Consider the following 115,343-nt stretch of genomic DNA (forward strand, 5'->3'; position numbering starts at 1 on the left):
TGCTGACGGCTGCGTAGCGCCCCTATACTGCAAGGCACATGCGTAGCATAGCCAAACCAATATTAAAGGGGCTCCCATGAGTCACGCTGCTGCCTTGCGCTGGATCATCGATCTGCTGAACGAGCGATACATCCCCTTTCTTTTATGCGGCGGTCTGGCGGCCCATGTTTATGGTGCCAGACGCCCGCTGAACGACATTGATCTCCTGGTTCCAGCAGACCGTTTGCAAGAAATAGCCGCTGCCGGCACTGCTGTAACGACCAAGCCCCTCGAACGCCGCTGCGAGAAAGGCTGGGATGTGGAGTACGTGCAGTTCAAAGTTGAAGGCGTGAAGATCGAGATAGGCGGCACGCCTGGTGCCCGGATTTTCGATAAAGGCCATTCAACCTGGAGAGACCTTGAGGCAAACCTGGCCAAAGCCCACCGCGCCACGCTGCTGGGCGTAGCTCTTCAGGTAATGGACCGTGATGAGCTGGCCGCCTACAAAGCTATGCTCGGACGCGAAGTGGATACAGAAGACCTTATCGCCCTTTCGACGCCACACCCATGACCTTGATGACGAGTACCGCTACGCTGGCGCCAAGCAGGCCACCGGCGACCACATCGGAAAAGAAGTGGTAGTTACACAGCAAAAGCCCCACCGGTACCACCGCGGCTATTACTACCGAAAGTCCCCTCAGGCGGGGCCAGCACAGCGCAATCGCCACGGCGGCAGCGTAGGCAACTGTGGTATGTCCGGAAGGAAAGGACGCGTACCAGTCTCCGCCGTGAAACCAGTTGAAGCCATAAGCCTGATTATGGATCAGCGAAGGATTGCCATGGGTCCAGGTTTCCGGCCAGTAGCGACCAAAGACGGGCTTGAGCGAGTCCTTTACACCTTTGGCGACCAGTACGCTGAAGGCAAACACAAAACAGCGATGACGGTGCAAAGGCAGCAACTGTCGGCCAAGGCCCAGCACAATGACCAGCAACACCGCCAACGCGGTAAGCCAGTCCGCCACATGGGTCATCAGGTTGGGCCACGCCAGACTGCGCAGATCGCCTGCATGGGCCCAATAGGCAACGGGCTGATCAATCACGAAATAGCCCAGCAGGATCAATACAAGCCCCACTACCCAAGCCACTAGCAACGATTTACGTGTCACGGTGCAAACCTTTTTTCCATCATCAACCGCATTCAGCCCGATACGCTCCCCGTTGGCAATCATGGCGTGCCTGGGTGCGGCTCTGGATAGTCACGGGTCAAGCCCAGCATCTGGGCATAGGGCCCATTCCACAGTTGCTCATGCAACTGGCGAATGCGCTCAGCCATGGCACGGTCCTGCATGACGACTTCAAGGTTACGTGAGTTGTCCAGATAGCCGCCGAGCCAGTTGCTGGTGCCTACCCAGGCCAGGCGTCCATCAATCACCATCGTCTTGCTATGGATCACTCGCGCAAAGGGAATGAAACCGCCCGGATCGGCCGGCAGCGTGACGATCTTGATTTGCACATTTGGTAGCACGGCCAGGCTTTTCAGGTAGTCGATCTCCGGTGCGCCCGTGTTCCAGTGGGACACCATTAGCTTGATGGATACCCCTCGGGCGGCCGCCGCGCGCAAGGCATTGTCGATCACCGGGTAATACGGACGGGTATTATCCGGCCCATAGGATAACGGCGCATAGTCAAGCAACTGCACACGCACCTCATGCTGTGCTTGGGCGAGCAAACGCGGTAACTCTATCTGGGAGTCGCGCACGCCGGGCGGGTTGTAGCGCGCAGGGCTGGCGACCAAGTAATTGCCGGTGGGTGATGGCTCCCTGCTGGAGTCCTGTCGCGGCTGCGGAATCGGTTTGCCCTCCGCCAAAGCCTGCTGTGCCTGCCAGTCCTGGTTGAAAATAGCCTGTATTTGACCCGCTACCGTACGGTCGCTGATCCGCACACCTGTTTCGTGGATATGCGTAAGGGAGCGCCAATCAAAATTCTGGCTACCCACAAAGGCCTCGCGGCCATCCACGACCAGATATTTGGCGTGAATGATTCCCCCGGTCAGCTGGCCATACGGCAATACATGCAAGGTCAGATTGGGAATGCTGCGCAAGCGGTCCAGCGTGGCAGGGTCCGACATCCGCAGCCCCTTCTCTTCCAGCAGGAAGCGAATCGTTACACCGCGCTGCCCGGCCGCCTGTAAATGCTCGATCACGGTATCCAATTGTGAGCCCGGCTGACCGGACGCATAGAATTGGCCAATGTCGATACGGTGCTGGGCCCGGTCGAACATTTCGCTCCAGACCTCGACCGGGTTACGCAGGTCAGCCGTTGCCAGATCGGTCGCCACCGGCACGGTATGCACCAGCTCGAACCCTGGAATCTTGAAATCGGCCCAACTGAGCGTACTGGCGCTGAGCAGGAAAAACCCAAAACACAGGCGTCGAGCGCCACGGATCGGCAAACGGGACAATACAGGCATGGAGGTCTCAAACAAGAAGAAAAAGACTGGCGAGGACCGATTGGCCCTCGCCGCAACCGATCAGGCGGTACGGTACTGCGCCATTGGCTCTGCAGATAGAACGTGGGCTTCATCCACAGGCTGCGCCCCCATGCTGGCGCGAATCAGCAGGATCTTGAGCTGATCGTTGATGCGCTCCAGGCGATCCTGGAAGAAGTTATGAAAGACCACGCAGCCCAGCGCGATGGCAATACCCAAACCGGTCGCAAAGAGCGCCGTTCCGATGCCTGCCGAAATCTGGCCTGGATCAGAGACACCTGCCGAAGCCAGCGCCTTGAAGGTATCAATAATGCCCAGAATGGTGCCCAACAGACCCAGCAGCGGCGCTGCGGTCGTAATGGTTTCGACGATCCACAGGCTACGCGCCAGCGGTGCACGGGTCGCCAGGTACTGCGCTTCGATAATCTCGTCCAGTTCCTTGCGAGTGCCGCGCTGCGCCTTTTGCGCCAGTACCGGCCGCACCATGGTAAGCGGCAGACTTTCGCGGCGGGTAAAGGACTCAGGCAGATCACGGTCACTGCGGACCTTGGCCGTCAGCAGCGCCTCCAGTTGACGCGCCTGCTTGCGGATATACGCAAAGTACAGGCTACGCTCGATGATAACGAAGAGCGCAATGGCGATAGCGCCATACATGACATAAAACGTGATGTCATGAAGCAGGTCGGTATTCATATTCAGCACACCTCTTACAGCAACTCAAGAATCAGAAATTAGCTTCCAGGGAGACCATGACGGTCCGCTCGACACCGACGATGTAGGCCGGATCACCGTCGCGATAGCCGCTATAGCTCGCGGCGTTGGTCTTGGTGGTGTACACGCCGTCCAGGTACTTCTTGTCGAACAGGTTGTCGATGTTCAGGCGCAGGGTTGCGTCCTTGACGATGTGCTTGTCTACCGGCAAATGCACGCCAGCCCCGAGGTTAAAGACAGTCCGCCCCGGAATGCTCTCGTCGTTGGTCAGGTCGCCATAGAGCTTGCTGGTGTATTTGGCGCCGAACGTGCCGTAGTAGCGTCCGTCGTCATAGCCGATATTGGCGGCCAGCATATGCTTGGGCACATTGGCGAACTGCTTGCCACTGGTAGGCAGCTCCACCGCAACGCCATTGTTGTAGGCAGTGATATCGTCCTTCTGCTTGGCGCGGGTGTAAGTGTAGGACGTGTAGTAGTTGAAGTTATGTGGCAGCAGGCCACTCCATTCCAGCTCAAGGCCCATGTTATCCACGCCGCCGGCGTTGATATCAGCGTAGTCTCCATTCTCGTCGCGCGAGGAAACCTGGCGGTCCTTGAACTTCAGGTAGAACAAGGTAGCCGACAGAGCCATGTCTTCCTGGGTATAGCGCCAGCCCAGCTCGTTGCTCCAGCTCGTCTCGGGGTTGAGATTGATCGAGCCTTCACCCTGATCGTACAACACGTAGTTGTAGGGGATGCGCATGTTGCGGGTCAGGTTATAGAAGAACTGATTTTGCTCGTCGAAGCGGTAGCCGATGCCAAAGGTCGGCAGCACCTTGTTGTAGTTCTGGTGGCGCTTTTCCGGTAACTCGGTCAGGCTGCCATGGTTGGTGCCCTTGCGGTCAACGTCCATGTAGGCCACCCCGGCATTCAGCGTCCAGTCCGGGTTCACGTACCAGGTGTCCTGCACCCAGATCTTTTGCGCGGGTGTAACGGTGTAGCGGTCGCGCCCCTGGATGATGTTGCCGTTGGCGTCACGGGTCTCATCCGAGTCCGACCAGACACTCTCTGGCTTGCCACTGGCCTTTAACGCAATGAATGGCTGCGTCTGCCGCTGCCGGGCGCGCTCATACCAGTAACCGAACTGCAGGCTGTGGTCGTCCAGGTCCCAGTTCAGCTTGGTGGTAATACCTGGACGCCAGGTCTGGGTTCGGGATGGCCGATAGTAGACGCCTGTGTAGGACAAGCCGTCATTGGCATAATTACCAGCCGTAGGGAGATTGCCCAGATCATAGACACCGTTGCTGCTGGTGCCCCGGTTAAGCGAATAAGCCGAACTGCCTACCCCGCTGCCGTCCCCCCAGTAGTAATAAGGGATCACCGACAAGGACATGTCGTCACGCAGGCGGAATTGGGTATTGAGCACACCGGTAAAGGTCTTGAACGGGTTCTGTGCCAGCTCGTAGTACTTGGAGATCTTACCGTTGGAGCCCACAGTTGCCGGGTTAGGGTTGGGGTCGTACTTGCGTCCGTACTGGGTGAACTCATTCTTGGTGAGCTGACTGTAGTTATTGTTGTCCTGCTCGTGGTACTTGAGGATCAGGTTGGCCGTGTTGCCGTCCCCAGCATCGAAGAAGCTGTTCCACTCTACCTTGTCGGCTCGAACGGCACCGTGACCACGCCACATCTGGCCCTCGGTATGCGAGGCAGACAGCCAGTTGGACAGGCCATTCCACTCACCGGTGTTTAGCCGGGCAAAGGTCTTGTAGGTACCATTGTTGCCTACTGCCTGCTTAACAAATACACCGGTTTCCTTGGTTGGCCGAACGGTTGTCAACGTAAGGTTGCCGCCACTGGAACCAATGTGTGGGCCATCTGCATCCGAGGCGCCTTGCACGACGGAAATCTGGTCAATGTTCTCCGGATCGCCCAGCAGGTTGGAATACAGCGCATAGTTGCCCGAGTCGTTGATCGGCATACCGTCAACAGACATGCCAACCTGATCGGAGTTAAGCCCGCGCATGGTAAAGCGAAAACCCGACAGGCCTGTGGCGTCTTCGCTGGAAATATTCAGACCCGGCGTGTACTTGAGTCGGTCAATCGCATTGGCTGTAGCAGTCTGCTTGTCCATGGCCTCACGCGTGATGGTAGAGCGCGACTTGGGGCTCTCCTCAGGCGTCATGTACCCGCTGCCCAGCGTGGTCTTTCCTTCAACACCAATGGTGCCGACATCACGCTCACCGGTTTCCTGTGCCATGGCCACGCCATGACACAACCCGGAAGCAACCAGGGCAAGATAAATCCTTGTGTACTTCATTGAAGTTCCTCGAGTCGGGTAATCACTGCATGCTGTAACTGAAGGTGGCGGTAAACCGCAGCTGGTCCTTGCCGGCAAAGGCCTCGGCCGGAAACGGCTTGACGCTCTTGATACGGTTCAGGCTGTTGGTGGCGGCGCGGTTGAGCAGCATGCTGCTGGCCTTGTCCTGTATGCCGGAATCCAATACATGCCCGGCGCGATCCACCAGCAACCAAATCACGACATCACCCTGGGGCCGCTCAAGCGACGCCTGACGCCCGGTGGGGTACTGCTTGTAACGGTCCAGCTCTGCACGCAGACCCTGTACATAGCCGCCCTCCAACGCCTGGGCATTGACCGTCGGCTTGGGCGGTGTGGCTGGCGCAACCGGGGCGGGTTTGGCCGCGACCGGTGCAGGTGTCGGCATCGGCCTGGCTACAGGCTGCTCAACCTTGGCCACAGGCTTGGGTTGCGGTTTTGGCTGTGGCTTGGGTTGCGGCTTGGGTACGGGCTTAGGCTCGGGCTTGGGTTGCGGTTTGGGAGGCGGCGGCAGGGCTGCCTCCTCTTCCTCAACAACAGGCTCCGGCGGAGGCGCATCAACCGGTTCGGCTACAGGCTCCGGCGGTGTAACGACCGGCTCGGGTTCCTGAACAGGGTCTGGTTCAACCAAAGCCAATTCCACGGCCGACTCGTCGTATACCGGCTGGACTTTCAGTGGGGTACGCTGGGCATACACGGCGATCATGACTAGAGCAGCAAGCGCAGGCAGCCAGCCCAACATATGGCGGGAGCGATAAAACACGTACATAAGTCAGGACTTGCGAGTAGCGATGGAGACGGAGGTAAAGCCGCCCAAACGAAGGGTGTCCATCACCTCAACCAACCGGGCGACTTCTACACCCTTGTCGCTGTTAACGATGATGGTCGTCTTGCTGTCCGGCTTTTCCTGCGCCTTGAGCGCGGCAACCAGAGCATCGACCTGAATGTCCTGCCCATCCAGTTGCAATTCACCGTTGGTACCCAACGTCAGAATGGCTTTGTTTTGCGGTTTGAGCTGCTGCGCACTGCTGGCGCTGGGCAATTGAGTTTTCATCCCTAACGCCGGAATCACATTCAGGCTTACCAATACAAAGAAGACCAACAGGAACATCATCACATCGATCATCGGGATGAGCTCGATATGAGCCTTGCGCTTCTTGGGTTCGTCCCAGGTTCTCATTATGACTGCCCTCCAAAATGATGGGGGCACGCTAACAACCGAAAATGACAGCGGGGTTAAGTATTTTTGACCATTTAAAGCTCTAGGCTGGGTATCTTGCTGAGTAATCGATACAGTTGTTAACCATTTCGGCAGTACAACCGCTTCTTCACTTGCCTCGCTTTTCCTGCTCATGAGACGGTTCTAACTCTACGCTCAAGGAGCTACACCATGCGCACATTGGGACTTCTGGCTGGCATGAGCTGGGAAAGCTCGGTCACGTACTATCGCCTTCTCAATCAAATCGCCCGACAGCGCCTTGGTGGTCTGCATTCGGCGCCACTGCTTATGTGGTCGGTCGATTTTGCAAAGGTTGCCGAGCTGCAACATCATGGCGATTGGGACGGTTGCGCCACGCTTCTAATAGATGCAGCACGTCATCTGGAAACGGCAGGCGCCGAAGGTTTGCTTATCTGCACCAACACCATGCACAAGCTGGCCGAACCTATCCAGGCGGCGATCGGTATTCCCTTGATCCACATTGCTGACGCGACTGCGAAAGCGTTAACGAAAGCCGGTATGCAGCGCCCTGCCCTGCTTGCTACGCGCTTTACCATGGAGCAGGACTTTTATACTGGCTCCTTGCGTGCTTACGGCTTGGACCCACGGGTGCCAGATGCCCCCGGTCGCGAGCGGGTTCATCAGATCATCTATGAGGAGCTATGCCAGGGCGTAGTTCGGGACGAATCCAGACAGGCCTATCTGGCAGAGATCGACAAGCTGGCTGAGCAGGGCGCCGACAGCGTGATCCTGGGCTGTACGGAAATCGGATTACTGCTCACCCAACGGGATCTCGCTCTTCCTGTCTTCGATACGACCGAAATTCATGCCGAAGCCGCAATGGATTTTGCCTTGAATAAAGAGACGCTGCCGTAAGGCACGGCAGCGTCTCTTTCCATTATTGTTGAAGCACAGAAGCCACGTTGTTCAAACCATTCTGAACGACGGTCGCCGAGTCATTTCCGCTGTTGAAGTCACCATTGACCAGCCCGCCCTGAACTACTGTCGCCACGTTGCCGCTCAGGCTCTGGCTGATACTGGCCTCGTTACCGCCATTGCTCCAGCTTTGCGTCAGGCTGGCGCTATTGAGGTCACCGCTCTGGGTAATTTCAGCCATGGCCGTCCCCGTGGGATTAGCCTGGGTGATGTCGGCCTCGTTGTCATTGCCAGTCTGGGTAATTTCGGCCTGCCGGCTGCCCCAGAGCTGATCAATCGAAGCGGTGTTGCGATCTCCCTACTGCGTAATTTGCGCTGCACTGCTATAGACACTAGGCCCGCCGCCGCCCTGTACCGCGCTGGCTTGGTTGGCATTACCGGTCTGGTTGACACTGATCAGACTCGCGTCAGCCTGCTGACTAAGCGTTGCGCTGTTGGCTGAACCCAACTGATATAACTCGATCGTGCTGTTGATAACCGACTGGTTCAGAGTAACGACGTTGTCATCGCCAATAGAGCTACCTGCAATAGATGCTCCCGTTCCCGACTGCGTAGCCGTCAGCTGATTGCTATTGCCTTCCTGAAGAAAATTGAATTCAGCAAGGCCGCCCTGGCTGAGGCTAGCAGCGTTATCGTTGCCGACCTGATCCAGTGTTGTGCGAGACGTGTAGCGTGAGGTGTCCTGATCAACCTGAGCAGCATTACCATTGCCATTTTGGGAAACCGTTGCAATAGCGCCTGCCCCCGTTCCGCTTTGCTCGAGTGTAATCGCGTTGTTGTCACCCAGTTGCGTTGTCTGCCCAGTACCGTAACCGTATTGGGTCACTTGTGTCGTATTGCCATTACCAATACTGGAAGTATTGGCTGAATTGGCGTACCACTGTTGCTCAATGGTATGCGTGTTGTTATTGCCTTCCTGATAGACCGTGGCCGCAGAACCCTGGGGTTCTAGCTGATAGAGCGTCACGCTGTTATCGTCACCCGCCTGTGTCACTGTGGCAGCTTGAGCCTCCCCCTCTTGAACGACATAAGCGGTATTGCGGCTGCCGGTCTGGGCCAGATCGATTGTATTGGGCGAAAAGGTCGTGTTCTGAACAGTCTCCGCGACGTTGTCATCGCCGTTCTGGACAATGGCAGATCGGCCAAAATTTCCCGTCTGTGTCTGCGTCGCCTGATTTCTCGCGCCCTGCTGCTCCAGCGTGGCCTCGTTGTTGTCTCCTGCCTGACTTTGGATAGCGGTATTGCTTTCAGCATAGGCATGACTGCCAATAACCAACATCAAGGCAACAGCCAAGGGTTTTAACCTGAACATATGCACGTCCCTCAGTAGCGTTATTGTTGTTGTCCGGGCCTGTATCTCACAGGGTCGGACAGGCGGTAACGCACGTCTGGACTAAAGCAGTAGCTTTCAGGTCCAGGCGCTGAAACAACAGGTACTGCCGCAAGGCACGGCAGCACCTGCTACAGCTACTGCTGCACAATGGAGGCCGTGTTGTTCAGGCCGGTCTGCGCAATCGTTGCACTGTTACCCCCCAGGGTGATATCGCCATTTACCCTGCCGCCCTGGGTAATGCTGGCGATATTGCCAGACACGCTCTGAGTGATGTCTGCGTGGTTCGCACTAGAGGAAACCTGCTGCGTAATCGTGGCATCCAGGTTATCGCCGCTCTGCACGATGTCCGCAGAATTGCCCCCGACGAAGTCTTCTTGCTGAATCGTGGCCTGATTGGCCATGCCGGTCTGCTCGATAGAGCCGGAGCCGTTTAGGTTGACCCTTTGGTTGATCGTGGCCGCGTTGCTGTCGCCATTCTGTGTGATCAGTGCAGAGCCATTTACATTGTCGATAAAGAACACTTCGGTTTGAACAACGGTGGCGGCATTATCAGTACCCGTTTGAGACACTTCCGCGTTATTACTGCCCCCTCCTTGTGAAAGCGTCAGCGTGTTACCATCGCCCTGCTGGCTGGCCGTCGCGTTAAGCGATGTCCCATCCTGGGTAACGTTCATCACATTGTTATTACCTGTGATAGTACCCGTGAACGAGCCCATCCAAATGCTCTGGTCAACCGTACTCGCATTGCCTGTCCCCTCTTGGGTAAGGGCCAGAGAAGCCATGTCGGATGCTTGCGTAACCTCTGCCGTATTGGCGCTACCCAGCTGGTTAAGCGTCAGATCGATCTGACCATAGCGGCCTGAGGACTGGTAGACCGTCGCTGAATGATCGTTTCCCTCCTGATAGATCGCCATATCGCCGCCGGCATAAGAGACATACTGCTCTAGATCCAGCGTGTTTCCGTCACCTCGCTGCTCGGCCCGGATAGGCTCACTGCCGCCACCTCCGTTTTGCCGGACGGTTGCCATATTACGGTTACCGACACTCGTTATCTCCAGTTCATTGGCGTAGCTTCGCTGTAGGATGGTGTGAGTATTTTCGTCCCCCTCCTGATACAACGTGGCCACCGATCCGCTCCCTTCCTGCTGATCAAGCATGACATCGTTACCATCGCCCCGCTGCGTCACGGTAGCCTCATGCCCGCTACCCATCTGCTGATTGATCGCAGCTGTATTCTCATTCCCGGTCTGCTCGAGCTGTATGACATTGGCAGAAGAAAATTGCGCCTGCTGATTAGTCTCTGCGAGGTTGTTATTGCCAGTCTGCACAATGGCCGAGCGACTGTATTCGCCGCTCTGGAGCTGCGTAGCGGTATTACCTTCACCTGTCTGCTCCAGGGTCGCTTCGTTGTAATTACCGTCTTGCGTTTGCGTGGCAGTGTTATTTGCAGCCAGGGCATAGCTGCCGGAGAGCATCAGTAATGCTACGGCCAGGGGTTTGAGTGTGAACATGAGAGATCCCTCTAGAGAGTAAATTGACAAATCCAGGCCGTGGGCAGGCGGCCCGCGCCGCCGCTGTGCCTGTTGCGATCAGGGATTGGCATTCCTGCTGAAGCGAAGCCAATCCTTGTCTTTACTACTGGGTAATCCTGGCTATGTTGCCAGTACCGCTTTGCATGACGACAGCCGCATTACCGTCACTGAACACGCCGGAAGGACCCGTTTGCGTGAGCGCAACCTGATTAGCAGACCCCATCTGGTTAATGGTTATGATGCTTCCATCGCCGGCTTGGTTGATTGTGGCCAGGTTGGCATCTCCTTCCTGCATCAGATCTGCCCGCGTGAAGTAAGACTCTTGTGTGATGCTGGCTACGTTGTCGTTGCCAACTGAACGCCCGGAGATGGTTCCGCTAATGCTGAACTGATCAATGTTCAACTCGTTATTGTTACCTTCCTGGGTAAACCCAACGATGCCAAAGCCCCCGCTCTGATTGATGGTTGATGTGTTGACATCGCCATTCTGCGTCAGCGTCACACGCTCGGCCGGATAGCGCCCTGAGGTTTGTGTTACAGAGGCCAGGTTGCTATTGCCATCCTGAGCGACTGTAGTGCTGCCGCCACCGAAACTACCGGTCTGGTCCAGATTGATGACGTTGTTGTCTCCAGTTTGCGTAGTTTCGGCCACCATACCCAGGCGCTGGATGGCATTGAGCGCATTACCATTACCCACGGTCCGCGCCGTCAGCTCATTGCCACCGTAGCCGTTCTGTTCAACGTTATGGGTGTTGTTGTCGCCTTCCTGATACAGGCTTGCAACGGCGCCATTACCCCCTTGCTGATACAACGCCACGTTGTTCGTATCGCCCAACTGGGTAACGGTGGCGCTATGCCCAAAATCGAAGCTCTGCTGGTAGACCTGGGCTACGTTGCTATCGCCTGTCTGAGAGAGATCGACCACGCTACCTGAGCTCACCCCCCTCTGCGTTGTTTCAGCAGAGTTGGTGGCTCCATTCTGAATGATGGCCGAGCGATGCTCGTTGCCCTCCTGAGTCTGGGTAGCGGTATTGCCTTCACCTGTCTGCTCCAGGGTGGTTTCGTTGTAATTGCCGTCTTGCGTTTGGGTGGCGGTGTTGCTTGCAGCCAGGGCATAGCTGCCGGAGAACATCAGCAATGCCACAACCAGGGGCTTGAGTTTGAACATGAGAGATCCCTCTAGACGTATTAGTTGACCACTAAGATCCATGCCGGGCGCAAGAAATGGCTGCTATGCCTGGCCAGGTAAATGGGACTGCTACTGCTGGGTAATTCTGGCCACATTGCCAGTACCGCTCTGCATGACGGTCGCTGCGCTTCCCTCACCGAATACGCCAGAGATACCGGTTTGCATCAGCGCAACCTGATTGGCAGAGCCCATTTGATTGACGGTTGCGATGCTTCCACTACCGGCCTGATTGATCGTCGCCAGGTTGGCATCACCCTCCTGCACAAGGTCTACCTTCGTGTAGTAGTCACCTTGCGTGATGCTGGCAATGTTGCTGTCACCAACCGAACGCCCGGAAAGGGTTCCGTTGGTGCTGAACTGATCGACATTCAACTCGTTGTTGTTACCCTCCTGGGTAAACTCAACGACGTCAGAGCCGCCACGCTGACTGATGGTCGACGTATTGGCATCGCCGTCCTGCATCAGTGTCACTCGCCCGGCAGGGTAGCGGCCCGAGGTCTGCGTTACCGACGCCAGGTTGCTGTTGCCGTCTTGGGTAATCGTGGTCCAGCTTCCGCCCGTACTGCCCGTCTGATCCAAGCTGATGAGGTTGTTGTCTCCGGTCTGGGTAGTCTGTGCAAATACACCCTCGTTGCGCTGAATGGCATTAAGGGTATTGCCGGTACCTACCGTACGCGCTGCCAGATCCTTATACCCTCCGCCGTTCTGTTTAACGTTATGGGTGTTATTGCTGCCTTCCTGATACAGGGTTGCGACAGAGCCATAACCGTTCTGCTGGTACAGCGTCACACTGTTCGTGTCGCCCAACTGGGTAACGGTAGCGCTATGCCCATAAATAAAGCTCTCCTGGTAGACCTGAGCTATGTTGCCATCACCCGTCTGGTAGAGAGCGACCTCATTTTCAAGCCCTAGCTGCGTCGTTTCAGCCGAGTTGGTGGACCCATTCTGGGTAATGGCGGAGCGATGCGCTGAGCCAGTCTGGGCCTGTGTGGCGGTATTGCCTTGGCCGCTCTGCTCGAGAACAACGTCATTGTTAGTGCCATCCTGCGTCTGGGTGGCGCTATGGCTAGCAGCAAAAGTGGTGGGACCAAGGGAGACGAGAAGGATTAATGCCAAAGGCTTGAGCGTAGACATGAGTACTTTCCTTGATTAGTCGTAAGGCCAATAAGCTGAGCAAAAGGCAGAGCTGTAAAACCATTAACTACTCATGAAGGCCGCGCAAAGGCGTACCCGGGTGACTCCTGTAGCAATTGATAGGCAGGTTTGATGTCCAGCATCCAGGCAACGGATCATCCCACTCACCCGTGCGGGCACGTACTGCGACGCCCCACGGTAACAACCTGATCTCCAGGTATGCAGATACGGTGGCCAGACTGCTTTAAATCTGGTTTTGCCAATATCCATCGAACGATGTAATACGATGAATGGTATTCATCCTTTATACCTACTCTGGTTTATAAGACAGATCGAATAAGCGCCTCCTAGAGCAGGCCGAGCTCTCCGCCAACACAATGATAAACAGGAGTTTTCATGCAATTCGTAGTCACCGCTTACGACCATACTGATCCAGAGGCCTTCAATCGCCGACTAGACAACCGCCAGGCTCACCTAGAAGGCATTCGAGCGATGGTCAAGGAAGGGACGTTTATCAGTGGCGGCGCCATTCTGGACGACGAGGGCCGCATGGTAGGCTCGACCGTGCATGTCGAATTCGAGAATCGCGAGGCATTGGACCTCTGGTTGAAGAGCGACCCCTATGTCACGGGTCGCGTCTGGAATGAGATAGATGTACGAGAAATCAAGCTCGTTAACATCACCACATGATGCAAAAAGGGCACCTTCCGGTGCCCTTTGCTCTTAGGCGTTTTTCTTTTTGCCGACCGCAATCAGCATAAGCGCACCCAGACAGCCGGACGTAATCGACCCCAGCAGTACGCCAATCTTGACCGCATCCACCAGTTCTGGCGAATTCGGGAAGGCCAGCAGGCCGATGAACAGGCTCATCGTAAAGCCGATCCCGCACAGCAGTCCGATCCCATAAAGCTGCTTCCAGGTGGCATGCTCCGGCAGCTCAGCCAGTCCCAGGCGAATACTCAACCAGGCGAACGAGAATACGCCTACCTGCTTACCAACCAAGAGGCCCAGGGCAATTCCCAGCGGAACCGATCCCATCAGGGACGCGAAACTTACGCCACTGAACGACACGCCAGCATTGGCAAACCCAAAGATTGGGATGACCAGAAACGCCGTGTAAGGGTGCAGCGTATGCTCAAGTCGCTCCAGTGGCGGATGCGTGGAGCCGGTGCGCAGCGGAATCGTCAGGGCCAGTGCCACGCCTGCCAGCGTAGCGTGTACGCCAGACTTGAACACAAAGAACCACAGCACAATACCTACCAGCAGATACGGCAGGATACGTGTGACTCCCAGCTTGTTCATGGCGATCAGTACCAGCAGGGTGGCACCTGCCAGTCCTAGCATCGGCAAGGACAGATCCGCCGTATAGAACACAGCGATGATGCATACGGCGAACAGGTCATCGAGAATCGCAAGCGCAGTCAGGAAGATCTTGAGGGATACAGGAATACGTGAGCCCAGAAGAGACAGGACACCAAGCGCAAAAGCGATATCAGTTGCGGTAGGAATTGCCCAACCCTGAATTAAATGCGCATCGCCATAATTGAACGCTGCGTAGATAACAGCTGGAACAACGGCTCCACCGAGTGCGGCCAGCCCCGGCAACGCGCGTCGTCCCCAGGTGGACAACTGCCCGACCAGCATTTCACGCTTGATCTCGAGCCCGACCAGCAGGAAGAAGACGGCCATGAGCGCATCATTGATCCAATGCAGTACGCTCAACCCCAACACGTACTGTTCCAGCGTACTGAAATACAAACTGGCCAGCGGAGAATTCGCCACGATCAAAGCAATGGCCGCTACCGCCATCAGAATTAACCCGCCCGATGCCTCACTTGTCAGAAAGGCCCTGTAAAAGGCCTGAAGGCCATTTGAGCCTCTAATCTTGTCGTCTTGCATGTCTATCGACCTCACTCCTGAAGATGTAATCGAAGCCTTAAAGGCTTTTCTCTGATGTGTTGTTATCGGGTACGACTACGGCATCCCGTGGCCAGGCGCTCCAGAGCGCCTTGAACAGGGTGGCCAGTGGTATCGCAAAAAAGATTCCCCAAAACCCCAGGGTTCCGCCAAAGAGCAAAATGGCCAGAATGATGGCTACCGGATGCAGGTTTACTGCGTCTGAAAACAGCAGCGGTGACAGGACGTTTCCATCCAGGATCTGAATAATGGTGTAGGCCAGAATGGCGTACAGGAATTGATCACCCAGGCCAAAGCTGAACCCAGCCACTGCGGCGACAGGCAAGGTCGCTACGGCGGCGCCAATAAAGGGAATCAGTACAGACAAGCCTACGACCAGTCCGAGCAGCATGGCGTAAGGCAGCCCCAAAACATAGAACGTGGCATAACTGACCGCAGCCACGATCACGATCTCGATAACTTTACCGCGGACGTAATTAGCTATCTGCTGATCCACCTCGTGCCAGACGCGTGTCATCAGCGTCCGCTTGCGTGGCAGCATGGACAGAAGAAAGCCTACCAGCAGGTCTTTGTCCTTGAGCATGAAAAACACCAGGATCGGCACCAGCACCAAAAACGTACCAAAAGCGATGACATTGCCCAGGGAGGTCAATGACAGACGGACCGCCCGCTGTGCAAGCGTAGTCAGCTCGCTGCCTGCCGTCCCAATCCAGCCCTGAATTTGCTCATGAGTGACCACACTGGGGTAGCGCTGTTGAAGCTCATCCAGCAGAACCTGCGCCTGAGCAAACATTCGTGGGGACTCTTGTAACAGGGTTACCAGTTGATCCCATACCAGCGGCAAGACAAACAGTAAAAGCCCTAGGAATGTGCCTAGAAAAGACAGGAACATCAGCGATATGGCTCCCCAACGGGGCACTCGCCAGCGCTCCAGTCGGCTGACACCGCCTTGCAGGAGAAAGGCAACGACCAAGGCAGTAAGAAACGGAGCCAGGGGTTTGCCCAGCAACATGACAAGCGCAAACCCGAGCATGAGCAGGACACTAAGAACGACAGCTTCGTCCTGGGAGAAGTACCGGGCAAACCACTGCCTGATGACGCGCTTGATCGCCATGGTTAATGCCCCCAACGCTGGGCATGTTCAGGCCTATAGCCTGAAAAGACAGCGATTGCTGTTGAGCTAAATCTGCTTAGGGAGTCGAAGCCCTTAGAAAAAAACTGGACGAATGCGGCTCCTGGCATGCTTCTCCTTCGTCATCCTGTTTGTCGAACACGATCGATAAGGAAACCATATTTTTCCATTCGATGCCCGACAGCTGTTTTTCACAAAATGTCTGAGCGAGTGTGTCTAGACGCTTGAATTCTAATAATTCAGCCATACCACTAGCGCTTGCGGTAGTGTTTGTTGACCTCAGACACCTCCAAGTGCTCCGCTGAAAGAAAGACTTAATGATCCTGGATGGCAGGATAGGTCAAACTTATGAGATTGATGCCCACATTCAATTAAGTCTAATGTGCATAAGCGAGTATCTTATCTCTCGCCAATTCTTAACCCCTGATGGAGATTCAGTGATGTCTTTGATCAATTCCGAGATCAAACCGTTTAAAGCTACAGCGTACAAGGATGGCAAGTTCATCGATCTGACTGAAGCTGACTTCAAAGGCAAGTGGTCCCTGGTTGTTTTCTACCCAGCTGACTTCACCTTCGTTTGCCCAACTGAGCTGGAAGACCTGGCTGACCTGTACCCTGAATTCCAAAAGCTGGGCGTAGAGATCTACGGCGTATCGTGCGATACCCACTTCGCTCACAAAGCGTGGCACGACACTTCCGACGCTATCAAGAAAGTCCAGTACGCCCTGGTTGGCGACCCAACAGCTACCCTGGCTCGCAACTTCGACGTTCTGATCGAAGAAGAAGGCATGGCACTGCGTGGTTCTTTCCTGATCAACCCGGAAGGCCAGATCAAACTGTGTGAAGTACACGACAACGGCATCGGCCGCGACGCGTCCGAAATGCTGCGTAAGGTCAAGGCTGCTCAGTACGTTGCCTCCCACCCGGGCGAAGTTTGCCCTGCTAAGTGGAAAGAAGGCGAAGCTACTCTGAGCCCGTCTCTGGACCTGGTTGGCAAGATCTAAACGCCAGCACACGGTTACCTGCGCTTAGGAGCCGAGTCCCGGCTCCTTCTAGTGCCCGAACGCCCGGGCGGAATACGTCCGGGCGTTTTTATTCCCGAAATTTGTCGAGAGGTAATGCCTCATGTTGGACGCCAGTCTTAAAACCCAGCTTAAAGCCTATCTGGAAAAGGTTACCAAACCCTTCGAGATCGTCGCGTCCCTTGATGACGGCGCTAAATCTCAAGAAATGTTGGGCCTGCTTCAGGACATCGTCAGCCTGACTGACAAGATTACTCTGCGTACCGACGGTAACGATGCCCGTAGGCCTTCGTTTGCCCTGAACCGCCCCGGCGAGAACATCAGCCTGCGCTTTGCCGGCCTGCCTATGGGCCACGAGTTCACCTCGCTGGTTCTGGCGCTGTTGCAAGTGGGCGGTCACCCGTCCAAGGCCAGTGCCGATACCCTAGAAGCGATCCGCTCGCTCAAGGGCGAATTCAATTTCGAAACCTACTTCTCGCTGTCTTGCCAGAACTGCCCGGACGTCGTCCAGGCGCTGAACCTGATGGCAGTGCTGAACCCAAACATCCGCCATGTAGCGGTTGACGGTGCGCTGTTCCAGGATGAAGTCACCGAGCGCCAGATCATGGCTGTGCCCAGCATCTACCTGAACGGCGAGCCGTTCGGTCAGGGCCGCATGGGTCTGGAAGAGATCCTGGCCAAGCTCGATACTGGCGCCAGCGTTCGTGACGCTGAGAAGCTGAACGCCAAGGACGCCTTTGACGTGCTGGTGATCGGTGGCGGCCCTGCGGGTGCTTCTGCGGCGGTATATGCTGCCCGTAAAGGTATCCGTACCGGTGTTGCTGCTGAGCGCTTTGGTGGTCAGGTACTCGATACCCTGGCGATCGAAAACTTCATTTCTATCAAGGAAACCGAAGGTCCGAAGCTGGCCGTCGCCCTTGAAGAGCACGTGAAGCAGTACGAAGTCGACATCATGAACCTGCAGCGTGCAGAGCAACTGATTCCTGCCACCGAGGCGGGCCAGCTGCACGAGGTCAAGTTTGCCAATGGTGCTTCGCTCAAGTCCAAGACGCTGATCATCTCCACCGGTGCTCGCTGGCGTGAAATGAATGTACCGGGCGAGAAAGAATACCGTAACCGTGGCGTGGCCTACTGCCCGCACTGCGACGGCCCGCTGTTCAAGGGCAAGCGTGTCGCCGTGATCGGTGGTGGTAACTCTGGTGTGGAAGCAGCAATCGACCTGGCCGGTATCGTGGCTCACGTTACGCTGATCGAGTTCGACAGCCAGCTGCGCGCTGACGCTGTTCTGCAGCGCAAACTGCACAGCCTGCCAAATGTGACTGTGATTACCAGTGCCCTGACCAGTGAAGTGAAAGGCGACGGCCAGAAAGTGATTGGCCTGAGCTACAAGGACCGTAACTCCAGTGAGTTCAAGTCCATTGAGCTGGAAGGTATCTTTGTCCAGATCGGTCTGGTCCCGAACACTGAGTGGCTCAAAGGCACCGTCGAGCTGTCGCCCCGTGGCGAAATCGTGGTCGATGCGCGCGGCGAGACTTCCCTGCCGGGAATCTTCGCTGCCGGTGACGTGACTACCGTACCGTACAAGCAGATCGTGATTGCGGTCGGCGAAGGTGCGAAGGCTTCCCTGGCTGCGTTCGATTATCTGATCCGCCAGGTGTAAGTTTGACTGTGTACCGCTCTGCCGGTACACAGCACTCTCAAAAACGCAGGGTATCCATGATGCCCTGCGTTTTTTATTGCCTGCTGATCAGTCTTTTTGGGTATTACAGGCTGCCAAGCCACCTTCGATGGATACGGCCTGGGTATATCCCATGCGTTGCAGGCTTTCCACTGCCAGTGCCCCGCGGTTACCGCCGCCGCAATAGCAGACGATAGGCGCTGCCTTATCAGCAGCCAGCTCGCCGATATGCATTTCCAGAATGCCTCGGCTCAAATGAGTCGCGCCGTCCAGGTGCCCGCGTTCGAACTCATCTTTTTCCCGCACGTCCAGGAGCAACGCGCCCTGACCGACCATGTGTTCGGCTTCGACAGGCGTGACCTGCCGAATGCGCGACTTGGCTTCGGCTGCCAGTTTGAGAAAATCGTCTGAATGGTTTGCCATATTGCATCCTCTCTACAGCAGCCAAGCTGCTCCTTGTCACATGAATACGACGTGCATTAACAACCCTACCGTTGCACAGGCTAGCAGCACTTCCATGACTGCGCGCTTGAACCAGAAGAGCGCGACGACTGCTAGCAGGGCAATCACGCTTGATAGCAGGTCAAATGATCCGCTCAAGCCCTGCGGCCAGAATACGTGGTAGCCAAAGAACAAGGCCAGATTCAGGATCACGCCAACGACCGCCGCAGTGATGGCCGTGAGCGGCGCGGTAAAGCTCACCACGTTATGAGTGGACTCGACCAAAGGCCCTCCGGCAAGGATGAAAAGAAACGATGGCAGAAAGGTAAACCAGGTTACCAGCACAGCAGCCAGCGCTCCTGCGAAAAATGCAGGCTCGTTACCTAATACCACCTGTCCATATCCACCTACAAATGCGACAAACGCCACCACCATGATCAACGGCCCTGGCGTGGTTTCGCCCAAGGCAAGGCCATCGATCATCTGGGCGGGACTCAGCCAGCCATAGTGTGTGACAGCGCCCTGATAAACATAGGGCAACACGGCGTAGGCACCGCCAAAGGTCAACAGCGCGGCTTTGGTAAAAAACCAGCCCATTTGGGTAAAGGTATGAGTCCAGCCAAAGAGCAGGTAAAGGATCAGCATCGGCACAGTCCAGAGCAACACACCTGCGATCAATAACTGCCCTAACCGTAGCCAGCGAAAACCGGTGTGCTGCAATGGCAGCGTTTCATCGTCGATCAGCGCAGACCTCAATGACACAGTGCCGTGAGTGACCTGCCCTCCTACCCTGAACTGGTCTGGCATGTATTTCCCGCCTAAAAACCCGATGACCGCCGCCGCTAGAATGATCACAGGGAAAGGCACATTGAATCCAAACAGGGCCACGAACGAAGCAGCTGCAATCCCCCATAGCCAGCCATTCTTCAAGGCGCGCGTACCGATGCGATGAGCCGCCTGGACAACGATAGCCGTCACGGCTGGCTTGATGCCATAAAAGGCACCTGCCACAACAGGAGCATCGCCCCAGGCCAGGTAAACCCAGGACAAGGCAATCATAATGAACAGTGAAGGCAGCACGAAGAGCGCACCGGCTATCACGCCGCCCCAGGTCCGGTGCATGAGCCAGCCAATATAGGTTGCCAATTGCTGGGCTTCAGGCCCAGGCAGCAGCATGCAGTAATTCAGTGCATGCAGAAAACGCCGTTCGGAAATCCAGCGACGACGCTCAACCAACTCCTGGTGCATGATCGCGATCTGCCCGGCAGGTCCGCCAAAGCTTATAAAGCCCAGCTTGAGCCAGAATAGAAAGGCCTGAAACAGGCTTACCGGAGCAGGAGGCGACACCGGAGGTTCGGAGGTAGGCATATCAAATCCTTTCATTGTCCAAGGCTTGGTTATACCGCTCGCCGCCCTCGTCTACCGGCTCAGCGCACCGGGCAGACCTCGCCCCGATTGATTTCAACCGTAATGTGAACAAGCTCCTCATGGACGGAAAGCTGTTGTTTGAATTCCTCGGGCAAGGCGTCGTGAGTCGTGGCAATACTGACGATGCAGGCATACTTGCCCTTGCCCACTTTCCATACGTGCAAGTCGCATAAGGTGGCCTTGATAGGGCTTGTCGCAATGACCTCCCTGATTTCCTGCACAACCGGATCGCCCATTTGAGCGTCCAGCAGGACACGCCCTGTCTGCCTGAGCAGGCCAATCGACCAGCTGGCAACCAATACGCCCCCCACAATTCCCATGACGGGATCAAGCCAATCGGCCCCCCAAAGCATGCCGCCAATCAAGGCAATGATCGCCAGAACAGAGGTGGCCGCATCAGTGATTACGTGAATATAGGCCGAGCGCAGGTTAAGATCCTGATGATCATGAGTATGGCTATGGGCGTGGTCATGGCTATGCCCATGATTGTGGGAATCCTTTAGCAACCAGGCGCAGACGAGATTGACCAAAAGCCCCAGGAGCGCAATGCCGATAGCCTGCGCGTAATGAATAGGGGCCGGTGTCATGAGCCGCACGATGGACTCATAAAACATCAGTAGCGCTACGGCGATCAGCGCCAGGGCACTGGTGTAACCTGCCAGCACCTCAATTTTCCACGTCCCGAAGGCAAAGCGTGCATCCGTGGCATAACGCCTGGCCGCAGCATAGGCAAACAGCGACAGCCCTAGCGCCAACACGTGGGAACTCATGTGCCAGCCATCCGCCAACAGCGCCATGGAGTTAAAGGACCATCCACCCACAATCTCGATGACCATCATGATGGCCGTGAAAACCACTGCGCGGCGGGTATTCTTTTCCGCCAGCGGGTTGCTCTCGTTAAAGACATGGGGATGGGAACAGGCGTGTTGAAGCGAGGATCGGGACATCGGGATTCTCTACCCAGAGAGGCCAGGGATACAGTATTAGCGATTGGACCGCAGCATAACGATTTTCACCTACCCCAACGGGACGGGCACGACGAGTCCCACAGAAAAAAGGCCCGCCGTAGCGAGCCTTTTATTTATTTACCCGCGAAATATTCACGGGTCAGCCGGAGCACCACCGGGCTGAGCAACAGGAGTGAGATCAGGTTGGGGATCGCCATCAGGCCATTGAGCGTATCGGCCAGCAGCCAGGCAAAGTCCAGTTGCGCAATTGCACCAAACGGTACAGCCAATACGAAGATGATCCGGAACGGCAGAATGGTCTTGGTGCCCGCAAGAAACTCCCAGCAGCGCTCGCAGTAATAGCTCCACCCCAGGATGGTGGTAAAGGCAAACACTACCAGAGCAATGGTCAGGATGATGCCTCCAAAACCGGGAAGCGCCGTCTCAAAGGCTGCTGCCGACAAGGCCGCCCCACTCTGCCCGCTCGTCCAGACGCCGGAGCAGATAATGGCAAGACCGGTCATGGTGCAGATGATCAAGGTATCGATGAAGGTACCCAACATACCGATCATGCCCGAGCGCACAGCACTGTTGGTCGTACCCGCAGCCTGAGCAATACCGGCTGTACCCAGACCAGCTTCATTGGAGAAGACGCCACGCGCTACACCAAACCGAATGGCCGCCATAACCGCTGCACCAGCGAAACCTCCTGTTGCAGCCGCCGGGCTGAAGGCATGGGTAAAGACCAGACTGAGGGCGTGAGGAATCTCGGCGGCATGAGTCACAAGTACCGCCATGGCAGCAATGATGTAACCGACACACATGGCCGGGACCAGTGACGAAGCCACCGCGCCAATGCGCTTGATACCACCCAGGATGACTAAGCCAACCACCACCATGGTCACGACACCAGTCAACCACAGTGGCACGGAAAAGGTCGTCTCAAGCGCCTGCGCCATGCTGTTGACCTGCACCATGTTGCCAATGCCAAATCCGGCCAAGCCGCCGAACAGGGCAAAGGCGCCGCCTAACCAGGCCCAGCGCTTGCCCAGACCATTGCGGATGGCGTACATCGGCCCACCCACGTGCTCGCCACGTTCGTCCTTTTCACGAAAATGTACGGCCAGTACCACTTCGGAATATTTGGTAGCCATACCGACCAACGCGGTACACCACATCCAGAATAGCGCCCCCGGACCGCCCAGGAAGATTGCTGTTGCAACGCCGGCAATGTTGCCGGTGCCCACGGTAGCCGCCAGGCAGGTCATCAAGGCCTGGAAGGGGCTGATCTCGCCGCTTTCGTTGTCATCCTTGGTACGGCCCTGCCACAACAGGCGAAAGCCGGTACCCAGTCTTACGATTGGCATCAGTTTGAGGCGTAGCATCAGGTACAGACCTGTGCACAGGATCAGGACCAGCATCGGCACGCCCCAGACAAGGCCGTTGAGGTCGTTGACCAGGGTATGGAGAAATTGCACGTAGAACTCCTTACATTCATTCAACGCCAGGAAACGGGCGTCGAGCCATGAGGTCTAGCCAATGAGCGTCACGCGCTGGAAACCACGCCTGAAAAGCCGAGTACAGCTCAGCGAGAAGGAACTTCGGTGCGGTGCTCAATGAAGCTAGCAATAATGCGGCACTCCGGACCTATGGGTAAGACGTCATCCGGAGCGTGGACGGATGCTAGCACGTGTCTTTCGGTACGGGTCGGAATTTAGCGAGCCCATCGTACTACTCGTTTCCCAGGAGCATCCCATGCACCTTTCTGCCGAGGCCCGCTGGTTCTGGCCCGTAACGCCAGACGCTGAGCTGATCGACTGGTTTCATCAACGCGGCCCCTGGGCTCAGCCACCTGGAGGCGGAGCGCTCAAGACGCATCACTACCTCAAGGATGCCACTCAATCTGAAATGGGTATCAAGACCCGCGACGGCTCGGCCGTCGAGCTAAAAGGGCTGGTAGCAGCTACCTGGGACATCCTGGAGACTGCACCCTTCACGGGTCCAGTCGAGCTGTGGAGCAAATGGTATTCCGAGACATTGACGCTAAGGCCTCACCCCACCGTTCCTGTTAAAAAACAGCGTTGGCTTCGCATGTTCACGGTCGAGCAGTCAGTTGTACGAGAAATAGCGCTGGATGAAAGCGAGTCCGCTCAGGAGGCCATGCCCTGCGCCGGTTGCACCCTGGAACTGACCCAGTTGTGGGTTAATGATCGGCCTGCGGGCTGGACGCTGGGGCTTGAAGCCTTTGGTGACATACCCGCACTGGCACTGCAATTAAAAGCCGTAGCCACTCACCTGAGTGTTCACTGCCCGCCCAAATGGCCGGACGCTACGCGCAACCACTACCCCGGCTGGCTGAAACATCAAGTGGAAAATTGACGTCACCAACAGCCGGAGCCCCCAGACCCCGGCTGTGCTTATGCGCTGAAGTGCCTTAACGACCCGGACCGATTGCCTTACAGCTGGTGTCGTTCAGATGCTTTCTCAGCGTTGGCCACTGAGGACGACTCTGACCATTGATAGGCTCAACCGACATGAAATAGTCGCCCCAACCTGGACCTGCTGCCCAATAGGTAGCCGGTATGCAGTTCTGCTTGAGGTAGGTCAACATATTGTCCATGACCACATTCCAGCGAGAATCGTTATCCGGGACGCCAAACTCACCGATAAAGCCCTTCTTGTTGTTTTGCTTCAGCCACTCAACGAAGGGTTTCACTCGATTTACGCCTCTCTGGGCAGACAGGCTGTCAGCGCTCAACTGCGTATAGGAGCCACTGCCATCGGCATCGAAATAAACATGTGCCTCGTAAATCAACTTATTGGCCGGGTCCTTCAGGTCCTTGAGTGAATCGCTCCAGATCGGCCACCGCTCGGCGCTGGCCCAGGCGTTGCCCTCGACAAAAATCAGGTGGGCCTTATCGACCTGCCGTATACCATTGATGGCGTACTGCGCTGCCGTGGGCCAATAGGCAACGGCGCCATGGGGCTCATTCATGATGTCATAGCCGTAAAGTGCCGGGTGGCTACCCCATTTTTGGGCGATTCGGTTCCAGATATTCTCGAAGCGGTAATACGGCACGCTACTTGAGCCGATGATGTGGCCGCGATAACGCGCATAGTTGTGCAAGTCCAGAATGACACGAATATTGTATTTATGAGCGTAGTCCAGAGAACGGGAAATCAAAGAGGCGTACGTTTGATCCAGCGAGTACCCCAATCCCGGTTGCAGCCGCTCCCAAAGAATGGGGAAGCGAACCAGTCTGATCCCTCGCGCGCTCCACTGCTTGAACGTCTCTTCTTTAGCAAAGATATAATTCTTTTCATTAATGCCCGGTAATACCGTGCCTGCAAACTCTGCTCCCGCCATATTAAGTCCGACCAGATTAACCTGTTCGGCTTTTACAGCTGTATTTCCCATTGCCAGTAACGCGCCTATTGAAAGTACTTTCGATAACTTTCGCTTGGAACTAAACAGCTGGGCTAAAGATAAAAAACTCATATTCACCATCGTTGCCAGTAGCTTTATTACGCGCGAGCAATGCCCTGGCTCATAAGAACCATGCGTTAAAAGCCCTAATTGGCCGGCTATAGTGTTTTAGCCGACGGTTATTTCATCCTTATGATGAACTTCCCGGCCTCAGCCCTGAGTAATGGAAGTATCTGCCAGCTAATCATCGAGCTGACGACAACAATGAACGGCCTAAAAAGCCGCCATTGAGGGCATGCGTGTCGGTACACAGGCGTGGCCTGAGCAGTCGAAACGCAACTATTTGCCAATACGAGGAATGGCGAATAATGGACGGGTTGAACCGTCCGTTGAGATGCACCGCATGGCGCTAGAAACGCGAGAATATCCCGTGCCTCCCAAGCCTTTTATAGCGCGTCGGTTGACCGAATGTTCTTCAGGCGTAGGCCAGTGTGGATACAGGAGCCGGTCCTGGGAAACCCAGCCAGCATGCGGCCTTTAGCCATCATCTGGGTCTTGTTAACCGGGGGGCGCAACCATAAGCGTTTACGCTTCGGTCTGGTTGACCATTCGTCGAGAGAGAGGAAATTTGTTCGTCGGATCAACTGGTTAGACAGGCGCCGTTTGGCACAAAACAAAAAAGCCCGGGCCAAGGGCGCCGGGCTTTTTTAACTGTTAGATCACTTACTGTGTAACCACGGTCAGCGGGTTCGGATAGCCAACCGCAGAACCGTTGAGGAGGGTCGTGGTGTCCAGGAAGACACTCATGTTGCTACCGACCATTTGCACAGACTTGATCTTGTACACCTGCCCATTGGCAAGACGTACGGAGGCGCCTGTCTTGAAGGCTGTCGTATTGGCTGCCGTTGCCGGGAGCGAAACCGCCGCTGCCTTACGCATCACCCCATTCAGCCAATCCGTGTTGGTGAAGTTGTTCATCGCACTGGTCGCAACAACGGCCGGAGCGGTTGGCGCGGGTGTCGGTGCGGGTGCAGTCGGGGCTGGCGTCGGCGCAGGGGTAGTTGCACCGGTACCTGCTGTATCCGCAACGGTCAGCTTGTTCGGATAGCCAACCACTGTGCCATCCAACGTTGAGCTACTTACCCAGACGCTCATGTTGCTACCGACCACCTGAACAGACGATATCTTGGTGACCAGACCATTGGCCAGCCGTACCGAAGTGCCCACCTTGAATGCAGCAATATTGCCCGACGTGGCCGCTACAGAAAAACCTGCAGCTTTCCTGTACACACCGTTCAGCCAGTCTGCATTGGTAAAGTTATTGATAGCGCTCGTGTAGCCTGTGCTGGGCGCGGGCGCTGTGGGCGTCGGGGCCGGTGCAGGCGTTGTAGCCACAGGCGCCGTGAAAGGCCCAATGGCTGTACACGTTGTGTTATCGATGTATTTCTTGAGCGTGGGCCACTGTGGACGTTCTACGCCATTGATAGGCTCGACCGACAGGAAGTAATTACCCCAACCCGGACCGGCTGCCCAATAGGTTGCCGGAATACAGTTCTGCTTCAGATAAGCCAGCATATTGTCCATGAGGATGTTCCAGCGCGGATTGTTATCCGGTACGCCGAACTCACCAATCATGCCTCGTTTGCCGTTCTTCTTCAGCCATTCCACGAAGGGCTTTACACGCTCGACGCCATAATTCACGTCCAGCTTGTTCACATCAATAGCGGTGTAGTTGCCACCGGCATCTTCATCAAAGTACGAATGCGCCTGGAAGATCAGGTTGTTGGAAGGATCCTTTAGATTCAACAGGGAATCATTCCACCATGGCCAACGGGTCGCTTCGGACCACCCGTTACCTTCGATCATGATTGGCTTGACCTTGTCCACGGAACGAACACCGTTGATGCCGTACTGAGCCATGATGGGCCATTGAGCCATCGAATCGTGCGGCTCGTTCATGATGTCGTAGGCATACAGGGATGGCTGGCCGCTCCACTTCTGCGCGATCAGGGTCATGATCTGCTGGTAGTGGTTGTAACTCACGTTACCCGTACCAATGATGGTGCCGCGGTACATGGTGTAGTTGTGCAAGTCCAGGATGATCTTCATGCCGTGCTTGTTGGCATAGCCGAACGTACGGTCGATCAGCGCCGTGTAGGTTGGGTCCAGCGCGCCGCCCAGGGTTGGCTGCAGACGTTCCCAGATGATGGGGAAGCGAATCAGCTTGATGCCCTTGGCGCTCCACTGCTGAAAGTATGACTCAACCGGGAAGATATAATTGGTGCCGTCGATACCCGGCAGTACCTGAGCCGCAAAACCTGCACCCGACAGGTTAAGGCCAACCAGGTCGACCTGCTCAGCATGAACAACAGGGCTGGCCAGTGCTATAGCAGCAGCCAGAGGAAGCGCTTTCTTAAAAAAACGGGTGGAGCATACTTTATTCAAAACAAAGGAAGCACAAACTTTCATGTATTTACCACGCGGCTGATGGTTTTGGGCACGAGCGTTTCCATAGCCCATTATTAAAGGGCTGGCGCAACAGTCTTGTTTCACGTTGAGTTATATTCAGGCCGGACCAATAAATGGTTCGGAATTAACTCATCCTTACGAATGAACTCCCCTGCACTCGGCCCTGAGCTATGGAAAGTATTTGCTGATAAAACCAGCAGTAACAATAAACAGTTTATTACTCGTTATTGTTAAGCACTGCACTCTACTGAACTATGTATTAATGTATTAATGTCTTAATAGTTCAATCGACAATTAAACGCCCATACTAAAAAAAGCAATAAGAGCATTATCTTTAAACAAAAGGATTTCGCTTATTAACGCTTAACATCAGTAAAACTCTAATTTTCCTAGTGACCCTACTAAGCGCCACGCAAGTACTTATTCAAGTGCCGTGCCAAAAAGCAAAAGATTTGCAGATATAGTTCATAGACTTTCACCACTCAATTGATGAAATACGTCAAGAATGGGGGTTAGCGAGGAGATAATAAAACAAGAAAGAGGTTTTGCCAGTGCGCTTAAGCAGGCATTGATAATGGCAATTTGGCAGCTTCTGACGCTACTATTTCGTCATCAATCTGGCGCTCTAACGCCATGTGACGGGATGCTGACTCTCTGCCAGTACGAGGCTGAAATAGCTCTTGAAGTAGATTGCCTAATGCCTGGAAACACCCCAAGCATGGGCGATAGCGGCACGGCTCGATGTATCGCTTCAGCACAGTAGGCCGTTTACTCATAAACGGCAGGACATGATCCTGCCGTCATTATGCCGTCATTCGCTTCGATGAATGTTGAAACTATTCCAGGCTTGGCACGTGGCCATCAGCTCAATCCGGTTGATGTTTACATGCTTGGGCTGGTTCAACGCCCAGTGAATCGACTCCGCAATATCCTCAGGCGTCAGCGGATCGGTTCCGGCATACACGGCATCAGCCTTACTCTTGTCACCCCCAAAACGCACAACGGAAAACTCGGTTTCGGAAAGCCCGGGCTCAATATTGGTTACGCGGACGCCAGTACCCTGCAGGTCACAACGCAGGTTCAGCGTGAACTGTTTAACGAACGCCTTGGTAGCACCATAGACATGGCTACCCGGATACGGCCAATTACCGGCTACCGAGCCCAGGTTGACAATGCCAGAGCCAGCACCATGGGCAATGAGCCTTGGCAGTAACAGGCGGGTGCAGTACAGGACGCCCTTGATATTAGTATCGACCATGGTGTCCCAGTCATCCAGATCGCACTGCTGCGCCGGGGTTGTCCCTAAGGCCAGCCCTGCGTTGTTGACCAGACCACGAAGGGTGGAAAACTCTTCAGGCAGTGCGTTAACTGCTGCCTCGACAGCCGCACGGTCCCGGACATCCAGCACGATGGGATGCACCTTGGTGTGCGCTGAAAGCTCCTCGGCCAATGCACTCAGGCGATCTTCACGGCGGCCGGTAATGATAAGGGACCAGCCATCCTTGGCGAAGCGACGTGCTGTAGCCGCACCAAAGCCGGAGGTTGCGCCGGTTATGAACAAAGTCGAAGTCATCAATGCAGCTCCTTGAGGTTGAAAAGGATTATTCGAGAGTAACGCACTCCGTCATGCTTGAGACGGTACAGTTATAGCGAAACAGCTGTTATTTCAGCAGGTTGTGCTCTGATCAATTTTTGATCAGCATGCTGTAAGCCAGATAAGCCGTGGCCTGCACACAAGCACTCAGATGTTATTCACAGGCTTGCCCGCATTAACCGTGCATAACGTAAAGCGCTGTAGCTTTTTCCCTGTCTCACCCTCAGTGCAGCTACTCACGCACATGAATAAAGTGGCTTCCAAGAAACTGATCATTTTTTGAGCATATCTGTGGACAGTTGATGAACTATGGCTTCTGGCCATGTACCCAAAGGTTATACACAGCCTTACTCGTTAAAAACGTGTACAAATCCCGTAAATCTGACTTTCAAAATACTGATCATTTTTTGATCACCTCTCTGCAGCCCTTGCCAGACAAGGCTTACAGCAAACCTTCCAAGTGTTATCAACAGGCTTGCTCATTAAATTAGTGGGTATGTTGATAACCAGAATCTCTTTGTACTTCTAGACTTTTATCGGCTTATGCATAAGTGATCAAAAATTGATCAATCTCATACATACCCTATCTGTCATGGCCAGCAGGCATGTATCCTAAGGTTATCCACAGCGTGCTCCACGCAGAACGTGAGTAACTCACGTTTATTCCGTTGTGACGGCCTATGGAGCGTAACGCCCAAGAGAGACAGATACTCATACGCTTTAGCCTCTCCTCAGCCTCTGCACGCTACAGGCGCTCCGTTAAGTGTTATGCAGGATGTACTGGGCAGCCAGCAGGTCTTCAACTGCATAGCCTACAGACTTGAAGAGAGTAATTTCCTGATCATTATTGCGTACGCCGTTGCCCTGCAAGAGATGCTGTAACTCAGTAGTGAGATCGCTCTCCTGAATCACACCGTCCTCTAAAGCGAAGAGCAGATCGCCAGCCTCCTCCAGCGCGCCTGCACGTGTATCGACCACGATTCGTGCGCGCGCAACAGCCGCAGAATCGGTTTCTCGCATAGACGGAAGAAAAGCACCTACCAGATCCAGGTGGCAGCCCGGCTTGAGCCACTCACCCAACACCAGCGGCTCACGAGAGGTAGTCACGCAGGTCACTACATCGGCGCGCCTAACACTTGCCGCCAGCGCGTCGCTTGCCGAAACCGGATAACCCTCTCCATGCAGACGCGCAGCCAGTGACTTGGCCTTACTGTAGTCACGCCCCCAGATTTCGATCCGGCTGTAATCGCGTACAGCCATGTGTGCACGCACCATGTGGGCGGCCAGTGTGCCGGTCCCCACGATAGTCAGGCTCAACGCATCCCGGCGAGCCAAGTAATCAGCCGCCAACGCCGACGTGCAGGCGGTACGCCGAGCGGTTAGCTCTGACGCTTCCATCAGCGCCAGAGGTTGTCCTGTCGTATCGTCGAACAAGGCAAATACGGCGGCAACCGAAGGCAGATCCCGCTGGCTGTTTTCCGGAAAAACGGTCACCAGCTTGACCCCAACACCCTGGCCTTTCTGCCAGACCGGCATGGTCAAAAGCGACGCCTGTCCTTCCGGCAATGCATGGGCCTGACGGGTCGGTGTGGTACTCGAATGAGCAATCCCGCTGCGAAGCGCATCGATCAGCCCGGCGTAATCGAGCACGGTAGCAACATCAGCATTGGTAAAGAAACGGATGGAAGACATGCGAACTCCCGGATCGAAAGGAAACACGCCAAGGCACGTGATAAGAGATAGCCTGCATCAATACTATGGAGCCTGACACAGGCTGAATACTGACTTAATGGCCGCCGAGATAGGCTTCCCGGACCTGAGGATCAGCCAATAGCTCCTTACCGCTGCCTGTCATGCGGATCTCACCTGTCACCATCACATACGCGCGATCCGAGAGCCTGAGCGCATGGTTGGCATTCTGCTCAACGAGGAAAATCGTCATGCCGGTTTGAGCCAATTCCCGAAGGATCTGAAAAATCTGCTTCACCACAATAGGCGCAAGGCCCAGGCTGGGTTCATCCAATAGGAGTAGCTTGGGCCGACTCATAAGGGCGCGGGCAATGGCCAGCATCTGCTGTTCCCCCCCGGACATGGTCATTGCCCGCTGGTTACGCCGCTCCTTGAGACGCGGAAACAGCTCGAACATGTGTTGCATGTCCTCATCCACGTGCTTGGTGCCAATGGGGATAGTTCCCATCAGCAGATTTTCCTCCACGCTCATGTCAGGAAAGACATGCCGCCCCTCCGGCGACTGGGCGATCCCATTGGACGCAACGAAATGGGCGCTTTTCTGAGTAATCTCCTCGCCGCGGTACATGATCTGGCCGTTTCGTGCCCGAGGTTGGCCAAAGATAGACATGAGCAGCGTAGATTTACCTGCACCGTTGGCACCAATCAGGCTGACCGTCTCGCCCTCATTGATATGCAGCGAGACGCCCCTGAGCGCCTGGATTGGCCCGTAAAACACATCCACGTTCCTGAATTCCAGCAATGGCATGGTCATGCCACTTCCTCCTCATCCGCACCCAGATAGGCGGCAATGACCTTTGGATTATTCTTGATTTCGTCCGGCAGGCCTTGAGCGATTACGTTGCCATGATCGAGCACAACAATATGGTCAGAGATGCTCATGACCATGCCCATGTCATGCTCGATCAGCAGCACGGTGATCCTGTGCTCGTCTCGCAAACGTCGAATAATGGCTGACAGCGCCTCGGTCTCGGCAGGGTTAAGGCCTGCGGCGGGCTCGTCCAGGCAAATCAGCTCGGGCCGTGTACACATCGCCCGGGCAATTTCCAGACGACGCTGCTGCCCATAGGACATCTCCCCAGCCAGGCGATTGGCGGAGTCGGTCAGCCCAACCACCTCCAGCCAGTAGAAGGCAACATCCAGCGCCTTTTCCTCAGCTTGGCGGAAGCCCTTTGTATTGAACACGCCTGCAAGCAAATTGCGGTTGATCCACATGTGTTGGGCCACCAGCAGGTTCTCGATAACGGACATTTCCTTGAACAGCCGAATGTTCTGAAACGTGCGTGCAAGCCCTGCCCGATTTACCAGATGCGTGCCACCAAACATCTTGTACCAGAGTCGGCTGCCAAACTGCGCTGGATTGATAAAGTCGGTGGGTTGGAACGGCTCACCCATGATCTTGCCCACATCCGTTTGCGGGCCTTTTTCCGTGTTAAGCAGGATGCGCCCGTCAGTGGCCTTGTAAAAGCCGGTCAGGCAGTTGAAAACGGTAGTTTTACCTGCTCCATTCGGGCCAATTAACGCGGTGATCGAATGGCGACGAATGTTGAAATCCACTGCCGACAGCGCTTTGATCCCACCAAAGCGCATGCCCAGTCCTTCGACGGTAAGGATGTTATCGCTCATGGCGCCACTCCCTTACGAATCGCGAAACCGCTGCGGCTGATGCGGATAAGGCCACGCGGACGCCACATCATCATCACGACCATCAACACACCAAAGACCAGCATGCGGATGTCGCCGAACTCACGCAGCACCTCAAACAGCAATGTCATCACAAAGGCGGAGATCACGACGCCCATCGTAGAGCCCAAGCCGCCCAGCACCACAATGGCCAAGACCAGCACAGACTCAAAGAAGTTAAACGAGGCCGGGTTGATAAAGCCTTGGTAGGTTGCAAAAAACACCCCGGCAATACCGGCTGTAGAGGCGCCAATCATGAACGCCGAAAGCTTGACCAGCACATGGTTCAGGCCCATGGCCCGGCAAGCGATTTCATCTTCACGCAATGCTTCCCAGGCGCGGCCAATAGGCATGCGCGTGAGACGGTGCTTGATATAGAGCACCAGCAGTACGATCAGAAACAGCACCCCGTAGATGAAAATCATGGTGGCATTGGGGTTGTAGGAGACGCCCAGAAGCTCATGTATAGGGACTCCGCCTTCCTTCGCCCGCCGACCGAACTCGATGCCAAAGAACGTAGGCGACGGCGCAGAAACTCCGTTGGGACCGTTGGTGAATTCCAGCCAGTTATTGAGCACCAGTCGAATGATCTCGCCAAAACCCAGGGTCACAATGGCGAGGTAATCCCCATGCATCCTGAGCACCGGAAAGCCAAGAATCGCCCCGGCCACCGCAGCCATAACCGCTGCCAGGGGAATCATCGTCCAGAAGCCCAGCCCCAGGTATTGGTAACCCAGCGCCAGCCCATAGGCCCCGATGGCATAAAAGCCTACATAGCCAAGGTCCAGCAGGCCGGCAAGCCCAACCACGATATTCAGGCCCAGACCAAGCAGCACATAGATCAGGCAGAGGATGACTACGGTCAGCCAGTACTTGTTGGCCAGAAAAGGCAAGGCAATGGCAACCAGGATCACAACGGGCAGAATAAACCGGAGGTTGGACTTGTATCCTGGCGGCAGCACATGCACGCCGCCGTCATTGCGCCTGAAAGATTCGATCCAGGCACGCCCTTTGTTTGTCTGGCCAAACACGCTAAGCAGGAAGCGCCCAGCCATTACCACTGCCACCATAATGGCGACACGCTGGGGTTCTACATTAAAGCCGTAACCGTCGAGCACAATACCCACGATAGGGCCGAACAGGATCAGCGACACCAACCCAACCATGAAGGTATCGCGCAGGATCACCTTGATATCAAAGGAAGAAGAGGTCTGGGTCATAACATCACACCTTGGCTACATGCGGCTTGCCGAGCAGGCCCTGGGGCCTGAAGATCAAGATCAGTACCAGCAATGAGAAGCTGAAGACGTCCTTGTAATCGCTATTCACAAGCCCTGCGAATTGCGCTTCAGACACACCAAGGATGATGCCGCCAAGCATTGCACCGGGCAGTGAGCCGATACCGCCCAGGACCGCTGCGGTAAACGCCTTGATACCGATAATGAAGCCGGCGTAGAAGTCGAACGTGCCGTAGTTCATGGTGATCAGGACACCGGCCAGCGCCGCCATGGCCGCACCAATGATGAACACATATGAGATCACCCGATCGGTATTGATACCCAGAATCTGCGCCATCTTGCGATCCTGCTGGGTCGCACGGCACATGCGGCCCAAGGTGGTTTTCTGGATCACATAGGTCAGAAGGCCCATGCCCACAATCGAGGCGACGATAATAAAGATCTTGGTATAGGTAATGATGACAAAGCCTTCACCGATGTGGAGGCGCAGTGCCCCATCAAGCAGTGTTGGTACACCCTGTTGGCGAGCCCCTTGGGCCAGCTGTACATAGTTTTGCAAGATCAGCGACATGCCGATGGCCGAGATCAGCGGTGCCAGGCGTGTGGAATTACGCAGCGGTTTATAGGCGATCCGCTCGATCGCCCAGCCATACAGACTGGTTACCACCACACTAAAAATCAGGGTGCCCAGGATCATTACAGGAAAGGAATGCAGACCGAAAAAACTCATCAAGGCAAGGCCAATGGCCGCAAGGTAAGCGGACACCATGTACACATCGCCGTGAGCAAAGTTGATCATGCCAATAATGCCGTACACCATCGTGTAACCGATGGCGATCAGCCCGTATACCGAGCCCAGGGTCAGGCCGTTGATGAGTTGTTGCAGGAAGATACCGTCCACGATGTCGTTCTCGCGCAAGCGGTTGAGTAAGGACGCGTCGGGACCTCACCTCCGGCGTGCTCAGCCGGAGGTGAAAGACGCATGAACGTAGAAAGAGAATCAAGGCAGCTGGTTGTACTTGCCTTTATCGTCCCACTCGTACATCACGTAGTCAGAGACTTTGAGATCGCCTTTGCCGTCCCAGGACTTTTCACCCAGAACAGTAGGAACGGTATGGCTCTTAAGCCACTCGGAGGCAGCCTCGCCCTCCGTGCTGCCGGCGCCGTTAAAGGCAGCCGCTACGGCTTGCAAGGACGCATAGGAGTAAAGTGTGTAGCCTTCCGGCTCATAACCCGAGGCGCGCAGCTTATCGACTACGCCTTTACCAGCCGGGCTTTTCAGCGGATCAGCGCCAAAGGTCATCAACACGCCCTTGGTGTATTGCGGGCCGCCTGCTGTTGTCACCATGTCGGCCGAGACAATGCCATCGCCCGAGACAAACTTGGCGTTTACACCTTGCTCACGCATCTGGCGAACCAACGGGCCGGCTTCCGGGTGCAGACCGCCAAAGTAAACAACCTCGGCACCAGAGGAGCGAATCTTCGTTACCAGGGAGTTGAAGTCCTTCTCACCGCGCGTCAGGCCTTCATAGAGCACTTCCTTCACGCCACGCTTGGCCAGCTGGGCCTTCATGGCATCCGCCAGGCCCTGGCCGTAAGCATCCTTGTCATGGATAACGGCTACCTTTTTCGCCTTTAACGTGTCCACGATGTAGTTGGCCGCCACGACCCCCTGCTGGTCATCACGACCACACATTCGGAATACCCCGGTCAGGCCACGCTCGGTGATTTGTGGATTGGTTGATCCCGGGGTGATGGAGATAATCCCGGCTTCATCGTAAATATCTGATGCAGGCAAGGTATTGGAAGAGCAAAAGTGGCCGATCACGGCCTTGACCTTTTCGGAGTCGACCAGTCGGTTGGCAACCGCTACCGCCTGTTTAGGCTCGCAGGCATCATCCCCTTGTACCAGTTTGATTTTTTCGCCATTGATACCACCAGCAGCGTTAATGTCCTCAGCAGCCAGTGTTGCACCTTTCCAGAACTGTTCCCCATAGGCGGCGTTAGCGCCGGTAAAGGGGCCTGCAACACCGATGACAACATCGGCTTGAACCAATGAAGAGAACGAAAGAGCCGAGCCTATTGCGAGAGCCAGAATGCCTTTTCTGTAAATCTGCGACATGGGAGGTTTGCTCCAGATGGTTTGTTGGCCTCCTCTAAACAGCAATCCACATGCCAGCGCTCTGATATCGTAAAAAAATCTTCAAAATCATGGTTTTTGTAAAAAATCAGAGGTTTTTGCAAGAAATTGGCAAAATGCTTCGCCAGCCTGCGACTAAAGCAGCGCTTGCATCTGTGTAAGGTCACTCACGAAACATCGTTCAGGACAGCGAAACGGCCTAGATGCACTGTCCTGATCTTGTCATCTTCACCCCTTGCACCAATAAGTAACACTGCGAGTTACACCACAATTCGCAAGCACTGCCCTGCGTGATAAAGACTAAAACCTGCTTCGTAGAGCGGACTCCTCCATTGTCCTACGGCGCTGCCATCCCAGGCAGCAAAGGGCATCGGTAGCACTTCGCTGTCACCGCTGCACAAGTAATGGGCAAAGGCCTTGCCTACAACGGTACCGGTCGTTACACCACGTCCGTTATAACCGGTCATGGCGAGCAGACCGGGGGCCGGTTCGAACAGACGCATCAAGTGATCGGGTGTAAACGCGATGCACCCCGTCCAAGTGCATTCCCATTCGACCTTGCCAAGCGAGGGAAAGTAATGCTGCTGGATGCGGTCTGCCCAGGCTTCAATAAACCAGGCCGGACGGCTCGCCATATTGCCAAGGCTTCCCAGGAGCAGACGTCCATCAGCATCACGCCGAATACTGCTAAGCACCGTACGGGTATCCCAGGAGCCCTGCGCGCCGGGCAGAATAAAACCGGCTTCAGACCCCAACGGCCTGGAGGCGACCTGATAGTAATACCCCGGAAAGAATTGATTGCGTAGGGTAGTCCACTCGCCTTCGGTATAGGCGTTGGAAGCGATAAGCACCTGTTCGGCCAGCACCACCCCCTGCTCCGTCACAACGCACCATTGCGAGCCCTGACGCTCAAGGCGAGTAACCGGTGACTGCTGATAGAGCTGAACACCCTGCGCTAATGCTGCGCGGGCCAGCCCAAGGCTGTAGCCCATCGGGTTGATCGTGCCGGCACGGCGATCCAGCAGCGCGCCGGAGACATGGGCGGTGCCACAGGCCTCGATGCAGGCAGTACCGGTAAGCAATTCAACCGGTGCCCCTCGCCGCTGCCACTGTTCAGCGCGGCGCTGCAGGTCAGCAAGCCCTTTGGCATTGTGTGCCATATGCAGCGTGCCCTTATGTTGCGCCTGGCAGTCGATACGGTGCCGCTCAATAAGTGAGAAGACCTCATAGGGTGCGTTGCCCATGACTTTGAGCAGCTTTTCGCCTACCTCGGCACCCAAGGTAGCCACCGCCTCGTCCGGCGGAATCCACATACCGGCATTGACCAGTCCAACGTTACGGCCAGAACCGCCATGGCCGACCTCATAGGCCTCCACGACCGCCACTCGGCGGCCCTGCTCCGCCAGATGCAACGCAGCCGAAAGCCCGGTAATGCCAGCGCCAATAACGCAGACATCCACCTTAATCTCACTGTTAAGAGCTGGAGCATTGAGGGTGTTTGGTGACAGGGTTTCCCAAAGGCATTGCTGGCGGAGCGGCATAGGTATTCCTTCACACAATGACGGTATGAAAACCAGAACCTTGCGAGATCACGTCGCGGTTTAAGGTAGAAATACACGATGAATACGACTGCGCCTGCTCCCTTCTGCTGATTACACGAATCGAACAGGCCGGGCAGAGTAGCCAGGGCGCAGCCATACCCATCAGTCACGCATCAATCGAACACAATCCCCTGTGCCAGCGGCAGCTCACGAGAATAATTCACCGTGTTGGTCTGGCGACGCATATAGCTCCTCCAGGCATCGGAGCCGGATTCACGACCGCCACCAGTCTCTTTCTCACCGCCAAATGCGCCCCCGATCTCGGCGCCACTTGGGCCGATGTTCACGTTGGCAATCCCGCAATCACTGCCCACGGCAGACAGGAAAGATTCAGCCTCGCGGATGTCCGTCGTGAAGATGCAAGACGACAAGCCTTGCGGTACCGCATTGTTCATGGCAATAGCGTCGTTGAACTCGCGGTAAGTCATCACATAGAGAATGGGGGCAAAGGTTTCGGTCTGCACCGACTCGCTCTGCTCGGGCATCTCGACGATGGCCGGAGAGACGTAGTAACCGTTCGGGTACTGATCCGCCAGTTGGCGCTCGCCCCCAAAAACAATACCGCCCTCTCCTTTGGCCTGCTCCAGACTGCCTTGCATGGCCTGAAAGCTTTGCGCATCGATCAGCGGGCCGACCAAGTTACCCTCTAGCGGATGGCCAATGCGTACCTTGGCATAAGCGGATTTCAAGCGAGTCACCAGCTCATCTTTGATCGACTCATGGGCAATCAGGCGGCGCAGTGTGGTGCAGCGCTGTCCGGCCGTACCCACGGCGCTGAACAAGATGGCTCGGACAGCCATGTCCAGATCGGCGCTAGGGCCAACAATCATGGCGTTGTTGCCACCCAGTTCCAGAAGCGAACGGCCAAACCGTGCAGCGACGCGAGGGCCTACTTCGCGGCCCATGCGGGTACTGCCAGTGGCACTGACCAAAGCGACACGGGGATCGTCTACCAGAGCTTCGCCACTGGCGCGGTCACCTACGATAACCTGGCTCAGATAGTCCGGTGCATCGCCAAAGGCTTTGGCGGCGCGCTCAAACAACGCCTGGCAAGCCAGAGCCGTCAGCGGCGTTTTCTCGGAGGGCTTCCACACCACGGAGTTACCGCAGACCAGTGCCAAGGCCGTGTTCCATGACCAGACAGCAACCGGGAAGTTGAATGCACTGATCACACCTACCACGCCCAGCGGGTGCCAGGTTTCACGCATGTGATGACCAGGACGCTCGGAAGCGATGGTCAGGCCGTACAGCTGGCGGGAAAGGCCGACGGCGAAGTCGCAGATATCGATCATTTCCTGCACCTCACCCAGCCCTTCCTGAGTGATCTTGCCGGCCTCCCAGGACACCAGTTCGCCCAGGTCAGCCTTGTGCTTGCGTAACTCCTCGCCCAGCAGGCGGACCAACTCACCACGCCGCGGCGCTGGTACAGCGCGCCAGATCTGGAAGGCTTTGTCGGCACGGGTGATCTTTTGCTCCACCTCAGCGGCGCTTTCCAGCGTGACGGCACCAAGCTGGCTGCCATCGATAGGCGTGAACACGGCATGGTTACCGTTCTGGTAAAGGCTTGGGTCAACGCCGAGGCGGCTGAGCAGTGCATCAATCATGGCTGGCTCCTTGAGTCATTATGGGTTCAGTATTAGCCGGGAAGACACCGCTCAACAAACGACCTTTGCTCGGTTTATCATTCCTTTTTTTCATGAACGTCCAGCACGCAGCATTACGCCTGCGCGCCGACTCAGGTTGGAGCTGTCATGTCCCGTCGCCACATGCCCTCGATCACCGCCATGCAATGCTTTGAGGCCGTGGCGCGGCACCTGAGCTTTACGCGTGCAGCCGAGGAATTAAGCCTGACCCAAAGCGCGGTGAGCAAGCAGGTGGCTCAGCTCGAAGAACAGCTGGGCCATCCGCTTTTTCGACGCGTACGCCAGCGGTTGCAAATGACGCCGGCCGGCTCGCTGTACCTATCTGAAGTCAGCAAGATTCTTACGCAGATCGAGATGTCGACCCATTACATGCGTTCCTATGGCGGTGAAACCGAAGTGCTGCGTGTAGCAACGCCACCGACGTTTGGCGAGCGCTGGCTGATTCCGCGCCTCAAGGGCTGGCGCTTGCAACATCCGATGATTCATCTCGACGTGCGTCATGAGGTCAAGAATATGGACGTCAACGAACCGGCCTGTGATGTAGCGCTCTTTGCGGGTCAGGGCCGCTGGCCCGGCGCAGAATGCATTCCCTTGATGACTGAGGATATGGTGCCCGTCTGCGCGCCCGGTCTTTGGCCCGAGGGGCATTTGAGCGATCCGACGCAACTGGCCGATTACATTCTGCTCCAGAATGCAGCTCGTCCCGAGGCATGGCACGAATGGTTCCAGAGCCAGGGTCTGCACACCGAACACAGCTACCATGGGCCGCGCTTTGACACCTTTACCATGTGCATCCGCGCGGCGCAGGTGGGCTGCGGCGTCGCGCTGGTGCCACGCTTTCTCATTGATGAAGAATTGGCCGAAGGCAAGCTGGTAATCGCTTGGCCACACAGCATGACCAGTCCGCATACGTATTATCTCGGTTACCCCGAGCACGCTGCCGAGGTCCCCAAGATCAGAAAGTTTGTCGCCTGGATTCGCGAGCGGATTGATACGCCTACTGTATAAGCACAGTGTTCAAGGCAATAAAAAGGCCCGGATCAACCGGGCCTTTTCATGAGCGGGACAATCAGCTGATGGTCATCAGGCTGGCGTTACCGCCGGCGGCTGCTGTGTTGACACTCACTGCACGCTCAATGAGCAGACGTTCCAGCGGAATCGCCGTTTCGCCCTGGGACAGCCCCTGAACCCCCACGATCGGACCGCCGCGCTGGGCAGCCTGCTGGCAGACCTGACGTAGCTGATCGGAGTCCCCGTGATGCAGGATGGCGTCGAAGTGCTCCTCGTCCTTGGTCCAGTCGGACGTCGTCTGGATACGCGCCTGTACTGCCTTGGGCAGACGGCCGCGCAGGGCGCGGGACAAATCGTTCTGCACCCACAATGCGGTACTGCCTACGGCCAGAACAGCTGCCAACTGCGTCATCAGATCGGCCTCATCATCGGCCAGGCAGAGTACGCGCTCACGCGGCAGCAGGGTGTAAGTATTGCGCTCACCCGTTGGGCCGGCCAGCAGACGGGTTACGCCACTGATGGTCTGTTTGGAAAATGCCTGGCACAGCTCGGCCAGTTCCGTGTTGTTCTGCTCGCTTGCCCACTTCTGCAACGCTTCGAGCGGCTTGCCCTGACGCTGCTCCATTTGGGTACGCAAGGTCAGGTCAGACGGGCTTTCCTGATCGTCACGAGCAAACGCCTGCGCTACACCATCCACCGGACGGGTAGACAAGAGGCGGTACAGATACACAGGACCACCAGCCTTCGGGCCTGTACCAGACAGACCTTCGCCGCCGAAAGGCTGCACACCGACCACTGCGCCTACCATGTTGCGGTTGACGTAGAGGTTACCGGCCTGAGCCTTTTCCACGACCTGAGCGATGGTCTCGTCGATACGGGTATGGACACCCAGCGTCAGACCATAGCCAGTCGCATTGATCTGATCCATCAGACGATTCAAGTCCTGACGGGCATAGCGCACTACGTGCAACACCGGACCGAAGATTTCGCGCTCCAGCTCGTCCAGGCTTTCCAGCTCGATCAATGTTGGCATCACGAAGGTGCCGCGATGGGTCGCGCCATCGTTGTTGCGTGCAATCTGGTAAACCGTACGACCTTTAGCACGCATACCTTGAACATGCTTGTCGATGTTGGCCTTAGCCTCAGCATCGATAACCGGACCGATATCCACCGGCAGGTTATCAGGGTTGCCGATGCGGCACTCAGCCATAGCGCCCTTCAGCATTTCCAGGATGCGATCAGCCACATCCTCCTGCACACACAGCACGCGCAATGCGGAGCAGCGCTGACCGGCGCTGTCGAAGGCCGAAGCTACGACGTCAGTCACCACTTGCTCAGCCAGCGCTGAGGAATCCACGATCATCGCATTCTGGCCGCCGGTTTCGGCGATCAGCGGAATCGGACGGCCATGGGCATCCAGGCGACCGGCAATGTTGCGGGAGATGATGTTGGCAACTTCAGTCGAACCGGTGAACATCACACCTTTCACACGCTCATCGCTAACCAGCGCCGAACCCACAGTGTGGCCTTGGCCTGGCAGCAACTGTACGACGCCTTCCGGCACGCCAGCTTCCAACAGGATGCGAACAGCCTGAGCCGCGATCAGTGGTGTCTGCTCGGCAGGCTTGGCCAGTACGGTGTTACCCGCTGCCAGTGCAGCTGCAACTTGACCAGTGAAGATAGCCAGCGGGAAGTTCCACGGGCTAATGCACACTACCGGGCCTAACGGGCGGTGAGTATCGTTAGCGAAATCACGGCGCACCTGGGCAGCGTAATAGCGCAGGAAGTCTACAGCCTCACGCACCTCAGCAATGGAGTTGGCAAAGGTCTTGCCCGCTTCACGCACCAGCAGGCCCATCAGGGGCTGGATTTGCGCTTCCATCAGATTGGCTGCGGTTTCAAGTACAGCAGCACGCTGGTCCGGCGGAGTAGATTGCCAGATCGGCGCAGCAGTCAATGCGCTGTTCAGGGCGTTATCTACGTCTTGCACAGTGGCGTTCTGCACGTAACCCACCACGTCACGGTGATCAGCCGGATTCTGGATGGCCTCTGGAATACCCACTTCAGTCGGGCAACCCAGCATCGGTGCAGCACGCCATTCGGTATTGTTACCTGCCAGCAGTGCGCCGGACAGTGAGCCCAGACGATGTTCATTGGCCAGATCAATACCGCTGGAATTCAAGCGGCCTTCGCCATACAGCTGGCCAGGCAGCGGAATACGCGGATGCGGTAAGCCCAGCGCGCCTTCCTGTGCAGCAATCTGCTCGATTGTCACGACCGGATCGGCCACCAACTCCTTCAGGGAGATGGAGTGATCGGCGATGCGGTTGACGAATGAGGTATTTGCGCCATTTTCCAGCAAGCGACGCACGAGGTAGGCCAGCAGGGTTTCATGCGTACCGACCGGCGCATAGATACGGCACGGGCGGTTCAGTTTGCCATCGGCTACCTTGCCCACGACCTGTTCGTATAGCGGCTCGCCCATGCCGTGCAGGCACTGGAACTCGTACTGGCCAGGATAGTAGTTCTGACCCGCGATCTGATAGATAGCGGCCAGGGTATGGGCGTTGTGTGTAGCAAACTGTGGGTAAATGACTTCCGGTACGGCCAGCAACTTGCGAGCACATGCCATGTAGGACACGTCGGTATACACCTTACGGGTATAAACCGGATAGCCTTCGAGGCCTTCCATCTGGGCGCGCTTGATCTCGCTGTCCCAGTAGGCGCCCTTCACCAGACGGATCATCAACCGGTGACGGCTGCGGCGCGCCAGATCGATCACATAGTCGATCACAAAGGGGCAACGCTTCTGGTAGGCCTGGATAACAAAGCCAATACCGTTCCAACCGGCCAGACTGGACTCGAAGCACAGGCGCTCCAGCAGGTCCAGGGAGATTTCAAGACGATCGGCTTCCTCGGCGTCGATGTTGATGCCGATGTCGTACTGCTTGGCCAGCAGGGTCAGGCTCAGCAAACGTGGATACAGCTCTTCCATAACGCGCTCGTACTGAGCACGGCTGTAACGCGGATGCAGCGCGGACAACTTGATGGAAATGCCAGGACCTTCGTAGATACCACGACCATGAGAGGCCTTGCCAATGGAGTGAATGGCCTGCTCATAAGACGCCAGATAACGCTGAGCATCTTCCTCGGTCAGGGCGGCTTCACCCAGCATGTCGTAGGAGTAGCGGAAGCCTTTGGCTTCGAGCGAGCTGGCATTGGCCAGCGCCTCAGCGATGGTTTCACCGGTAACGAACTGCTCACCCATCAGGCGCATCGCCATATCGACACCCTTACGGATGACCGGCTCGCCACTCTTGCCGATGATGCGGTTAAGCGAGTTGGAAAGACCGGCTTCGTTATGGGTGGAAACCAGCTTACCCGTCAGCAGCAGGCCCCAAGTCGCCGCGTTGACGAAGAGCGACGGGCTGTTGCCCAAGTGTGGCTGCCAGTTGCCCTTGCTGATCTTGTCGCGAATCAGGGCATCGCGGGTGCCTTTATCTGGAATGCGCAGCAGCGCTTCAGCCAGGCACATCAGCGCCACGCCCTCCTGAGAGGACAGGGAGAACTCGCGCAGCAGACTTTGAACCATGCCGGAACGACCGCCAGCACCCTTCTGATTACGCAACTTTTCAGCAATGCTGTAGGCCAGCTTATACGCGGCGTCAGCAGTAGCGACCGGTAGACGTGCCTGCTCAAGCAGCATAGGCACCATTTCTTCTTCCGGGCGGCGATAGGCGGCTGTCACGGCAGAGCGCAATGCAGACTGCGGCAGAATGCTTTCGGCAAATTCAAGAAAAGGCTGATAGACCGGTTCGGCCAGGGCTTCTACTACCTCGTTGTCACCTTCGCCCAGTCGCGCAGCAATACTCTGCAACTCGTCGACACTTACACCTTTTTCCAATGTTTCCAGGTAAGTGTAGATGGCCTGTTTGATCAACCAATGGGGTGTACGGTCGATAAGGCGAGCGGCCTCCTTCAAACGTTCACGGGTGGCTTCATCGAGTTTCACGCCTAGCGTAGTAGTAGTTGCCATTGAACAGCCTTTTTTAATTAGAAGTGCTACACGGTGGCGGCAAGCATAGAGGCAACGCTACTAAGGTGCAACCAAGTGCAACCTATGAAAACAATAAAGGCGCAACCGTCTGTCTCTTGACCATTGGAAGGTATTGCCCTGCCTAACCAGAACGGCTCTAGGACAGGGATTCAGGCACATAGCTGTAGAACAGGGAGATCACTTTTATTTAGTGCTTTTCTGCCGCTTCGCTGCTGCTTCAGGCAATTACAGCATGCCAGGTTGCACCCGACTCTGCTGCGGTTTCTCCCAGAGGCGTTGGCGTCGCGACAATACCCTTACGATGTATAAGAAAATACGTGACTTGTACACTCTCTGCCCGCATTATTCGATAATCATGACAAAACCTTTTCCCATTCAATGAATAAAAAACAGCAGGTTGCAGTCGATACGACCGATGTGGAAGAAACCAGCGAAATCAACTCGCCTTTTTTGAATGAAGTGATTGGTTATGCTCTGCGTCGGGCTCAGCTGAAAGTTTTTCAGCACCTGATCAATGAGCTGGAAGCCTACGATCTTCGCCCCGCTCAATTCACCGCGCTCACGCTTATCGAGCAGAACCCCGGGCTCATGCAGGCCGAGTTGGCGCGCGCCCTGGCCATTGAGCCTCCGCAGATGGTCATTATGCTGAACAAGTTGGAAGCGCTTGGTCTTGCGCTGCGTATACGTTGCAAGGCCGACAAGCGCTCTTACGGAATATTCCTGAGCAAGACGGGCGAGACCCTGCTCAAGCAGCTCAAAGAGGTGGCCATCCGTAGTGATGATGAGGCCACCTCAGCCCTGACGACAGAAGAGCGCAAACAGCTCTTACATCTGCTGCACAAGGTGTATCGCTAGGGCTCGACTAGCGAGGCCGGAAGGTGCCTGCTTTCAAGGACCGTTCAATGTCTTCCAGGCTTCGCCCGCCGGTTTCCGGCACCAGGAAGAAAATGAATAGCCAACCCAAGGCATTGAGCCCGGCATAGACCCACATGGCACCGCCCACCCCCAGCCATTTAGTCATGGTCAGGGCGGTACCTGTCAGCAGCAGATTTGACCCCCACAGCATAGCCGCATGGGCACCGGTAGCCTGATCCCGAATCGCAAGTGGGTAGATTTCCGAGCCAGTCAGCCAACCCACCACCTGAATGCCGCCTGCGTTGAAGATCATGAAGACGATCAGGCACGCAACCACCCACCAACCCTGTGCCTCTCCCGCCAGGTTGAAATGCAGCACTGCGCCAAGCACCAGCAGTGCCACGACAGCACCTGGAATCATGACCAAGCTCAGCGTCCGACGTCCAACCTTGTCGACAATCAACTTGCCGATCACCGTCATGACTAGATAAGTGATCGCCACCCCGAGTGCCGACCACAACGCAGCGGAGGCTCCAAAACCGGCATCCTTCAAAAAGGTCGGTGTGTAATAAATCATCATTTCGATGCCACTGAGCTGAGTGAAGGCCGCTACTCCCAAGCCAGCGATCAACGCTGGTCGCAGCCAGGGTTGGCGCATGGCCCGCCAGCCAGTCACCGAATCTTCCTCCTTCTTTTCCACGACTTCCTGAATATCGGCTATCTCCTCGCGCACCTCTTTCGAGGTATCACGCACCTTAGCCAGTTCATGCGAGGCCTTCTTCGGTTGGGCCTGCTCGACTAGCCAGCGCGGACTCCTGGGCATTTTTGTCATTCCAAACAACAGCACCAGGGAGGGAACAAGCGCGACGCCGATCATCCAGCGCCAGGTGAAGAGGTTCTGCCCTGCTACGCCAACAATCGCAGCCAGGAGGATCCCTACACCGATGGAAACATTGAAATAAGTAACCAGGCGACCACGCTTTTCTGGCGGAGCCAGTTCAGCAATATACGTCGGCACGATTTGGGTCGACCCACCTACAGCAAACCCTAAGACCAGGCGAGACAGGCCCAGGCACCACACATTGGGGGAAACCGCAGCGGCGACTACGCCGATGCAGTAAATACCGGCCACAATCACAATTGTCAGCCGGCGCCCAAGGGTTGCGGACATGCGCGTAGAGCTGAGTGCCCCTATCACTGCGCCTAGCAAAATGGCGGCGGTTACAAGCTCCTGAGCACGGTGATTGAGTTCGAAGTCCTGAGCGATTTGTGGCAAGGCACCGGAGATGATGCCGGTATCGTAGCCGTACAAGCCTCCGGCGATGGCTGCAACTGTGGCTACCATCGCCATATAGGCTTTCGGCTTGATACGGCTCTCCGCCGCGGGGCTAACAGCGTCTGACATAGCGCTACCTGTCATATGGAAGGAATATGAAGGTATGGAGAGAGCAGTGAGTGGCGCGGTTCCCGTTAACGCCAGACGCTCTGAAGAGGTAATAGCTCAAGCAGACGCTTGTAATGGCTCAAACGTGAGCCTCTTAGGACTTGCTAGCGATTTTATACTAGCCAGTATCTATCTAAACAAACTGACGAAACACCTGCACGTTGGTGAATTATAGTTACCCGATTTGCACCTACTTTAGCGAAATCGAAGCCATTTGCTAAAGGGTCGCTACCTTTATATGGGTGGCAATGGTGCCTGACCCGCTTTAACGGCCTCGACTGCCTGCCTCACGTTGATCAACAAATAGTCGTAAACGAAACGGGCCGTCTCGCTTTTGGTTTTATAAAACGTCTCCTTTTGCTTTGGCGCAGCCAGCCGAGCCGTACGCGCCCAGGCAAAGGCCAGCCCCAACCAGCCATGCAAGCGCAGATAGTCCAGTGCTGCGCGATATGGCCATTCCTGATCATGGGAAGCCATCAAGTCCGCAGTAACCTGCTCAACCTGCATGCACGCTTGCGTTAAGTCCCTCCCGTAGCTTTCGCATGAGCGCGTCATCAAACAGCGCTCGGCTTCTTGCCTGTAGAGCCCCAACAGCATACCTAGCGCTTCGCCCCTATCCCCGATGACCTTGCGCAAGAGCAGATCGTTAGCCTGAATTTCATTGGTGCCTTCATAGATCATGGCGATCCGGCTGTCGCGCAGTGTTTGCTCGATACTAAAGTCCGTGAAGTACCCGTAACCGCCCAACACTTGCAGTGCAGCACTGGCCTGCTGAAACCCTTGCTCGGTAAAGAAGGCCTTGATGACAGGAGTCAGCAGCGATGCCAGTTGATAGGCACGGGCGCGCTCAGTGCTATCCGCTGCATGATCAGCTAGTTCCAGCAAATGCGCCCCCCAATATCCTAACGCACGCATCCCCTCGCTACAGGCTCGAAGCTCTAGCAGAACACGCCGTATGGCGGGGTGTTGTACAAGCAAATCAGCCACTTCTGCTGTGTCTTCAGAACGATTCGGCGCACGCATCTGCCTTCGCTCTGAGGCATAAGCCAACGCCTGTTGGTAGGCCGACTCCACATGCCCTAAACCCTGCAGCCCTACGTGCAGCCGTGCTGAGTTCATCATGACAAACATGGCTGCCAACCCCCGATGAGGCTCGCCGATCAGCGAGCCCTGCGCCCCTTCAAAGCGCAAGGCACAGGTGGCACTGCCCTTGATTCCCATCTTGTGCTCAAGGCTTTCACAATGGACACCGTTAGGCGCATCGTCGAGTTGCTTGGGTACTAAAAACAGAGACAGCCCCCGGCTACCGGCCGGTGCATCAGGCAGGCGGGCCAGTACAAGGTGCACGATATTGTCGGTCAGGTCATGCTCACCGCCAGAAATGAAAATCTTGCTGCCTTCGAGCTGGTAAACCCCCTCCCCCAGCGGCTCTGCCCGAGTACGAATCAGGCCAACATCACTGCCTGCCTGGGGCTCGGTAATACACATGGTGGCAAGCCACTCGCCACTCACAACTTTACTAAGGTAAGTCTCCTTGAGCGCTTCTGAGGCATGGGCACGCAAGCACTCATAAGCGCCATGGGCAATACCGGGATACATGGCCCAGCCGTGGTTGGCCGAGACCAGCATTTCGTGAAGCGCCGCGTCCAGCACTTGTGGCAAACCTTGCCCACCCCAGGCAGGATCACAGGCCAAAGCGGGCCAGCCACCGTTGACATATGCCTTATAGGCCTCAGCAAAGCCGGACGGCGTGGTTACTTGTCCGCCGTTCAAATGGCAGCCTTGACGATCCCCCAAAGCGTTCAGAGGCACCAGCTTGTCTACCGCAAAGCGGCCCGCCTCTTCCAAAATTTGAATAGAGAGCGCTTCATCCACTTCCTTAAAGGCTGGTATTACAGACCACTCAATTGGGCTACTAAGCCACTCACTGATAACAAACTGCATGTCGTGTAGCGGGGGTTGGTAGGCCATGCCATCCTCTTAACTGTAGTTTGGATTTTCGATCAGCACCGCCATGCCCTGTCCGCCGCCTATACAGGCGGCTGCAATGCCGTAGCGCTCATGATGAGCTCGCAGCTGTCGCGCCAGGGTCAGCGTTAAGCGAAGTCCGGTCGCTGCCAGGGGATGCCCCAAGGCAATCGCTCCGCCGTACATGTTTAACCGTGCGGGATCAAGGTCAAGCTCACGCTGGACGGCGAGCACCTGCGCACCTTGCGCCTCGTTAATCTCGAATCGTGCAATATCGCTTAATGCCAGCCCGCTGCGTTCGAGCAGCAAACGGATAGCCGGTGCCGGGCCGATCCCCATTACCTCGGGCGGAACCCCAACCGCCGTAGCTGCCAATAGGTTAGCCAAGCATGGCTGACTCGTCTGACTCGATCGCTTTGCCACCACCATCGCAGCGGCGCCATCGACTACTGCGCAGCTGTTACCCGCGGTTTGCACGCCGCCATCATGAATCGCTGAAAGCTGGGCTAACGCCTCCAGTGATGTGGATCGAGGGTGACTATCAATAGTCACAGAGGCGATCCGACGCGGCAATTGGATACCACGTGGCTGATACCCCTCCAGCAGGAATTCTTCTGTCTGTACGGGCACAATTTCATCTGTGAACCAGCCTGCCTCCTGCGCAGCCAGCGCCCGGTTAAAGCTTGCCAGGGCGTAGGCATCAACTTCGGCACGCGTCAGGCCGTAGCGTCGGGCCAGCTGCTCGGACGTACCGATCATATCGATCCCAGGCGCTGGGTCTAGCAAGGCTTCCCAGAGAAAGTCCTTGAACTCTACTGAAGCCCCCAGACGAAAGCCGCTACGGTGGGTATAGGCCGCGATGGGGTTGCGAGACATGGATTCACTGGCCACACACAGCGCAACCTCGGCATGCCCCAGAGCAATCTGCTCACCGGCTTGGCGCAGCAGCTCAAAGCCGGTGCCGCAGATACGCTGGACTTGCAATGCCGGCACACCTATAGGTACGCCGGCATAAAGGCCGATATGCCGTGGCAGCAGGTAAGCGTCAAAACTGGCCTGCGCCACAGACCCTGCCAGAATGCTGTCGACCTGCTCTGGCGCGACATAACAACGAGCCAGGGCTTCACGTGCTACCTTGATGCCCAAGTCAATAGGTGAAACCTGCCCCAGCGCGCCGCAGTAATCCACCCAGGGCGTACGGACGCCTCCGAGCAGCACTACATCGTCAAACGCGGAATATAAGCCCTGCTGTCGTGCCATCTCTGCGCTTCCTATTTAAGGCGATACACGCGAATCAGCACGGCGTTGCGCTGCAATGGTGCCCTTTCGACGGTTCCGGCATAAACGTAGCGATTCAACCAGCCGTAAGGGCCGTCCGGAGCGGTAATGGTCAGCGTCGAGAAGGCATAGGGCCTGGTATCCAGCTCGTGAATCAGGGCCTGGTTATGGATCGTCAGGATCGTGCCATCGTGGGTGCGCATCTCATACAAGGCATCGAGCTGCTGGACGCCATCGGCACGGACCAGCTGCCGATCCGCCCCTCCCGGCAAGACCTTGCCACGCAGCCTGGGACCAACGAAACGTCCGCCGGTAATCGGTACGATACGACGCTCCCCCAGGGGGCCCTTGCCCAGGGACACAGTATCGGCAATCTCCACGGTCGCCTCGTAAACCAGCTCCGTATGGGGAGCCACACCGGTGGCCGCTTGGGCAGTGGTCATCATCGATAAAAGCATCCATCCCGTGACGAGTCCCATCACAGTACGCGCCTTGATCCCCACAGAGTTGTTCATCGCGCTGCTTCCATCGCCTCGAAACGAACAACCGAGGCGTCATTGCCCTGGCAGATTGTCTTGATCCGATCCGCTCGCCACTGCAACACGGCGCGCTGGTTGATCGAACCTTTGTCCGTAATTTCACCTCGATCTATGGAAGGCGGCTCATCGAGCAGGCAGGCCCAGGCCAGCCGGCTGGCATTGCCGGTAGCCTCGCGATTAAGACGTTTGAGTAGTCCAGTAAGCCAAGCCCGTACGGATGATGATGCAAGAACCTCCGCGGGGGACGCATCCTCACTCAGCCCGGACAAAGCGCGGCATTCCGGCAGCCGCGGAAAGAGCAGCACGCCCAGGCAATCATGATCAGGGCCGACAATAACGGCGTCCTGAACATAAGGCGCACCCTCCAGCACGATGCGTGTCCGTAACGGACCAACACTGACAAACACACCCGATGAGAGCTTGAAGTCCTCAGCGATCCGTCCATCGAACATAAGCCCCAGATGCGGCTGCTGTGGGTCCGCGAACTTCAATGCATCGCCTGTGCAGTAGAACCCCTCCTCATCGAAGGCCTGGGTATTTTGCTCCGGTGAGCGCCAGTAGCCCGGCATGACGTGCGGCCCACGAAAGCGCGCTTCAAGCTTGCCATCCACAGGCGCTAATTTGACTTCGCAACCCGGCGCCGGCAGCCCCACATAGCCTGCCATAGAGAGTGGCCCTGTGGTAAAGGTGCAGGATGGCGCCGTCTCGGTCATGCCCAGCCCCGCCATCATGCGGATACGTTCACCACAATGCCGCTCGGCTACACGGTCGAGGCGGTCCCATACACTTTGGGAAAGCCCGGCGGCGGCAAAGAAGAACAACTTTATCTTGGCGAAAAATCGCTCGCGCAACTCAGGATCATTTTCCAGCGCAGTGACTAACTCCTCCCAGCCCTTTGGCACCGTTAGATAAGCCGTAGGCGATATCTCCCTTAGATTGCGCAAGGTTTCGGCCATGCCTTGCGGCGTAGGCTTGCCCTCATCCAAGTAAAAGCTGCCACCGTTATAAAGCACGATACCGATGTTATGACTGCCGCCAAAGGTGTGATTCCACGGCAACCAGTCCACCAGCACAGGGGGCTCTTCACCAAAGGTAGGAAAGGTTTGCAAAAGCATCTGCTGATTAGCGCACAGCATTCGCTGGGTCGTTACTACGGCTTTCGGCAACTTGGTAGAGCCGGATGTGAAAAGAAACTTGGCAATGCTGTCCGGGCCGGTTGCCTCGAAGGCCGCTTCAGCCTCGGCGCCACCGGGCTGGGCAAGCAGATCATCGAAAGGAATACAGAGCCTTCCATCAAGATCTCCTCGGGTCAGGATTACCGGGACTTCAGTAGGGACACGTGCTTCGATGGCGCGACGGTAAAGCTCGCCATCACAGGCAAACACCATTCCCGGGTCGAGCAGATCAATGACATGTTTGATTTTGCCCAAGTCTTGAGAGAGCAGCGAATACCCTGGCGAGACCGGGCAATAAGGAATGCCTGCGTAGAGCGCCCCCATGCACAGCTGGAAGTGTTCAAGATCGTTCCCGGACAGGATGACCAGCGGGCGCTCGGCTGAAAGCCCGAACCCCAGCAGGGTTTGTGCAATGGCACGGGTGCGCTGGAGCATGTCGGCGTAGGTGATGCGCCGCCACTCCCCGCCCTGTTCACGTGCGGCCACAAAGGTGTGATCAGGCCGTACCCTGGCCCAGTGGACCAGGCGATCAAGCAGCCGCCTCGGTAACGGGGCCAGAGGTTCCAGAGCCTGCATACGGATAATGCCATTTTGCTCATGGCGGATGTCTACGGCCGGATGACCAATCGACACCGAGCGATATCGGGGCTTGGCCGCACCAACCTTTTCAATGCACAGCTCGGACTCACAATTCACGTCGCATACCTCCTGTGGGCACGCGCAGGGCCGGACACGACTGAATCCGCACACCAGACCCCACGCATGGCCAGCCTGTATCAGGCCGGTGTTGTCATTGTTGTTGTCAGGAATAGCGTGGGTTCAAATGGGGTAATGTCGGCGCGTTGTCTGGAGCGTGATCCAGCGCAGCTGGGTAAAGTGCTCGACCGAAGCCGCCGAGCCAAAGCTGCCATAGCCACTGCCCTTCACACCGCCGAACGGCATCTGGGCTTCGTCATGCACCGTCGGGCCATTGATGTGGCAGATGCCGGACTCGATCCGCTGGGCCAGCCCCAGGGCACGATTCACGTCGCGGCTGAACACGGCGGCAGACAAACCGTACTCGGAGTCGTTGGCTACGTGCAGGGCTTCTTCGTCATCCTTTACTCGAATGACGGATAGCATCGGCCCGAAGGACTCCTCACGGTAGAGCTTCATTTCAGGCGTTACGCCATCGATAACAGTCGCCTGCATCAGGCAGCCGTCAATCTCCCCACCTGCTGCCAAGCGTGCACCCTTGGTCAATGCATCATCCATCAATGCCTGCAAACGCTCAGCCGGTGCCCGGTCGATCAGCGCACCCAAGACCGACGTGCTGGCTTGCGGGTCGCCAGCCAGTAGGGTTTTGGCCTTGGCAGCCAGCTTGCTTACGAACGCATCGGCAATGGATTCATGCACGATCAGCCGCTCAGTGGACATGCAAATTTGTCCTTGGTTAAAGAAGGCGCCAAAGGCAGCCGCCTCTACCGCGGCATCCACGTCTGCATCATCCAATACCAGAAGTGGCGCCTTACCGCCCAGCTCCAGCACCGCAGGCGTGAGATGACGTGCTGCCATCTCACCAATGATCTTGCCAACTCTTGTGGAGCCCGTGAAGTTGACGCGGCGTACCGCCGGATTAGCAATGAGCCGCTCGACGATAGCCGGCGCATCCTCTGGTGCGTTGTGAATTACGTTGACCACCCCATCACCCAAGCCAGCCTCATGCAAAACATCGCCAATCAGCGCGTGTACCGCCGGACATAACTCGGAAGCCTTGAGCACTACGGTATTGCCACAGGCCAGCGGCATGGCAATCGCACGCGTAGCCAGGATGACCGGCGCATTCCAGGGCGCAATACCAACAACCACACCGCAGGGCTGACGCACCGCCATAGCCATCGAGCCCGGCAGGTCGGAAGGGATGATCTGTCCGGTAATCTGGGTCGTCATGCACGCCGCTTCCCGCAGGATGCCTGCTGCAAGATGAACATTGAAGCCGTACCAGTTAGGCATGGCGCCGGTCTCACCCCGTCCCGCCGCAACGAATTGGTCTGCACGGCTGGCCATAAGATCGGCCGCCTTGAGCAAACGCGTCCGGCGCTCGTTAGGCCCCAGCGCAGCCCATGCGGGAAAAGCTGCATGTGCCGCCGCGACAGCGGCGTCGGCGTCTTCAAGGCTAGCCGCTGCCGCGCGGGTGACGGCTTGCTCGGTCAACGGATTGCGGCGCTCGAACTGACGCCCATTGGAGGCCTGCACGTGACGGCCACCAATGAGCAGGGAAACCTCATACATGATGCGATCCTCGTTTTTATATTTGTCAGGAACTGCACACAACAGCATACGCCGGAACGCCCGCCTTAGCCGCTCAGGACGGGCCCAGGCGTCAGGGTATTCAATGTTTAACGACGATAGGTTTGCAGACCCGGCTTGATGCTTTTCTCGTCAAGGAACTGCTTCATGCCTTCCTCTCGGCCATGCTCGGGATCACGCAAGCGAGCCTGGTCAAGCTTGGCGTACAGGTAGTCTTCGTTCTGCTCCCAATTGAGTTCGCGGCAACGCTTGAAGCCGATCTTGGCCGCGCGCAGCACAACAGGATTCTTTTCAAGTAGCTCACGCGCCAGGGTAACCGTTTCTTCACGCAGCTGAGCCAGCGGCACACTCTTGTTGACCAGACCCATCTGAGCGGCTTTTACACCATCAAACGTGCGGCCGGTCATGATGTAATAAAGGGATTCACGATGGCCTACGGTGTCCGCCATGGCTTTGCTGACCAAATTGCCGGGCGGGATACCCCAGTTGACCTCGGAAAGACCAAACGTGGCCTCATCGGCAGCAATAGCCAGATCACAGGCCACCAGCGGGCTGAAACCACCGCCAAAACACCAGCCGTTGACCATGGCTATGGTCGGCTTGCTATACATGCGCAGCAGCTTCCACTGCCACTCGGATGCCTCACGGCGGATCTTTTCCTGAAGGATTTCAGGGCCTGCATCTACCTCGCGGAAGTATTCCTTGAGGTCCATGCCTGCGGTCCAGGCGTCACCTGCGCCGGTTAATACCAATACACCCGCATCGGCATCCTGTTCCAGTGTCTCCAGAATCTCGCGCATTTCCCGATTCAGCGTCGGGCTCATGGCATTGCGCTTTTCAGGACGGTTAAGGATCACCCAGGCGATGCCCTCCTCAACCTTTACCTCTACGGTTTTCCAGCGACCTTCGTAATTGCTCATGGCGGAACCCTTATTGTTGTGCTTCTTGTAAGTCCAAGCTAAGGCAGAAAAATAGTTATGTCAATTAACTATTTTTAGATTTTTACAACTCCATAAGCTTTTATACTTATTAAAAATCTGGCCGTTATACGGCTGACTTAAAAGCGCTTTTTAATCGTTAACAAAATCAGTCAGTTAACTTTATTTGAGCAAGTAGGCGTCATATACCACGGCCTTGCCCAAACGCATGGCACTGCCAACCCCTATTGCCCGGTTGAGCCAATCGTATTTCTCGGAGCTGGTCTCAAAGGTCATCGTGACCTTAAAGAAATACTGACTCGGATCAACAGGCTTACCGGCCGCCACATCTTTCATTACCTCCGGTGGGCCGTAGCGATAACCCTTGGTCTGTAAGTAGACCAACGCACCGTCATCTGTCTTGAGCAGGTAGCGCGTATCGATAATGGCCAGCCCGTCATCAGTCACGATTTGCCAGTCCGCTCCGTTGTTGAGGATTTCGCCCTTAAAGGACGGACCCTCGAAGCGCCCACCGGTAATCGGGATGATTCGACGCTTGCCCAGGTCGCTGGTCTTGCCAAGCTCCCACACAGGCGCGGTCAGATCGACTTCGAATCGGGCCAGCTTTTCGAGCTGTAACGGCGGCGGATCAAAGGCTGGTTTTTCCTGCACCTCATCGGCCATCGAAGTGCCTGACAACAACGTTCCAGCCGTTAACAGTAAGACTGTAAATAGAGGCTTGATCATGGTTTCTCCTTAATGAGCCGGTTCACCCGCCAGCACGGTAGCGTTAACCGGTTTGGCGGCCTGTCGATTGAGCAGACAAAGCACGGATGCGGCGGCGATCACCACGCCGGGTGCGGTAGCGATAACCAGCGTCGACGCAGCGCCGCCCATGGCCAACACCTGGCCGGCCAGAAGGGGCCCTGCCATGGCGCCCAACCGCCCAACGGCTACAGCAGAGCCCACACCAGTAGCCCGCACGGCTGCCGGATAGACCACGGGCGCCAGTGCATACAGCACCAGTTGGCCACCCACTACAAACAGGCCCGCCATGAATCCGGCCACGATTACCGCAGCAAAGCTGCTTGAAAGCCCTAGCCCTGCCAGCCCTCCTAGAATGCCGGCATAAATCGCAACCACGACGATACGGGGCTTCCAGCGATCCATAAGCAACCCAAACAGGACCGAGCCGATACCGCCACCAATGTTGAACAGGATCTGCACGGTTACTGCCTGGCTGCGTGTAAACCCCTGCCCTACCAATAGCGAAGGCAGCCAGTTGAGCAACATGTACATCACCGTCAGGGTAAAAAAGTAGCTGATCCACAGCATCAGCGTGGTAGAGGCTCTGACCTGATGAAACAGGCCGTCCCAGGTACGGGTGGGCCGCTCAGTAGCACGAGCCGCCTGCCGACTTTTGACAAACGCCGAGGACTCCCTCAAGTACAGCCCAAGCAAAGGCGCCACCAGGAGCGGCGCAAAACCACCCACATAGAACACCGTCCGCCAGCCCATTCCAGTTTCCAACAGACCCACAATAGCCGCCAGCGCGCCACCTAGCGGCACGCCGCAATACATCAGACTCACTGCCGTATTACGGGCACGCTCCCCCGCTGACTCAGAGGACAGTGCGATCAGATTAGGCAACGCGCCCCCCAGACCAATCCCAGTCACGAAGCGCGCCACCAGAAGGCTCTGCATATCCCAGACGTGAGCACTGGCCAGCGAGAAAAGGCCGAACAGCACCACAGAGGCGATCAGCACTTTCTTGCGCCCAATTCGATCAGCACACCAGCCCCCCAAAAAGGCGCCCGGTAGCAACCCCAGAATACTGGCGCTAAAAACCAGCCCCATTTGTGCCGGCTTGAAGCCAAACGCTGCCGCCATGCTGGGCGCAGCAATCCCCATTGCCTGTAAATCCATCCCTTCCAGCAAGGCCACCACAAAACACAGGCCTATGGTCAGGCGTGTACGGGCATCAGCCATCCCGAGCGTAGTCATAACAAAACCTCCTCATGGGTCAGGCGCATCAGAAACGGAACGTTGTTGAAACCATGCCAAAATGGGTATCCGAGCCGTTGGCCTGTCGCACCGCCTTTCCCGCCTGGAAGTAGCTGTACTCCAGGTCGACGGTCAGGTTCGCGGTTGGTAGCCAGCGCAGGTTGTTGCGAAACAGGTTGCCGGTTTTGGGCGATGAGCTATTGGGTGTTCCCGGCACATAGGACATACCCGGCAGATAAACCCCATCATTCGTACTTTCACGCCAGACAGCAAAGGCGCCGGTTTCCACCTGCAGGTATTCACGCGGCGCAAAGGTCAGCAGCGGGCCGATCAGATACATGTTCGAAAGCGTGGTCAGTCCCGAATCCCCATAGAAACCATTCTTGGGAAACAACGGGTCGAATGTGCCAATCTTGTCATCACCAAAGCGGTCATCACCGCTGGCTGCATCGAAACGCACCGCCAGGCGCGGCTTCCAGGACTGCCTGAAGGTATACCCCGTCTCGCTGCTGACACCCCAGGCACGAATACGCGCGCCTTCCAGATGACCACCCTGATAGGCCAGATCCCACGACCAGTCCCAACCGGCCTGCTTGCCAAACAGCCGTACGCCACCGGTGTAGCGCTTCTCGCTTCCTGTTAGCCCGTCCAGGGTTCGCTCGTTGGTCTCTAGCCCAAAGCCGTACACATCCATTTTCAGGATAGCTGTCAGCGGTAGCGTTCCGTACAACCCATAAAACTTGACGTTGTTGTTGGAGCCATCATCAAAGCTGCCCTTACCGGTCTCGACTGGGCGAAGGGCAAAGGCGTCAAGCTTGTAGCCGCCAGGGCGGGAATAACTCAAGCGCACCCCATCAAAATTGAGTCGAATATTGCGCGCTTCACGGTAGGTGATGAACGCCTGGTTGCCATACCCCAACTCCTGACGCCCTACCCGTGTCATCAGCTGCCCGCCCAAGGGATTGGTGTTGATATCAATAAACGCCTGATGCAGCTCCGTCCTGCTCTGGTCATACGGCCCGTACAACGCCTTGTTCCAGGCACGTGTGTTTTCCAGCTGAACAAATGCGCGGACCTGGTCATCCATCAGGTGCAGATCGCCATGAACTTGGAGTCTTTGCTGGATATAGGAGTCCTTGTTTACGCCCCGCAGTCCGAATACCGGGTTATTGATGGTATCCGTGCGATAGCGCGCCTCTGCACCAAACTGGACCCAGGCTGAATCAGATAATCGGTGATAACGAAACGGATCAAAGAAATCGGTACGCTTGGATTCATCGTCCAGAAACCGATAGTCCTCAGCCCAGCGAGGCGGTCCAGGCGGCAGGGGGCGTGCCTTTTCTAGGGAGTTATCGAGCGGCAAAGGCCGAGACTGTTCGAGCGCGACCGAGGGAGCAGCTAAGGCAGCCAGGGAATGAGCGGATAGCGCAACAGCAAGGCATGAGGGCGCCAGCGCGCCGGCACGCCAGGAAAGCGATAAGGACATGACCGATACCTGTTTATTGTTGTTGTGGATCAGTGCCAGGGAAAACGGAGGGCTTTGGTCAGCCAGAGAGCAGCGACACGTCGTAAACGTGTGGAGGTAGCCGAAAGACAGTGCGCGTACGGAAGGTGAATAACGCTGGATAAGCGGATAAATCAGTACCAATGAACATAGACTAGCTCCATATTGTTTTTATTATTAACTTTTTAATGAATGCCGTTGGCTTCATCTCTATGTGCTTGCCCTTTGGATACTTGACTCCAGCCTGTCTATCGTCAAGACATTAACGTCCTTAACGATCGATTATCGAACGTTATAATTATTAACTATTTAGATGGCTAAGCATGTAAATGACTGTACCGTGCGCAAAGCGGCATGCCAGACAGGAAGGAATAGAAAAGGCGAGAAATAGGCAGAAAACTGCCACCTCCTTGGGGAGATGGCAGTTACGTGGGTTAGAAGCTGATCTTGCCCGCACCTGCTTCGGAGGGGACTTTGGAAGCTACGAGCGAAGCCGCAACCTTGGTGTATTTGTAAGGAGGCGTCCAACCGATGTTGGAATTCCAAGAGCATTTCATGGAAACGCCATTGATGAGTGAACCCACATCCTTATAAACGCTGCCGCCGTTCTTGGCTGTTACCTTATCGCAACTGCTGATGCCGCTGATATTAAACGCATTGGCTTCAGACAAGATCGCCGATGACTTGCCGACACCGTGAGCCGAATAGAACGGATAAACCGAATCCTTCGTATTGCCCATGTGCAGGTTGTTGTACAGGTGCACCTGACCAAAACGTACACGTGGGGCACGCTGGGATACGTTTTCGAAGACCGAGTTGTGAATGGTGACCTTCAGCTTGCCCTTGTCAGTTGAGCTGGCGCTGTCGCTAGAACCAATCAGGATATTCTTGTCGTGTAGCTTGAATACCGTATTGGAAATGGTCACATAGTTGGCACCTTTCTTCACGTCCAGCGCGCCGTCGTGATGCTGCACATGCCGTCCCTTCTTGATCTCGCTCGGATCATCGGGGCGACTACCATCAGTAAAGGTCAAATGGTCAATCCAAACGTTGCTGGCACCCTGCACAGTAACGCCGTCGTACTCGGAGTTCCAGTTACCTGAATCACCATCATCCGGATCGAAAACCGGAACCGGATCCCAAGGATTTTCAATGGTCAGGTTACGCATGATCACGTTGTTTTCCTTGATCATGAAAAACCCGTTGACGATGTGCGCAGTCGTTCCAAGGCCGACAATCGTCGTATTGGCAGGCACCGCCAGCTCGGCACGCTTTTTCATCTCGCTGGTGCTGGTGTAAGCCTTGCCTTCACTGATATCGATCTTGCCGGAAATCTTGATAATGCGGCTACTGGCAGAAGCCTTCAGGGCATTCTTCAGGTCGTTAGCCGTACGTACGGTATAGATGTTGGCAGACGCAGCAGCGGCGCCACCCTTTGTCCCGCCATTTTGTGTAGCCCAGCCTGTACTGGCTGCCTCACGCATATCTGCTGCAAAAGTACTGGCGGCTGTTGCCATCAGCAACATACCTGCGCCCAGTAGGGCTGGCTTCTTGAGTGAGCCTAATTTCATAGTCATGCACACGTCCTTACCGTTTAGTGTCTGTCAGTAACGCGTGCGCAGGCTCAACGCAAATGAGTTTCACTGCAATAATGTCATATTGGAATTTATAAATTTCTAAAGATAGCTCTCAACTAAAATGAGCAGTGTTTCTGCTTTAACATATCGACGGATCGATGTTTTGATCCGAGCAGATCACTAACGCGACATGTGCTGAGCGGTCATACGGGCAAGAAACCCCCTCACTCAAAATATGGGAGGGGGCTCGCGCGATCAGCAAGCGATCAGAAATTGATCTTGCCTGCGCCAGCGGAGGACTGAACGCTGGAAGCCACCAGCGAGGCGGCCATCTTGGTGTACTTGTAAGGAGGCGTCCAACCAATATTCGCATCCCAGGAGCAGCTCATCGTGACGCCATTGATCAATGACCCCACATCCTTATAAACGCTGCCGCCATTCTGAGCGGTAACCTTGTCACAGCTGCTGATACCACTGATATTGAAGGCATTGGCTTCCGATAGGATCGCCGATGACTTGCCGACACCGTGAGCCGAATAGAACGGATAAACCGAGTCCTTCGTATTGCCCGTGTGCAGGTTGTTGTACAGGTGCACCTGACCAAAACGTACACGTGGGGCACGCTGGGATACGTTTTCGAAGACCGAGTTGTGAATGGTGACCTTCAACTTGCCGCTGTCTGTGGAGCTGGCGCTGTCACTGGACCCAATCAGGATATTCTTGTCGTGCAGCTTGAAGATGGTATGGGAGATGGTCACGTAGTTCGCGCCCTTCTTCACGTCCAGCGCGCCGTCGTGATGCTGCACATGCCGTCCATTCTTGATCTCGTTCGGATCATCCGGACGACTACCATCAGTGAAGGTTAAATGGTCGATCCAGACGTTGCTCGCGCCTTCGATGGTGACGCCGTCAAACTCTGAGTTCCAGTTACCCAGGGCACCATCATCCGGGTCCCAGACTGGAACCGGGTCCCAAGGGTTCTCGATGGTCAGATTACGCATGATCACGTTGTTTTCCCTGATCATGAAAAATCCATTGACGATCTGTGCAGTGGTACCCAGCCCTACAATTGTCGTATTTCCCGGCACAGTCAATTGCGCACGACTCTTCATGTCGCTGGTCGTGGTATAGGCCTTGCCATCACTGATGTCGATCTTGCCCGATACCTTGATGATACGGCTGCCAGCTGACGCTTTAAGTGCATTTTTAAGCTCTGTTGCGTTACGTACGGTATAGGTATTCACCGAAGCCGCTGCCGCCCCGCCTTTCGTGCCGCCATTTTGCGTAGCCCAGCCGGTACTGGCTGCTTCAAGCACATCAGCGGCAAAGCTGCTCGACGCCATGACTGACATTAGCAGTCCCGAACCCAGCACTGATGCCTTGAGTTGCCCACACTTTATTTTCATCTTATTTTCCTACGTTGGGTTTACTGCCACTCACACATCTCTAAATCCAGTGTTTTAAATACCGGGATATCGCCTCCGATCTACACAAAAGCGCGCTCAACAGAGATCAGCGACATAAGCCATAGGCTCAGCCGCTCAGCTATGCAAAGCAGAGCGCTTTAAAGTCGATCGATACGATGTGTAGTTTTAAAAATTGATCCTGCCTGCACCTGCTCGTACAGGTACGGCAAGAGGCACGAGCGAAGCGGGTAATTTGGTGTATCGATAAGGCGGAGCCCAACCAATATTCGGGTCCCATGAACAGGTCATTTTCCGGCCATTGACGAGCGAGCCGACATCTTTATAGACCGTACCGCCCCATTTGGCCGTCACCTGATCACACCCACTGATACCCGCGACAGCGAAGACGTTAGCTTCCGAGAGAATAGCGGAGGATTTACCTACCCCATGAGCGTAGACAAAGGGATAAACAGCATGCTTGGTACTACCAAGATGAAGGTTGTTATACAGATGCACCTGGCCAAATCGCACACGAGGCGCACGCTGGCCTACCTCCTGGAAGACAGAGTTGTGGATCGTGACCTTTAGCTTGCCGCTATCAGTATCCGCGCGGCTATCGCTATTGCCGATCAGAATATTCTTATCATGTAATTTGAACACGGTGTTAGACACCGTGACATAGTTGGCCCCCCGAACGACGTCCAGCGCACCGTCATGATGCTGGATGTGAACACCATTGCCGACCTCGTTCGGATCGTCCAGACGTCCGCCATCGGTAAAGGTCATGTGATCAAGCCAGACGTTACTCGCCCCACTGATAGTGACGCCATCGAACTCCGAGTTCCAATTGCCTAGATCACCGTCATCTGGGTCCCAGGTAGGCGAAGGGTCCCAGGCATTTTCGATGGTCAGGTTACGCATGATCACGTTGTTCTGCTTGATCATGAAAAATCCATCGACGATACCGGCCTTCTTACCCAAACCAATAATGGTGGTATCGCCAGGAACGGAGAGCAGACCTCGCTTGGCCATATCGCTGGTACTGGTAAAGGGCTTTCCATCGCTGATGTCGATCGTTCCGACAATATTGATGATACGGCCATTGCTTCCGGCATTTGCACTAAGCGCATGCTTGAGTTCGGTAGCAGAGCGTACGGTATAGATATCGGTACCCATGGCAGCGGAGCCTCCACGGGTTCCTCCGTTCTGGGTTGCCCAGCCGGATGTTGCGACTTCGCGCATATGAGCGGCCAAACTACTCGTGCTGATAGCCAGCAAGAGCATACCTGTAGCCCACGTAGATTTTCTGCATACAACAGACTTAGTTGTCATACCAGCTTCCTGTTTTTATTAGTATGGAATTGCCGTTTACAACGATTTTGCACAATCAAACAATACATTCAGCCATGTATCACCATTAGCCTCTGTATGTCGTCATACCACAATAATCCACTTTGGCCCTTGGCAAAGCAACAGTCTGATATCAGTTTTTCTAGCAGCTCGTCGGGTGCCGAGTGACCGAATGAGTCATTTAAGCAGTAACAGAGGACTAACCTTTAAAGCATTGGATGAGAAACACCAGAATTTATACTGAATTATAAATCCTTATATTCACCTATCTAATTTTCAGGCCGACACTAAACCAGCCTTTTAAAAGTTTTTAATTTAATCGTTTATTTTCAATAGGTTAGATTAAAAACCCCAGAACAAACCATTGTGGCACACCCCCTGCTATATCCATGGATATCAAGAGTGCAGCGTGTTTGCCTGCATATCACCAAACCAATGGAGTAGCGTACACATGGAAAAGCAGAACTATCAGCTTCTTGAAGTAGCTAACGGCAAGCCCATCAAGATGTGGACCGAAGGCGTCCCCGTTGAAGGCGATGCCAAGCAGCAATTGATGAACACAGCCAAGATGCCGTTCATCTTCAAGCATTTGGCTGTTATGCCGGACGTACACCTGGGCAAGGGTTCGACCATTGGTAGCGTTATCCCAACCATAGGTGCCATCATCCCGGCGGCTGTAGGCGTTGATATCGGCTGCGGAATGATTGCCGCGCGCACGTCGCTGATGGCTTCGGATCTACCTGACAACCTGCACCCTCTGCGTAGTGCGATTGAAAGAGCCGTTCCACACGGCAAGACCTTTGGCCGCCGTGATCAGGGGGCTTGGCAGAATGTGCCTGACATGGCCGATCGCGCCTGGTCCAGCCTGGACAAACGATTCAAGGCAATTACTACTAAATACCCAAAGCTGGAAAAGACCAACAACCGTAACCATCTGGGCACCCTGGGTACTGGCAATCATTTTATCGAGGTCTGCCTGGACGAAGCCCAGCGGGTCTGGTTCATGCTGCATAGCGGCTCGCGTGGTGTTGGTAACGCCATTGGCAATCTGTTCATCGAGCTGGCAAAAAAAGACATGCAACAGCATATCGCCAATCTTCCTGATAAGGACCTGGCGTACTTTGAAGAAGGCAGCAAGCACTACAATGACTATGTGGAAGCCGTCGCCTGGGCGCAGGACTTTGCCAAGCAGAATCGTGCCTTGATGATGCATGCCGTCATAGAGGCAGCCCGCAATGTCATCACCAAACCCTTCGAAGCAAGCCTGGAAGCAGTAAACTGTCACCATAACTACGTGCAAAAAGAGCGGCATTTCGGTCAAGACGTGCTGATCACCCGCAAAGGTGCGGTTTCTGCAAAAAAAGGAGAGCTAGGCATTATTCCCGGCTCCATGGGGGCTAAAAGCTTCATCGTTCGCGGCTTGGGTAATGAAGAGTCATTCTGCTCCTGCAGCCACGGCGCAGGGCGAACCATGAGCCGAACCAAAGCCAAGAATCTGTTTACAGTGGAAGACCAGGTACGCGCCACTGCACATGTGGAGTGCCGAAAGGACGCCAATGTCATTGACGAGATCCCGATGGCTTATAAAGACATTGATCGAGTGATGGAAGCCCAGCGCAGTCTGGTGGAAGTAGTACATACCCTACGGCAAGTGGTATGCGTCAAAGGCTGACCAGTAGCATAAAGGAGGTTTTAACCATGGAAGAACTACACCTGGATGGCTCGATCGGCGGCGGTCAGATCTTGCGCAGCGCCTTGAGCCTGTCCATGATTACCGGGCGGCCCTTCAGCATCATTAATATTCGTGCGAAGCGGAGCCGCCCCGGACTGCTTCGCCAACACCTGACTGCCGTGCAGGCGGCAGCCGCTATTTGCGATGCTACCCTTGAAGGCGCTGAATTAGGCACGCTCAATCTGCACTTTCGCCCCGGCGCAATCAAAGGGGGCGACTATGAGTTTGCCATTAGCACAGCAGGCAGCTGCGTACTGGTTTTACAGACGGTGCTACCTGCTCTGCTCAGGGCACCTGCTCCTAGTCGCCTGCGGCTGAAAGGCGGAACGCATAACCCTGCCGCACCGCCAGTCGACTTCCTGCAAAAAGCATGGCTGCCCCTGCTGAGGCAGATGGGTGCCGATGTAAAACTTGACCTGGTTCGCCACGGCTTTGCACCTGCTGGCGGGGGTGAAATAACGGTAGCCATCCAACCCGGCGAGCTGCGTCCACTGGTGCTGGATACTCGCGGCCCTCTGATCAGCCAACAGGCGCAAGCGCTTGTAGCAGGCCTGCCCGAATCGATTGGCAGGCGAGAGCTAAACCAGATTGCCCAACGCCTTAATTGGTCTTCTGACATGCTACATAACATTCTGTTGAGCACGGCCCAGGGACCTGGAAACGTGGTGTTGCTTGAACAGCGTTACGAAGCGGTTACTGAAGTGTTTGCAGCGTTTGGGCAAAGTCGCGTCAGAGCAGAGCATGTGGCCAACCAAGCTGTTGATGAATTGCTTGTCTTTGAACGCAGCGGCGCGGCTGTAGGGGAGCATTTGGCCGACCAGCTTTTACTACCCTTGGTACTGGCAGGCAGTGGTCGCTTTACCTGCCTGAATGCGTCCGAACATCTCAAGAGCAATGCCGAGGTCATCCAGCAGTTTTGCCCTGTTCGCATTCTAATAGAGCCACTGGAAGGCGAATGCCATCAGGTTCGGCTAGAGCCGCGCTAAACCAGAAATGAAAAAGACGCCTGACAAGGCGTCTTTTTCATGAATAAGTAGCTTACTTTTGCAGCTCTTGAATGCGGGCCAGCAAAGCGGCCGTTTCTGGCGCACCCATGCGTTGGGCAGCCGCAAGAGGCGTTACACCATTAGCATCCTGAGCATGGATATCGGCGCCCTTTTCAATCAGGTACTCGGTGATTTCAGCCCGGTTGAACATGGCGGCCATCATCAGCGCTGTTTTGCCATCGGGTGAAGCACCTTCTATGTCAGCACCTTGCTCAGCCAACAGTTTCACCATTGCCAAGTCACCTTTAAAGGCTGCACCTGCAATTGGACTCTGACCGTTATCATTGCGGATATTAGGATCAGCGCCATGATCAAGCAGTGTACGCACTGCATCAAGCTGCCCGTGGTAGCTGGCCAGCATTAGCAGGGTATCGCCTTTACTGGTGCGTAAATTAGGGGGCAGCCCCTTGTCCAGTAGCTTGGCCAGTGTGGCTGCATCGCCACTGCGCGCTAAATCGAGTACTTGATGAGCGAACTCAATCGCCTGATCTTCGGAAAGTTGTGCGTCGCGATTCTCTTCGGTCATCTCGCTTCCTTGATATGCGGTAATAACAGTGCTGCTTACTGCGACTGCATTCCGACATTTTAATTCGTCCTGATGACTACCGGATAAAGAACTTGTCTATCGGCTCGCGTAAGGCTTCATATAAGAACCCTGCATGGCAGGGTGTGGTATCAGACCACAGCCAAGCCATGCATAGGTAATCATCTAGCTAGACACGCATCAGACTTCTTTCTTTTGCGTAGCCATACCAGAGCCTAGATCAGCCCCAGTGAGAGGGTTGCTGGCTGGGTCAGACATCGTACGCTTGACCATTTGCTCAACAACTTTCATGTCTTTGGCTGGCAGATTTACGGTAGCCAGACCATCACCACCATCAACAGCAGGCTGTGGGCTTTCCACAAATTCCCATTCGCCGCCCTGATTCCAAGGACCACGCATCTCGCCTTCGCCTTGAGACATGTTGAAGTACACGCTGGCGAATTCGGGCTTGCCAGGCAGCTTGCCTTGGGGGAAGTTGGGCTGCATTGAATGCAGGGCCTTCTCGAAAGACTTCTGGTGAGCGATTTCGCGCGTCATCAGGAACTGCAGAGCATCTTTCACGCCCGCATCGTCGGTCAGATTGATCAAGCGCTCATATACAATCTTTGCACGGGCTTCTGCTGCAATGTTGGAGCGCAGGTCAGCAGTAGGCTCAGTGATAGTATCGATATAGGCGGCTGTCCACGGTACACCTGCAGAGTTGGTAAGCGGTGCGCCGCCACCGTACAGGACCGATGTAATGTGGGAATCGTTACCTGCACCGGTAATGCTGCGGTACATATCGGCTTCTTCTTCGATGCCTTCGGCCATTTGGCCTTTATTACCTTTATTCAGCATTCCCACGATGGAGCCAATGATCTCCAAGTGGCTAAGCTCTTCGGTCGCGATATCCATCAACAGATCCTTACGACCTGCATCATCTTCGGCCAGACCTTGTGTGAAGTAGCGCATTGCAGCAGCAAGTTCGCCCTGGGGACCGCCAAACTGTTCAAGCATTAGATTGGCAAGACCCGGATTGGGACCAGCCACACGAACGGTGTACTGAAGTCGTTTGTTATGAACGAACATACAGTTCTCCTATCCAGAATTAATCACGTTGTCCTTATCCCAACTACTTCCCTTTTGATTTTTAATAACACCCATGGTGTAAAAGCCTGATAACGATGGTATGTACAGGCTCTGTATAAATGGAGGCAGTTTGGCTCTGGATAGTTCAGAGAAAATGACTATCAACCTGTGCACTTTTACCTATCAGGCCAATTAGAAAGTATTATTAGGAAGACTCGGTAAAACGTCTCTAGACCAGTATTTTCCACGCACGCAAAGCTTTTCTAGTACGTCAGAAACAGGCTTCAAAAGTTCTTTTTTAGGCACCTGACGCTTTTAGCCATTTGTCGGCTGGATCTCCTTTACGCCTAATGACTTATAGGTTTTAAAACGGACTGATCAGTCATATATCGAGTTGGATTTATCTTGGCTTTTTGGCTCAGCACTCCGCTTGTGACTTCTCTTGCTCCGTTCGTCGAGGTGCGACCTAATTCAGCGCAATAAAATTGATACAGTTCACAAATTACTTCTCTAGCAGGATGCTAATCAGCCAAGGACAGGTCAGGTTTTCTGAGCACCCGATTGCCGTTCATCGTCAATTTCAGCGAGTGCCCTTACCTTTTCTTTCTAGTTGAAAACAGCGAACGCTAGAGCAGTGTGATCTGTTCGCTAATTGTTATTGCTGTTCACAGAGGGAGTGACTGGCAGTAGCGTCAACGCTAGTAAAGAGACGTACATGAAAAAGAAGGTTTTGATTGCAAGCGCCATTAGCTTGGCTGCGCTGCTCTCCGGTTGCGCAACTGAAGGCTCTCGGACACTGGAAGTTGCCAAGGTGACTTCTGCCCAAAGCGTCTATCAAGGCATACGTCACCCTATTTCCGTGGGTAAATTTGATAACCGCTCAAGCTATATGCGTGGTCTTTTTTCAGATGGCGTTGATCGTCTGGGCGGTCAGGCTAAAACCATTCTGATCACTCACCTTCAGCAGTCCAACCGCTTCAATGTCCTGGACCGTGACAACCTCAGTGAAATAGCCCAGGAAAGCGCAATCTCGAAAAAAGGACAGCAGCTGCGCGGTGCTGATTATGTCGTTACCGGGGATGTAACAGAGTTTGGTCGCAAGGAAGTAGGTGATCAGCAGCTGTTCGGCATTCTTGGCCGTGGCAAATCACAAATCGCCTATGCCAAGGTCAACCTCAATATCGTTAATGTGCGTACATCCGAAGTGGTTTACTCGACCCAGGGTGCAGGTGAGTACAGCCTATCCAACCGGGAGGTGGTTGGCTTTGGTGGAACAGCAAGTTACGACTCTACGCTGAACGGTAAAGTCCTGGACCTGGCCATCCGTGAAGCGATCAACCGCTTGGTCGAAGGTATCGATAGCGGCGCCTGGAAGCCCGCACAGTAAATCGTTAACGCTAAGGAATGGATATGAAAAGCGTTTTACAGCCTTGTGCTGCATTGTTGTCGCTTACCTTTGTGGCCCTGCTCAGCGGTTGTGCCGAGCAGCCTAAATCGCTCTATTACTGGCCCGGTTATCAAGAACAGGTCTATGGGCACTTCACCAAGGAGACGGGCCCTGAGCAGCAGATCACGGCCCTGGAGGCAGGACTGCAACAGGCTCGCTCAAAAGGCCTTACACCCGCACCTGGCTATCACGCCCAGCTGGGAATGCTTTATGCCGAAGTAGGCAAAATGGATCAGGTTCGCCAGCAATTCGAGACTGAAAAAACCTTATTTCCAGAGTCCACCGCGTACATGGACTTCCTGATGCGTAACTTCAAGAAGTAGGAACCTCCCATGCGCACTCTTTATCTCAAAGCCTTATTTGTCCTTTCCGCCTTTGGTCTACTGGTAGGTTGTGCCAACCAACAGCAACCCTATGACTACACGGCATTTAGAGAAAGCAAGCCAACCTCCATTGTTATTCTGCCGCCAGTAAACAAGTCGCCTGATGTAAAAGCCACTTACAGCGTGCTTTCACAACTGACCTATCCACTGGCCGAAGCCGGTTATTACGTTTTACCTGTTGCCCTTGTGGATGAAACCTTCAAGGAAAACGGCCTGTTAAATCCCGAAGACATGCAGGCAGCGCCACCCGCCAAGCTTCGTGAAATCTTTGGTGCAGACGCTGCCATGTATGTGGAGGTCAGTCGCTATGGCAGTACCTATGCCATCATCAGCAGTGAGACGGTTGTAACCGCTTCCGCCAAGCTCGTTGATCTACGCAGCGGCAAATTGCTTTGGCAAGGTGCTGCGAGCGCCAGCACGGCCGAACAGCAGCAAAACAGTGGTGGTGGTCTGATTGGCTTATTGATCACAGCCGCTGTAAATCAGATCGCGAACTCTATTACTGATAAAGGTCACGAAATCGCCGGGATTACCAGTCTTCGCCTGTTGTCGGTAGGGCGCCCCAATGGCCTCCTGAGTGGGCCACACTCACCGAACTATGGTCACGATCCTATTGCAGGACGCTAGCCAAAGCCTTTCATTGGGCGGATTGCCGAGCAATGCCGCCCGATGTTTATAGCGTCTTGCCTAAAATGCACGTTGCAGTATGGAGGAACTTATGGGTAACAAGACGCTTACTGAGACGAGCAAATTCCTGAGCTATATCCTCAGGCATAAGCCTCAGGCAATTGGCATCACACTTGATAATGAGGGGTGGGTTGATGTTAGCGCCTTGATCGAAGGTGCCGCCAGGCATGGCCGCGCTCTGGACGAAACGCTCATACGCGAAGTGGTTGTGGGTAACGATAAAAAACGCTTCAGCTTATCGTCTGATGGGGCACGCATTCGTGCAGCTCAGGGGCATTCCACAACGCAGGTTAACCTTCAGCACGTCCAGAAAGTCCCACCTGAACGCTTGTACCATGGTACTGCCAGTCGTTTCCTGGAATCGATCCGAAGACAGGGCTTGATCCCCGGCTCACGCCACCATGTCCATCTCTCCGATAACCCTGACACGGCCCGTGCTGTAGGAAAGCGCTATGGCACGCCAGTGATATTAAATATCAGGGCGCAGGATATGCACCAGCAAGGCCATCGATTCTTTCAGGCGGATAATGGCGTCTGGCTGGTAGAGCACGTGCCCATGGATTTTATTTCAGAAACCACGATAGCACTCTAACCCCTGTCCTGTGAAAGACAGGAGGACAGCACCTGTTATTTCCCTCTTTTTACTTGTCCCCACTCTAGCCCGAATCGTGCCAAATACTTGCGCAGTCGATCAGCGTCGTTCGGCTGAGCCTTGGCCTGGCGCGAAACACCGAATAGCCGTCGTCCAGCATCGGAGAGATTATCCGCCTGCCGGCATACCTCAATTACAGAGGCGAGTTGCAGGCGGTCAAACAGATCCATGTCCTTTGCCTGCGACCCCAAAAGAAGATCGAGCTCATCACCCGATAAATCAAGCCCCCAGGCACGACGCAGCCGATCGATCTCCTCCTGCACATTTGCCTCATCAATCCGCCCGCTGTCTGCCAGGGTTGCCATGCGAGTAATAGATGCGGATAACTCACGAAAATTACCGCTCCACATAGCCTCACTGGATGTAGCAAAGCTTAGATAGCGCCGCCGTGCCTCCAGGTTGAACCGCACCAGATGTCCCTGCTCACGGGCATGACGCTCCAGCTCAAAATCAATATTTGGCTCGATATCCTCCCGCCGCCCCGCCAAGCCTGGCAGGTCGAATGTCCAGAGATTGATACGCGCCAGTAAATCTTCGCGAAAGCGCCCTTCCGCAACACGGCTGCGCAGATCCCGATGTGTTCCTGCCATCAACAGGAAATCGCTGGTGACCTCTTTATCAGAACCCAACGGGAAGAAGCGTTTCTCCTCGATAGCCTTGAGCAACATGGCTTGCTCATCGGCCCCCAGTTCACCGATTTCATCCAGAAATAACATCCCGCCATCCGCTGCGCGAAGCAGGCCTTCCCGCGCACTTTGCGCTCCGGTAAAGGCGCCTCTCGCATGACCAAACAGGGTAGACATAGCGCCGTCCCCTCTGAGCGTGGCGCAATTGACTTCAACGAAACGTCCATCGACTTGATGCCGACCACGCTTAAGCTCATAGATACGGCGCGCCAGAAAGGACTTGCCAGCCCCTGTAGGCCCTATCAGCAACATGGGAGCCTTGGAGCGCAAAGCAACCCGCTCAATCTGCTCGATGGTCCGGTTAAATGCCGTGTTTCGTGTTGCAATGCCTGACTTGAGAAAGGCCAGCCCCTCCAGGCGCTCATGCTGAAACCGGGTCGCAATACGATCATAGCGAGACAGATCAAGATCAATCAGCGCATGGGTTCCCGGCACCTCGTTGCTTTCATCACGTCGTCTAGCCGGTGACGTTTGAATCAGCTTCGCGGGTAGATATCGGGCTTCGGTCAGTAGAAACCAGCAGATCTGCGCAACGTGGGTTCCTGTCGTGATATGTACGAGGTAATCCTCCTGCTCGGTATCAAAGGTATAACCCGCTGCAAAATCGTGCAGCGCGCCATAGACCTCTTCAAAATCCCAGGGATTGCGTAGCGGCATGGCGTGCAGGCATACGTCTGTTTCCGGCGAGACCTGACAGATATCGCTCCTTAACCGCTCAGCGAGGCCAATGTCCCGCGCATCAGTCCCATGAATCAATTCAAGCCTGTCGATGAGCAGATCCTGTTGCTGGCACAGTCCTATTGTGGGGCGCCATTTACTCCAGCGATTAGCGCCCTGCCCTACGCGGTCCAAGGTCGAGCCGATAAAGCCAATAGCAACTGTCTTTTTACGTGACATCCCTATCTCATCTATTAAACGAAGCGGTGAATACCAAGCGGTGTTAGCCTTTGATAGGCTCAGGTCTGTAAGCGTTAATACTCAAGCCTGACAGTCAGTAACGACTATGCGCGAAATCTGATCGCAACTGGATTTCCCCTCTGCTCCCCGACCGCAAGTTACGCAAGCACTCTTAAGCGCCTACCCTAAGTCTTAACATTAGCGCGTGTACACCACAGCCTGTAGGGAATCTGTACAACCCCATTGATCTAGCGCTTAAGGAACAGCCCTTATCATCGCTAAATAGATATCTAGCTATCAATTAGATAGCTAACAATTATTGTCATTAAGCTTTCTCTGAATTAAAGTGATAGTGCTATGTAATATTATAGCGCAAAGTTTAGGAGTTTCTTTATGACTACAAAAGCCCGCAATCGCTGGATTCACTCTTCACTTTTTTCTGTATTGGCTGCCTTTTCTTTTCACGCTATGGCAGACACCAGCGGCCCTATCTCCACAGCTGGCATCACTGGCAGCTACGATCAGTATAAGTTGAAGTCTAATTTGGGCTCACAAAATGGCCACCTGCCCAAGGCTGGCGTGTTTTATAACTATGGCAACAAAATGACTGGCGGCGAAGGCCTGATTTACCAGGCAGGCGTTGAGGCCAAGTTTGGCGAAAAGCACAGCAATCGCCTTAAGGAAGGTCGTGGTCAAGCAGACGTAGGCTGGAGAATGGCTATCGACAACCAGAACTATGTCGATGCTCTTGTAGGTGCAGGCTATGACTGGTCTCGTTATGAACCCAATACCAGCGGCAACGATGCGCGTTTGACAGCAAAAGGTCCTTTTGCCAAGGCCGCTCTGGGTTACAACCATGCCTTCAATAACAACACCACGCTGCGTCTGGAAGGCGGTGTGCGTCGTCAGCTGAATGAGCGCGCCCGCCTGCGTATCCAGCATGAAGGCAGTGAAAGTGTAGACGTTCATGACCGCACCAATCCTTATGCGGAAGTGAACATGCTGTTCAACCAGAATAGTAAAGGTCTACCAATTACAGCGGGTCTGTACTATGAGCACCACGAGGACAAACTGAAGGATCGGCTAGCCCTGGCAGACAACGTCAAGCTCAAGCATGATGAGTATGGCGCGAAAGTCGGCATAGCGTTCTAACGCTTGTCCTTCTTCTGGATGCCTCCTTCTAACGATGGCATCCAGAAGAAAGCTCTCACTCACTACTAACCCAGCGCTCTTCAAGCTCGATGTTCACGCTTGCCTTAATCTTTGCTTACTCGCGTTTAGTGCCGTCACTCACACGTACACAGCCCACCATGCTGGCTTAGCTCACGGTAAAGCCTCTCCAACTGTTAACCCGCTACACGCGTATATCTCGACCCACTCCCTTACCACTGGGCTAAGAACCACTTTTCAACTTTTCAAGCTCATCCACCCTCCTACCCTAGCATTCAGCCTGCCAGCTAATAGGGACATTAGAAAAACGGGCCAGTCTGGATTTTTAATTGCCATCATAATTTATAGATCAGGTCTTAAGCGCCACATAGATAAAGCTTCATACGTATTATCTGGCAAGTATTTAGCAACACTTTAAAAAGTGTCGTTTTGATATCAGATCCAATAGCGAAAATATATAACTACCTCCTCCTTTTAAACTAATTTTTTATATCAACTTGCTTATCGATGCATCTCGTCTAGCGTTTGGAACTTATAAGGCAAGTGCTATTCGTAATACGCGCCTGTCGTAAGACTCACTGCTTTACCGAGGAGAGTTGATTATGTTTGCTTCTTTTGGAGCCCGCTGGGTTCAGACTTCTGCCGTAGCTGCACTTACAGTTGCTTCATCCTATGCAATGGCGGCTGATACAGGCCCTATTTCCAATTTGGGTGTACTAGGTAGCTATAGCAAATATAAACTTGAGTCTGACGTAGGCTCCGATAAGACTCACATGGGTAAAGGAGGCGTCTTTTATAACTTTGGTAATAAGATGACTGCTGAAGAAGGCCTCATTTACCAAGGTGAAGCCAAGGTCAAATTTGGTGAAAGACGCAGCAACAAGCTTAAAGAAGCTGAAGGCGATATCGACCTTGGCTGGCGTATGGCTATTGATAACACCAACTACCTCGATGCACTGATTGGTGGCGGTTATGGCTGGACTCGTTATGAGCCAGATACCAATGGTGAAGATGTCAAGCTAACGACCAAAGGGGCATTTGCCAAAGCAGCGCTGGGTTATAACCACCAGTTTGACGAAGCTACAACTTTCCGCCTGGAAGCTGGCGCACGCCGTACTATCAACGGTCGCGCACGTCTTAGCGTAGAAGACGTAGGCAGTGAACGGGTTGATCTTCGCAACCGCACTAATCCTTACGCGGAAATGAACGTACTGTTCAATCAAGGCGCTAACTCAATGCCTGTTATGGTAGGCGTCTACTACATACACAATGAGTACAAGCTCAAGAATAATCTCGATGTTGCTGATGATGTCAAACTCAAGGCAAACGAATACGGTGCGAAAGTAGCACTTGCCTTCTAATGCTTGGCTAATAGGTATCTTTTATGATGAAGCCCGAGCATGCTCGGGCTTCATCACATTAGGGGCATATCCACTTAATTAAGCAGACCGCACCTATCACTTAACACCTTAGATCTAGTAAAGAGCTGAAAAACCCTTAAAGCCCCGCCTTGTTCCAACTAGCCCATATCTAAAAGCATCAGACTTGTTTAGAAAGGGCTTCGAGTGCCTGGATTAAAGTAACAATTTAAAATTGTTGCTAACAGCCTATCCATTCTATCTGACAGCAATAAATTCTCCCCTGGAAAAACATTTCACGTTTTAAAAATGGCTTTTGCTAAATCGCTATGTACGCTTACTGCGCAACCTGCGCCGGTTCATACGCCGGTATTTGCCAAGAGGCTTCGTTTTACTTTACCTCAATAGATGAAAGGTACCGGCAACATTTATCCCCCCTCTCGCCTGCTTCATCAGGCATCTTTCCAGTAACCTTTTGTCAGCCTTATCCCACCGTGCTTTCCATTCAACCTTTACACCGGTGTTCATGTTGGATTTGAATGAGTGTTTGCCTGAGGGCAGAGCAAACAATTTGGAAGGACTCAAGCCATGGAAAGCAGTGAACGTCACCCGCTAGAACCCGAAATGCGAGCGCGTGTTCTCCAGGAACTCGAACAATTGGAGCGCGAGCGCAACGTTACCGTCTTGTATGCCTGTGAGTCTGGTAGCCGAGCCTGGGGTTTTGCCTCGCGCGACAGCGATTACGATGTGCGCTTCATCTATGTGGAAAAGCCCAACTGGTTTATGCAGGTTGACGCCCCACGGGATGTCATAGAGCGTCCCTTGAGCGATGAGCTGGACATAAGTGGCTGGGAACTTCGCAAAACCCTTGGTCTTCTACGTAAATCCAACCCAACACTGCTTGAATGGCTCGACTCTCCGCTCGTATACCGTAGTGAGTTGGCAGAGGCACAGCAGCTTAGAATATTAGCCGAAGCGTTTTATAGCCCGCCGGCAGCACGTAACCATTATTTCTCGATGGCCAAGAAGAATTTTCGAGGCTACTTGCAGGACGAAACGGTACGCTTCAAGAAGTACTTCTATGTATTACGGTCATTACTGGCGGTACGTTGGATAGATCAAGGTCTGGGACGTCCACCCATGACGTTTCATGAGCTGTTAAACACTGTGGATGATCAAGCACTGCTTGCAGAAATAGACGAGCTGCTTGCGCTCAAACGCAATGCGGATGAGTCAACATATGGCCCTCGCCGCCCGGCTTTGCATGCCTTTATTGAGGAGCAGCTGGAGCGCCCTGTCCCTGCGTTGAAGCGAACTACAAAAGACAGTCGCCTGCTGGATGACTACCTTCAGGAGGCCGTCTGGCGCCATGCGTAAAAGCGGGCTGCGCTGTTCTCGAATTACCCTCGCAGGCGGCTCACTGGCCGCCTCATTTAAGGCATCGGATACGCTTAACCCACCGGTGTTACTCTGCTTTTGGGATCAGCCGAAGTCATTCAGAAAGCTCCTGACAAGGAAGCGGCTTTCCTTCCCAGGCTCGCCAGGCCGCTTCCCAACCCTCGTTATGATTTGCCTCAACGCTAACAATAGAGATGCAGGTTTGATCCTCAAACTTGCCAGCGAACGCTTTCGACAACTGCCACGGCACAACAGTATCGCGATTACCTACCAAATGCCGCTGCGGAATGCTGCGTAATCGCGCTTTATAACTCAATGGATCAAGTGAGCCAGACATAGGGCTTAACTGGTGCCACTCAGCCCAGGCGACAGGGTCCAGATTGCCCGCCAATGTCTGAATACTCACAACATCGTTACGCTGCCCAGCCAGTAACAGCGCGGCAGCAGCACCGCCTGAATACCCTACCAACTCTAACTTCGTTGCTTGCGTACGCACCTTCAACGCATCCAGCGCCACGCTCATGCTACTGATAACCGCCTGGCTGAACCGTTGGCTCGTCCAGACTGCAGTAGAGCAACTAGTAGACATTATGAACTGGCACGGCCGCGCCAAATAAACTGCGCCACCGGGATCTGACATCGCCAAGCGTGGCATCAACAGCTCATGGGGACTGGGGTCAAGACTAGGTTGGGAGGCGGTAGCCCAGGCATGCCCGTCTCCTTCCAGGTAAACACGCAAAACGGACCTGGGATTGAAGTGTGCAGGCAAGACAGCCTGCAAAGGGAATGCTTGGGTGGGGAGTGTCTCAAGTCGATAACCTGCTTGTTCAGCCAAGCCGCCAAGCTCTTCCCTTGGACTTGTACAACCACCTAGCAGAGCGATAACAAGCGATACGCCCAAAGAGCGGTAAAAAAACGCCAACATGAAACTACCTACCAGGCGGCCCGCCAGATCAGCAGGCCGCCTGTGCTCATTAGAATGCGTAGCGCGCCTTCAAGAGGAAGGTATCAGACTGGTAGCCTGTCTTTGCCGTGTAGTTGTAATTCGCCCCCACACTGATGGCTCCCAGCTGGTAATTAACCCCTACACCAGCCTCATAGGTATCACGAACAGGAGAGGCTCCCGTCGTAACGAAAGGCGTACCACCGAGCAGGAACGATGAAGTACCACTGACACGATCACCAATGAAATCGTGGTAGGCCATCAGTGTGGCTTCAGGTTGAAGGTTGCCTTGCGCCAGCGGGAAATCAGCCGCTACACGCAGACCTGCACCCAGCTCACCCACTTCATAACGTTGTGCATTATTACGCAGCGCTGCTGAAGAGCCCTTTTCACTGTAGCCATCGATTTTGACGTTGCTATAACGCGCGGCCACGCGCGGTTCGAGCAACCACTGCTCGGCAAACGTGTAGGAATAACCTGCAAGCGCATTCAGTCCGAACAGCTCACTGTCATAGCTGCCCTTGGCAACCGTATCGGCGATATAGCGTTTGCCATCGTTATCGTTACGACCATAAGTCAAACTGCCGTCAACGAACCAGTTCTGCCAGTCATAGCTGCCGTACAACGTAAAGGCATTACCCTTCACATCTGTTTTATTACCCGTATCGGACATTACGTTAGAGTTAAGGTAGCTATAGGCAACACCTACCGTTGTACGCTCATTTAGCTTACCGTCAGCCCCAACAGCAATGCCGGAACTGTTAGCCGAATAACCTGCAACGCCATCACGCTGATCCTGATCGGACGTATTGCTCAAGCCTTGAACCCAAACGCCTGCCTCGGTCAGCACATCTCCGGACGAAAGCCCCGAACGCATACCCCTGACTCGACTGCTAATAGCGCTATTGACCAAGTTCTGGCCTGCAACCGCCGCCTGGATAGAGCCACGGTTAACCTCCGGGCTCAACCGCTCAGCCAGACGTGCCAGCGCCTCTTCGGACCCTGCATTGGCAAATGCCTTAAACACTGAATCACTTGCTGTTAATCCGCCGATAGTGTTGTTCTTGAAGTTATTGACCGCGTCACGCGCGTTCTGCGATGCGCCTACATTAGCCAGATCAGCGTCGACCTGCTGATCTTCCTTCAGGCTGACCACTGCGTTAACGGTCTGGGCGTCCGTCGCGTAACTGTTCACATTTAGTAGAGAGGACGCGCTGGCAACACGTAGCCCGCTATCCTGTACCTGCCCTGCCTTCACCAGCGTGTACTGCGTGCCCGAAGCACTTGGCGTGAAGTCCTGCGGCTTTGCACTTAAGGTAATGCTCGAATCCGATGCAAACGCCGCTCTACCATTGACGGTTAAGTACGCTGCGCTGGGATCAACCGCATTGGAAAGACGCATATCGATAGCGCCGCCAGAGGCAACCTGCAAATCGCCGTTAATCAACGAACCTGCCTGCTCAAGATTCAAAGAGCCGCCCGATATAATATCGACACGCGGCGCAGCGATAGTCCCGCCACTGTACTGAGCGTTGCCCAAGACATTAACAGCAGCCATATCCAGCACATCGCCGTCGATACGTCCACCAGTCCAATTAAGGGTTGCAAGGCTACCGCCATCAATCGCCGTCTGGCCGCCCTTGATCAGGCCGGCGCGCTGGTTGATGGCAAAAGGAGAAAGCTGCTCACCTGTTACTTCAATGGCAGTACCGTCGGCCTCAACAAGACCGGTATTGACAATGCCTTGTTCAAGCGGAGTATTGTTTGCAAAGGTAGTCCCTTTGAACACAATACCTTTAGAGTTTTCTCCCGCCGCTCGGATAGTTCCACTGTTGGAAAAGGACTCGATCTGCCCATCGTACAGAACAACCGCAAAGGATTGATCGCCGATGGCTTCCATAGTGCCTTGGTTTTCTATGCGAAGCGGTGATGTGGGAGCTTCAATATCAAAGGCATTAGCGGAATAACCTTGGGCACGAATGAGGCCTGTATTGATGAGCTTGCCGCCAATGCTTACAGGCGTATCGCTTTCGCGGTCAAGAATAAGCCCTGTTGCATAAGGCGTTCGAACATCGATTGTTCCGCTATTAACAAAGTCTTTTCCAATAGTAGTACCGTGTAGGTAAATACCCTCGGCCTCGCTGTTATCAGAAGCAGCTGTAATAAGTATATTGCCGGCATTGATGATCGAACCGGAAACCATGGCTTTACCGATTTCGATACCTTCAGCATATTCAACATTGCTTAACGTAATATTGCCTTTATTAATCAAATCTCCCGCAATGACTGAACCCGCAACAGAAGGATCGAAAGGATCCATTGTGATTCCACTGCTTCTGGTAAGACGCGAGAAAAAATAGTCCCCCTGAGAAATTAGAGAGCCCTGGATAGTTGCACCCGTGAACTCAACGCCCATTTTATCGGTGCTACTCTGTTGATTACGCTGCCCCGTTAAATTAAGCGATTCTGTAACGGTCTCGCTGTTCCACAGCCGATACCCATTACCCAGATCATATTCGAGCGCATGCGCTTGAACAGCCATAGCGGAAATGACTGTTGCCAGTAAGCTGCGACGAAATAAAGTCCTGTTCATAACTACATCCTGATGAAATGATTAGGTATTAAAAAAGCTCAGCCACAGATCAATGTAGCCATACAAGCGTAAGGAAAAATAAAAAGTGAGGTAAACCAGAGGCAAAACTGAAGGGCAAGTGCTTAAAACTGCTTGAATAAGAGTACGCAGGGCTTCCATCAAAACTAGGCAGGCTATAAGCGGCGGGAGGCATGAGGCTGGATATTTTGGCTGCATTCAAACTCCTGACCCCTCCATGGCATACAAGCATCCTAAAGCTATTTTCATCCGTGAAATTTTCCGGCGCCGTTGTATTTATTCAGATACATCTCGGCATTTTATGCAGAAACTTGAGGCAGATTTACCTGGCCTGGACAAGCGGTTCTATTCATGGAGCGGAACAGCCTTGCTGGCATTTATAGAAAAGACAACAGCATGTCATGCTCACCGATCGGCACCGCATTAAGCTGGCTCTCAAGGGTCAACTGCCTCAAGACATTGCCCATACCATAATAAGAAGACGTACGTTAGTGATAGAGATCGAGACGCCGATTGGCAACACACCTTCCGAGCCACGGCATTACCGTGCACCTGAAAAATGGCGGCACGTTGGAGAATGCCGCGGCCATGGCCAATCATTCCTCGACCTGGACCACGCAACTCTATAACCAGCGGTGGGACGATATTAGTCTCGATGAGGCCGAGCGGATCCGGCCGTAATATCTTTCCTAAGCAGGCTATACAGCCGTGCCTGAGTATATAGAAAGCTGTACTGCTTCTGATAAACCGGTAGTGGCTCGATAGGTAGCCATGCCCCTGGAACATAGGGTGTATCCGGCATTATTTGATATCCGTGATATCAGGCCGTTTTGGCGTGGATAACGGCGTATGCAGACACAAGGTTATCCATATAGTTACTTTTATGCTTTAAAAGGAATTTGTTAAATTATAGAATTTATATCCATTATATTATTACACGCATGCAAATCCTTTGTAATGAATTTAACTTCCATTTATTGAGAAAATGCCGCACTTAGAAAAATTAACGACGTCACAAAAGCAAATTTTATAAAAACCACCCCCCTCAATTTAAAAAAGCTGAGTACCTAAGCTTTAGCTTTAATAAACAGTTTAAAACCATATCTTTTTCATCATTAAATTCTTTTACATATGTTAATGCAGCCACTTCCAAAGCTCTTACAAACTCAGAGACAGAAATTGAAGAGCTTTCAACATCACCTATAAAGAAGGACACTTCATTAAATTTTGATGGCTCATCCCAGTCTTGATCAAGTAGATAAAAGAGGCCTTCTCTAACATTAAAACCAACCCCCCTCGACGCATCGCTTAAAAAGCCAGTAAACCTTGTTTTTCTTTCAACGATAGCTGATGAAAGCAAGTAAAAAAATCTCCATAAAATACGCCCCAACAATTCAGCTCAGACTCAACTTTCTCTAGCCAAGTAAAACTCATAAATTATTCCTTTCTTCAACCCGATGACGAATAGCGGAACTTATACAAACCGTTTTATCCGAAAAACAGCTGCCATCTCAACAAAGCCATGACTGCTATGGCAAAAACTAAGCATAGTGTTGATCCTCTCCAGGTATCGCCCTATAAAGGTACGTTACGCTTTCACCCACGAGGACGACCATGAAACGAATGACAGGGATAGCCATGACGCTGGTACTAGTAAGCAGCCTGGCGCAAGGTGCGTTTGCCGCCGATGGGGATGAGCCCATCAAGGCGCTAGGTATTGGCTCCAAGACCTGCCGTGACTTGCTCAGTACCTGGAGCGCTGATAAGCCGTATGCCAGTGAGTGGGTGTCAGGTTATTTCACCTTCTTCAATGAGTCCACTCGCAGTGGGATCAAGAATATTTCAGAAGGGATGGACGACGGCCTGCGCATGCAGTGGATCAGTGATTATTGCCGCAAACGTCCGATCGATACGCTTCAGGATGCAACCGAAGCATTGGGCAAGGAGCTGGTGGATTATCGTCAGCGTATGAATCAGTAAACGTTATATTCATCGAGCGCTCTAGCGGGCGCTTTATGGGTAAATTTACTTGACTCCCCAGCAGCATCAGCCGACGCTCAGTGTTTTCCGTTTTCTGGAGCCACCATGTCGGCCTCTCTTGAGCATCTTGCCCCGGCTGCAGTTTTTCGTCATTTCGCAGCGCTTTCCGCTATTCCTCGCCCCTCTTTTCATGAACAGGCAGTTGCCGATCATTTAATGGCATTTGCCGAACGCCACGGCTTGCACGCTGAGCGCGATGCCTTGGATAACGTCATCATCCGTAAGCCGGGCAGTGCCGGTTACGAAGATGCGCCTGTGACGATTCTGCAAGGCCATACCGACATGGTGTGCGAGAAGAACGAGGGCAACCCCATCGACTTCAACCGTGACCCTATCTCGCTACGCATTGAGGGCGATTTACTCAAAGCCGATGGGACTACCCTGGGTGCAGATAACGGCATTGCCGTAGCGTTCATGCTGGCGCTGCTGGAAAGTCATGACCTCCCACATCCACCACTGGAAGCCATCTTCACCTCTCAGGAAGAGGTGGGCCTTAGAGGCGCCTCGAAACTGGACACGTCCAACCTGAAGGGTCGCCTGTTCCTCAATATCGACAGCGAGGAGGAAGGTCTGCTGTTTACCAGCTGCTCAGGTGGCAACCGCAGCGACATGCGCCTTCCTATCCAATGGACTGACGTGCCAGCAGGAACCAGGGCTATCAAACTGCATGTCCGTGGTCTCAAAGGTGGTCACTCGGGCCTGGATATCCATACGCCACGCGGCAACGCCATCTTGCTGCTCGGTCGTATCCTGAGTGATCTCCTGGCCAAGCATGATGTTCGCATTGCACACATACAAGGCGGCTCAGGCAAAAGCAATGCGATTCCGCGGCGTGCAGAAGTCATTTTGCTAATTCAGCCGACCATTCTGGATGCCTTCGACGCAACGCTGAAAACATGGTACGAGCGCCTCTCGCAGGAGTATGTGACGGCTGATCCTGGCCTTGAACTGGCAGTGGAAGCCGCACGCATGCCGGAGCGCTGCTTTGCGCAGGCCACTGCAACAGCACTGAGCGAAGCTCTGATGCTGATGCCTCAAGGTGTTCAACGTATGAGCCCGGATATTGCTGGCCTTGTGGAAACCTCTACCAACCTGGGTACGCTGGATATCGTAGGCGACGAGATCAGCTTTGGCAGCGCCAGCCGTAGCTCGCAGCCCTCACAAATGGAAGCGACCGTTGCCAAGCTCGAAGCACTGGCGCGGGTGATCGGCGCGCGCTTTGAGCTGCATGATGGCTACCCAGCCTGGCCCTTCCGCCCCGAATCTCCATTAAGAGATCTGTTCATTGAACGGTTTACTGCCCAGTATGGCCGCGCACCTGAAGTCGCAGGCATTCACGCCGGCCTTGAGTGCGGAGTATTCAGTGCCAAACTGCAGGATGTGGACATGATCTCCTTCGGGCCGGACATCCGTAATGCCCACTCACCAGACGAATGCCTGAGCATTTCGTCAACCGAGCGCACCTGGACGCTTTTCCTGGATCTGGTGGCGCACCTCAAGCCTGGGTTCAAGGCACCCTAAGGCCCATTGATCCTGACCGCTCGTCATGGTGTCTGGCCCATTGCAGGCACCATGACATACATCAATATCGCCTCCTGACAACTTCATTAGGCTGCACCCATCGATTTGAGCATTTGCAGCAGCACCGCTGCGGTGGTCTATGCTTCAGGCAGCTCTCGCCCTCCGTCGGAAGGTGCTGCTATCGATAACACTAGCCTGATGACAACAGTGCCGCCTTGCGCAGCGGCATGAGAACGCTGTAGGAAGCCTTATGAGCCAGTCTCTATCACCTGAAACCATTGCCATCATCAAGTCGACTGCCCCTGTCATTCAAGAGCATGGCGTTGCTATTACGACTCGCATGTACGAACGCCTATTCGTCGATCCGGATATAAAAGCGCTGTTCGATGAAGCCGCTCACAAGTCAGGTGAACAGCCCAGACGACTAGCGGCAGCCATCCTGGCTTTTGCCAAGAACGTGGATAATCTGGATGCTATCCAAGGCGCAGTTGACAAGATTTGCGCCCGCCACGTAGCAACGCATGTCAAAGCGGAACATTACCCTGCTGTTGCCAATGCCTTGTTGCCAGCCATTAAGGATGTATTAGGCGATGCGGCAACTGACGAGATCCTGAACTCCTGGGGCGAAGCCTATTGGTTCCTGGCGGATGTCATGATCAATCGTGAGAAAACGCTGTACGGCGAGGCGCACTGAAACAAAATGGGCCGATCAGTAAAGCCGACAGCCCATTGATAAAGCCAGGCGGCTACGGCATATCGCCCACCCGCCTGATGCTTTCGAATCCTCAGACTTCCAGTATGCCTTCTACAGCCTGCAGCTTGCGGCGAGCAAGTGCCAGGTTGGCTCGGCTGCGGTCCAGCACGTAGTACACGAACAGATCATTGGAGTTGCTCAGTGGGCGAATCAGATGGTACTGCTTGGTCAGCGTGATGAGTATGTCTTCGATCGAGTCATCCAGCCCCAGCATCTTCATGGTCTTGTATTTGGCGCGTATGACTTCAGTATTACCACCTGCAGCCAGCTCCAAATCGACGCCTGATCCTACCGAGCCCAGCAGCATGCCACTGGAGTGGTCCACAAGCGCAGCCGCCAATGCGCCATCAAGGTTTAGCAGCTCGCTCAGGCTTTGTTCAATGTTTGCCATGGTGTCACATTCCTTTGAAAGGTCAGGAGAGTTATTCGATCTTGCTTTCAACCCAGGCATGCAGGGCTGTGCTTAAGTCTTTTGCGGCTTGCTTGATTGCCCACAACGCATGTCCATACGTTGCGCCTGCATCAACCACCATCAGGATCACTAGCGCCCGCTTGGGCATCGCTACGTGACGGCACAAGATCAGGCCTTGCTGGCACTCCAGTACGGTGCCCTCCAACTGCCCCGTCGCCAGCTCCTTGGTGAGTGTCTGACTCAACCCATTAAGCGCGGCAGCCATAGCCGTTGCCCGTCGGGCACCTTGGGGTGTGGTTTCTACCATGGCGATGGGAAAGCCATCTGCAGTGGAGACTACGGCCACACGCATGTCTGATAGCGTTTCCTGTAATTGCAGGAGATGCTGCTGGCAAAGTTCCTTCAAACCGGAGGGCTGAGTCACGGAGGGTTCGTTGAACATTTAGCGCTCCAGTATTTCGTTCAATTCAGCGTTGGCGATCAACGTCTCGATCAACAACAGTACGTTTTGCTTGTGTCGCACATCGGTGGCATATACCGGCAGCGCCAGACCTTTCGCTTTGAGATGGGCCTGATAGACCCCAATGTCCTGGCTGTTCTGCACGCGCCCTACCCCTACAACCAGCGCACCGCATGACACCAACGCGGCGAAGGCTTCCAGAAAATGATCCAGCTGGGCAACGGCATCGGGATGACTATGGTCGAGCAGTAGCACCGCACCAAGCGCTCCTTCAGCCAGGATCGGCCACATGAAATCGAAACGGTCCTGTCCTGGCATGCCATACAGCAGGACAGAGCTGTCTTCATCCAGGTAGATCTCGCCGTAGTCCAGCGCTACCGTTGTGGTGGCCTTGTCGCTTTGTGCACGATCAAGGTTGTCGGCCTCGGTCGTGATCGGTTCGCTGTCACTGACCGCCGTAATGGCGGTGGTCTTACCCGCCCCCATAGGGCCAATGAACAGAATCTTGGAAATCATCTTCACGTCCTTTTGTAACCCAGGCCTAGCTTTCGCCGCAGGCGAGCCAGTAGGGATTCCGGCGCAGGCAGTTTGCTTTCAATTCGTGGCGGTCTAGTACTTTGCTTGACCGTCAGCCCAAGCTCGCAAAGCTCGCAGGCATGCAGAAATGCAGCCACCAGCTCAACACGCAGCCCCGTCAGTTCGACCCCATCGGCTAATGTTGCTGGCTGCCGGCCATAGAGCGCTGCCAGACGGAGCATCCAGGGTGCCGTTTCCCACGTACCAAACAATGGCCATGTTGCGATACCAAACTGCTGTTGGCTGATATGCCACTGCCTGGACTTGATAGCCTCCTCGCGCAGGGCTAGCGACCAGATCACTGCCTTGAGCGAATACGGCTCAAGCGCTGCCTCTTGGTCCGCCAGCGGGTGATGTCCCTCTACAAAACGTACAGACGCACCGTCAATTGAGGCCAGCCGCTCAATCAGCTCATCAAAGCTGCTTACTGTCGTCCTGAACTCATCTTTTGCCTGAAACGCTTGCGCCACCATGCCGGCTACGTCCAACCATTGATCCTGACGAATCCGGGCTAGTCGATGAGCCAATGACAAGGTGGGCAAAGGCGTGGCGGCGCGAGCGGGCCACTCAAGTTCAATGGCCATTAACAGATCGATAAGACCAAATAGTCGTATCGGCCACTCAATCAGATGATATCTGCCACTCTTGCCCGCCTTAGTACTGGCCAGAGCAATTATCCCTGGCATATCGGAAGGCGGCTGCCCCTGAACCAAGGTAACATCAGCCGAGCGGTAATCATCTACAAGAACCCATTCACAGGCTGTACGGCCGCGAAGCATCTTTAACTGCTTGGAAAGTATTTCCTGATCATGCTTTGACAAACCATGTGAAGCGAGGCGTAACGTATCCATATAAAGTCGCCTATCAACGTAAGCTCATATTAAATAAATGATGTCACGTTGACACTACCGCTCAACTCCCTGTTTTCGCCTTGCATCACAACTTATATAATCTGCACAAGATTTATATAGATATCGCGATAAATATTATCGCTTAAAGTCTACTTTAGGCTGCTAGAAAAAGGACCCTTCATCGAAGGGTCCTAACTACTCACGCTTGACTAGGCCTGTCACTCTGGGCGGCAGCCTCGATGACCGGCTTGCCAGACGGTGCCACTTCCGCTGCCGGATGCTCCGCTACGGTTCTTAGCCGATCCAGCTCATGAATGATCGGGTCCAGCTGTGTGCGTGGATTACGGAACCAGTCCACCGACCAGATCCGCCGAATCCTCCAGCCTAACTGCTCTAGAACGCTCTGACGCAACCGATCACGATCACGTGCTGATTTGGCCGAATGGTACGCCGCTCCATCACACTCGATTCCCATCAGATAGCGCCCCGGCTGTTCAGGGTCGCGCACGGCAAGATCGATGAAGAAACCTGCCACACCAACCTGGGGTTCACAGGTATAACCATGACGGGACAAGGCATCCATGACGGCAATTTCAAAGTCGCTATCCGGTGCACGTGCAGTTTCTTCTACATGCGGCAGATAACCCGTCTCGGCAAATTGCAGGAAGTTGCGCAGCGCATGCACACCACGACTCGATGTGCCTGTCACCAGCACATCTGACGCGGTGAATGAGGTAAAGATGTGCATACGCTTCTTGGAACGGGTGAACAAGACATTCAACCGGCGCCACCCCGAATCGCTGTTGATTGGGCCAAAGCGTTGGGGCACCTTACCGCCCGCCTCCATGGGGCCATAGGTAAAGGAGATAAAGATGACATCTCGCTCATCCCCCTGCACATTTTCCAGGTTCTTGATGAACAGTGGCTCGGCCAGTCCGGCATTACGCTCCCAGGCAAGCTGGAGCTCCGGGTTCTGCTTGGCACGCAGCTCCAGTAGGCGCTCAATCTGATCGGCCTGTTTGACGTTCATTGCAACGACACCCAAGGACTCCTGAGGGCGATTTAGCAGATGATGCTCAATTGCAGCGACAACCGCCTCGGCTTCTTCTACGTTACGTTGCTCGACGAAGCGGCCGTTGCCGATACGTCCGAACTTGATACCAAATTCAGGCGACTCCCGATGCGGCGAGGGATAAACCACAAGATTCCCGTCGTAGAAGGCCGCGTTGGAAAAGGCGATAAGACTTTCGTGTCGCGAACGATAGTGCCAGCGCAGACGGCGTAGTCGGAACAGCGGCATGGCTGCATCCAGAATGCTTTCAGAGTCCTGAGCCAGAGACAGATCTTCATCTTCAGCATCGTCTCCCGTTCCCTGGCGCGCAAAGAAGTTGGTGGGCGGCAGCTGTTTTGGATCGCCGACGACCACGAGCTGGCGACCGCGGGCAATGCTGCCCAAGGACTCCTCGGGACGCATCTGCGAGGCTTCGTCCATTACCACCAGATCAAACTCTACCTCGCCAGCGGGCAGGTACTGTGCTACCGCCATTGGACTCATCATGAAGCAGGGCTTGAGTGCCTGTAGTGCCTGGACTGCGCGCTGCATGAGCGTACGAATTGGCTGATGACTACGTTGTTTACTAGCTTCATGTTCCAACAAGGCCAGTTCGGTGCGCTCTTTCACCTTGCCGGAGTTATTACCAGCGGGCACGTCGATCTGGTCGATGTCGTAGGCGACTTCTTCTCGCTGAATCTGCTTGAGCGCCTGATCGATCTCGGCAAAGCGAGCACGTATAGCCTCCTGCTCCTTGCCGGAAAACTGCCCAAGTGAGGGGTTACTCTCAAGAATCTGACACGCCCAGAGGTCCAGCAAACCCAGCAGGCAACCGTCGGCGCAACGATCGGCTTCCAGGCGCTGCCGCTCAATGGCTACCACCGTGGACTCAAAGCCAAGATCAACCAGTCGACTGCGCAACCGGCGGTATTCAAACCAATGGTCCAGCAGGTCTTCTCGCTCACGCGCGCGGGTCAGACGCTCCTGCAATGCTTCGAAAGTCTGCTCCGTAAGAACTTGCCACCACTCCTCAGGCTCGATTTCTCCCTTTACCAAAAAGGCATCCAGCCGGTCCTCCCAGGCGGCCATGGCTTGCTGAATCACAGCGGCCTGTCCCTGCCATTGGCGGATCATAGCTTCAGCGCTATCAGCATCCTGTTTAGCAAGGTGAGCCGTTAGATCACGGCCAACAGGCAGCGCCAGCAGGGGTTTGGCAAGCTCGACCGTGTGCCGCCAGGCATTGAGCGTGGCACGTGCACTTGAAGCCTGCTCCAGCGTTGGCAATTCGCGGCCCGCCAGTGCAGCGGTGAGCTGCTCGTCCTGACGCAGCTGCGAAGCACTTTGCTGCCAGGCCTCAAGGGTTTTGATTCGTGCCTGCAGCCCACCAAGCGTTGGATTCTGCTCCCGAACATGGGGCAGCATCGCTTTGAGCGCACCGCCAATACTCTTGAGCAGACGTACCAGTACACCATCAGCAGTCAGCAGTGGTTGTGTACGTAGATCATGCGCATCAAAGGTAAACAGGGTTTCGAGGTCCTGTATCAGGTCCTCTACCTCCCCTAGATAGGCCAGAAGTGTGTCAGCCTCGTCACGTAACGTAGCGATGTCGGCTGTATCGGCCTTGGTCAGGTAATCCGCGATCCACACCTTGGCACCAAAGCCACGTCCGCATGTTTCACGTACCTGACGATACCAGGCGCGCAGGCGCAGGAGATCATCTACGTCTGTATCAAGCCCCTTGAACAGTGGCCCCAGCTTTTGCGCATAGCCTGCATTGTGTTCAAGTGCTGTGCTTTCGCGCTGAAACTCGATGGCTCCTGCCAACGCATCGATACCTTCACCCAGTTTCACACCGGGTCGGACCAGGGTGAGCAGCTCGGCCTTGGCCGCTCGCCACTCACCCTTGAACCAGCGCAGCAGGGACGAGTCGGACAGCACACGGTGCAGGTCTTCCAGACGCTGACTATCCGGAAGGCGGTTGAATGAGAATACTTTTGACAGATGCTCACGCTGGCGGCGCAACTCTGGCAGCTGGTCAGATAGCTTGGACAGCAGAATATCGAGCGCCTCGTCCTCATAGCTTCGCTGACGCGCCTCCACCAGTTCAGGAGGCAGTGCCTGTGCCAGCATCAGCACTGTGCTCAAGTGCTCTAATCCCTCCCGGTCGCTTATCCACTCGCCAGCGGTCCCTTGCTCCTGCAGATGCTGCACAACGGCATTCACCTGGGTAGCCGCCTGCATCAGGTCGCGGGTTCGTTTCATGAGATCCAGCGCCCGCGACAGGTCCAGCTCCCCTTCTGTATGCAGTCGTAATGCGGCACAGGCCCGGTTAAGTAATTGACAGGTCTCGGCAGAGCGTATGGCATCTGGTTTGAAGCTGCGCGCCAGGGTTTCCTGCCCTTTGAGCAAGCTATCGAACCGGTCTAGCCAATCGCCGAGGGCCGCACAGGATGATTCATCCAACAGCGGCAATAGCGCCCAGTCTTCGTCACCTTGCGGAAGCTTTAATACGGGAAGCCGCTCAGCCAAATCAGCCAGCGTCTGAGGCGTGAAGTGCGAGAGTGCTGGGGCCCCCATCAGCTCGGCCAATGGCGTCCTGAGCGACGCAAACTGTGCAAGTGCTTCTTGAGCATGCTCCAGCGAAGCCATGAGGTTTTCTCGCTCAGGGCCCGTCAATCGGGTAAGACGGCAGCCAAACCAGGGATGGGTTTCCAGTCGGCCCGGCTCCCCTGCCTCCTGTGCGGTTTTGCGGTAATAAGTGGCGTAGAAGTTGGCCTGCTCCTCCAGCTGCACACGCGAGATAGGCAGGTCATAGACAGGATGGAGTTCGGACGGTGCCAAGGGCGAGCTTTCACGCAGGCGCGTAGCCTGCATGAGGATCTGATGCGCCGTCATGCCGGTCTGCTCATAAGGGGCATGCAGCTGCTCGACGTAGCGGTTGAGCTGCCGCTTCAGACGCTCATAGTGCTCTATCTGGGCCTGCCGCTCCTTGGGTGATCGAAAGGTGCCTCGCCTTTGGATTCGCTGCCGAATACTAGAAATCACCGCCTGCTTCTGGCTCTTGTGGCTATGCAGCTCCAGACAGAAATCACCGAGTCCTGCCCGCTCCAGACGGTTCTTGACCACCTCCAAAGCCGCGCGCTTTTCCGCAACAAACAGCACTTTCTTACCCTGTGCCATGGCCGCTGCTATCATATTGGTGATGGTCTGGGACTTGCCGGTACCCGGCGGGCCTTCGATGACCAGATTTTCACCTCGGACCACATCCACCAGCGCACTGTGCTGGGAGCTGTCCGCATCATCGATCAGCGGATAACGCTCGTGTACCTCGGGCAATTCATCAATCGCGTATTCAGCGCTGAATCCACTCTCTGTGGCGGGCTCTCTTTCTTCAGCCGAGGCGCCTGTCAAACGTCGCACCAATGGATGCGTTCCCAGCTGCCCCTCGCTCCAGCGCGCTGAGTCAAGGTCCAGGTACATCATCAGCTTGCCAAACTCGAACAAACCGAGCGAGGCAAAACGACGTACCTGCCAGGTAGGCTTGGCTCTCAGAATCGTATCCTGTACCAGTCGGAAGTACGCCTCGGGGGTCAACTCTTCAGTAATAGAAGGCAAGGCAATGCCGAAGTCCAGTTGCAGCTTTTCCCTGAGCGACAGGTTGGTCAGGATGTCTTCACCGGTGTACTGAATACGATATTCAAAGGTCGCGGTATCTGCGTTGAGCCTGCCCTTTTCCAGCTGTACCGGCACCAGCATGAGCGGTGCCAGGCGCGTGCTGTTGCTGCCTGCGACGGACTCGTCCCACTCCAGAAAGCCGATGGCCAAATACAGGATATTCGCCCCGCTTTCCTCCAGGGCTATCCGCGACTGGGCATGCAGGATCTGCAAGCGCGCCTCAAGCTCAGGGGGGAAATAGAGACTCTGGATAGACTCATCCGAATGCTTGCGCTCTCGCACCTCTTCCAGAGCAGAAGACTCTTCAACAAGAGCCTCCTCACCCTCCTGCAGTGGTGAGCTGCCATTGGCGACAGGTCTCTCGGTAAGCGTCGGCATGGGTAGCTCGTAGCTGGAGGCCATACCCAATACAGCAGCCCACTCTTCGGCGGTAGGCAGCCTCTTTGCTTCACGCACTTGCCCTGTGCAAGGGTCCTTTTCCAGAAAGCCATGCTGGAGCAGCAACTTTTCAGTGGGCTCCGGCACGGCCGCAAAACGCATCGAGCGCTCCGACAACAACACTTCGAACAGCTGGTCTGGCAATTCATCGATCACGCGAACGAACCGCTTGCTTCGCGCATGGGAGAAATTGAGCAACCGGTTACGGGCGCTCAGATCGAGCAGACGGCTTCGCAGCCGCTCGAGGTTGGAGAGATGGCTGACGGATGAGCCGGTAGTGTCGTCCACGAACAACGTCCTCAAACAGCAGACCGACAGCCAGGCTGCCGGTATTTAAATCAACGGTCATCAATAGATACGCCAGTCTGTCGGTGAAAAGATGAAGGACAGAAAACACTGGCTGTAATGGCGAATGCCCTACAGTGTGCGCGTAAAAGCGCCTTGACCCGCAATGTATCGATACACATCGGATACTGTACATAAGTACACCTGAAAAGCACGCGATATCCAGAAAAGTTCTGTCCAAAGCATGGCAATTCTTTGAGCCATGGCCCGAAGTGGTGCTATCCGTGTAGCCTAACGGCTCTTTTCTGCCCGCAGCGAAGCGGCAGAGCGGCTGTAACATGCCATCTGCATATAGGCGATGCGATAACGACTGCCATGAATAATCCTTCTGCTACCAGCCTTGAATCCTTTCGTCTTCCCAACGGCCTGACCGTCATTCTGGCGCATGTGCCGCGGCTCAAACGCACCTCAGCCGCTATTCGAATTGCGGCGGGAAGTCATGATGTGGATCGTGCATGGCCCGGGCTGGCGCATTTTCTTGAGCACCTCCTGTTTCTCGGTACAGACACTTACCCCGCCGATGAGGGCCTGATGCCCTACGTGCAGCGCCACGCTGGACAGGTCAATGCCAGCACAGGAGATCGCCTTACAGATTTCTTTTTTGAGGTGCCGCCTGTTGCATTGGAAGGTGGGCTCATCCGGCTATGTGACATGCTTGCTCACCCGCATTTTGCACTTGAGGGCCAGCGGCGCGAGCGAGAGGTGATCCACGCCGAGTTCATTGCGTGGTCTCGGGATATTCGTACACATCGCCTGGCCTGGATGATGCACCCACTGTCCCGCCACCATCCGGCAAGGGCCTTCCATGCGGGCAACCGCTACAGCCTGCTCGTGCCCAACACGCGTTTTCAGACGGCCTTGAAAGCGTTTCATGCGCGCTTTTATCAGGCTGGCCAGATGACGCTTGCGCTGGTCGGGCCGCAGCCTCTGGATGAGCTACGCCAGCTGGCAGTCCTTCATGGCAGTCAATTCAATACTGGGGAGCATGTCCAGCAAACACCTCCCCCTGCGCTCCTTCCAGCGGAAACTGTCAAACCGATCCCTCTGCCGGACGCAAATACGCTCGGGTTGATGTTTGCATTGGAAAGCCTACCCGCTGAAAGCAGCGAAGCGATTGATTGCCTGTCCCACTGGATGCATGCCGAGCATGACGGCGGACTGATAGACAGACTGCGAAAGAAAGGATGGATCAAGACGCTTAAACTGGAAACTCTCTACCGCTTCGAGCAACAGGCTGTACTTGCTGTCGAGATAGCGTTGACCGAGGCCGGAGCTAAAGAAGCGTCACAGGTCGCGCGCGCATTCTTTGATTGGCTTGCCTTTCTCAAGCGCCAGCCTGATTGGACTGAGCTACAGGAGGAATACACACGGCTCGCTCAACAAGCACGCGCCATTAGCGGCGCACTGGCATTATCTCGGTCCCTTCTTGAGCATGGACTAACCTCCCCTGGTCTTTCTGACGCTGGCGTAATCGCATTGCAGCACCTGCTCAGCCAATTAAGACCTGAACACAACCTGCTGCCTATTCCAGATGCACCCGAGCATAACGCGGAGCCTGTGCTGGACTGGAGGCTTCCTCCGCTCAATCCGTTTCTGACGCCTGCGCTGACCAAAGTCGGAAAAACGCCTGTTTCGCTACCCGCTCTGGTTAGCAGCCAAGCTCTTTCTCCTGATCATGGTGAAGGCGCGCTGTATATCTGTTGGCGCTTTCCAGAGCCGGTTGCCTATCAACCTGCTCTCATCCGCACGCTCAACCATGCCTTACGAGTCATCACTGATCAGGCACGCCAGGCAGGTGTGGATGTTTCACTCAGTACACTTGGGCAGCATTGGCAGCTCAGGATCACGGGGTTAAGCAACCCGATTCCAGCCGTGCTTGATGCGCTCATTCCTTTGCTGCACACCCCAGGCCATGACGTCTGGCGGGCCTTCAGTCAACCACCGCCAGCGCCGAATAGCATGCCGATCAGGCAGCTTATGAGCCGGTTTGATGATCTTGTGGCCGAGCCGCCCTATACCGCAGCGGATCAGGCAGGCCAGAGCGTAGAAGGGCCCGCCCTGCTCGCCAGTCTCTGGTCTACGGCACAATGGCATGGCCTAGCCATTGGCTTTTCAGACGCCACACTTGATCAACTCCGCCACTGCATGCTCAACCTTCCCGGCACAACTACACCGCCCACTTCAACGCTGGAGAGCCGTGCAGGCCACTGGTGGCATACCGTTACCGGACACTCGGCTGAGCATGCTGTTCTGCTGGCCTGTCCGGCACCAGCGCATGACATCCATCAGGAGGCAGCGTGGCGATTTATCGGTCACGTTGTACAGCCACGTTTTTATCAGCGCATGCGTGTGGAGCTGCAACTGGGCTATGCGGTCTTTTCAAGCATCCGCCAGGTGGCGGGGCGATCAACACTGGTATTTGGCATCCAGTCGCCATCTGTAACGACTGCCGGCATCCTGGGTCATCTTGAGGAATTTCTTGCCCTACTGCCGTCTGAGGCCGCCGCGCTCACCCAAGAGCAGTTCACTCAACAGCAGCGGGCCCTTGCTGATCAATTTTTAGCCAGCGCTCTCGATTCCCGTCATCTGAGTGAGGCGTTATGGAGTGCGCATCTAGGGGGTTATTCCCTGACCTATCTTGATGATTTGCGCGAGGCGATTCTGGCCTTGCAGCCGGACGATATCCAACATGCCCTGCAAGCCTTGCGTAGCGCCTATCACGGCTGGACCTGTTTAGCCAACCACGTCTCGACAGAAACACATTGGCTAACCCTGTAACTGTGCGCCACACAATATGAGAGTAAACTAGCTTAAGTGCGTTTCAGGATGTGTTTATTCTGAACGTATGCAAGGTATTTTGTACTAATTAAGTCGGATCTTTCCGATATCACCTTGAGGGGTATTCATTATGTGGACTAAACCTGCTTATACCGATCTACGCATTGGCTTCGAAGTCACCATGTACTTCGCTAACCGTTGATTGCGTAATCCAGCGCCCCGGTTATCCGGGGCGCTCCTTTTCTAGCCACCTTAGAAGTTGGTCATGCCTATCGCGAGGCTCGTCCACCATAACTGGACTGCCAACGGGCGCTTGCGCTGCCATTCCCCTCGCCTCTCGTGACAAGTTCTAAGTTGGCTGCACTTCATAGATAAATCATGTATATCCAAATTCTTGGCTCCGCTGCAGGCGGCGGCTTTCCCCAGTGGAACTGCAATTGTCCCAACTGCCGTGGCGTTCGTGATGGTAGCCTTCGCGCGCAACCTCGTACCCAGTCATCCATTGCCCTTTCTGACGATGGTGTGAATTGGGTCCTGTGTAATGCTTCACCTGATATCCGCGCTCAGCTACAGAGCTTTGCGCCAATGCAGCCGGGCCGTGCGCTACGCGACACCGGTATCGGTGCGATCATTCTGCTCGACAGCCAGATCGACCATACAACAGGTCTGCTCAGCCTGCGTGAGGGCTGCCCCCATGAGGTCTGGTGTACTGACATGGTTCATCAGGATCTGACGACCGGCTTCCCGTTGTTCAACATGCTGGAACACTGGAACGGCGGCCTGCGCTGGAACCGTATCGAGCTGGAAGGCAGCTTTGTTGTCCCGGCCTGCCCGAACCTGCGCTTCACCCCTCTGCCGCTGCGCAGCGCCGCGCCACCCTATTCGCCCCACCGCTTCGATCCGCATCCGGGTGACAACATCGGCCTGATCGTCGAAGACCTGCGCACCGGCGGCAAACTGTTCTATGCGCCCGGCCTGGGTCAGGTGGACAATGCCCTGCTGGCCAAAATGGCCGAAGCGGATTGTTTGCTGGTCGATGGCACTCTGTGGGAAGACGATGAGATGCAGCGCCGTGGCGTAGGCACACGTACCGGTCGTGAGATGGGCCATCTGGCTCAGAACGGTCCTGGCGGGATGCTTGAGGTGCTCGACCAGCTTACCTCGCCACGTAAAGTGCTTATTCACATCAACAACACCAACCCGATCCTGGATGAAGACTCGACCGAACGCGCAGAAGTTGAGCGGCACGGTGTAGAAGTCGCGTGGGATGGCATGAGCATTGAGTTGTGATTAACGCTCACCCGGTCCTTTTATCTATCGAGGAGGCTAAACATGCCGCAAGCCCTCACTCCTGAAGAATTCGAACAAGCCCTGCGCGCCAAAGGCGCGTACTACCATATCCACCACCCGTACCATGTAGCCATGTACGAAGGCCGCGCGACCCGTGAGCAGATTCAGGGCTGGGTTGCCAATCGCTTCTACTATCAGGTGAACATTCCCCTGAAAGATGCCGCGATCATGGCGAATTGCCCGGACCGCGAGATCCGTCGTGACTGGGTTCAACGCATTCTCGATCATGACGGCGCACCTGGCACAGAGGGTGGTATCGAAGCCTGGCTCCGTCTGGCCGAGGCAACGGGGCTTGATCGCGAGCAGGTGTTATCTCAGGAGCTGGTTCTTCCGGGCGTACGCTTTGCAGTAGATGCCTACGTCAATTTTGCCCGCCGTGCCTCTTGGCAGGAAGCAGCCAGCAGTTCGCTGACCGAACTGTTTGCCCCACAGATCCATCAATCGCGCCTGGATAGCTGGCCCCAACACTATCCCTGGATCGATCCGGCCGGTTATGAGTACTTTCGCACACGCCTTGGTCAGGCACGCCGCGATGTGGAGCATGGCCTGCACATTACCCTACAGCACTACACCACCTATGATGCCCAGCAGCGCATGCTTGAAATCCTGCAATTCAAGCTCGATATCCTCTGGAGCATGCTGGACGCCATGAGCATGGCCTACGAGCTGAAGCGGCCGCCTTATCACACCGTTACTGACCAGCGCGTCTGGCATAAAGGAATTCAACTATGAGCTTTGACCGTACTCAGGTGCCGCGCTGGCGCCCTGGCTATCGTTTTCAGTTCGAACCCGCACAGAACGGCTTCGTACTGCTCTATCCGGAAGGGATGATCAAGCTGAATGAAAGCGCTGGCGCTATTGGCGAACTCATCGACGGCCAGCGTGACGTGGCCGCCATCATTGATGCGTTGAACGAACGCTTCCCAGGCGTCCCGGAACTCGGCGACGACGTGGAGCAGTTCATGGAGGTTGCTCGTGCAGAGCACTGGATCCAACTCAGCTAACTTGCCTGAGAAGCCTGCGGTAGGGCTGCCCTTGTGGCTCCTTGCAGAACTGACCTACCGCTGCCCCTTGCAGTGCCCCTACTGCTCCAATCCCCTGGACTTTGCGGCCCAGGGTAAAGAACTGACTACTGAGCAGTGGTTTACCGTCATGCAACAAGCCCGGCAGATGGGCGCGGCGCAACTGGGCTTTTCCGGCGGCGAACCCCTGGTACGCCAGGATCTGGCCGAGTTGATCGGCGAAGCCCGCAGGCTGGGTTACTACACCAACCTGATCACCTCTGGCATAGGCCTGACCGAACAGAAGATCGCTACGTTTCGTGATGCCGGGCTTGATCATATCCAGATAAGCTTTCAGGCCAGCGACGAAGAGGTGAACAACCTGCTCGCCGGTTCCAAAAAGGCCTTTGCCCAAAAACTGGAGATGGCCCGCGCGGTAAAAGCCCATGGCTATCCCATGGTGCTCAACTTTGTTACGCATCGGCATAATATCGATAAGATCGACCGCATTATCGAGCTGTGTATCGCCCTGGAAGCGGATTTTGTCGAGCTTGCGACGTGCCAGTTCTATGGCTGGGCGCAGCTTAACCGGGCCGGTCTGCTACCCACTAAAGAACAACTGGTACGCGCCGAACGCATCACCAATGAATATCGCGCCAAGCTCGAAGCTGAAGGCCATCCCTGCAAGCTGATCTTTGTTACGCCGGACTATTATGAAGAACGTCCCAAGGCCTGCATGAACGGCTGGGGTAGTATCTTCCTCACCGTCACGCCGGATGGCACCGCACTGCCCTGCCACGGCGCTCGCCAGCTGCCGATCCAGTTTCCGAATGTGAAGGATCATAGCCTTCAGCACATCTGGTATGACTCCTTTGGCTTCAATCATTTCCGCGGTTACGACTGGATGCCTGAACCCTGCCGTAGCTGCGATGAAAAGGAAAAGGATTTTGGAGGTTGCCGCTGTCAGGCCTTCATGCTGACCGGTGATGCCGCCAATGCTGATCCAGTGTGCAGCAAATCCCCTCATCACGACGTGATCCTCAACGCCCGTACCGAAGCGGAGCATGCCACTCAAACCATTGAGCAGCTAAGCTTTCGCAATGAGCGGAACTCTAAGCTTATCGCCAAAGCCTGAGTCCTACACAGCAACGGAGAAGCCCCATGGCCGACCAGCACCCTGCCTCTACAGACGGCACCTTTACCGCTCAACAGGCCGTCGCGGCAGGCATCGACTTTGCCGAACTACAGGTATCGGCCTTAGGCCTTTTCTGGAATCAATATGACCCTGCAGACGGCGCCTGCCGACTTTGGCACTGGCACGACCGCAAGGCACACTGCCTGACGCCTGATGGCTACAGTGCACGCAGCCGTGTTTATGAGTACGGGGGCGGCGCATTCTGCCTGACCGAAACGGACGCTGTTTTTGTCAACGACTCGGATCAACAGCTTTACCGTCAGCCGCTTGATGGCAGCCAGCCTATAGCTCTGACCCAAGGCAAGCGCCGCTACGGTGATTTGCAGCATGCAGCCAACCTCATTATGGCGGTGGAAGAAAGCCATGAAGACGATGCGGTCATCCACCGGCTCGTCGCCATCCCACTGGCAGCCGGCCAACGTCAGGTACTGGCCGAAGGCGCTGACTTTTACGCCTCACCTACGTTGAGCCCCAGCGGTAAGCGTCTGGCCTGGATCGAATGGAGCCGTCCGCACCAGCCATGGACCTCTACACGACTCATGTGCGCCGAGCGCCTGGATAATGGTCAGTGGGATGCGCCGGTATGTATCGCAGGCAAAGACCTGGAATCGATTCAACAACCCCGCTTTGATGAGCAGGATCAGCTCTATTGCCTGTCAGACCGTGACGGCTGGTGGCAACCGTGGGGAGAGTGCACATCAGGTGTCAGCAGGCTTACTGCCATCAAGGCCGATCATGCAGCAGCGCCCTTTCAACTGGGCGGCAGAAGTTGGTATAGCCTGGGTGGAGAGCGCTATATAGCCACTTGGTTCGAGGAAGGCTTTGGGCATCTGGGCCGACGCCTGGCGGATGGGCGGGTGCACCGATTCGCGGAAGACTTTACGCGCTTCCGCAGTCTGGCCCTGCACAATGAGCACATCTACTGCATTGCTGCAGCGCCCAATCGTCCCTCGTGCATCCTTGAAATCAATGGCCAGAACGGTGACATCGAGATCCTGGCTGGAGGCGTTGCGCCATTGCCCAGTGAGCGCATCAGCCAACCACAAGCCTTGCGTTATCCCAGCGGCGAAGGCGAAGCCCATGGCTTTTTTTATCCAGCCATGACAGGAGAGGATAAACCGCCCCTGGTTGTGTTCATTCATGGCGGCCCTACCTCTGCCTGCTACCCCGTATTCGATCCGCGCATTCAGTACTGGACACAACGCGGCTTTGCCGTTGCCGATCTCAATTATAGAGGCAGTACCGGGTACGGACGCGCGTACCGCAATGCACTTCATCTCGGGTGGGGTGAGGCTGATGTAGAGGATGCCTGCGCCGTTGTAGACTACTTGGCAGAGAAAGACCTGATCGAGCCCGCCTATGCCTTTATTCGCGGTGGCAGCGCCGGCGGTTACACGGCCCTATGTGCACTGGCATTCCACGATGTGTTCTGTGGCGGTGCTAGCTTATACGGTGTAACAGATCCGGCGGCATTAGCCCGCATAACACACAAGTTCGAAGCCGACTATCTGGACTGGCTCATCGGCGATCCCAAAGAGGATGCCGAGCGCTATCGGGCGCGAACACCTTTACTGCATGCCGACAAGATCGAAGTTCCAGTCATCTTCTTCCAGGGCGAGTTGGATGCTGTAGTCGTTCCGGAGCAGACTCGCGCCATGCTTCATGCCTTAAAAGACCGCGGTATCCGTGCTGAAGGCTATTTCTACCCCACCGAACGTCATGGTTTTCGACAAGCTAAAAACCAGGCCCATGCCCTTGAACACGAGTGGCTTTTTTATCGCAGCGTGATCGACCAGAGCGCCTGACTCAGAGGGTTTCCAGCGCTTCGCTACTGGAAACCCTCTTCCTTGACGCTTGCAGCACACTAACCGACGACGGTATAAACCACTCGTCTCTTGGACGAGGTCGGGCTCTTGCGCCTAAGCGCCAGTAGCGATACATCTTGCCTCGAGCGTGCCATATCTCTGCAAAGGCCACATGAGGAACACCGCGATGGAACCGCAAGTCCGCCCTGCTCCCACCCTCACCGATTACCTCTATGCATCCCCTATCAAGAACGAACTCGATGAAAGCCTTAATGTGGTCGAACGCTTGCTGACTCGCTCTGAAAACCGCATTGCGGAATTAATCGAGCTGAGCAATATGAGCAGCGACCTAAAGTTGATTCATATCCAGAATATCGAATCAATGATCACGGCCGCTATCAGGCAGACAGAGGACTCGGCCAGCCACATGCGAGCCCATGAAGTCATAGAGTTCTGTCAGCACTTACGGGGCACGTTGCGCCTAAGTTGAACCGGCACACTTTCCATATGCCAACCATGCAACATACTGATGTGAGAACTCGCTCGGTTTTGCAATAAAGTTGGCATCCATGGATTCACAGATGAACTTACCCGATATGATTCGGGCCGTTAATTATTCTCTGTGAGAGCCAAGGAATGGACTCCCTGCATAACCGTACTGCATCCCGTCTTGCTGTTCCCTTATTAATGGTTGCCGCCTGGTTTCTAGGACACGAAACCCAGGCGCAGCCTTCACTCAATATGCCGAGCCTCACGTCTGTCTACCTGAAAGTACCGGCCGCGTTGCCCAGCTCCGCTACACAGGCCGAACTCTCTGTCCGCCCCTGGAAACCCGCCAGCGCTAACACTCGTCAGGTCCCACAGCGCTGGGTCTTTTAACGCGTTCCGTCTTGCCTCGCAGGCCGGCCCTGGCCTGCAAAAGCATTGTCCTATACAACGTCTGCAGCCTCACGTGTCGAGTGAGTGCGCGTCACAAAGTATAGAACCACACCGACCCCAAGCAGAATACCGGCACGCAACCAAGTCTCAGCGCTTTGCTGGCTAAGCAGCACCAGACAGGACACGATGGCCAGCAGCGGTACAAGCGTAGGCGTCCGAAAATGAGGCTGATCAACTTTGTCACGACGCAGTACCAGAACGGCCACATTTGTACTCATGAACACAAAGAGCAGCAAAAGTACGACCGTTTCGGCCAATGCGGATAACGTGCCCGTGACAGTTAGCGCCATTGCCACCAGAGTAGTAGCGATAATGGCCACCCAGGGCGTACGCCGGCGTGGTAGTACACGTCCCAGTACTGAAGGCAGCAAGCCTTCCTCGGCCATACCGTAAGCCAGACGGCTGGCCATAATCATGGTAAGCAACGCGCCGTTGGAAACCGCCAGCAGAGCAGCCACCGCAAACAGCTGCGGTGGAATGCCATAGCCTGTTGCGCGCACAACATCCAGCAACGGTGCAGAAGAGCCAACCAACTGCTCCGGCGGCAAGACGATGGAGGCAGCCAGGCCAACCAGAACATAGATCGCTCCGGCGATCAGTAACGCACCAAAGAGTGTGCGCGGGTAGATACGCCGTACATCCTTCACTTCTTCAGCAATATTGGCTGATACCTCAAACCCAACAAAAGAGTAGAAAGCAAGCAGCGCTGCACCCAATACTGCCGCCGGTGGCGACGTTCCCTCAGTAAACTGCAGAACACGTGCTGGCTCACCCTGCCCATGGCTGAGGTACAACGCTGCCAGAACGACAACCAGCAAAAGCCCGGACAGCTCTATGAGCGTCATGACCAGATTGGCATTAAGTGATTCCTTGATTCCGCGGGCATTTAGCAGAGCAACAAATGTCAGAAAGGCCAAGGCTGTTGCGGTAGGCGAAACCTGAATAAATGCTCCGAGATAATCACCTGCAAATGCCAGGGAAAGCCCGGCCGCGCTGGTAACGCCAGCCGCCAGCATCGAAAAGCCCACCAGAAAGGAAATGACAGGATGCTTGAAGGCTCTTGCTGCAAATACCGCTGCGCCTCCAGCTTTTGGGTATTTGGTAACAAGCTCTGCATAAGAAGCCGCTGTCAGCATCGCAAATCCCATTGCGACGACTAGGGGTACCCAAATAGCTCCGCCTACTTCGCCTGCAATCTTGCCTGCCAAGGCATATACCCCTGCGCCAAGCACATCTCCCAGGATGAATAGCAAAAGCAAAGGCCCGGTAACTACGCGGCGCAATTTTGTATCTGGTTCCGGTGAGGAGGTCGACATATGTAATCTTCCTATGAGCGTCAGGCGCTGACACACGAGTTAGCAAGTCTGGATCAGGGCAGGACACCCACTGCACGCCGCTGTAACCCTTCCGTCTGGTTGAGCCTTTGGCAGTAGTACTCTACTGAAGGCCTCATTCATCGACCGCATGAGGCTGCCATCGGTTCGATATCCAATCAGCGCACCCATCAGGAAGCTATTGAAACCTCTCGATTCTCGGAACCAAGTAGGGATCAGAAGTATCAGCTTACTAATATCAAATAGACCTCAATCCCTTAGCCTTTCATGGAGAACACACATGTCAGCTTCCAAGGTTGCCCTGGTCGTTGGGGCAAGCGGCATCATCGGTAATGCTGTTGTTGAAACCCTGGCTGAAAGCCCAGAATGGCGAGTCCGCGCCGTGCGCCGCACATTCGTACCTAACGTTGAAACCATCGATCTTGATCTGACCGACGCCGATGCTACTGCCGAAGCCTTGCGTCAGGCAGGCGACACCACCCACGTCTTTTATGCAGCGTTGCGACCTGACAGCAGTCTGGCCAAAGAGGCCGAGATTAACGGCGCCATGCTGCGCAACGTGCTGGACGGTCTCAAGGCTGCTGGCGCCAAGCTTCAGCGAGTCGTTCATTATCAGGGAGCCAAAGTGTATGGCGTGCACCTAGGGCCAACGGCTGCACCGTTTTATGAGGATGACTCTCGTCACCTCTCTCCCAACTTCTATTACACTCAGGAAGACCTGCTACGCGAGCGCGCCGCTCAAGGTGAATTCGAATGGTCGATCCTGCGTCCTGACGTCGTAGTAGGCGATATTGCGGGCAATCCTATGAATATTGCCTTGGTCATAGGCGCCTTCGCAGCCTTGAGCAAGCAGGCCGGTGTGCCCTTGCGCTTTCCCGGCTCGATGAAGGCCTACCGGGAAGTGCTGGCTCAGTTGACCGATGCACGCTGGCTCGCACGCGCCAGTGTATGGGCCGCCCTGGATCCGGCAGCCCGTAACGAAGCCTTCAATCTGGTTGGCGAGCCTTTCCGCTGGGAGCGGCTCTGGCACAAAATTGGTGAGGCTCTGAATATAGAGGTTGCCGATCCACAGCCCTTCTCCCTCGCGGCACAGATGCCCAGCAAGGCTGACGATTGGCAAAAACTGATTGAACAGCACAGCCTGGAGCCCGTGCCGTACGAAAAGCTGGTAGGCTGGAAGTTTGGAGACTTTGTCTTTAACACCGAGTTCGACATGATCTCGGACATGGGCAAGATTCGTCGAGCGGGCTTTACAGAGGCCGTTAGCACCGAAGATTGCCTAATCGGTGCAATCAAACGCTTACAGGAAAAGAAATATATTCCATAAGCAAATAGTCTCGCCCAAGCAGATCTGCTTGGGCGAGATAAAGAAACTACTGAGCCGAAGCGTGCATCGCCTTGTCAGGCGAGGTCCGTAGCGCAGGAGATAACGATTGAACCGCTTTCCAGGCTGCCTGCTGCAACTCTGCGGCGTTGGCCTTTTCCAAACGCTTGGATTCTGCGGCAGTCGGTTGAGGCGGCATTTTGCCGTAGATCAGCGAATAGAACACCGAGGCGCCTATATACGAGCCCGTAAACGAAGGGTGGCTACCATCCGGCAGGAACAATGAGGGCTGCGGCTTTTCAGCCAACGCTGTCTGCCAGGCCTGACCCACCGGCGCCAACAGAGCGCCTAGCTCATCAGCCAATGTGGTGTAGGCCTTATCCAGTTTGGCCTGCATGGCCGGGTCATTCTGGCGAGCCCAAGTCAGGTACAGGATTGTCTTGGCACCGTGCTTTTTAACCTCGGCATCGATCAACCGCGCATATTTATACATGAACTCCGGATTCTTGACCGGCAACATACTGTGCTCTTGCAGAACAACATAATCCCACTTCTGCTCCTGCAAAGCCTGTTGAACGTCCTTTTTCGTCCAATGCTGCTCAAGCGATGCCCCGGAAAAGGCCAGCGTCTTGGTTTCTATGGGGCGTGATTGCTTATCCTGCTTGGACATCCCACTCAGAACAGCTGGCAAGTCGTTTACATAGGTGTAGCTGTTACCCACAAACAGAATTCTGATCGGGTCCGTCTGGCTCTGCTGAGCCTGAGCGTATGCCGTACCTGCGAGAAACAAAAAGAAGAGCATCGTGATCTGTCGAATGCTGATTCGCATGCGTATCCTCTCAGCGCGATAAAATGAAACACCCCGAAGCACCCTACGTCATCGGGAGGCTTTCACTCTGACAGGCATTCCACTGCTTTTGTTAGCCTGCAACCGTGCGTTAGCTCCCACAACGCACATGTTTATCAAGCAAGGCACATGTAGGTGTGGATCATGTTTGAGTGATCGATTAAATGCGCATACTTTCAGCAGCCAAATAAAAAAGAGATGACTTTTAATAAAGACATCTCTCTTATAAAGACTAAAAGACAACTCAGGAAAGCTCTGAAATTAATTTGAATAATTAGCTAGAGCGAATAACTCTATTAGTTATCGTCACATCCAGAACCTGAAACGTCGTACTCCATGACATGAATCTGATTCTGATGATCTTCATAAGTCATGCGTACCGGGCGAATGCCGCAAAAGCTGGTGATATCCGGACTATCAATGACGCGCTTGATATCCAGATGATCCGAGTACGTATAGTGCTCTACAGCAGGCGTGCTGGCAGCAGGGAGGTTCTGGGCAGCAAATACAGAGCTACTAGCAAGGACAAGGGCAGCTACAATCAAACCTTTCATTTTCATCTCACTTCCAATCATAAAGTTACCTTCTCCCTGATAAACAAGTAGGTAAATACCCACTTATAAACAGGTCCGGGATTTATTCTTTAATTATCGGAACGGGGCAGAACAGGGAGATGACATAATGATTACAGAAAAGTCATTATAGATATAATGCCAAGTAGACAAATGAATATTGCCTAATCAGTAACGAATACGATTTTAGTCTTTGTATTTCAACTCATACCTCTAAAATGAGAGATAGCTCATCTTTCAAGCTATCTACTACACAGGCGCGTCAAGTCATTTGCTGAAGACTACTGCTCGATAAGTGGCTATGTCAGCTAGCCGTTGCCTCTATGCGCCTCACAGACTTAGCACCAAAGCGGAACTCAACCTTTTGACTTGCGGGATTATGTTTAAGAAGACAGGTACGTGCCTCTGGAATAGTGCCCACCTTAACCGATGCCATCTTCTGCCGAGAAGCGCATGCCTTAGCTTCACAAATTGTCTCTTCCCTTTTCAGCCAACAGCTATCGCCGCCTTTAAGGTACAGTCGTTTCTCGTGGTGTAGAAACGTGCGCCTTGTAATAGACGATCTGACTATAGCCTCCCAGCGCTCTCCTAACATGTGCTCAACAGAATGCCATCATCAAACGCAGGTAATAGCTCCTTGCAATCGCTCGCGCTGAAGCAATCAACCACTTTTAAAAAAACGTTAGTTTTTAAGCAATTAAATAAAAAATAGGGTTGACACAGGGCTTTGGAGAAAGAATAATGCGCGCCTCGGATGGCTACGTAGCTCAGCTGGTTAGAGCATAGCATTCATAATGCTGGGGTCCGGGGTTCAAGTCCCTGCGTAGCCACCACCTATTTCCAGGGTCTAGCTTCGGCTAGACCCTTTTTTATTGCCTATGAAACTCCAATAAAAAGGCCAGCTCCTGAGCTGGCCTTTTTATTACTTATTTTCTGTCAGCCGCCTGTGGCGCCTACTGCATGCAAATTAGCCATAGGCTTGGCTTTTACTGCCCGCAGATCTGCAAGGAACTTGTCTCGCCAGGAGGCCAGGTCATTCTTGCGAATAATCCGCATCATATCCTCGTAACGGTCCTTACGCTCCTGCAACGGCATTTGAATGGCTCGATCTAAGGCTTCAGCCATGCCAACAGTATCGTAAGGGTTCACAATAAGCGCTGAGTTAAGCTCACGAGCCGCACCTGCAAAGCGTGACAGCACCAGAACGCCTGGATCTTCAGGGTCCTGCGCAGCAACATACTCCTTAGCTACCAGATTCATTCCGTCCCGCAATGGCGTAACCAAGCCAATATCAGCAGAGCGGAACAGCCCCATAACGGTACGGCGGTCGTAGCTCTTGTTCAGATAACGAATCGGTGTCCAATCCAGCTCCGAGAAGCGACCATTGATATGGCCCGCCTGTGACTCAAGCTGTTGACGAATATGCTGATAAGTTTTCACATCGGAACGCGAAGTCGGTGCGATCTGGACAAACTGCACCCGCTTACGGTGATCAGGGAAACGCTCCAAGAGCTTTTCATAAGCGCAGAAACGCTCAACCAGCCCCTTTGAGTAATCCAGACGGTCTACGCTGACAATCGTCTTGTACGGCACGCCTTCAATGCTGCGCGAGATGAAATTACGCCGCGCACGATAGGATTCTGCCTGCTTGATGATATCGTCTGGGACGGTACCGATTGGATACACTTCGGCGCGGAAGCTGTGACCATATGCTGTCAGGCTGCCATCACTTTCCAGCACACCGCGAACTTCGCGGGTGATGTAGTCTTGAAAGGCCAGCTTGTCCGTTTCCGTCTGAAAGCCCACCACATCGTAAAAGCACAACGTCTTGAGCAGCTCATTGTGTGGCGGAATGGCTGTCAGGATTTCAGGTGCCGGGAATGGCGTGTGCAGGAAGAACCCGATACGGTTGCGGATACCGATCATCTGACAGGCTTCCGCAAAGGGAATCAGGTGGTAATCATGCACCCAGATAATATCGTCAGGCTTTAGCAGAGGCTTGAGACGCTCTGCCATAGCTGCGTTAACGCGACGGTAACCATCGTACTCTTCCCGGCTATAGCGGGAGAGGTCAACCCGATAATGGAAGACAGGCCATAACGTGGCGTTGGCAAATCCGCGGTAGTACTGATCATAGTCACGCTTGTTCAGCGCGAAAGTATGATAGGTGATGTTATCGTGTGTCTCGTTTTTCCCAGGCGGTACTTCCTCATTGGAAACCTCGCCGTTCCAGCCCAGCCAAATACCGCCTGACTGACGCAATGCGTCGAGCACGCCTACTGCCAATCCCCCCGACGGAGCCTTACCCGGTTCAATGGGTGCTACACGGTTAGAAACTACCACCAAACGGCTCATCTTCAATCCTCTTGTTCTACGTGTGCACTACCGGCTTGTTCTGCCAGGCCGCACAGCCAATCAGCCACAGCTTCAACCGACTCCAGTCGTTGCTGCGCCACAGTCGAGCCTTCTCCAATTTTGATGGAGAGACCTCCCATTTCATTAATGACTTCAAAGCCGGCCTCATCGGTCAGGTCATCACCGAGAAAGACAGGAACTCGTCCATCAAAGGGTGCCTCACGCATGAAGGTACGAATAACCGCCCCCTTGCTTGCGCCTTTAGGCTTGAGTTCAAACACACTTTTGCCAGGCTGCAGGGTCAACTGCTGCGGATACCGTTCAACCAAGGCTTCGGCAATCCGCCGTGCTTCATCTTCCAGCTCAGGCGCCTGCCGATAATGCAGTGCAAAGGCCATCCCCTTACTTTCCAGATAAAGCTGGGGATACGGCTCAATGGCTGCCTCAAGCTCTGCGGCTATACGCCCCAACAGCTCATCGTCGAGTGCCAGCCGATGCACTTGCCCAGCATAATCACGACGCTCAGCGCCATGAATGCCACCTGCAGGCAACTGCAGCGGTTTGACCAGATGATCGATATCATCGATTCGACGTCCAGACACTACCGCGACAGGAATGCCTGCCTGAGTAAGCGCATGAATAGAAGAAAGCGTTTTTTCAGGAATGAAAACCTGCTCGGGGCGGGGCTGTATAGCTGCAAGCGTTCCGTCCAGATCAAGGAAAAAAGCGCAGCGCTGAAGAGGTACGGGTAGTTCGATCTCTGAATTCATCATGTACGCTCTGACTATGGATTTTCACTATCGTTCGAGGGGCTTTTCGACAACTACTTGGCAAACCGAGCATAGGTGAACAAAGGAATCCCGTCGTCGAAATGGGGTCACACCAACATGACCCAACTGTATGGGATAGCCGAATCTCTTGAGGAGACGCTTATGAAAAAGCCCGATATGAACCGAGACCCGCTACCTATTGATGACAATGAAGATCGCATGGGCGGCATGCAGGAACTTGACTTTAACGACGAGCTATTCCATGGCAAAGACCGAGGCCAGCAGACGGAAGAAGACTACGAAGGCCAGTTCCCGCCTGAGCGTGTGAGCGAAGCGGGTATGACTGAAGGCGAAACGGTCGATCATCACGTCACAATGGATGACATGGCCCCAGAGACCTTGCTTGATGACTCTGGCGCACGCAATCCTGATGAGTACGGCGATGCCTGGCCTGTAGACAAAGAGCTGACTGTTGTCAGCGATAGAGACATCGGCGGCGGTGTCGGTATGGACGAGGCCGAAATGGGCCGCGTCCTACCGCTGGATGGCGAGAAGTGGGATGGCAATCCAGATGAAGTAAATGAGGCAGACCAGCGTCGTGCCGAAAACTCAGCTGACTTAGATGCAACCGACCTCGATATTGAACAACCCGCCGATGACTTTGATCTAGACGAGAAGAAGCCAGGGCACTAAGTCCTGGCTCAATCCAGCAGCGTACACGCCATGACCAAGGCATCCTCACGCCCATCAGCGGCAGGATAGTAATCACGGCGGCGGCCTATTTCATTGAAACCATAGCGTTCATAGAGCCGGTACGCTGCCTGGTTACTCTCACGGACCTCGAGAAAGCACTCCTTGGCCTCAGACAAGCGAGCCTGTTCCATAAGATGATCCAAAAGCCTGAAACCCAGGCCTTTGCCCTGGCTTTCAGGCTTCACGGTGATATTCAGTAGATGCGCTTCATCTAAAATGACATTGATCACACCGTGTCCTACCTGCTGCTCACCGTCAAATATTACCCAGCAGTCATAGGATTTAAGTCCATCCTGAAAAATGCCCCGCGTCCACGGATGGCTAAAGGCTGCATATTCAATTTTAAGAACGGTATTAAGATCGGCCTCAGTCATCGGCCGGAAATGGATGGAATCGCTCATCTAACATCTGTCCAACGGGGGCGAATACGTTGCATGGCACGCCATACATCAGCTTTGAGGCGAGGCTGTTCCATAAGGGCTTCAAGCCCTGGAATGACCCAGGCAGAACCGAGACTATCCAGCCGAATTTCCTGACATTCAATAGCCACCTCATCACTCGAAACAAAGCGCGCCGCTGCATGGCCTATCAGCCATAAGCAATCACAAACTTCGGTCTCCAACTGAGACGCGACTACACTCTGCACAAAACTCCGTGCTTCGGCAGGCCCCTGGTCAAGCGCAACATTAGCCAACAGCGGCCAGCGGATAGGCTCGCCTAATAATTGGGGACTGTCGGGCAGTCCAGCGGCATGCAGCATATTTCTAAGCAAGACATAAGCAGGATCACGCCCCGCTAGCGAAGCGCTTGCGGGTAGATCAACCAATAAGAGGCAACACCCGGCTCGCAATAACTGCAAGGAAAACCGGGGCGGAGCCTCACGCTTGATTGGCTCAGGACGAGGCTCCGGTTCAGGCGTGGTTGCTTTAACCGGCAAAACGGCTGAGCGTTCCGGCTTCACCAGCCTGGCTGCTGGCACGTCCACTTTAGGGGTCGGCTTGGCTATAACGGGGGCAGACTCAACCTCAGGCAGGTCAGCCGGCTCGACATACTCCAGCAATTCCAAACGGGAAGGCGCGGCAAAAGGCAGCTCCGTTCGAGGCAGCCAGACGTCTATCTGCATGGCTCGCAGATACGCGCGGCGCCGATCTTCGGCCATCATTGGCAGCATTCCGTCAGCAACAAAGAAGTCATCTGGCTCATCATAGATCAGCGCCGTAGAAGACGCTGCAAAAAGACCGATTATCGCTCGCCTTGGCACCAGACGGAAAGGCAAAAGCGCACTCATTACGCAAACTGATCGACCCTATGCCAAAGCTAACCCTCTACCAGGCCATGCAGTACAATTGGCTCTTTTGTGTAGACAGCCTCGCCATGATCGACCCCAAGCGCGTCCTCCGTGCACTTGCCGAACACTGGGCGCAGCTGGACCCGCTGTGCGAGCATTTCGATAGCGGCACCCTGAGCCTTGTAGAACTCCGCGCCCGACTCGGCGCACAGTTGCCTGACAGCACGCCAGCCGATATCACCGCACTGCTCGATGCGTGGATTCGTCTGGATATTCTGGTCCCGGTTGCCAAGAGCCCAAACCGCTTCGAACTCAATGCGCAGATTCATGACTTTCTAGCCTACCTACGTCGCGAGCATCGCCTGGGGTTATGTCTAGAGATTGAAGCTTATCTGCGTCATCTTGAGCGCCTAGCTGCCCATATTCAGGATGCCTTCGAGGCCCGGGACAGCAACGAACTGGCTCGTCAGTTACGTCTGCTGGATATGCGTGTACGGGACGTCCTGAAAAAGTTGAGCAACGACGAGCATGCACTTGTAGGTGTTGCCGAGCGAGCCAAGACCAGTGACCGCCAGATTCCCCTGCGCCAGCGTTACGCCGAGGTCTTGGCTACCTGGGATGAATACGTCGAACCCATGATTCAACTTGTTTCGGCTGATGGCATCTTCGAGAAAGGCGTCAACCGGGTCGAGCATGTCCTGCTACGCCTGATGGGCGAGCAACATCGTCTTGGCCAACTCGTAGATGATGATCTATTGCTGCGCACCCATGCCCGTATTCTTGAGATGCAAACCACGGCTCAGCTTTCCCTGCGGCGGGCACGTGAACTATTGCTGCCTCTGCGTGAAGAGGCTCGCCGCCACAACGCCATTACTCGTGGCGCTGCCCTGGCGCTGTCTGCTATTCGCCGCAAAGGCCTGGATGCCGTTCCCCAAACAGCAATGCCCTTGTTCAGCCGACCTCAAAGTGTGTTTCTGGGTACGGCCTCGCAAGTGGAAAGCTATGTGTATGCCCTGGCTCATTTCGAGCCCAAGCCTGCGCAATTTCCCAAGGCAAGCGAGTCGCGCAAGGAAACTGCAAGGTCCAAGGCACCCCGTACCGCGCGCGAAATGCTGGATCGCTGTGAGAATGCCCTGCCTATGCCAGACCTGATGATCTGGCTACTCGATCAGGAACCCGAAGGCGCCACTGACGAACTCCTGTACTGGTTCTCTCGGCTCTCTCGTGACAGCCGGTTCCAGCGCGAGCGCCTGCCTCGCCGTGACTACGATACAGCCAAGCACCGGGTCAGCCTGTGCTCTTTCGCCCTCTCCGCCCGAGATACTGCGAGCAACACTCATGCACATTGATTTAACCGAACTCTCCCTGCTCACGCCTATCTTCCGCGAGCTGCTCAAAGGCTTTCACATCAGTCGCCGTGAGCCGGAGCTATATGCACAACTCTCCAATCTTCAGGATGCCTATCGCACCCTTTTCAAGGCGCTAGGCTTTGAACTTGTCTGCGACACACGTGGCTTCTATTACTTCGTCCCTGAACAAATGGGCGCCCAAGTAAACAAGACGGCTCAGCGGTTGGCGCTCTTTACATTCATCATGGTTGAGCACCTTGCCGACCAAGGCCGTGATCCGCTGAGCGTTCTGGATGGTGGTAGCCTCGGCCGAGACGAATTGCCCGCATTACTCGAAAAATACCGCGACCTGTTCCTGCAGGCGGAAGTACAGACTCAGGATGAGCTAGAGGAAAAGATTCTCCGGCGCCTGACTCAACTGGGCTTTGCCTCGGAAGACAACGGCATCTACCGCTTCCTACCGCCCATGCACCGTTTTCTGGATGTCTGCCTGGCGGTCCAGCAAGACCGAGACCTTGCCGCCACGCTCCACAGCAACTTGCCACTCCCTGTACCAGCGCTAGTTGATGATGACGCCGACTCGCTAAGTAGCCCCTCTGCCGGGGATAACGAGGACGAACTGGCGCGAGCCATAGCTGAAGAACGCGCCCATCAGGAGACCGAAGCATGAGCCTTACCCGTTACGGCATACGCCGCTTCGCCCTACTTAATACAGCGGGTTACAGCCTGGGCCTTTTCCCGCTTGAACATCCCTTATCGGTGTATGGCGCCAACAACCTGGGCAAGAGTGCTTCGATCAATGCGCTTCAGTTCCCCATATTGGCCCGCATGTCTGACATGAGCTTTGGCAAGTACAACCTGGAGCAGTCACGCAAGTTCTACTTCGCCACAGACACCAGTTACATACTGGTAGAACTCTTCCTGCCCCATGGCTCTCACGTCATTGGCGTAGTAGGTCGAGGGCCAGGAGGCGGCTTCGGACATCAGTTCTTTGCCTATGCGGGTGAACTTGATCTGGCTCATTACCAGAAGAACGGCACCTGTCTGCGACAGCGTGAATTGTTCAAGAACCTGGAGCGCGAAGGCATCAAAGCGTATGAAGTCAAACCCGAAGAGCTCCGGCGTCTTCTGGTTGGTGGCCATACATCTATCCCGCTGGATCTGACATTGATTCCGTTGCGCTCCACCAGCGAGCAAAGCCTCAAAACCTTCCGCGCATTGTTTATCAACCTCTTGCATATGCGAGAGATTACGGCCGCCAAGCTCAAGCAGTTATTCCTCGACGCGTTTGAACACAGCTTGCGCTCCGGCAGTGTCGACTACATTGCCGCTACCGAAGAGGCCTTCCGTGACGTACGCCGTATGGAGCAGGACTATCAAGCGCTGGTGGCTGCCGGCCCGCTGGTAGAAGCATTGGCCAATGGCGTCCAACAACGTGAACGACTACGCGGCAAGCTGCACCGCCTCTCCCCATTACTGGATGCGCTTCTTGGTGCCTGGCAAACCTATTCGGAAGACCGTCGTGATGAGCTAGTGAGCCAGGCCGAGCATTTCCGCAGTGAGCAAGACCGACTACAGAATACTCAGCGAAACAGCACCCAGGAGATGATGCGCCTGGAGCGTCAGCTCAGCGATACTCAGCGTTGGCTAGGCGAAATGGCTGCTCTGAAAAATCGCTTTGCCCTGATTGAGTCTGCGGCTCAGCTTGAGCAGAACCTCATGGCCGCCAAAGATGCCCATGATGAACTCGCTGGTGCTTTGTCTCAGTCACGACAATTCAGTAGTGATGATCTCGACGAGCGTGTCCGCGACCTTGAGAAACGCCTAAAATCAATCAATCAACAGCTGGATCACGCCGATAACAACAGCTACGCACGTCTGCGTGAAGAGTTTTCGCAGCAGGATGTTGATCGACTGATGCGCCTGTTTAATGGTGCACTGTTCAGCTTGCCCTTGGGCGAGCGAGGCGTTCAGCTGGATAATGAGCATTGGATAAAAACACTTAATGCTGTACTGGACGCCTTTAAGGGTGATCGCTTTGAGGCTCCAGGCCTTTCGATTGATCTTTCGTCCATTGAGCCTCCGACGTTGCAAGCCTTGGCTGATAGGGCTGCATTGCGTGACCAGCGTGACCGCCTGGAGCGAGAGCTTAAACAATTAAAGACTCAGCAGGCAGTTGCTGCCGACCGAGTCATGAGCAAAGCTCAATCTGACAAGCTCTATCAAGACGTGCTGGATGCCCAGAAAGCCCTGGAAGACTTCCGCCGCTATCAGACTCTGGTCGCTCAAGAACCTGAAAAACTCGAGCAATCTGCCCAGCTTGAGGCCTCGCAAGACGAACTCAAGCGCTCAAGCGATGCTTTTACCGAACGTGTTCAACAGGTTTCTGTAAAACTTCAGCTCATTGCGCGTCAATTGGCTGATCTGGAAGCTAAACAACGCACTTTGGAAGATGCGCTACGCCGCAGGCAACTACTTCCTAGCGACCTTCCTCAAGGCACCCCCTTTATGGAGTCTGTAGATGATTCGCTGGAAAACCTGCTGCCCCTGTTGAATGATTACCAGGATACCTGGCAAGCACTGCAACGTATCGATACTCAAATCGACGCGCTTTATGCTCAAGTTCGTCTCAAGGGGGTTGCCAAGTTTGACAATGAAGAAGATCCCGAACGCAGGTTGACCTTACTCGTCAATGCCTATGCCCATCGTCAGGATGAGGCATTGACCCTTGCCAAGGCTCGCCGCGCGGCGGTCACGGATATTGCCCGAACTCTACGCAACATCCGTAATGACTACGACAACCTTGAGCACCAGTTGAGTCTTTTCAATCGTGAGATCAATCGTCGACAGGTCTCGAATCTGGAAAGCTTTCGCATCGTGCTTGCCCCCAACAAGGAGGCGCTCAAGCACATCGACCAGATCATTCACAGCGCAGGCCAATACGAAGAAGGCGAAACGCTTTCTGTCTTCGATCTCACCCAAAGCGCCGAGCAGGACGCCAAGAATGAAGAGGCCAAGGAGTACCTGGCCCGCCTGGTCGCGGCTAACCACAATCAGCTAGGCTTGAAAGACCTGTTCGAACTGGCCTTTGAAATTACCAAGGTTGGTGGTCAGCCCATCATCCACACCGACATTGACGGTGCGGCTTCAAACGGCACAACCATGACCATCAAAGCGCTAACCAACATGTACTTGCTCCTGCACCTTATGGACCGTGAACAGGCTAGCCGTATACGGTTACCCTACTACCTCGATGAAGCTGCCGACATCGATGAGCGCAACCAAACGGCCTTGATCGAGACGAGTCGCCAGCTAGGTTTCGTACCGATACTTGCCAGCGTAAAGCCTCAAGTGGCGGCGCATGTAGCTATTGACTTGGAAGGTGGAAGCAGCCCTAACGGTATTTATATTGACGAAGACGACTGGAAATACATTCATCGTAGAGAGGATTCGGTAGCACCTGAAGCAACAAAAGTGCTCGAAGAAGAGCAGGCCTAAGCCTGTTCTTCTCAGTTGGCGTTACCTAATTTGATCTTTGGCGACCAACCCTGCCAGTCAGGCTCTACTTCATCAAACAGAACAAACGTCTGCCCTGGCAGGGCCTGTTTACCCATATCAGTTTCAGGAGTAGCAAAGGCAATTCCGCCTTCTAACAGAGCTTCAAATGAGTTGCTTCGTAGTTTGACGCCTTTAAACAGGCTTGCATCCACAGCAACACCACTTGCATTCCAGAACCGCGTTCCTGCATGTATCAAAGGGGCATAGCGCGGCTCGATCAGAATATGTACCAGTACGCGGCTAGCTTCGCTGCTTAGCTCCAAACGCGTCACCTTACCCACCGGCATCTCTTTATAGCTCACCTCAACACCAGGCTTAAGCGAGCCACGTCGAGATGCGCTAAGTACCAAATGCAACCCTGGCTCCTTATCCAGCGTATTCGGCGGCTCAGGCAAAACATCAAAATGGGTTTTGGCAGCACCTACTCGAGCGGCAGGTAAAACTTCGATATAGCGTCCCGTTACCAGCGTTCCCAAGTTTTCCGTTCTTAAAAGCCCCAGCTCTGGCTTAACGACCCAGAACTGAGCGCCTAAGCTGGCAATACGGTCTTCCGCTTCGGTTACACGAACCTTAACCTTCACACTAGCCAAGTCGCCTGCCAACTCGACATCTTCCACCTGCCCTACTTTCAAGCCACGAAAGTTAAGGGGAGTCCCAGGCTTCATACCTTCGCCATTATCCATGCGCAGCTCAATCAGCGTTCCTTTGCGTATCGCCTCTTCCTGATCACTGAACAGCGTAAAGCGGTGAGCGTCGCCGACACGCTTTGCCTTCATGTCAGGCGTAGAAAATGCGATTCCTCCAGCAATCAATGTTTGTAATGACTCACTTTTGACCTGGATACCGTTTAGGTTCCCCATAAGCGTCACGCCGCTGGCATTCCAGAATCGAGTCGAAGAGTTGATCAGAGTGGCATATTCCGGTTCTATATGAATACCGATCACAACACGCTGCTGGTCACGAGATAACTGATAGCTTTGCACGCTCCCAACCTGCATTTGCCGGTACAGGATCGGACTTCCAATATCTACTGAGTTCAAGCGATCACTGAATAACACCAAA

The 115,343-nt window shown here is 54.8% G+C and carries 97 protein-coding genes, 1 tRNA gene and 1 pseudogene (2 of these 99 running past the window's edge); 37 read left to right on the forward strand and 62 right to left on the reverse strand.

What is annotated here, in order from left to right; translation table 11 throughout:
* A protein-coding gene (ureG, locus tag IEX86_RS13500; RefSeq protein ID WP_188866644.1) for an urease accessory protein UreG crosses the window boundary here: on the forward strand, positions 1–17 show its 3' end. The gene continues 598 nt to the left of window position 1, outside the view; 17 of the gene's 615 nt are visible here — the last part of the coding sequence; the start codon falls outside the window, past its left edge; the stop codon is at positions 15–17.
* Between the two features lie 59 nt (positions 18–76).
* Positions 77–550: a hypothetical protein gene (locus tag IEX86_RS13505; protein WP_188866645.1), complete on the forward strand. Its 474-nt coding sequence runs from the start codon at positions 77–79 to the stop codon at positions 548–550.
* Here the strand turns inward: IEX86_RS13505 and IEX86_RS13510 are convergent.
* The 6 genes from IEX86_RS13510 to IEX86_RS13535 are packed head-to-tail and all read right to left on the reverse strand — an operon-like array spanning position 522 to position 6,672.
* Complete coding sequence (locus IEX86_RS13510; RefSeq protein ID WP_188866646.1) at positions 522–1,208, reverse strand: phosphatase PAP2 family protein; 687 nt, start codon at positions 1,206–1,208, stop codon at positions 522–524. The two genes, IEX86_RS13505 and IEX86_RS13510, sit on opposite strands and share 29 nt — an antisense overlap.
* Positions 1,205–2,449, reverse strand: coding sequence for a phospholipase D-like domain-containing protein (locus IEX86_RS13515; protein ID WP_188866647.1), 1,245 nt, complete (start codon positions 2,447–2,449; stop codon positions 1,205–1,207). The genes IEX86_RS13510 and IEX86_RS13515 overlap by 4 nt, the downstream gene beginning before the upstream one ends.
* A 60-nt stretch (positions 2,450–2,509) precedes the next feature.
* Positions 2,510–3,160, reverse strand: a complete 651-nt coding sequence (locus IEX86_RS13520) for a MotA/TolQ/ExbB proton channel family protein (protein WP_188866648.1) — start codon at positions 3,158–3,160, stop codon at positions 2,510–2,512.
* A 31-nt stretch (positions 3,161–3,191) separates the two neighbouring features.
* On the reverse strand, positions 3,192–5,474 hold the full coding sequence (locus IEX86_RS13525; protein WP_188866649.1) for a TonB-dependent receptor: 2,283 nt from the start codon (positions 5,472–5,474) through the stop codon (positions 3,192–3,194).
* A gap of 22 nt (positions 5,475–5,496) precedes the next feature.
* On the reverse strand, positions 5,497–6,261 hold the full coding sequence (locus IEX86_RS13530) for an energy transducer TonB family protein (protein ID WP_188866650.1): 765 nt from the start codon (positions 6,259–6,261) through the stop codon (positions 5,497–5,499).
* 3 nt (positions 6,262–6,264) lie between these two features.
* Positions 6,265–6,672, reverse strand: a complete 408-nt coding sequence (locus IEX86_RS13535; protein WP_188866651.1) for an ExbD/TolR family protein — start codon at positions 6,670–6,672, stop codon at positions 6,265–6,267.
* Positions 6,673–6,882: 210 nt separating this feature from the next.
* Between IEX86_RS13535 and IEX86_RS13540 the strand changes: the two genes are divergently transcribed.
* Positions 6,883–7,587 (forward strand): aspartate/glutamate racemase family protein, encoded by a 705-nt coding sequence (locus IEX86_RS13540; protein ID WP_188866652.1) that lies wholly within the window; start codon positions 6,883–6,885, stop codon positions 7,585–7,587.
* A gap of 22 nt (positions 7,588–7,609) precedes the next feature.
* Here the strand turns inward: IEX86_RS13540 and IEX86_RS13545 are convergent, their stop codons facing one another.
* From IEX86_RS13545 to IEX86_RS13570, 6 genes and pseudogenes are all read right to left on the reverse strand, one after another.
* The gene (locus IEX86_RS13545; RefSeq protein ID WP_188866653.1) at positions 7,610–7,828 is read right to left on the reverse strand and encodes a hypothetical protein; all 219 of its coding nucleotides are present in this window, start codon (positions 7,826–7,828) and stop codon (positions 7,610–7,612) included.
* Between the two features lie 33 nt (positions 7,829–7,861).
* Positions 7,862–7,933: pseudogene (locus IEX86_RS25690) on the reverse strand (hypothetical protein); the annotation flags it as partial.
* 12 nt (positions 7,934–7,945) lie between these two features.
* The gene (locus IEX86_RS13555) at positions 7,946–8,959 is read right to left on the reverse strand and encodes a hypothetical protein (protein WP_188866654.1); all 1,014 of its coding nucleotides are present in this window, start codon (positions 8,957–8,959) and stop codon (positions 7,946–7,948) included.
* A gap of 155 nt (positions 8,960–9,114) precedes the next feature.
* Positions 9,115–10,491: a hypothetical protein gene (locus IEX86_RS13560; protein WP_188866655.1), complete on the reverse strand. Its 1,377-nt coding sequence runs from the start codon at positions 10,489–10,491 to the stop codon at positions 9,115–9,117.
* Between the two features lie 124 nt (positions 10,492–10,615).
* Positions 10,616–11,680 (reverse strand): hypothetical protein, encoded by a 1,065-nt coding sequence (locus tag IEX86_RS13565; RefSeq protein ID WP_188866656.1) that lies wholly within the window; start codon positions 11,678–11,680, stop codon positions 10,616–10,618.
* 90 nt (positions 11,681–11,770) lie between these two features.
* Entirely contained in the window at positions 11,771–12,835 is a 1,065-nt protein-coding gene (locus IEX86_RS13570; protein WP_188866657.1) for a hypothetical protein, read from the reverse strand.
* Between the two features lie 396 nt (positions 12,836–13,231).
* On the opposite strand from IEX86_RS13570, the gene IEX86_RS13575 reads away from it, so the two are divergent.
* Complete coding sequence (locus IEX86_RS13575; RefSeq protein ID WP_188866658.1) at positions 13,232–13,525, forward strand: YciI family protein; 294 nt, start codon at positions 13,232–13,234, stop codon at positions 13,523–13,525.
* 33 nt (positions 13,526–13,558) lie between these two features.
* Here the strand turns inward: IEX86_RS13575 and nhaA are convergent, their stop codons facing one another.
* Positions 13,559–14,734 carry a Na+/H+ antiporter NhaA gene (gene nhaA / locus IEX86_RS13580; protein WP_188866659.1) on the reverse strand — a complete coding sequence of 392 codons (1,176 nt, stop codon included), beginning with the start codon at positions 14,732–14,734 and terminating at the stop codon, positions 13,559–13,561.
* Positions 14,735–14,771: 37 nt separating this feature from the next.
* Entirely contained in the window at positions 14,772–15,860 is a 1,089-nt protein-coding gene (locus IEX86_RS13585; RefSeq protein WP_229685343.1) for an AI-2E family transporter, read from the reverse strand.
* A gap of 464 nt (positions 15,861–16,324) precedes the next feature.
* Here IEX86_RS13585 and ahpC point away from each other — a divergent pair, with 464 nt between their 5' ends.
* Both ahpC and ahpF read left to right on the forward strand, forming a co-directional pair.
* A complete protein-coding gene (ahpC, locus tag IEX86_RS13590; protein WP_010795879.1) occupies positions 16,325–16,888 on the forward strand; it encodes an alkyl hydroperoxide reductase subunit C in 564 nt (187 codons plus the stop codon).
* Positions 16,889–17,009: 121 nt separating this feature from the next.
* Positions 17,010–18,566 carry an alkyl hydroperoxide reductase subunit F gene (gene ahpF / locus IEX86_RS13595; RefSeq protein WP_188866661.1) on the forward strand — a complete coding sequence of 519 codons (1,557 nt, stop codon included), beginning with the start codon at positions 17,010–17,012 and terminating at the stop codon, positions 18,564–18,566.
* A gap of 87 nt (positions 18,567–18,653) precedes the next feature.
* On the opposite strand, the gene IEX86_RS13600 is transcribed toward ahpF, so the two are convergent.
* From IEX86_RS13600 to IEX86_RS13615, 4 genes are all read right to left on the reverse strand, one after another.
* Entirely contained in the window at positions 18,654–19,007 is a 354-nt protein-coding gene (locus IEX86_RS13600) for a rhodanese-like domain-containing protein (RefSeq protein WP_188866662.1), read from the reverse strand.
* A gap of 36 nt (positions 19,008–19,043) precedes the next feature.
* The gene (chrA, locus tag IEX86_RS13605) at positions 19,044–20,393 is read right to left on the reverse strand and encodes a chromate efflux transporter (protein WP_188866663.1); all 1,350 of its coding nucleotides are present in this window, start codon (positions 20,391–20,393) and stop codon (positions 19,044–19,046) included.
* Positions 20,394–20,452: 59 nt separating this feature from the next.
* Entirely contained in the window at positions 20,453–21,400 is a 948-nt protein-coding gene (gene dmeF / locus IEX86_RS13610; RefSeq protein ID WP_188866664.1) for a CDF family Co(II)/Ni(II) efflux transporter DmeF, read from the reverse strand.
* A 134-nt stretch (positions 21,401–21,534) separates the two neighbouring features.
* Positions 21,535–22,878, reverse strand: a complete 1,344-nt coding sequence (locus IEX86_RS13615) for an alanine/glycine:cation symporter family protein (protein ID WP_505909229.1) — start codon at positions 22,876–22,878, stop codon at positions 21,535–21,537.
* A 277-nt stretch (positions 22,879–23,155) separates the two neighbouring features.
* Here IEX86_RS13615 and IEX86_RS13620 point away from each other — a divergent pair, with 277 nt between their 5' ends.
* On the forward strand, positions 23,156–23,779 hold the full coding sequence (locus IEX86_RS13620) for a hypothetical protein (RefSeq protein ID WP_188866665.1): 624 nt from the start codon (positions 23,156–23,158) through the stop codon (positions 23,777–23,779).
* A gap of 55 nt (positions 23,780–23,834) precedes the next feature.
* Here IEX86_RS13620 and IEX86_RS13625 read toward each other — a convergent pair whose 3' ends face one another.
* From IEX86_RS13625 to amaB, 11 genes are all read right to left on the reverse strand, one after another.
* Positions 23,835–24,818 carry a glycoside hydrolase family 5 protein gene (locus IEX86_RS13625; RefSeq protein ID WP_308423894.1) on the reverse strand — a complete coding sequence of 328 codons (984 nt, stop codon included), beginning with the start codon at positions 24,816–24,818 and terminating at the stop codon, positions 23,835–23,837.
* A 732-nt stretch (positions 24,819–25,550) separates the two neighbouring features.
* Positions 25,551–27,296 (reverse strand): glycoside hydrolase family 5 protein, encoded by a 1,746-nt coding sequence (locus IEX86_RS13630; protein ID WP_188866667.1) that lies wholly within the window; start codon positions 27,294–27,296, stop codon positions 25,551–25,553.
* Between the two features lie 811 nt (positions 27,297–28,107).
* Positions 28,108–28,869: an SDR family oxidoreductase gene (locus IEX86_RS13635; protein WP_188866668.1), complete on the reverse strand. Its 762-nt coding sequence runs from the start codon at positions 28,867–28,869 to the stop codon at positions 28,108–28,110.
* A 780-nt stretch (positions 28,870–29,649) separates the two neighbouring features.
* Complete coding sequence (lhpI, locus tag IEX86_RS13640) at positions 29,650–30,582, reverse strand: bifunctional Delta(1)-pyrroline-2-carboxylate/Delta(1)-piperideine-2-carboxylate reductase (RefSeq protein WP_188866669.1); 933 nt, start codon at positions 30,580–30,582, stop codon at positions 29,650–29,652.
* Positions 30,583–30,676: 94 nt separating this feature from the next.
* Positions 30,677–31,393 carry an ABC transporter ATP-binding protein gene (locus IEX86_RS13645; protein WP_188866670.1) on the reverse strand — a complete coding sequence of 239 codons (717 nt, stop codon included), beginning with the start codon at positions 31,391–31,393 and terminating at the stop codon, positions 30,677–30,679.
* The gene (locus IEX86_RS13650; protein WP_188866671.1) at positions 31,390–32,265 is read right to left on the reverse strand and encodes an ATP-binding cassette domain-containing protein; all 876 of its coding nucleotides are present in this window, start codon (positions 32,263–32,265) and stop codon (positions 31,390–31,392) included. Before IEX86_RS13650 ends, IEX86_RS13645 begins: the two co-directional genes overlap by 4 nt.
* Complete coding sequence (gene livM / locus IEX86_RS13655) at positions 32,262–33,542, reverse strand: high-affinity branched-chain amino acid ABC transporter permease LivM (RefSeq protein ID WP_188866672.1); 1,281 nt, start codon at positions 33,540–33,542, stop codon at positions 32,262–32,264. Before livM ends, IEX86_RS13650 begins: the two co-directional genes overlap by 4 nt.
* A 4-nt stretch (positions 33,543–33,546) precedes the next feature.
* Positions 33,547–34,461 carry an ABC transporter permease subunit gene (locus IEX86_RS13660; protein ID WP_188866673.1) on the reverse strand — a complete coding sequence of 305 codons (915 nt, stop codon included), beginning with the start codon at positions 34,459–34,461 and terminating at the stop codon, positions 33,547–33,549.
* Between the two features lie 99 nt (positions 34,462–34,560).
* Complete coding sequence (locus tag IEX86_RS13665) at positions 34,561–35,682, reverse strand: branched-chain amino acid ABC transporter substrate-binding protein (RefSeq protein WP_188866674.1); 1,122 nt, start codon at positions 35,680–35,682, stop codon at positions 34,561–34,563.
* A gap of 278 nt (positions 35,683–35,960) precedes the next feature.
* Entirely contained in the window at positions 35,961–37,241 is a 1,281-nt protein-coding gene (gene amaA, locus IEX86_RS13670) for an L-pipecolate oxidase (RefSeq protein WP_188866675.1), read from the reverse strand.
* Positions 37,242–37,414: 173 nt separating this feature from the next.
* Positions 37,415–38,905, reverse strand: a complete 1,491-nt coding sequence (gene amaB, locus IEX86_RS13675; RefSeq protein WP_188866676.1) for an L-piperidine-6-carboxylate dehydrogenase — start codon at positions 38,903–38,905, stop codon at positions 37,415–37,417.
* Positions 38,906–39,052: 147 nt separating this feature from the next.
* Between amaB and IEX86_RS13680 the strand changes: the two genes are divergently transcribed.
* Positions 39,053–39,952 carry a LysR substrate-binding domain-containing protein gene (locus tag IEX86_RS13680; RefSeq protein ID WP_188866677.1) on the forward strand — a complete coding sequence of 300 codons (900 nt, stop codon included), beginning with the start codon at positions 39,053–39,055 and terminating at the stop codon, positions 39,950–39,952.
* A gap of 61 nt (positions 39,953–40,013) precedes the next feature.
* On the opposite strand, the gene putA is transcribed toward IEX86_RS13680, so the two are convergent.
* Complete coding sequence (putA, locus tag IEX86_RS13685; protein ID WP_188866678.1) at positions 40,014–43,991, reverse strand: trifunctional transcriptional regulator/proline dehydrogenase/L-glutamate gamma-semialdehyde dehydrogenase; 3,978 nt, start codon at positions 43,989–43,991, stop codon at positions 40,014–40,016.
* Between the two features lie 399 nt (positions 43,992–44,390).
* Here putA and IEX86_RS13690 point away from each other — a divergent pair, with 399 nt between their 5' ends.
* Positions 44,391–44,867, forward strand: coding sequence for a MarR family winged helix-turn-helix transcriptional regulator (locus IEX86_RS13690; protein ID WP_188866679.1), 477 nt, complete (start codon positions 44,391–44,393; stop codon positions 44,865–44,867).
* 7 nt (positions 44,868–44,874) lie between these two features.
* Here IEX86_RS13690 and IEX86_RS13695 read toward each other — a convergent pair whose 3' ends face one another.
* The 13 genes from IEX86_RS13695 to IEX86_RS13755 all read right to left on the reverse strand — a co-directional run bounded on the left by IEX86_RS13695 (position 44,875) and on the right by IEX86_RS13755 (position 62,300).
* Entirely contained in the window at positions 44,875–46,272 is a 1,398-nt protein-coding gene (locus IEX86_RS13695) for a sugar porter family MFS transporter (protein WP_229685335.1), read from the reverse strand.
* Positions 46,273–46,545: 273 nt separating this feature from the next.
* Positions 46,546–48,282, reverse strand: coding sequence for an acyl-CoA dehydrogenase (locus IEX86_RS13700; RefSeq protein ID WP_188866681.1), 1,737 nt, complete (start codon positions 48,280–48,282; stop codon positions 46,546–46,548).
* A gap of 9 nt (positions 48,283–48,291) precedes the next feature.
* The gene (locus IEX86_RS13705) at positions 48,292–49,539 is read right to left on the reverse strand and encodes a thiolase family protein (protein WP_188866682.1); all 1,248 of its coding nucleotides are present in this window, start codon (positions 49,537–49,539) and stop codon (positions 48,292–48,294) included.
* Between the two features lie 11 nt (positions 49,540–49,550).
* On the reverse strand, positions 49,551–50,072 hold the full coding sequence (locus tag IEX86_RS13710; RefSeq protein WP_188866683.1) for a DUF3237 domain-containing protein: 522 nt from the start codon (positions 50,070–50,072) through the stop codon (positions 49,551–49,553).
* Positions 50,069–51,967, reverse strand: a complete 1,899-nt coding sequence (locus IEX86_RS13715; RefSeq protein ID WP_229685336.1) for a feruloyl-CoA synthase — start codon at positions 51,965–51,967, stop codon at positions 50,069–50,071. Before IEX86_RS13715 ends, IEX86_RS13710 begins: the two co-directional genes overlap by 4 nt.
* Positions 51,968–52,090: 123 nt before the next feature.
* Positions 52,091–53,542: an aldehyde dehydrogenase gene (locus tag IEX86_RS13720; RefSeq protein WP_188866684.1), complete on the reverse strand. Its 1,452-nt coding sequence runs from the start codon at positions 53,540–53,542 to the stop codon at positions 52,091–52,093.
* Between the two features lie 107 nt (positions 53,543–53,649).
* The gene (locus IEX86_RS13725; RefSeq protein WP_188866685.1) at positions 53,650–54,480 is read right to left on the reverse strand and encodes a p-hydroxycinnamoyl CoA hydratase/lyase; all 831 of its coding nucleotides are present in this window, start codon (positions 54,478–54,480) and stop codon (positions 53,650–53,652) included.
* 180 nt (positions 54,481–54,660) lie between these two features.
* Positions 54,661–55,224, reverse strand: coding sequence for a DUF3237 domain-containing protein (locus IEX86_RS13730; protein ID WP_229685337.1), 564 nt, complete (start codon positions 55,222–55,224; stop codon positions 54,661–54,663).
* A 9-nt stretch (positions 55,225–55,233) separates the two neighbouring features.
* Positions 55,234–56,481 (reverse strand): 3-(3-hydroxy-phenyl)propionate transporter MhpT, encoded by a 1,248-nt coding sequence (gene mhpT, locus IEX86_RS13735; RefSeq protein ID WP_188866686.1) that lies wholly within the window; start codon positions 56,479–56,481, stop codon positions 55,234–55,236.
* A gap of 28 nt (positions 56,482–56,509) precedes the next feature.
* Positions 56,510–57,967 carry an alginate export family protein gene (locus IEX86_RS13740; RefSeq protein ID WP_188866687.1) on the reverse strand — a complete coding sequence of 486 codons (1,458 nt, stop codon included), beginning with the start codon at positions 57,965–57,967 and terminating at the stop codon, positions 56,510–56,512.
* A gap of 452 nt (positions 57,968–58,419) precedes the next feature.
* Positions 58,420–59,562: a pectate lyase family protein gene (locus IEX86_RS13745; RefSeq protein WP_188866688.1), complete on the reverse strand. Its 1,143-nt coding sequence runs from the start codon at positions 59,560–59,562 to the stop codon at positions 58,420–58,422.
* 266 nt (positions 59,563–59,828) lie between these two features.
* The gene (locus IEX86_RS13750; RefSeq protein WP_188866689.1) at positions 59,829–60,968 is read right to left on the reverse strand and encodes a pectate lyase family protein; all 1,140 of its coding nucleotides are present in this window, start codon (positions 60,966–60,968) and stop codon (positions 59,829–59,831) included.
* Positions 60,969–61,154: 186 nt separating this feature from the next.
* The gene (locus IEX86_RS13755) at positions 61,155–62,300 is read right to left on the reverse strand and encodes a pectate lyase family protein (RefSeq protein WP_188866690.1); all 1,146 of its coding nucleotides are present in this window, start codon (positions 62,298–62,300) and stop codon (positions 61,155–61,157) included.
* 469 nt (positions 62,301–62,769) lie between these two features.
* Here IEX86_RS13755 and IEX86_RS13760 point away from each other — a divergent pair, with 469 nt between their 5' ends.
* Both IEX86_RS13760 and rtcA read left to right on the forward strand, forming a co-directional pair.
* The gene (locus IEX86_RS13760; RefSeq protein ID WP_188866691.1) at positions 62,770–63,990 is read left to right on the forward strand and encodes an RtcB family protein; all 1,221 of its coding nucleotides are present in this window, start codon (positions 62,770–62,772) and stop codon (positions 63,988–63,990) included.
* Between the two features lie 26 nt (positions 63,991–64,016).
* Positions 64,017–65,036: an RNA 3'-terminal phosphate cyclase gene (rtcA, locus tag IEX86_RS13765; RefSeq protein WP_188866692.1), complete on the forward strand. Its 1,020-nt coding sequence runs from the start codon at positions 64,017–64,019 to the stop codon at positions 65,034–65,036.
* A gap of 52 nt (positions 65,037–65,088) precedes the next feature.
* Here the strand turns inward: rtcA and IEX86_RS13770 are convergent, their stop codons facing one another.
* Together IEX86_RS13770 and IEX86_RS13775 are read right to left on the reverse strand one after the other, a co-directional pair.
* Positions 65,089–65,622, reverse strand: a complete 534-nt coding sequence (locus IEX86_RS13770) for an ankyrin repeat domain-containing protein (RefSeq protein WP_188866693.1) — start codon at positions 65,620–65,622, stop codon at positions 65,089–65,091.
* A gap of 198 nt (positions 65,623–65,820) precedes the next feature.
* On the reverse strand, positions 65,821–66,708 hold the full coding sequence (locus IEX86_RS13775) for a manganese catalase family protein (RefSeq protein WP_188866694.1): 888 nt from the start codon (positions 66,706–66,708) through the stop codon (positions 65,821–65,823).
* A gap of 715 nt (positions 66,709–67,423) precedes the next feature.
* Here IEX86_RS13775 and IEX86_RS13780 point away from each other — a divergent pair.
* The 4 genes from IEX86_RS13780 to IEX86_RS13795 all read left to right on the forward strand — a co-directional run bounded on the left by IEX86_RS13780 (position 67,424) and on the right by IEX86_RS13795 (position 69,817).
* A complete protein-coding gene (locus IEX86_RS13780; RefSeq protein WP_188866695.1) occupies positions 67,424–68,095 on the forward strand; it encodes a CsgG/HfaB family protein in 672 nt (223 codons plus the stop codon).
* Between the two features lie 23 nt (positions 68,096–68,118).
* Entirely contained in the window at positions 68,119–68,478 is a 360-nt protein-coding gene (locus IEX86_RS13785; RefSeq protein WP_188866696.1) for a DUF4810 domain-containing protein, read from the forward strand.
* Positions 68,479–68,487: 9 nt separating this feature from the next.
* The gene (locus tag IEX86_RS13790) at positions 68,488–69,165 is read left to right on the forward strand and encodes a DUF799 domain-containing protein (protein ID WP_188866697.1); all 678 of its coding nucleotides are present in this window, start codon (positions 68,488–68,490) and stop codon (positions 69,163–69,165) included.
* A 91-nt stretch (positions 69,166–69,256) separates the two neighbouring features.
* On the forward strand, positions 69,257–69,817 hold the full coding sequence (locus IEX86_RS13795; RefSeq protein ID WP_188866698.1) for an RNA 2'-phosphotransferase: 561 nt from the start codon (positions 69,257–69,259) through the stop codon (positions 69,815–69,817).
* Positions 69,818–69,852: 35 nt separating this feature from the next.
* Here the strand turns inward: IEX86_RS13795 and rtcR are convergent, their stop codons facing one another.
* Positions 69,853–71,460, reverse strand: coding sequence for an RNA repair transcriptional activator RtcR (gene rtcR, locus IEX86_RS13800; RefSeq protein ID WP_188866699.1), 1,608 nt, complete (start codon positions 71,458–71,460; stop codon positions 69,853–69,855).
* 393 nt (positions 71,461–71,853) lie between these two features.
* On the opposite strand from rtcR, the gene IEX86_RS13805 reads away from it, so the two are divergent.
* From IEX86_RS13805 to IEX86_RS13815, 3 genes are all read left to right on the forward strand, one after another.
* Positions 71,854–72,612 (forward strand): outer membrane beta-barrel protein, encoded by a 759-nt coding sequence (locus tag IEX86_RS13805; protein WP_188866700.1) that lies wholly within the window; start codon positions 71,854–71,856, stop codon positions 72,610–72,612.
* A 620-nt stretch (positions 72,613–73,232) separates the two neighbouring features.
* On the forward strand, positions 73,233–73,991 hold the full coding sequence (locus IEX86_RS13810; protein ID WP_188866701.1) for an outer membrane beta-barrel protein: 759 nt from the start codon (positions 73,233–73,235) through the stop codon (positions 73,989–73,991).
* Between the two features lie 585 nt (positions 73,992–74,576).
* Positions 74,577–75,365 carry a nucleotidyltransferase domain-containing protein gene (locus IEX86_RS13815; protein ID WP_188866702.1) on the forward strand — a complete coding sequence of 263 codons (789 nt, stop codon included), beginning with the start codon at positions 74,577–74,579 and terminating at the stop codon, positions 75,363–75,365.
* 115 nt (positions 75,366–75,480) lie between these two features.
* Here IEX86_RS13815 and IEX86_RS13820 read toward each other — a convergent pair whose 3' ends face one another.
* A complete protein-coding gene (locus tag IEX86_RS13820) occupies positions 75,481–76,311 on the reverse strand; it encodes an alpha/beta hydrolase (RefSeq protein WP_188866703.1) in 831 nt (276 codons plus the stop codon).
* 49 nt (positions 76,312–76,360) lie between these two features.
* Positions 76,361–78,922 (reverse strand): autotransporter family protein, encoded by a 2,562-nt coding sequence (locus tag IEX86_RS13825; protein ID WP_188866704.1) that lies wholly within the window; start codon positions 78,920–78,922, stop codon positions 76,361–76,363.
* Positions 78,923–79,453: 531 nt separating this feature from the next.
* Here IEX86_RS13825 and IEX86_RS13830 point away from each other — a divergent pair.
* Positions 79,454–79,621, forward strand: a complete 168-nt coding sequence (locus IEX86_RS13830) for a site-specific integrase (RefSeq protein WP_188866705.1) — start codon at positions 79,454–79,456, stop codon at positions 79,619–79,621.
* Between the two features lie 364 nt (positions 79,622–79,985).
* On the opposite strand, the gene IEX86_RS13835 is transcribed toward IEX86_RS13830, so the two are convergent.
* Positions 79,986–80,300 (reverse strand): hypothetical protein, encoded by a 315-nt coding sequence (locus IEX86_RS13835; protein ID WP_188866706.1) that lies wholly within the window; start codon positions 80,298–80,300, stop codon positions 79,986–79,988.
* Positions 80,301–80,554: 254 nt separating this feature from the next.
* Between IEX86_RS13835 and IEX86_RS13840 the strand changes: the two genes are divergently transcribed.
* The 3 genes from IEX86_RS13840 to IEX86_RS13850 all read left to right on the forward strand — a co-directional run bounded on the left by IEX86_RS13840 (position 80,555) and on the right by IEX86_RS13850 (position 83,195).
* Complete coding sequence (locus tag IEX86_RS13840) at positions 80,555–80,920, forward strand: HdeA/HdeB family chaperone (protein ID WP_188866707.1); 366 nt, start codon at positions 80,555–80,557, stop codon at positions 80,918–80,920.
* Positions 80,921–81,025: 105 nt separating this feature from the next.
* Positions 81,026–82,501 carry an aminoacyl-histidine dipeptidase gene (locus IEX86_RS13845; RefSeq protein WP_188866708.1) on the forward strand — a complete coding sequence of 492 codons (1,476 nt, stop codon included), beginning with the start codon at positions 81,026–81,028 and terminating at the stop codon, positions 82,499–82,501.
* 250 nt (positions 82,502–82,751) lie between these two features.
* Positions 82,752–83,195, forward strand: coding sequence for a globin domain-containing protein (locus IEX86_RS13850; RefSeq protein ID WP_188866709.1), 444 nt, complete (start codon positions 82,752–82,754; stop codon positions 83,193–83,195).
* 91 nt (positions 83,196–83,286) lie between these two features.
* On the opposite strand, the gene IEX86_RS13855 is transcribed toward IEX86_RS13850, so the two are convergent.
* From IEX86_RS13855 to hhe, 5 genes are all read right to left on the reverse strand, one after another.
* Positions 83,287–83,646, reverse strand: a complete 360-nt coding sequence (locus IEX86_RS13855; protein ID WP_188866710.1) for a hypothetical protein — start codon at positions 83,644–83,646, stop codon at positions 83,287–83,289.
* A gap of 31 nt (positions 83,647–83,677) precedes the next feature.
* Positions 83,678–84,109 carry a roadblock/LC7 domain-containing protein gene (locus IEX86_RS13860; RefSeq protein WP_188866711.1) on the reverse strand — a complete coding sequence of 144 codons (432 nt, stop codon included), beginning with the start codon at positions 84,107–84,109 and terminating at the stop codon, positions 83,678–83,680.
* Positions 84,110–84,643 (reverse strand): GTP-binding protein, encoded by a 534-nt coding sequence (locus IEX86_RS13865; protein ID WP_188866712.1) that lies wholly within the window; start codon positions 84,641–84,643, stop codon positions 84,110–84,112.
* A 2-nt stretch (positions 84,644–84,645) separates the two neighbouring features.
* Positions 84,646–85,554, reverse strand: a complete 909-nt coding sequence (locus tag IEX86_RS13870; RefSeq protein WP_188866713.1) for a hypothetical protein — start codon at positions 85,552–85,554, stop codon at positions 84,646–84,648.
* Between the two features lie 199 nt (positions 85,555–85,753).
* Entirely contained in the window at positions 85,754–91,006 is a 5,253-nt protein-coding gene (hhe, locus tag IEX86_RS13875) for a DUF4011 domain-containing anti-phage protein Hhe (RefSeq protein WP_229685338.1), read from the reverse strand.
* Between the two features lie 372 nt (positions 91,007–91,378).
* Here hhe and pqqF point away from each other — a divergent pair, with 372 nt between their 5' ends.
* The 9 genes from pqqF to IEX86_RS13920 all read left to right on the forward strand — a co-directional run bounded on the left by pqqF (position 91,379) and on the right by IEX86_RS13920 (position 100,071).
* The gene (gene pqqF, locus IEX86_RS13880) at positions 91,379–93,841 is read left to right on the forward strand and encodes a pyrroloquinoline quinone biosynthesis protein PqqF (RefSeq protein ID WP_188866714.1); all 2,463 of its coding nucleotides are present in this window, start codon (positions 91,379–91,381) and stop codon (positions 93,839–93,841) included.
* Positions 93,842–93,971: 130 nt separating this feature from the next.
* Positions 93,972–94,043: a pyrroloquinoline quinone precursor peptide PqqA gene (pqqA, locus tag IEX86_RS13885; RefSeq protein ID WP_003243383.1), complete on the forward strand. Its 72-nt coding sequence runs from the start codon at positions 93,972–93,974 to the stop codon at positions 94,041–94,043.
* 176 nt (positions 94,044–94,219) lie between these two features.
* A complete protein-coding gene (gene pqqB, locus IEX86_RS13890) occupies positions 94,220–95,131 on the forward strand; it encodes a pyrroloquinoline quinone biosynthesis protein PqqB (protein ID WP_188866715.1) in 912 nt (303 codons plus the stop codon).
* 42 nt (positions 95,132–95,173) lie between these two features.
* Complete coding sequence (pqqC, locus tag IEX86_RS13895; protein ID WP_188866716.1) at positions 95,174–95,923, forward strand: pyrroloquinoline-quinone synthase PqqC; 750 nt, start codon at positions 95,174–95,176, stop codon at positions 95,921–95,923.
* Positions 95,920–96,195 (forward strand): pyrroloquinoline quinone biosynthesis peptide chaperone PqqD, encoded by a 276-nt coding sequence (gene pqqD, locus IEX86_RS13900; protein ID WP_019366410.1) that lies wholly within the window; start codon positions 95,920–95,922, stop codon positions 96,193–96,195. The genes pqqC and pqqD overlap by 4 nt, the downstream gene beginning before the upstream one ends.
* Entirely contained in the window at positions 96,167–97,327 is a 1,161-nt protein-coding gene (pqqE, locus tag IEX86_RS13905; RefSeq protein WP_188866717.1) for a pyrroloquinoline quinone biosynthesis protein PqqE, read from the forward strand. Before pqqD ends, pqqE begins: the two co-directional genes overlap by 29 nt.
* 26 nt (positions 97,328–97,353) lie before the next feature.
* Positions 97,354–99,192, forward strand: a complete 1,839-nt coding sequence (locus IEX86_RS13910) for a S9 family peptidase (protein WP_188866718.1) — start codon at positions 97,354–97,356, stop codon at positions 99,190–99,192.
* Between the two features lie 187 nt (positions 99,193–99,379).
* Positions 99,380–99,682 carry a hypothetical protein gene (locus IEX86_RS13915; protein WP_188866719.1) on the forward strand — a complete coding sequence of 101 codons (303 nt, stop codon included), beginning with the start codon at positions 99,380–99,382 and terminating at the stop codon, positions 99,680–99,682.
* A 146-nt stretch (positions 99,683–99,828) separates the two neighbouring features.
* Positions 99,829–100,071, forward strand: a complete 243-nt coding sequence (locus IEX86_RS13920) for a hypothetical protein (RefSeq protein ID WP_188866720.1) — start codon at positions 99,829–99,831, stop codon at positions 100,069–100,071.
* 50 nt (positions 100,072–100,121) lie between these two features.
* Here IEX86_RS13920 and IEX86_RS13925 read toward each other — a convergent pair whose 3' ends face one another.
* Positions 100,122–101,447, reverse strand: coding sequence for an APC family permease (locus IEX86_RS13925; RefSeq protein WP_188866721.1), 1,326 nt, complete (start codon positions 101,445–101,447; stop codon positions 100,122–100,124).
* 298 nt (positions 101,448–101,745) lie between these two features.
* Here IEX86_RS13925 and IEX86_RS13930 point away from each other — a divergent pair, with 298 nt between their 5' ends.
* Positions 101,746–102,792 carry an SDR family oxidoreductase gene (locus IEX86_RS13930; protein WP_188866722.1) on the forward strand — a complete coding sequence of 349 codons (1,047 nt, stop codon included), beginning with the start codon at positions 101,746–101,748 and terminating at the stop codon, positions 102,790–102,792.
* Between the two features lie 46 nt (positions 102,793–102,838).
* On the opposite strand, the gene IEX86_RS13935 is transcribed toward IEX86_RS13930, so the two are convergent.
* Both IEX86_RS13935 and IEX86_RS13940 read right to left on the reverse strand, forming a co-directional pair.
* The gene (locus IEX86_RS13935; protein ID WP_188866723.1) at positions 102,839–103,618 is read right to left on the reverse strand and encodes an SGNH/GDSL hydrolase family protein; all 780 of its coding nucleotides are present in this window, start codon (positions 103,616–103,618) and stop codon (positions 102,839–102,841) included.
* A 314-nt stretch (positions 103,619–103,932) separates the two neighbouring features.
* On the reverse strand, positions 103,933–104,190 hold the full coding sequence (locus IEX86_RS13940; protein ID WP_229685339.1) for a DUF2790 domain-containing protein: 258 nt from the start codon (positions 104,188–104,190) through the stop codon (positions 103,933–103,935).
* Positions 104,191–104,964: 774 nt separating this feature from the next.
* Between IEX86_RS13940 and IEX86_RS13945 the strand changes: the two genes are divergently transcribed.
* Positions 104,965–105,041, forward strand: a tRNA-Met gene (locus IEX86_RS13945).
* Between the two features lie 103 nt (positions 105,042–105,144).
* On the opposite strand, the gene otsA is transcribed toward IEX86_RS13945, so the two are convergent.
* Together otsA and otsB are read right to left on the reverse strand one after the other, a co-directional pair.
* Positions 105,145–106,563, reverse strand: coding sequence for an alpha,alpha-trehalose-phosphate synthase (UDP-forming) (otsA, locus tag IEX86_RS13950; protein ID WP_188866725.1), 1,419 nt, complete (start codon positions 106,561–106,563; stop codon positions 105,145–105,147).
* 2 nt (positions 106,564–106,565) lie between these two features.
* Entirely contained in the window at positions 106,566–107,333 is a 768-nt protein-coding gene (otsB, locus tag IEX86_RS13955; protein WP_188866756.1) for a trehalose-phosphatase, read from the reverse strand.
* Between the two features lie 162 nt (positions 107,334–107,495).
* On the opposite strand from otsB, the gene IEX86_RS13960 reads away from it, so the two are divergent.
* Entirely contained in the window at positions 107,496–108,026 is a 531-nt protein-coding gene (locus tag IEX86_RS13960) for a hypothetical protein (protein WP_188866726.1), read from the forward strand.
* An 8-nt stretch (positions 108,027–108,034) separates the two neighbouring features.
* On the opposite strand, the gene rimI is transcribed toward IEX86_RS13960, so the two are convergent.
* Both rimI and IEX86_RS13970 read right to left on the reverse strand, forming a co-directional pair.
* Positions 108,035–108,487 carry a ribosomal protein S18-alanine N-acetyltransferase gene (gene rimI / locus IEX86_RS13965; RefSeq protein ID WP_188866727.1) on the reverse strand — a complete coding sequence of 151 codons (453 nt, stop codon included), beginning with the start codon at positions 108,485–108,487 and terminating at the stop codon, positions 108,035–108,037.
* Positions 108,484–109,248, reverse strand: coding sequence for an energy transducer TonB (locus IEX86_RS13970; RefSeq protein ID WP_188866757.1), 765 nt, complete (start codon positions 109,246–109,248; stop codon positions 108,484–108,486). The genes rimI and IEX86_RS13970 overlap by 4 nt, the downstream gene beginning before the upstream one ends.
* A gap of 212 nt (positions 109,249–109,460) precedes the next feature.
* On the opposite strand from IEX86_RS13970, the gene mksB reads away from it, so the two are divergent.
* From mksB to mksF, 3 genes are read left to right on the forward strand one after another with little or no spacing between them, the layout of a single operon-like run.
* Positions 109,461–110,723, forward strand: a complete 1,263-nt coding sequence (mksB, locus tag IEX86_RS13975) for an Mks condensin complex protein MksB (RefSeq protein ID WP_188866758.1) — start codon at positions 109,461–109,463, stop codon at positions 110,721–110,723.
* Entirely contained in the window at positions 110,713–111,393 is a 681-nt protein-coding gene (gene mksE, locus IEX86_RS13980) for an Mks condensin complex protein MksE (RefSeq protein WP_188866728.1), read from the forward strand. The genes mksB and mksE overlap by 11 nt, the downstream gene beginning before the upstream one ends.
* The gene (mksF, locus tag IEX86_RS13985) at positions 111,390–114,221 is read left to right on the forward strand and encodes an Mks condensin complex protein MksF (RefSeq protein ID WP_188866729.1); all 2,832 of its coding nucleotides are present in this window, start codon (positions 111,390–111,392) and stop codon (positions 114,219–114,221) included. The genes mksE and mksF overlap by 4 nt, the downstream gene beginning before the upstream one ends.
* Before the next feature lie 11 nt (positions 114,222–114,232).
* Here mksF and IEX86_RS13990 read toward each other — a convergent pair whose 3' ends face one another.
* Positions 114,233–115,343, reverse strand: the end of a protein-coding gene (locus IEX86_RS13990) for a PqiB family protein (RefSeq protein ID WP_188866730.1). It continues 1,181 nt past the right edge of the window; only the last 1,111 of its 2,292 coding nucleotides appear in the window; its start codon lies beyond the right edge, outside the window — the gene reads right to left on this strand; its stop codon occupies positions 114,233–114,235.

The organism is Pseudomonas asuensis, from assembly GCF_014646755.1.
GTDB lineage: Bacteria > Pseudomonadota > Gammaproteobacteria > Pseudomonadales > Pseudomonadaceae > Chryseomonas > Chryseomonas asuensis.

Excerpts from the sequence above, each read along its gene's own strand:
- amaA (WP_188866675.1), bottom strand. The coding sequence starts at position 37,241 with ATGCCGCTCCGCCAGCAATGCCTTTGGGAAACCCTGTCACCAAACACC.
- IEX86_RS13575 (WP_188866658.1), top strand. The coding sequence starts at position 13,232 with ATGCAATTCGTAGTCACCGCTTACGACCATACTGATCCAGAGGCCTTC.
- IEX86_RS13855 (WP_188866710.1), bottom strand. The coding sequence starts at position 83,646 with ATGGCAAACATTGAACAAAGCCTGAGCGAGCTGCTAAACCTTGATGGC.
- IEX86_RS13730 (WP_229685337.1), bottom strand. The coding sequence starts at position 55,224 with ATGATCAAGCCTCTATTTACAGTCTTACTGTTAACGGCTGGAACGTTG.
- otsA (WP_188866725.1), bottom strand. The coding sequence starts at position 106,563 with ATGAGCCGTTTGGTGGTAGTTTCTAACCGTGTAGCACCCATTGAACCG.
- IEX86_RS13845 (WP_188866708.1), top strand. The coding sequence starts at position 81,026 with ATGTCGGCCTCTCTTGAGCATCTTGCCCCGGCTGCAGTTTTTCGTCAT.
- pqqC (WP_188866716.1), top strand. The coding sequence starts at position 95,174 with ATGCCGCAAGCCCTCACTCCTGAAGAATTCGAACAAGCCCTGCGCGCC.
- IEX86_RS13740 (WP_188866687.1), bottom strand. The coding sequence starts at position 57,967 with ATGTCCTTATCGCTTTCCTGGCGTGCCGGCGCGCTGGCGCCCTCATGC.
- pqqD (WP_019366410.1), top strand. The coding sequence starts at position 95,920 with ATGAGCTTTGACCGTACTCAGGTGCCGCGCTGGCGCCCTGGCTATCGT.
- IEX86_RS13870 (WP_188866713.1), bottom strand. The coding sequence starts at position 85,554 with ATGGATACGTTACGCCTCGCTTCACATGGTTTGTCAAAGCATGATCAG.
- IEX86_RS13915 (WP_188866719.1), top strand. The coding sequence starts at position 99,380 with ATGGAACCGCAAGTCCGCCCTGCTCCCACCCTCACCGATTACCTCTAT.
- lhpI (WP_188866669.1), bottom strand. The coding sequence starts at position 30,582 with ATGTCTTCCATCCGTTTCTTTACCAATGCTGATGTTGCTACCGTGCTC.
- amaB (WP_188866676.1), bottom strand. The coding sequence starts at position 38,905 with ATGATTGATGCACTGCTCAGCCGCCTCGGCGTTGACCCAAGCCTTTAC.
- IEX86_RS13815 (WP_188866702.1), top strand. The coding sequence starts at position 74,577 with ATGGAAAGCAGTGAACGTCACCCGCTAGAACCCGAAATGCGAGCGCGT.
- IEX86_RS13850 (WP_188866709.1), top strand. The coding sequence starts at position 82,752 with ATGAGCCAGTCTCTATCACCTGAAACCATTGCCATCATCAAGTCGACT.
- IEX86_RS13535 (WP_188866651.1), bottom strand. The coding sequence starts at position 6,672 with ATGAGAACCTGGGACGAACCCAAGAAGCGCAAGGCTCATATCGAGCTC.
- IEX86_RS13720 (WP_188866684.1), bottom strand. The coding sequence starts at position 53,542 with ATGTATGAGGTTTCCCTGCTCATTGGTGGCCGTCACGTGCAGGCCTCC.
- mksB (WP_188866758.1), top strand. The coding sequence starts at position 109,461 with ATGATCGACCCCAAGCGCGTCCTCCGTGCACTTGCCGAACACTGGGCG.
- IEX86_RS13505 (WP_188866645.1), top strand. The coding sequence starts at position 77 with ATGAGTCACGCTGCTGCCTTGCGCTGGATCATCGATCTGCTGAACGAG.
- IEX86_RS13820 (WP_188866703.1), bottom strand. The coding sequence starts at position 76,311 with ATGTTGGCGTTTTTTTACCGCTCTTTGGGCGTATCGCTTGTTATCGCT.
- IEX86_RS13645 (WP_188866670.1), bottom strand. The coding sequence starts at position 31,393 with ATGACCATGCCATTGCTGGAATTCAGGAACGTGGATGTGTTTTACGGG.
- IEX86_RS13680 (WP_188866677.1), top strand. The coding sequence starts at position 39,053 with ATGTCCCGTCGCCACATGCCCTCGATCACCGCCATGCAATGCTTTGAG.
- IEX86_RS13695 (WP_229685335.1), bottom strand. The coding sequence starts at position 46,272 with ATGTCAGACGCTGTTAGCCCCGCGGCGGAGAGCCGTATCAAGCCGAAA.
- IEX86_RS13630 (WP_188866667.1), bottom strand. The coding sequence starts at position 27,296 with ATGAAAGTTTGTGCTTCCTTTGTTTTGAATAAAGTATGCTCCACCCGT.
- mksE (WP_188866728.1), top strand. The coding sequence starts at position 110,713 with ATGCACATTGATTTAACCGAACTCTCCCTGCTCACGCCTATCTTCCGC.
- IEX86_RS13750 (WP_188866689.1), bottom strand. The coding sequence starts at position 60,968 with ATGAAAATAAAGTGTGGGCAACTCAAGGCATCAGTGCTGGGTTCGGGA.
- IEX86_RS13840 (WP_188866707.1), top strand. The coding sequence starts at position 80,555 with ATGAAACGAATGACAGGGATAGCCATGACGCTGGTACTAGTAAGCAGC.
- IEX86_RS13745 (WP_188866688.1), bottom strand. The coding sequence starts at position 59,562 with ATGACTATGAAATTAGGCTCACTCAAGAAGCCAGCCCTACTGGGCGCA.
- mksF (WP_188866729.1), top strand. The coding sequence starts at position 111,390 with ATGAGCCTTACCCGTTACGGCATACGCCGCTTCGCCCTACTTAATACA.
- IEX86_RS13930 (WP_188866722.1), top strand. The coding sequence starts at position 101,746 with ATGTCAGCTTCCAAGGTTGCCCTGGTCGTTGGGGCAAGCGGCATCATC.
- IEX86_RS13940 (WP_229685339.1), bottom strand. The coding sequence starts at position 104,190 with ATGAAAGGTTTGATTGTAGCTGCCCTTGTCCTTGCTAGTAGCTCTGTA.
- IEX86_RS13700 (WP_188866681.1), bottom strand. The coding sequence starts at position 48,282 with ATGGCCTACCAACCCCCGCTACACGACATGCAGTTTGTTATCAGTGAG.
- otsB (WP_188866756.1), bottom strand. The coding sequence starts at position 107,333 with ATGAATTCAGAGATCGAACTACCCGTACCTCTTCAGCGCTGCGCTTTT.
- IEX86_RS13650 (WP_188866671.1), bottom strand. The coding sequence starts at position 32,265 with ATGAGCGATAACATCCTTACCGTCGAAGGACTGGGCATGCGCTTTGGT.
- IEX86_RS13690 (WP_188866679.1), top strand. The coding sequence starts at position 44,391 with ATGAATAAAAAACAGCAGGTTGCAGTCGATACGACCGATGTGGAAGAA.
- IEX86_RS13570 (WP_188866657.1), bottom strand. The coding sequence starts at position 12,835 with ATGTCTACGCTCAAGCCTTTGGCATTAATCCTTCTCGTCTCCCTTGGT.
- IEX86_RS13520 (WP_188866648.1), bottom strand. The coding sequence starts at position 3,160 with ATGAATACCGACCTGCTTCATGACATCACGTTTTATGTCATGTATGGC.
- IEX86_RS13600 (WP_188866662.1), bottom strand. The coding sequence starts at position 19,007 with ATGGCAAACCATTCAGACGATTTTCTCAAACTGGCAGCCGAAGCCAAG.
- IEX86_RS13775 (WP_188866694.1), bottom strand. The coding sequence starts at position 66,708 with ATGTTCGTTCATAACAAACGACTTCAGTACACCGTTCGTGTGGCTGGT.
- IEX86_RS13530 (WP_188866650.1), bottom strand. The coding sequence starts at position 6,261 with ATGTACGTGTTTTATCGCTCCCGCCATATGTTGGGCTGGCTGCCTGCG.
- IEX86_RS13805 (WP_188866700.1), top strand. The coding sequence starts at position 71,854 with ATGACTACAAAAGCCCGCAATCGCTGGATTCACTCTTCACTTTTTTCT.
- IEX86_RS13555 (WP_188866654.1), bottom strand. The coding sequence starts at position 8,959 with ATGTTCAGGTTAAAACCCTTGGCTGTTGCCTTGATGTTGGTTATTGGC.
- rtcR (WP_188866699.1), bottom strand. The coding sequence starts at position 71,460 with ATGTCACGTAAAAAGACAGTTGCTATTGGCTTTATCGGCTCGACCTTG.
- IEX86_RS13510 (WP_188866646.1), bottom strand. The coding sequence starts at position 1,208 with ATGATTGCCAACGGGGAGCGTATCGGGCTGAATGCGGTTGATGATGGA.
- IEX86_RS13810 (WP_188866701.1), top strand. The coding sequence starts at position 73,233 with ATGTTTGCTTCTTTTGGAGCCCGCTGGGTTCAGACTTCTGCCGTAGCT.
- IEX86_RS13795 (WP_188866698.1), top strand. The coding sequence starts at position 69,257 with ATGGGTAACAAGACGCTTACTGAGACGAGCAAATTCCTGAGCTATATC.
- IEX86_RS13865 (WP_188866712.1), bottom strand. The coding sequence starts at position 84,643 with ATGATTTCCAAGATTCTGTTCATTGGCCCTATGGGGGCGGGTAAGACC.
- IEX86_RS13825 (WP_188866704.1), bottom strand. The coding sequence starts at position 78,922 with ATGAACAGGACTTTATTTCGTCGCAGCTTACTGGCAACAGTCATTTCC.
- IEX86_RS13525 (WP_188866649.1), bottom strand. The coding sequence starts at position 5,474 with ATGAAGTACACAAGGATTTATCTTGCCCTGGTTGCTTCCGGGTTGTGT.
- IEX86_RS13515 (WP_188866647.1), bottom strand. The coding sequence starts at position 2,449 with ATGCCTGTATTGTCCCGTTTGCCGATCCGTGGCGCTCGACGCCTGTGT.
- chrA (WP_188866663.1), bottom strand. The coding sequence starts at position 20,393 with ATGCCTACCTCCGAACCTCCGGTGTCGCCTCCTGCTCCGGTAAGCCTG.
- pqqB (WP_188866715.1), top strand. The coding sequence starts at position 94,220 with ATGTATATCCAAATTCTTGGCTCCGCTGCAGGCGGCGGCTTTCCCCAG.
- IEX86_RS13935 (WP_188866723.1), bottom strand. The coding sequence starts at position 103,618 with ATGCGAATCAGCATTCGACAGATCACGATGCTCTTCTTTTTGTTTCTC.
- IEX86_RS13705 (WP_188866682.1), bottom strand. The coding sequence starts at position 49,539 with ATGGCACGACAGCAGGGCTTATATTCCGCGTTTGACGATGTAGTGCTG.
- IEX86_RS13780 (WP_188866695.1), top strand. The coding sequence starts at position 67,424 with ATGAAAAAGAAGGTTTTGATTGCAAGCGCCATTAGCTTGGCTGCGCTG.
- IEX86_RS13565 (WP_188866656.1), bottom strand. The coding sequence starts at position 11,680 with ATGTTCAAACTCAAGCCCCTGGTTGTGGCATTGCTGATGTTCTCCGGC.
- IEX86_RS13760 (WP_188866691.1), top strand. The coding sequence starts at position 62,770 with ATGGAAAAGCAGAACTATCAGCTTCTTGAAGTAGCTAACGGCAAGCCC.
- IEX86_RS13710 (WP_188866683.1), bottom strand. The coding sequence starts at position 50,072 with ATGAACAACTCTGTGGGGATCAAGGCGCGTACTGTGATGGGACTCGTC.
- putA (WP_188866678.1), bottom strand. The coding sequence starts at position 43,991 with ATGGCAACTACTACTACGCTAGGCGTGAAACTCGATGAAGCCACCCGT.
- IEX86_RS13860 (WP_188866711.1), bottom strand. The coding sequence starts at position 84,109 with ATGTTCAACGAACCCTCCGTGACTCAGCCCTCCGGTTTGAAGGAACTT.
- IEX86_RS13620 (WP_188866665.1), top strand. The coding sequence starts at position 23,156 with ATGCACCTTTCTGCCGAGGCCCGCTGGTTCTGGCCCGTAACGCCAGAC.
- IEX86_RS13785 (WP_188866696.1), top strand. The coding sequence starts at position 68,119 with ATGAAAAGCGTTTTACAGCCTTGTGCTGCATTGTTGTCGCTTACCTTT.
- IEX86_RS13725 (WP_188866685.1), bottom strand. The coding sequence starts at position 54,480 with ATGAGCAATTACGAAGGTCGCTGGAAAACCGTAGAGGTAAAGGTTGAG.
- IEX86_RS13635 (WP_188866668.1), bottom strand. The coding sequence starts at position 28,869 with ATGACTTCGACTTTGTTCATAACCGGCGCAACCTCCGGCTTTGGTGCG.
- IEX86_RS13910 (WP_188866718.1), top strand. The coding sequence starts at position 97,354 with ATGGCCGACCAGCACCCTGCCTCTACAGACGGCACCTTTACCGCTCAA.
- ahpC (WP_010795879.1), top strand. The coding sequence starts at position 16,325 with ATGTCTTTGATCAATTCCGAGATCAAACCGTTTAAAGCTACAGCGTAC.
- IEX86_RS13755 (WP_188866690.1), bottom strand. The coding sequence starts at position 62,300 with ATGACAACTAAGTCTGTTGTATGCAGAAAATCTACGTGGGCTACAGGT.
- IEX86_RS13560 (WP_188866655.1), bottom strand. The coding sequence starts at position 10,491 with ATGTTCACACTCAAACCCCTGGCCGTAGCATTACTGATGCTCTCCGGC.
- rtcA (WP_188866692.1), top strand. The coding sequence starts at position 64,017 with ATGGAAGAACTACACCTGGATGGCTCGATCGGCGGCGGTCAGATCTTG.
- IEX86_RS13545 (WP_188866653.1), bottom strand. The coding sequence starts at position 7,828 with ATGGCTGAAATTACCCAGAGCGGTGACCTCAATAGCGCCAGCCTGACG.
- IEX86_RS13925 (WP_188866721.1), bottom strand. The coding sequence starts at position 101,447 with ATGTCGACCTCCTCACCGGAACCAGATACAAAATTGCGCCGCGTAGTT.
- pqqF (WP_188866714.1), top strand. The coding sequence starts at position 91,379 with ATGAATAATCCTTCTGCTACCAGCCTTGAATCCTTTCGTCTTCCCAAC.
- IEX86_RS13960 (WP_188866726.1), top strand. The coding sequence starts at position 107,496 with ATGAAAAAGCCCGATATGAACCGAGACCCGCTACCTATTGATGACAAT.
- IEX86_RS13920 (WP_188866720.1), top strand. The coding sequence starts at position 99,829 with ATGGACTCCCTGCATAACCGTACTGCATCCCGTCTTGCTGTTCCCTTA.
- ahpF (WP_188866661.1), top strand. The coding sequence starts at position 17,010 with ATGTTGGACGCCAGTCTTAAAACCCAGCTTAAAGCCTATCTGGAAAAG.
- IEX86_RS13625 (WP_308423894.1), bottom strand. The coding sequence starts at position 24,818 with ATGGGAAATACAGCTGTAAAAGCCGAACAGGTTAATCTGGTCGGACTT.
- IEX86_RS13970 (WP_188866757.1), bottom strand. The coding sequence starts at position 109,248 with ATGATGGCCGAAGATCGGCGCCGCGCGTATCTGCGAGCCATGCAGATA.
- IEX86_RS13665 (WP_188866674.1), bottom strand. The coding sequence starts at position 35,682 with ATGTCGCAGATTTACAGAAAAGGCATTCTGGCTCTCGCAATAGGCTCG.
- IEX86_RS13770 (WP_188866693.1), bottom strand. The coding sequence starts at position 65,622 with ATGACCGAAGAGAATCGCGACGCACAACTTTCCGAAGATCAGGCGATT.
- rimI (WP_188866727.1), bottom strand. The coding sequence starts at position 108,487 with ATGAGCGATTCCATCCATTTCCGGCCGATGACTGAGGCCGATCTTAAT.
- mhpT (WP_188866686.1), bottom strand. The coding sequence starts at position 56,481 with ATGACTACGCTCGGGATGGCTGATGCCCGTACACGCCTGACCATAGGC.
- IEX86_RS13540 (WP_188866652.1), top strand. The coding sequence starts at position 6,883 with ATGCGCACATTGGGACTTCTGGCTGGCATGAGCTGGGAAAGCTCGGTC.
- dmeF (WP_188866664.1), bottom strand. The coding sequence starts at position 21,400 with ATGTCCCGATCCTCGCTTCAACACGCCTGTTCCCATCCCCATGTCTTT.
- nhaA (WP_188866659.1), bottom strand. The coding sequence starts at position 14,734 with ATGCAAGACGACAAGATTAGAGGCTCAAATGGCCTTCAGGCCTTTTAC.
- livM (WP_188866672.1), bottom strand. The coding sequence starts at position 33,542 with ATGACCCAGACCTCTTCTTCCTTTGATATCAAGGTGATCCTGCGCGAT.
- IEX86_RS13790 (WP_188866697.1), top strand. The coding sequence starts at position 68,488 with ATGCGCACTCTTTATCTCAAAGCCTTATTTGTCCTTTCCGCCTTTGGT.